The organism is Microbacterium wangyouchuni (genome assembly GCF_054072595.1).
On record NZ_JBSVRM010000004.1, the window covers coordinates 282,733 to 397,560 of the forward strand.

Below are 114,828 nucleotides of genomic sequence, written 5' to 3' on the forward strand. Positions count from 1 at the left end.
GTCCTTTGCGACGGAAGAGGCCTGGTCCTGGTTCGAGGAGGGCTCGATCCACACCGCTGCCTGGCCGACCAGTGGCGACCTTGCCGGCGGCGACGCATCCGTGCTCACCGCCGCCAGCGCCGCTCTCATCGGCATCCGTCGGGCCAAGACCGAGGCGAAGGCCTCGCAGAAGACGCCGGTATCACGCGCCGTGATCGTCGCCCCCGCCGAGACCCTCGAGTCCATTCGCGCGGCCGCAGATGATCTCCGGGCCGTTGGCCGCATCGCCGAGTTGGAATTCGTCGAGGGCGCTGAACTCGCTGTCACCGAGATCGAGCTGGTTCCTGTGGAGGAGAGCTGATGCAGCTGGGTACGCGTTGGGCGGCGGGATCGGATGCTCCGGCATCCGTCCCCGCTGTCCTGCGTCCAGCGATCACTGAGGTGGAGGCCCGCGGTCTCGCCGGGCACTGGACGCTCACCTGGCTCGAGGGCCGTCCGATTGCAGAGTTGGATGCCGGGTGGGAGGTCTTCGTGACCGCCACCGGCGAGGTGATTGCGCGTGAGTTCGAGGACTGACGACCTCAGCGCAGTGGCAGGCCCATGTGCAACAGGGCATGGTCAGTGGCGCGCGGATCAGGCTTGCGAGTCTGTTCCGCTTTGATCGCTGCGAGCATCGCCTCTCGCCGATCCTGTCGACGCTCTACTCTGCGGGTTGCCCAACGCGTCATCGCATCGGCCAGCCTGATGGAGCCCCGCTCGAGAGCGTTCGCTCCGCGCGGCACGGGAGATGTACGGGTGACTGCGACAGCGCTCATGATGCGGACTCCTTGTTCGTCGTATGACTCTTCAGTGGGAAGACGTCGGCTCGAACACTGACCCGCCGCACACCCTCGCCCTTCTGATCCCGATACTGTTCAGCAGCCTCGTCGATGAGCGCCTCGATCTTCTTCGTGAGTTCGATGGTCTGCTCTGCGGTCATGCTGATCCCGCTGGTCATCGAGGTGCTGGCACCCCTCCATTCGACCGGCTCTTTATCAATGCGCCCGGTGAAGAACTCCATGAGCTCGTCATGCCGGCGGCGATGCACCTCTGCGACCGCGACCTGGAGTGCGGCTTCCCCCGAGGGTGAGCCCTGCACCGCGCGGGAGTCGTAGACGATCCCGCCCACCGGCCGCTCCCACCAGCGCTCTCGGCCTGCCCTGACACCGTCGACCTCACGGATCAGGTCGTGGCTGGCCAGCGACCGCAGGTGGTAGCTGGTCGCACCGGACGACTCCCCCAGTATTTCAGCGAGCGTGCTGGCGGTCTGCGGTCCCTCATTCGCGAGGATGTCGAAGATCCGCACCCGCAGCGGGTGCGACAGTGCCCTGAGTGCACCAGCATCCAGAACGCGACGTTCTGCTGCAGCGGGGGTCTTCTTTGCTTCGCTCATAATGCAAAGATATCCTTGCAAGGCTTTCTTTGCAAGCTTTATTTTGCAATCGTTTCTTTGCACGACACCATGCGCGCGCGTCGTAGGCTCGTTTTATGACCGATGCCGCGAACCCGCTCCTGACGCCGTCCGCTCTTCCCTATGCACTTCCGGACTATGCCGCGATTCGCCCCGAGCACTATCTCCCCGCTTTCCAGGCCGCGTTCGAAGAGCACCTCAATGAGATCGCCGCGATCACCCGCGTGCGATCGATGCCCACATTCGAGAACACAATGATGCCGCTCGAGCAGGCGGGAGCCCTGCTCGAGGCCGTTGCACACGCCTTCTACACGGTGAGCTCCGCGGACGCTACCGACGAGATCCAGGCGATCGACGAAGAGTTGGCGCCCCTGATGGCCGCTCATGAAGACGCCATCCGGCTTGACGCTCAGCTGTACTGGCGTGTGAAGAACATGTACGAGCAGCTCGATCAGCTCGACCTCGATGGCGAGAGCCGATACCTCGTGGAGCGGCACTACCGTGAGATGACGCACGCTGGCGCTGGACTGGATGAGGCCGCAAAGGCCCAGCTGACCGCGCTGAACCAGAAGCTGTCGATGCTGACGACGACGTTCGAGAAGAATCTGCTGGCCGATACCAACGACCTGGCTGTGCTCTTCGAGAGCGCGGAGGAGCTGGACGGCCTTTCCGAAAGCGAGCTGTCCGCGGCATCTCGGGCAGCGAGCGAACGCGGCGCTGATGGCGGCTACCTGATCTCGCTGCCGCTGTTCACCGGGCATCCGTATCTCGCTTCGCTGACGAACCGCGAGAGCCGCCGACGGATCATGGCCGCATCGCGCTCGCGCGCCACGCGCAACAATGCCAACGGCAACCAGGCCACCCTCACGGAGATCGTCGCCGTGCGCGCAGATAGAGCTCAGCTGCTCGGATACTCCTCGCACGCCGCCTACGTCACCGCTGATGAGACAGCTGGCACACCGGAGGCCGTGTCGGAACTGCTGCACCGGCTGGCCCCTGCCGCGGCAGCCAACGCTCGCACTGAGCAGGCTGCCCTGCAGGCGATCATCGACGAGACAGAAACCGATCCTTTCACCCTTGAGGCGCACGACTGGGCGTTTTATACCGAGAAGGTGCGCACCGCAAAGTACGACATCGATACGGCCGCGCTGCGGTCCTGGTTCGAGGCGGAGCGCGTCCTGCAGGACGGCGTGTTCTTCGCCGCAACGCAGTTGTACGGCGTGACGTTCGTCGAACGCGACGATCTTGTCGCGTACCATCCGGGTGCGCGGGTATTCGAGGTGCACAATGCCGGCGGCAGCGCGCTGGGGCTCTACATTCTCGATCTCTACACCCGGGACTCCAAGCGCGGCGGTGCCTGGATGAACCCGATTGTCAGCCAATCCGCGCTGCGCGGCACAGCGCCCGTCGTCGTGAACAACCTCAACGTGTCACAGCCGGGAGATGGGCAGCCGACGCTGCTGACGCTCGATGAGGTGACGACGCTGTTCCACGAATTCGGGCATGCGCTGCATGGGCTATTCGCGACAGTCAACTACCCGCATTTCGCGGGCACCAATGTGTTCCGTGATTTCGTGGAGTTCCCCAGCCAGGTCAACGAGATGTGGATCCTGTGGTCGGAAGTGCTCGACAACTATGCGCGGCATTTCGAAACCGGCGAGGCTCTGGATGCTGCGGTCGTCGAGCGGCTGCGCGCGACAGAGACCTTCAACCAGGGGCACGACACGAGTGAATATCTCGCCGCTGCCTGGCTCGATCAGGCCTGGCATCGGCTCGCGGCTGACGAGTCGGTTTCGGATGTCGCGGCATTCGAGGCGGCAGCGCTTGCTGAGATCGGGCTAGACAATCCGGTCGTCCCCACCCGCTACTCCTCGACGTACTTCGCGCACATCTTCTCGGGCGGGTACAGCGCGGGTTACTACTCCTACATCTGGAGCGAGGTGCTCGACGCCGACACCGTGGAGTGGTTCCGTGAGAATGGCGGGCTCACCCGCGAGAACGGCGACCGTTTCCGCGCAAGGCTGCTCGGTGTCGGCGGCTCAAAGGATCCGCTGGATGCATACCGTGACTTCCGCGGCCGCGACGCCGATATCGCGCCGCTGCTGAAACGCCGCGGGCTGGACGGGTGACACAGATCGACGCGATCCCCTAGCGCTCTCGCGCTGATGGGCGACTCACTCGGAATTTTCAACGTGGATCGTCGCTGACGGGCACAGTTCCGCCGCTTCGCGAACTGCCGCCCATTCGGATTCTGGCGGGTTCGCGTCGAGAAGCCGGACGAACCCGCCGTCTTCGTCCCTGTTGGCGAACACCCGGGGCGCAGTCCTACTGCAATGCGCTGAGGCGACGCAGGCGGTCGGGTGCACGGTGACCTTCATGATCTCTACTCTCGTTGTCGTGGTTGCTCATCCGCGATACTCGCGGACCAGCGGACAGGTATACAAGTCACGGTTCATGTGCCCCACCTGGTTCAGGTAAGCGAGAATCGTCCGAAATGACTGAATGAGTGTGGCTTCTTCGTAGGGGATGTCGTTGGCCGCACAGTGCCTGCGGACGATCTTCTGCAGGGCAGGAAGACTCGGTCGCGGCGCCTTCGGGAACAGGTGGTGCTCCACCTGGTACTCCAGGCCTCCCATGAAGAAGTGCACGAGCGGACCACCGCGCACGTTCCGCGACATGCGCACCTGGCGCCGCAAGAAGTCGATTTTCGCGTCATGCGGAACCGTGGGCATCCCGATGTGGTTGGGCGTGAACGCACCGCCGAGGAGGAATCCGAACACGGCCACCTGCACCGCCGCGAAGGCCGCAGCCATGAGCGGCGGAAGGACAAGGAAGAGGAATGCGAGAAAGCCGACGATGCGGATTCCGACGAAGAGGATCTCCGTCCAGCGATGCGTCACATTCTTGCCGACGAGGATCGTCTTGACCGAGTCAATATGAAGGGAGAACCCTTCGAACAAGAGAAGCGGGATGAAAAAGAATCCCTGGAATCGGCCGATCCGTGACAGGAATCCCGTACGCCCATCAGTGCCTTCTGGGGTGAAGGAAAGCACGCCCGCCCCCACATCCGGATCCGAACGCTCCTTGTTCGGATTTGCGTGATGACGACCATGCTTGTCGACCCACCAGCCGTAGCTGAGGCCGGTGAACAGACCCGCGAGAACCCGGGCTGTCCAGTCGTTCCAGCGACGTGACTCGAACATCTCCTGGTGAGCCGCCTCATGACCGAGGAAGCCGAGTTGCGCCATGCACAACCCGAGCAGCGCTGCCAGGATCAGCTGGAACCAGGTGTCTCCGAGGAATGCGACACCGACCAGGATGCCTGCAGTCGCCAAGACCCAGAAGAGGATCGCTGACCAATAGAATCCATAGCGTCGACGCATGAGCCCAGATTGATGCGCCTCTGCCGCGAGCTGATGGAACGCCTCGACATACTTCTGACCTGACATCTGGGTCACCGTCACCTTGATCACCACCTGAACGCACGACGATGCGTGAGAACGTTGAACACTCCTAGGCTAAGCACGGTGGCCACTGGTTGTCTGCCCCATTGAATGAGCGCAGCGGATCATGGTACTGAGATCCCGGTCAAGTACCGGGCAGCGCGCGCAGGATCACAGCGGTGGCGAGGTGTAGAGCTGGGTCGAGCAGCCTTGCTCGCCGGGCTGAAGCCAAATCTGATCGTACGACGGGGCGATGACCTCGCCCGTTAAATTCCGGACGCGCAGGATGCAGTCAGTGCCGGGGCTTACGCCGACGGCAACGACAACCTCTCCCGCTTCGGTCTTGACGACCTCGATCGTGAACTCCTCCCCCGGAAACTCGGCGCGCAGACGGTCGGCCACCGCAGAGCCGGCCTCGGCCGCGAGGATTCGTTCGATCTGCTCCGAAGCGTCGTCTGGAAGGACCGGGCGGTTCGAGGCCGGGGGTGTTCGCGGTTCTGGAAGACCGTCGCACGGGATCATTTCGAAGCGGACATCCTCACCTAGCGCAATCGTGTAGCGGTAGCACTGCACGGCCGACCCGGCCGAGTTGAACGGTCCGTAGTATCCACCGATGGAGTTCTCCGTGACGCTTGCGCTGAGGCGGGCTTCGATCGTGCCTGTCTGCTCGAGTCCGATCGCCCCCGTCCAAGTCAACGGTTCGACCGTCGCAGCACGCGAATGGAATCTTTCGGCGGCCACCGTCTCTGCATCAATCGGCTCACTGATGCCGTCAAGGTCCTGAGCCAGAGCACGAGCGACGTCCTCGACCCGCGCGGCAGCAAGCTCGTCACCATCCCGGTCTCGCATAGATGAGATGAGGATGATCACGAGGACAACCGCGACGACCACGACCGTCAGCACCGCAATCGCGAAACTCACCCCCAACTTTCGTACGAGCGCGCTCATCGCCAACTCAGCAGCTGCATCGCCTTGTACCAGGTGAGCTGATGGAAACTCTGCAGCAGCCGCTCGCCGGCCTTTGCCAACGGCACGACGCGTACGGAAATGAGTTCGCCGGCATCGAGCGATTGTGCCGCCACCTGTGTACAGTCGCGAGCGAGGAAGTGGTGAACGCGGTTCGTATGGTTGCCGAAGTTCGCCCAGGTGGCGCCGAGGTCAATGATCTCGCTTGCTTCGCAACCTGTTTCCTCGCGAAGCTCCCTCGCCGCAGCGTCCTGCGGCAATTCTCCGGCATCGACCGCTCCACCGATCGTGCCGAGCGCCATGACGCCCGCGCCGTGTCGGTACTCCTCGACGAGGATCGCATCACCGTCGGCGTTCAGCGCGAGGACCGAGATCCACTCCGCTGGCTCCATTACGTAGTACGGCGCGATTGTGCGACCGGCGGCATCCAGGCACGTGTCTGCACGCAGTCGGATCCAACGATCGGCCACGACGATCTCGGAATCAACCACCGTCCACGGCGCAGGCTGTACCCCGGCCGCAGTCATCGTCCGCTCAGGCGCTCTTGCGCTTGCGCTCCAACACGACCGTGGGTGCCGCGCCATCGTCAACAGCCTCGCGGGTGACAATGACCTTCTTCACGTCTTCCGCCGACGGGATCTCGAACATGATCGGGCCGAGCACATCTTCCAGGATCGCACGCAGACCGCGCGCACCTGTCTTGCGCTCTACTGCAAGATCGGCGATCGAGCTCAGCGCATCATCGTCGAACTCGAGCTCCACACCGTCGAGCTGGAACATGCGCTGGTACTGCTTGACCAGGGCGTTGCGAGGGCCCGTGAGGATCTCGATCAGCGCCTTCTGGTCGAGCGGCGTGACCGATGCGACCACCGGCAGTCGACCGATGAACTCGGGAATCAATCCGAACTTGTGCAGATCCTCGGGCAGCACCTCGCTGAACAGGTCGAGGTCTTTGCTCTTGTCATGCAACGGTGCACCGAACCCGACGCCGTGCTTGCCTACCCGCGAGGAGACGATGTCTTCCAGCCCGGCGAAAGCACCGGCGACGATGAACAGCACGTTCGTGGTGTCGATCTGCAGGAACTCCTGATGCGGGTGCTTACGACCGCCCTGCGGTGGCACCGCCGCGACAGTCCCCTCGATGATCTTCAGAAGCGCCTGCTGCACGCCCTCGCCGGAGACGTCACGAGTGATCGACGGGTTCTCCGACTTGCGAGCGATCTTGTCGATCTCGTCGATGTAGATGATGCCCTGCTCGGCACGCTTCACGTCGTAGTCGGCGGCCTGGATGAGCTTCAGGAGAATGTTCTCGACGTCTTCACCCACGTAACCTGCTTCGGTAAGCGCTGTGGCATCGGCGACGGCGAAGGGTACGTTGAGCCGCTTGGCCAGAGTCTGCGCAAGGTAGGTCTTACCGCAGCCGGTGGGGCCGATCATCAAGATGTTGCTCTTCGCGATCTCGACTTCGTCGGCCTTCTGCTCGGCGAGCTGCAGGGTGCCATGCGCACGAACGCGCTTGTAGTGGTTGTAGACGGCGACAGACAGCGAGCGCTTGGCCTGCTCTTGTCCGACGACGTATTCCTCGAGGAAGCTGTAGATCTCGCGCGGTTTCGGCAACTCGAAGTCCGCGACGCCCTCGGCCGAGGATTCCGCCATGCGCTCTTCGATGATCTCGTTGCACAACTCGACGCACTCGTCGCAGATGTACACACCGGGGCCAGCGATCAGCTGCTGCACCTGTTTCTGGCTCTTTCCGCAGAATGAGCACTTGAACAGGTCAGCGCTTTCACCGATTCGGGCCATGCGCGTCCTCCTTGGGGAGACTGAGAAACTCCTTCGAGCCTAACCGCTACCTCCGACACTGCGCCGCATTGGCACGGTCGGAGCGCACACTCCCGTGTCGATTGTCAGTAGTCGCTGGCTGTCTCGACGTCTTCGACGATTGCGCGGGTGCTCGAGACGCCCAGGCGTGTCGCGCCCGCGGCGATCATGGCCTCGGCAACCTCACGCGTGCGAATTCCGCCGGAAGCCTTAACCTCGAGACGGTCGCCGACGGTGCTCTTCATCAGCTCGACCGCGTGAACGGATGCTCCACCCGCCGGGTGAAAACCGGTCGATGTCTTCACGAAATCCGCTCCGGCGGCTTCTGCCGCGCGGCTGACGGCCACGATGGCCTCATCGCTGAGCGCCGCCGATTCCATGATCACCTTGAGCACGATGGGCGCGGGAGCAGCTTCCCGGACGGCGCGGATATCGGACTCCACTCGGGCGTAGTCACCCTCGATCGCGGCTCCGATGTCGATGACCATGTCAAGCTCGTCGGCACCCTGTGCCACCGCAAGCGCAGCCTCTGCAGCTTTAATCTCTGAGTGGTGCTTACCGCTGGGGAAACCGATCACTACAGCCAGCTTCAACCCCTCGGGCAGATCGATCGGGAGCATCGACGGCGACAGGCACACACTGTAAGCGCCGAGTTCGGCTGCCTCTGCGATGGTCGCGGCGACATCAGCTCGGGTTGCCTCGGGCTTCAGAAGAGTGTGGTCGGCGTAACGCGCAAGGTTCTGCGTCATGAGTGTTCTCCTTGAGATCTGGATCGGACAGAAGTGGGTCATCGGCACGATGGCCGATGACCCACATCTCGATTAGGACCGCTTACGCGTCGTCAACACCTGGTCAACGACACCATAGTCAAGAGCCTCAGCCGCGGAGAGAATCATGTCGCGGTCGATGTCCTTGTTGACCTGTTCAACGGGCTTGCCGGTGTGCTTGGCCATGGTCTCTTCGAGCCACGTGCGCATGCGCAGGATCTCGGCAGCCTGGATCTCAATATCCGACGCCTGACCGTGCCCTGCTTCACCCATTGCCGGCTGGTGCATCAGCACGCGGGCGTTGGGCAGAGCGAGACGCTTGCCTGGTGCTCCTGCTGCCAGCAGCACAGATGCGGCAGAGGCCGCCTGGCCGAGAACGACAGTCTGAATCTGCGGCGCGACGTACTGCATCGTGTCGTAGATCGCCGTCATCGCGGTGAAGGATCCACCGGGTGAGTTGATGTACATCGTGATGTCACGCTCGGCGTCCTGGCTCTCGAGCACCAAGAGCTGCGCCATGACGTCGTCAGCCGAGACGTCATCGACCTGTACGCCCAGGAAGATCACGCGATCTTCGAAGAGCTTGTTGTACGGATCCTGACGCTTGAAGCCGTACGCCGTGCGCTCCTCGAACTGCGGGAGCACGTAGCGGCTGGAGGGCAGGTTGCCAGCGGATTGGAAAGTAGGGGTGTACATAGATATCCTCTCGAATCCGTTATTCAGCCGAGTCGGCGGTGCCGCCGCCGCCGATGACATCGGAGGCCGACTCGCGAATGTGATCGACGAAGCCGTACTCGAGCGCCTCAGCTGCTGTGAACCAACGGTCACGGTCACCGTCTTCGTTGATCTGCTCGACGCTCTTCCCGGTCTGTGCGGCCGTGATCTCGGCCAGACGGTTCTTCATCGAGACGATCAACTGGGCCTGCGTCTGGATGTCACTCGAGGTGCCACCAAAGCCACCGTGCGGCTGGTGCAACAGAACGCGAGCGTTGGGCGTGATGTACCGCTTGCCCTTGGTCCCAGCAGTGAGCAGCAGCTGCCCCATGGACGCCGCCATGCCGATGCCGACCGTGACGATGTCGTTGGGCACGAACTGCATCGTGTCGTAGATCGCCATACCCGCGGTGATCGAGCCACCGGGCGAGTTGACGTAAAGATAGATGTCCTTCTCCGAGTCCTCTGCGGCGAGAAGAAGAATCTTCGCGCAAATCTCGTTGGCGTTATCGTCACGCACCTCTGACCCCAGCCAGATGATGCGGTCCTTCAGCAGTCTGTCAAAGACGCTTGTCGCGACAAGGGGTTCTGCAGCCATTTCAGCTCCTGTTTCCGTGTTCGGTGATTCGAATCTACCGGCGCACGCGCCGCGCTCAGGCCGTGTTCGCCGTCGGCATATCAGCGTGGCGCACCAGATGAACGATCGCCGAGTCAGCAGACCGGTTCAGACGCCGGTAGCGTCGAGGTATGAGTGATACCGCACCCCTGCTCGGACTGCTGCTCGATGTCGATGGCCCGATCGCCAGCCCTGTGACCCGCACGGTCGCGATCCGGTCGATTGTGACCGATCTGGTGGAGCTTGCCGGCGCCGGCATCCCGATCGTTTTCAATACCGGACGCTCCGACGCTTTTTTGCGCGAGGAAGTCGTCATGCCGCTTGTCGCCGCCGGTCTTCCCGAGCATGCGCGGGTTTTCGCCGTGTGCGAGAAGGGTGCCGTGTGGTTCGCCATCACTCCCGAAGGTGCTGGCGAGATCGAGGTGTCGCATGAACTCGCGGTTCCGGCATCCTACGCAGAATCGATCGAAAAGCTCGTCGGGGAGCGATTCGATGATCACATGTTCTTCGACCGCACCAAACGCGCCATGGTTTCGATCGAGCAGCACACGAGTATCGACAACGCCGCCTACAAGGTGCGACAGGTTGAGTTCGACGCCGCGGCCTTCGATGAGATGGGCCGGCACGATCTAGGCATCGAACACAATGGCGTGATCGCGGCGGATGCTGTCGGCGACGTCGGGTACCGCATCGACTCGACGATCATCTCCACCGATATCGAATCGGTCCGGCTCGGCAAGGATCTCGGCGCAATGCGCGCGATCGAGATGCTGCTGCCGAATGGCCCGCTGCCTCAGCAGTGGCGCACGGTGGGCGACTCGCGCACCGACTACGCGATGGCCGACTGGCTACACGAGCAGGGCTTCACTGTTGCTCATGTCGATGTGCGGCCGGCCGATGGCATTCCGGAGACGCCCTACCCTGTACTGACCGCCGGAGGGTTGATCCACGACGAAGCAGGGGCTGCGTTCCTCACGCGCTGGGTTGAGATGGTGCGCGGCACTGCCACGCACGATACCGACGTGCGCTGAGCTCCTCGAGAACGAGTTCGTTCTCGAAGCTTCCCGCTTCAACGCGAAAGGACGGATGCCGAAGCATCCGTCCTTTCGTCAATTTACAGCGCGATTACTCGGCTGCGTCAGCCTTCTTCGCCGGAGCCTTCTTGGCGGCCGGCTTCTTCGCAGCGGGCTTCTTCGCGGCCGGCTTCTCGTCAGCAGCGTCAGCGTCGGTAGCCTCAGCGTCAGCAGCCTTCTTGGCGGCCGGCTTCTTGGCGGCGGCCTTCTTCGCCGGAGCCTTCTTCGCAGCAGGCTTCTCATCGGCGGAAGCGTCAGCCGACTCAGCAGCCTCGTCCTCGTCGTCGACGGCGACCAGGCTCGACAGGTCCACGGGTTTGCCGTTGGTGTCGACCACGTTGACCTTGCCCAGGGCGATCGCGAGCGCCTTGTTGCGGGCGACCTCGCCGACCAGTGCGGGCAGCTGGTTCGAGGACTGCAGCGCCTCGACGAACTCCTGCGGAGCCATGCCGTACTGCGCAGCGGACTGGATCAGGTACTGGCTCAGCTCTTCCTGCGAAACCTGCACGTCAGCCTGCTCGGCGATCGTGTCGAGGAGGACCTGCGTGCGGAACTGCTTCTCGCTCGCCTCGGTGACCTCAGCGCGGTGCTCGTCATCCTCAAGGCGGTTCTCACCTTCGAGGTGGTTGTGCACCTCGTCTTCGATGAGCTGCGGAGGAACGGGGATTTCAACCTTCTCGAGCAACGCCTCGATGAGCTTGTCGCGTGCGGCCGAGCCCTGTGCGAAGACGGCCTGCTCGCTCACGCGCTCGGCGAGGCTGTCGCGCAGCTCAGCGATGGTGTCGAACTCACTGGCGATCTGAGCGAAGTCGTCGTCTGCCTCAGGAAGCTCGCGCTCCTTGACAGCCTTGACGGTCACGGATACCTCGGCCTCGGCGCCGGCGTTGTCGCCACCGACGAGCTTCGAGCGGAAGGTCGTGTCCTCGCCAGCAGTGAGCGACTCAACGGCGTCATCGATGCCCTCAAGCAGCTCGCCGGAGCCGACCTCGTAGGAGACACCCTCGGCACGGTCGATCTCGTTGTCGTCGATCGTGGCAACCAGGTCGAGCTCAACAAAGTCACCCTTCGCTGCCGGACGGTCGACGGGGATGAGCGTGCCGAAACGGGCGCGCAGCTGGTCAAGCTCAGCGTCCAGCGCAGCGTCGTCAGCTTCGACTGCGTCAACGGTCAGCGTGATCTCGTCGAACGCGGGAACCTCGATCTCGGGGCGCACGTCCACCTCGACATCGACGAGCAGGTCTCCAGAGAAGTCCTTCTCGTTCGGCCACTGGGTGATGTCAGCGGACGGACGGCCGACGACGCGCAGCTTGTGCTCGTTGGCAGCCTCGCGGAAGAACTTGTCAAGCGACTCGTTGGCAGCGTGCTCGATGACGGCGCCACGGCCGATGCGCTGGTCAATGATAGGAGCGGGGACCTTGCCCTTGCGGAAGCCGGGGATCTGGACGTCCTGCGCGATGTGCTCATACGCGTGCGCGATGCTGGGCTTCAGGTCGTCCGGGGTGACCGTGATGGTGAGCTTCACCCGGGTCGGGGTCAGCTTCTCGACGGTGCTATTCGCCATGCTTGTGTGTCTCCTTTTGGATTTCCGCGCAACGGCGCGGCCGTGAGGTTTTAGGGGGCCGTTGTCGGGGCGACAGGATTTGAACCTGCGACTTCCCGCTCCCAAAGCGGGCGCTCTACCAAGCTGAGCTACGCCCCGGTCGATCCCGTAGACGGGAACGGCCTCGTCGAGTCTAACGGACAGGAACACTCTCAACGTCCGCTATGCTAATCAGGTCCGGTTTTGACCGGGTTCGGTCCCAGAGCTAGTCGATGGGTCCGGGGCTGTAGCTTAGTGGTAAAGCCTCTGTCTTCCAAACAGATGATGCGAGTTCGATTCTCGTCAGCCCCTCCACTTCTTCGGAAGGATGCGCCGTGACCGAGTCACCAGCTCCTCCGGGTTCAGCGCGACGCACCATTGTCATCCGCCTAGCAGTGACTGTTGCCGTGATCGGCATTCTGTTCGGGGCTGTTCAGCTGGCAGCGAATCTGCTTTATGACGACGCGAGACGCGCGTTCGATTCGCTCGCAACGGATGCCGAGAACAGTCACTCATCCTTGGTCGAAGCCGTCGACGAACTTCACGAGGTCAGCAAAGCTGGAGAGAGCGTCATCGCCACAGCCAGCGTCTGGCTGATGGATGCTGAGGCCAAGCAGAACCTCGCCACTGCTGTTGACGACGCTGCGCCCGTGGTGGAGCGGATGGCCACGTCGGCAGGCGAAACCGCACCCACAGCAACGACGAAGCCCGGGTGGGCATGGGAATTGTTCGTCGCGACAGCGCAGCTCAATGCCGATTCTTCGACGACCGTCCGACTGATCGACGATTACAGGTCGGCGGGTCAGGATGCTGCGGCCGCCACGAGTGTGCTGCAAGAAGCGGGCACCGCCGCTGTGACCTCGGCAACCGAATCAGCCGAACAGTTCGAGGCCGACCACATCTCGGCGCGCAACCCCGATATCGTGGCTTTTCGCGCTGCTACTCAACGCCTGACTCGGTCTTCCGATGACTTCTCCACCGAAGCATCCACCGCTTACTTGGACATGGAACAGGCAGCTGCCGCCATGCTTACATCCGAGCATGCCGAACTCATGGAGAAGAGTGGCCCGCTGAACTCCGCTCGAGACGAGGTCGAGACCTTCGCTCGCAGCCTCGCACCCGGCCTCCTTCTTGACTTCGACTGGGCACCGCTCGTCAACGGATTCGGGGATGCAGACAGTATGGGCGGTTACGCAAGTTGGTGGTACGGCGATCCGGGCTACGCGAATATCGAGTTGTCGAACTCGGTGGCGGAGCGCTGGCCGAGCGAGCGCAGCAGAGCCCTGGTCGCGCATGAGGTCGGTCACGCAATCAGCGTTCGATGCGAGGGCGCATATGACGATTCGTCACAGGACAAGGTCGAGGACTGGGCGACAGCGTGGGCCATCAGTATGGGCTACCTCAACCGAGCCAACGGAACATCCACTTACGGCACTCCCCCGCAAGAACTGATCGACGCTGCCGCTGCATGCCGTTAAGCACGCGTGTCGGTTTCGCAGACGGCAAGCCCAAAAATCACCGATAAGCACTACGCTGGCCCGTAACATGCGCGCTACCCACGCGCACGATATGAGGGGGATTCATGGAAAGTTCACGTCGTAACAAGATCTATGCAGTGCTCGCCGGCGGGTTGGTACTCGGCGTCGGGGCCGCTGTTACGCTCGCCGCGTGGAATGACTCCGAGTTCGCGACCGTTGACTTCGCATCTGGCAGCTTTGTCTTCCAAGGTTCGACGGACGGAACGACATTTGCTGACCATGCTTCTGAGGCGGGCGCGGCAGAACTGACGTTCACTGCGGACTTCACGAACCTGAGTCCGAACGACGTCGTCTACACGCCGTACGCGCTGAGCCTGGAGTCCACCACATCGGCAACGCTCACCGAGGTTGCACCTGTCGTGAGCGGTACGCTCAGCGGAGATCTGACATTCGCGTCGGTTGCCACCACGGTGTTCGGCTGTGACGAAACAGCCTTCGCCAGCGGAACCGCCGTCCCAACGACGATCACAGATGGCGAAGTCATCAACTTGTGCCTCCAGGTCACCGCTGGTGACACCATCGAGCAGGGTGAGACGGGCGCCGCGCTGTGGCAGTGGGATGCCCTCTCGGAGTAGTCCCGATGGCAGTAGTGAGCAGGCGCACCGCCCGGCGCGTCCGTCAGCGTCGCGTACAGTCCCTTCGACTGCGCGCGGTGCTGGCTGGTGCACTCGTTCTGGGCGTCGGCGGCACAGCCACGTTGGCAGCATGGACGGATCAGGAATACGCTTCGGCCCAGATCACCGCTGGCACTTTCTCCATTGTGTCGAGAACGGCGCAAGCCCCGACGTTCGCACCCCATGACACAGCCGCGAACGCAGTAGCGCTGCCCCTCAACGCAGCAAATCTCTATCCGGGTCAGAGCCGAGCAGCCTGGATTCAGATCACGACCGTCGGCACGGTTCCGGGATCTGTGCAGTTGACCGGTGTGAGTGCGCCGGTCAACGATGCACGTGGCACAGCCCTCGGCAACGCGCTGAGCGTTCGGATCATTGCAACGACGACGACGAGCGGCGCTGCCCCTTCATGCACCACGGCGACGACCGGTGGAGTGACCTACACTGGCATCGGCACCGTACCGGCATTGCCCGTGCAGACTTTGCAGGCCAACGGGGCGAACTTCGTCAACTATTGTGTGGTCGTCACCCTGCCGGCGAACACGCCCACGGGCGCCCAGGGTGGTGTCGTCACCCCGACCTGGACCTTCACCGGAGCAACCGGGTGATTCAGCCATGACTGTGTCTTCGGCGGCATCGCGAGTGGGCAGGATCCTTCGCGAGGCACTCCTCACCCTCGCGGCACTCGGCGGCGTGATCTGCATCGTGATGACGGTCCTCGCCTACACCGGCGGGTTCTCACTCATCATGTTCAAAACCGGATCGATGTCGCCGACGATTCCTGCCGGGTCGGTCGCGCTCGTGCAGGAGATCCCCGCTTCCGAGATCGCAGTGGGCGACGTGGTCACTGTGGATCGTCCGGCGGGGCTGCCCGTGACTCACCGAGTCACATCCGTCGCGACCGGTTCGACGACGAATGAGCGACTCATAACGATGCGTGGCGATGCCAACGAGACCGAGGACCCGGCGCCCTATGCTGTCGCGGATGTCCGCATCGTACGCGGCTCGGTTCCTCAGCTTGCGCACGTTATCGTGTGGTTCGGGAACCCACTCGTGCTCGGTGCGCTCAGCGTCGGCGCCGCTGTACTGGTCACCTGGGCCTTCTGGCCGAGGGAGTCCCGACGCCGACGTGACGAGGTCGCTCCCGACAGTACCGATGGCGAGAACGACTCCTCCGCTACACCTCCACGGACGCGGAGGGAACTGCGTGGTGCGCGTGCACTCGGCGTAGCGATCGTTCTGGGATCGGCGACCCTCAGCGTCGGAATCTGGACCCCGGCTCCTGCACAGGCTTCCGACATGCTAAAGATGAGCTCCGATCTGTCCGGCACACAGATTCTCAGCCCCGTTGATCCGCTGTACTGGCATGTCGATGTCGACGCCGGTGCCGCACCGGAAGACGGCATGCTGACCATCACTCTGGCAGGTGCGAGTAGAACCGCCGACGTGGAGATCGTCGCCGAAGTCTGGTCGTGTGCCGCTGTATGGGTTTCGAACAACTGCTCGCAGGGCGAGGTTCTGCTGCGTGAAAAAGCGCGGCTTGACTTGAACGGCCCGTGGGAGCAGCTGGTGGAATCCACTACTCCGGGAACCGTCTATCTCCGCATCGGGCTGACCGCGCCGGTCACAAATGCCAGCCATCAAACAGCGTCGCTCACTGTGCGCGCCGCGGCAGCGGGTGAAACCGCCGAAGAGGATGTGAGCGGAGAGCCTGAGCTGCCGGAAACAGGTGGTGCATCGTGGGCCATGTTCGCCGCTCCTGGCGCGGTTCTCGTCGGGATCGGCACCGCGTTGATAGCGCGCGCGGGGAGAAGGGAGACCACATGAAGCGACAGCGCAGCGTTCGAGTGGGCGTCGCCGCGATCGGTGTGCTGGCACTGCTCGCCGTCGGCAGCGTGCGCTCCGCGCCGACGGAAGCAGCGTGGACAGAAGCGGAGCACGCGAAAAGCAGTGCGATATCTGCAGCCACGCTGACCGCGCCTGCCAACGCGACATGCGCGCCGAGCAGCCTACCCGTGCTGGGCTTACAATCGCTCACGCTGACTTGGTCGTCGCCGCAGATCGAAGCCCAGCGCGTTCAGATTCAGCGTGGCGCCACCGTCGGAACCGATATTCAAGGCAGTCCGGCAAGCGGGATCGTCCGGACCGGCCAACAAGGAGGTCAGTATCAGTATCGGGCTACCTACGACACCAGCAAGCTCCTCGGGCTCGTAGACCTGACGAACCTCCTAGGCGGCTCATATACGATTCGTATCTACAACGGCGCCGGAACTGATTGGATCTCCCCTGCAAGAACATTCAATATGAACGTCGTGCTCCTCGGGCTGGGGTCCTCTTGTAATGCAGCGTGATCCATGCACGAAAAAACCGCCGCGACCCATAAGGATCACGACGGTTTCGTCAAAGAACTAAAGCGGCGGCGCTCAGGCCTGTCCGCGGCGCTCGCGTAGCTGAGTGAGCGCGTCCTCCAGCAACTGAACAGCCTCGTCGTCGCTGCGACGCTCCTTCACGTACGCGAGGTGCGTCTTGTAGGGCTCGTTCTTGCCGATTTCGGGCGGGTTGTTCTTGTCGCGGCCCGCCGGCAGCCCCGAACGAGGGTGGTCGATCGTCTCAGGGATCTCTTCGTCGGGAAGTCCCGCAGCGAAGTAGCGAACAGTCTCGTTGCCGAGGCCGTCCCAGTACGAGACCGCGATGCGGTCGGCGTGGTAACCGTGGTCTTGTTCACCCATCGGGCCAGAACCGACACGGGTTCCGCGGATGGCGTTTCCTCCGGTAGCCATATCAGGCCACCACCTCCAGTTTGGTGATGAGCCCCAGCGCCACGATGGAGACGAACCACACCAGCGCGAGGATGATTGTGAAGCGGTTGAGGTTGCGCTCTGCGAGACCGGAAGATCCGACAGCAGAGGTCATCCCCCCACCGAACATGTCGGAAAGGCCGCCGCCGCGGCCCTTGTGGAGAAGGATGAGGAGAGTCAGCAGGACGCTGGTGATGCCCAGCACAACCTGCAGGACGAACTCAAGAATTGCCACGAGGGAGAGCCTTTCGCTGGGACAGAATTCCCGTAAGGGTCAAGTATACGACGGAGGCGGGGCCGAAACCCCGCCGCCGCTCATACGCCGACGTGCTTTTCGAATCGGATGATTGCGGCGAAGTCGTCAACGACGAGGCTCGCGCCACCGACCAAGGCACCGTCAACATCGGGTTCACGCATGAAGCTTGCGATGTTCGCTGCCTTCACCGAGCCACCGTAGAGAACACGGGTGCGCGCAGCAGCGTCCTCGTCCAGGCTCTTCGCCAAGACGCCGCGAAGCGCAGCGCACACATCCTGTGCCTGCTGCGGAGTCGCTGCCTGTCCAGAGCCGATGGCCCAGACCGGCTCGTAGGCGACCACAACGTCAGCGGATGCCGGAACGCCCTTGAGCGCCGCTTCCAACTGACCGGCCGGCACCGCACTGGCACCGAACTTCTCGAGGTCTTCTGCGGTCTCACCGACGCAGATCACGGGAACGAGCCCGTGCTTCAGCGCCGCCTGAACCTTCGCAGCCACAACGTCGTCGCCCTCAGCGTGATACTCACGACGCTCCGAGTGGCCGATGATGACGTACTTCGCGTCGAGCTTGGCCAGGAACGCACCGGAGATCTCCCCCGTGTACGCACCCGAATCGTGTGCAGAGACATCTTGCGCACCCAGCTCGAACGGAATCTTGTCCGCATCGATCAGCGTCTGCACGCTGCGGATGTCGGTGAAGGGCGGGAACACCGCGACCTCGACCGAGCCCTCTTCGTGCTTGGCATCCTTCAACGCCCAGTGCAGCTTCTGAACGAAGGCGACCGCCTGCAGGTGGTCCAGGTTCATCTTCCAGTTGCCCGCAATCAGCGGGGTACGAGCTGTTACGCCCATCCGAGCACCTCCAGGCCGGGTAGTTTCTTGCCCTCGAGGAATTCGAGGCTGGCGCCTCCACCCGTCGAGATGTGACCGAACTGGTCATCGGCGAAGCCAAGCTGACGAACAGCCGCTGCCGAGTCACCACCGCCGACCACGCTGAGGCCGTCGACCTCGGTGAGAGCCTGAGCGACTGTCTTTGTACCAGCAGCGAACGCTTCGAACTCGAACACGCCCATCGGGCCGTTCCAGAACACCGTCTTGGAGCTGCGGATCGCCTCGGCGAATGCCGCAGCGGTATCAGGTCCGATGTCGAGGCCGATGCCGGAAGCGCCGAATGCGGACTGCTCAATGGCGTCTGCTGCGGTCACTTCGTGCGCAGCATCCGCAGCGAACTTCTCGGCCACGACGACATCCGTCGGCAGCACGATCTCCACACCGCGCTCGGCTGCTTCAACGAGATAACCGCGAACAGTTTCGAGCTGGTCTTTCTCCAACAGGCTGGATGCCACGGCGTGGCCCTGCGCTGCGAGGAAGGTGAACAGCATCCCGCCGCCGACCAGAATCCGGTCGACACGCGGAAGCAGATGCGAGATGACACCGAGCTTGTCGCTGACCTTCGAGCCACCGAGCACGACCGTGTAAGCGCGCTCCGGGTTCTCCGTCAGTCGGTCAAGAACCTCGAGCTCTGTCGCGATCAGGAGCCCAGCAGACGAGGGCAGCAGCTCCGCCAGTTCGTAGACGCTGGCCTGCTTGCGGTGCACGACGCCGAATCCATCAGAGACGAGCGCGTCGCCCAGCTCCGCAAGTTCAGCGGCGAAAGCCTGACGGGTTCCGTCGTCCTTCGACGTCTCTCCCGCATTGAAGCGCAGGTTCTCGATGACGACGACGCCGCCGTCCTCCAGCGAAGCAACAGCCTCACGGGCGGACTCGCCCACCGTGTCGCGAGCGAACGCGACCGGCTTGCCGAGCAGCTCGGCCAGCCGCTGCGCCACAGGCGCAAGGCTGTACTGCGGGTCCGGGGCGCCATCGGGGCGTCCCAGGTGCGAGCACACGATGACACGTGCGCCCGCATTGATGAGGGCATTCAAGGTCGGCAACGAGGCACGAACACGGCCATCGTCCGTTATGACGCCGTCCCGCAGAGGAACGTTCAGGTCACAACGGACGATGACGCGCTTGCCCTCGAGCGAACCCAGTGATTCCAGGGTGCGCAGGGTCATGATCTTCTTAGAGACGCTCTGCGACGTACTCGGTCAGGTCGACGAGACGGTTGGAGTAGCCCCACTCGTTGTCGTACCAGCTGGAGACCTTCACGAGGTTGCCGCTGACGTTGGTCAGCGTCGCGTCGAAGACCGACGAGTGTGCGTTGTGCACGATGTCGCTCGAGACGATCTCGTCTTCGTTGTACTGCAGGTAGCCCTTGAGGCGACCGTCAGCAGCTGCCTTCTTGTAGGCGGCGTTGACCTCGTCGACCGTGAGGTCGGCACGATCGGAGATGATCGTCAGGTCGACGATCGAGCCGGTGGGAACCGGCACGCGGTAGGAAGAGCCGCTGAGCTTGCCGTTGAGCTCGGGGAGCACAACGCCGATCGCCTTGGCAGCACCGGTCGAGGCCGGCGTGATGTTGATCGCTGCGCCACGTGCGCGACGCAGGTCGCTGTGCGGGCCATCCTGCAGGTTCTGGTCAGCCGTGTAGGCGTGCGCAGTCATCATGAAGCCGCGCTCGATGCCGAACTCGTCGTTGAAGACCTGTGCCAGCGGAGCGAGGCAGTTGGTGGTGCAGGACGCGTTGGAGATGATGTTGTGCGCGGCCGCGTCGTAGGTGTCCTCGTTCACGCCCATGACGAACGTGGCGTCGACGTCGGTGCCGGGAGCAGAGATCAGGACCTTCTTGGCGCCTGCATCGATGTGCTTCTGGGCGAGCGCACCCTTGGTGAAGAAGCCGGTCGACTCGATGACGATGTCGACACCCAGCTCGCCCCACGGGAGGTTTGCGGGGTCGCGCTCTGCGAACGCCTTGATCTTCTTGCCGTTGACCGTGATGCTGTCGTCGTCGTAGCTGACTTCGGCATCCAGAACGCCGCTGACAGAGTCGTACTTGAGCAGGTGCGCAAGCGTCTTGTTGTCGGTGAGGTCATTCACCGCGACGATTTCGAGGTCTGCTCCCTGCGCGAGTGCTGCGCGGAAGTAGTTACGTCCGATACGGCCGAAGCCGTTGATGCCGATTTTGACAGACACTAAGGTCTCTCCCTGTTTCTCGAGCGCTCTCGCGCATTTTCAATAGAGAATTGGTGTGGACAACGGCGTCCCGACGAGCTGAATGCCCATCGGGACACTCGTCTTGGTTACGACAGTACCAGCAGGCCCTTCGTCTGGTTACGTGCAGTTTCGAGACGCTGGGCGACGTTCTCCCAGTTCGCGATGTTCCACGCGGCCTTGACGTAGTCAGCCTTCACGTTGAGGTAGTCCAGGTAGAAGGCGTGCTCCCACATGTCGAGCTGGAACAGCGGAATGGTTCCCATCGCCGTGTTCGAGTGCTGGTCGAACATCTGCTGGATGATCAGACGCTGGCCGATCGAGTCCCAGCTGAGTACAGCCCAGCCAGAACCCTGGATGCCCATCGCTGCAGCAGTGAAGTGTGCCTGGAACTTCTCGAACGAGCCGAAGAACTCGTCGATGGCAGCCTTGAGCTCACCCTCGGGCTGACCGCCGCCGTTCGGCGACAGGTTCGTCCAGAAGATGGAGTGGTTGACGTGGCCACCGAGGTTGAACGCGAGGTCCTTCTCAAGCTTGTTAACGTTTGCGAGGTTGCCGCTGTCGCGAGCTTCAGCGAGACCATCGAGCGCAGCGTTTGCACCAGTCACATACGCCTGGTGGTGCTTGTCATGGTGCAGTTCCATGATCTTGCCGCTGATGTGCGGTTCCAGGGCCGCGAAGTCATAGGGAAGGTCGGGAAGCGTGTAGATCGCCATGTCGTTTCATCCAATCCGCGCCGTACCGCGGCGCTTGTCGGTCCTCCACGCCACCCACATGCGGCGAGGAGCAGACTTTTTCATCCTACTGACGACAACGCCCGAGCGGTGGGGTTCCTTCCGCGGGTGGAGAAAAATGTCTGTCCTCTACCCGGGGGCGTGGGGATCAGACGTCGAGCCCGGCGGGGACGGCAGCTTCCGTGTTCGAGATGCCCTCCTGCTGGGCGCGCTTGTCTGCCATGGCCAGCAAGCGACGGATTCGGCCGGCGACGGCATCCTTCGTCAGCGGCGGCTCAGCGTGGTGACCGAGCTCATCCAGGCTGGCGTCACGATGGGCAAGACGCAGTTCGCCGGCAAGGCGCAGGTGGTCGGGAACATCTTCGGCGAGGATCTCCAGCGCGCGCTCCACGCGGGCGCAGGCGGCCACTGCGGCCTGAGCTGAGCGACGCAGGTTCGCGTCGTCGAAGTTCACCAGGCGGTTGACGCCCGCTCGCACCTCGCGGCGCTGCCGCATTTCTTCCCAGGTGGCGGCCGTCTTCTGCGCGCCGATCTGGCTCAGGAGCGAACGGATAGATTCGCCTTCGCGGACGACCACTCGCGGCGTGCCACGTACTTCGCGGGCCTTCGCTGCGACCCCGAGCCGATGTGCGGCACCGACGAGGGCCATTGCAGCCTCGGAGGTCGGGCAGGTCACTTCGAGCATCGCCGAGCGTCCGGGCTCCGACAGCGTGCCGGCTGCGAGGAACGCACCGCGCCACAGACCGGCGATCTCTTCGCGAGACCCGGTGGTCAGACGGTTCGGAAGTCCGCGCACGGGGCGACGGCGCTGATCCAAGAGACCGGTCTGGCGAGCAAGGGTCTCCCCTGCCGCAATCACACGGACGGCGTAGCGTGCACCATCGTGGGAGCTGGCCGACTGCACCTGAGCGATTTCGGGGCGAACGCCGTAGATCTCGGCGAGGTCGCGTGCGACGCGACGCGCCAGCAGGTCGGCGTCCACCTCTGCCTCGACTGCGACGCGACCGGCGATCGAGTGAAGACCACCGGCGAAGCGGAGGATCGCAGTGACTTCAGCGACCCGCACTGTCGGGGGTGCGTTGCGGATGCTGATGAGTTCAGCCTTGACATCGGTGGTTAGCGCCACGGGACTCCTTGTAAAACCTGATGCGTCGGATCGCGACGCAAAGAACTAGTTTACCCGGCGCGGCACCGTTCTATTCCCGGCCGAGGTCGCGGTGACGCACGCTGATCGCGATACCGGGAATCACCGATAGCCGCTTGGCCAGTTCCTCCGCCATCGCAACAGAACGGTGCTTGCCTCCGGTGCATCCGATCGCCACCGTCGAATGCCCCTTGTTCTCGCGCTGGTAGCCGGCAAGAACCGGGTCGAGCATCGTGGCGTAAGCGTCAAGGAATTCCGCTGCTCCCTCACGCGAGAGCACGTAGTCGCGCACGGTTTCGTCTTGTCCGGTCAGCCCGCGCAACTCTTCCCGCCAGTACGGGTTCGGCAGGAAGCGCATGTCCGCGACCAGATCGACATCGGTGGGCAGGCCGTATTTGAAACCGAAGCTCAGAATCGTCAGACGGTGGCGCGCTGCGCCCTCGTCAGAAAACGTCTCCGAGACCTGGGTCGCCAGCTGGTGGATGTTCAGCGATGAGGTGTCTATGACGATGTCGGCTGCCTCGCGAACCATTGTCAGCCGACTGCGCTCCAGACGGATGCCGTCCAGCAACGTGCCGTCCTCTTGCAAGGGGTGCGGGCGGCGAACGGCCTCGAATCGGCGAACGAGCACGTCATCAGAGGCATCCAGGAAGACCACCCGGACACTGCCTCGCGAGCGAAGGGCCCGCGCCACTTCCGGGAAATCGTTGAACAGGTTGCGGCCGCGCACATCGACGACTGCGGCCACCTTGGGCAGCGCTCCCCCGCCGAGATCCGTGAGATCAAGCAGAGGACGCAGCATCTGCGGCGGCAGGTTGTCCACGACATACCAGCCCAGGTCCTCCAAGGCATTCGCTACTGTCGAGCGCCCTGCACCGGACATGCCGGTGACGATGAGGAACTCGTTCTTCTCCTCGGCGGTCATCGGTTCTCCCTCTTCCTGTGAAGACCAGCCTATCGAGTCGCGAGATGCGTGTGGATGCTCTCCGCCAGCGCGGGTCCGATACCCGGCACTTCCTGAATCTCAGACGGGGTCGCCGAGCGCAGCGCGGTCACGGAGCCGAAGTGTCTCAGCAGCACCTTGATGCGCGCAGCGCCCAAGCCAGGCACCTCCTCGAGAACCGTGGAGATGTCGCGTTTGCGACGCTTACGCTGGTGAGTAATCGCGAAGCGGTGAGCTTCGTCTCGCAACCGCTGCAACAGGTAGAGCGCCTCGCTGGTGCGCGGCAGAATCACGGGAAAGTCTTCCCCGGGCAGCCAGATCTCCTCGAGCCGTTTGGCTATGCCGCACAGTCCGATCTCGGTGTGCCCGGAATCGCGCAATGCGCGTGCTGCCGCTTCTACCTGCGGCTTTCCGCCGTCGACGAGCAAGAGCTGCGGCGGATATGCGAACCGCGGCTTCTTCTTCGTCATGACGACTTCGGCATCTTCGGTGCCGTCGACAACGGTCTCATCGACTTCTTCCGGCCGATCCAGGTACGCGAGGCGACGCATGAGCACCTGGTACATCGAATCGGTGTCATCCGTCGTCTCGGCGATATTGAACGAGCGGTACTGATCTTTGCGCGGCAGCCCGTCTTCGAAGACGACCATCGACGCGACCACATTGGTGCCGCCGAGGTGCGAGATGTCGAAGCACTCGATGCGCAGTGGCGCGGCCTCGAGATCGATCGCCTCCTGCAGGTCGGTCAGCGCCTGCGTGCGCGCCACGTAATCGCTCGTGCGACGGGTTTTGTGTCTGATGAGCGCCTGCTGGGCGTTGACTGTTGCGTTGCGCATCAGTTCGGCGCGCTGGCCGCGCTGAGCGACAACGACCTCGACACGCCGACCCCGTCGCTCGCGCAGCCACGCTTCGAGATCTGCGGCGTCATCGGGCAAAGCGGGGACGATGATCCTTCGTGGCACGTCGACACCTTCGCCGTAGGCACGCTGCAGCACCTGGTCGACGAGTTCTGAGCCGGAGATGTCGATCTCCTTCTCGATCGTCGTCGCACGCACCCCGCGCACGCGTCCACCGCGAATAACGAACTGCTGCACAGTCGCGGCGAGCTCGTCCTCCGCGATACCGAACAGATCAGCATCCTCGTCCGCCGCAAGAACTAGCGAGCTCTTCCCGAGCACCGCTTCGATCGATGCCAGCTGATCGCGGTATTTCGCCGCTGCCTCGTAATCCATCGCGGCCGAGGCCGCCAGCATCCGCTTGGTTATCTGCTTAGTGAACCGTTCATCTCCGCCGGCCATGAACGCGACGAAGTCGTCGACCATCGCGCGATGCTCTTCGATGGATACCCGCATCGAACAGGGTCCGCCGCATTTGCCGATCTGGCCGGGAAAACACGGACGCCCCGTGGCCATCGCGCGCTTGTAGCTGGAGTCGCTGCAGGTGCGGATCGGGAACGCCTTCACCATCAGATCGATGGTCTCGTGCACTGCCCAGACTTTCGGGTAAGGCCCGAAGTACCGCGCACGCGGAATCCTGCGGTTGCGGGTGACCAGTACCCGTGGAGCTTCGTCTCCGAGAGTGACCGCCATGAACGGGTAGGACTTGTCGTCCTTGTAGCGCACGTTGAACGGCGGATCGAACTCTTTGATCCACATGTACTCAAGTTGCAGCGAGTCGACATCGGTGGGCACGACCGTCCACTCGACCGAAGCCGCGGTGGTGACCATCCGGCGGGTGCGCTCATGCAGTGTTCGCAGCGGAGCGAAGTAGTTCGATAGCCGCTGGCGCAGGTTCTTCGCCTTGCCGACGTAGAGCACACGCCCCTCGGCATCCAGAAAGCGATACACCCCTGGATTGGTCGGGATCTCCCCTTGGCGGGGTTTGTAGGGCAGGATGTCGGCCATCAGCCGACCTTCCGAGCCCCGCGTCCCGCACCGAGGATCTCGTCGAGGAACATGCCAGTGTGGCTTTCCTCGGCGCGAGCGATCTGCTCCGGCGTGCCGGTAGCGATGATCTGGCCGCCGCCGGAGCCGCCCTCGGGTCCGAGGTCGATGACCCAGTCCGCGGACTTGATGACATCGAGATTGTGCTCGATGACGATCACCGTGTTGCCCTTGTCGACCAGCCCGTTCAGCACTTCGAGGAGCTTACGAACGTCTTCGAAGTGAAGACCCGTCGTGGGCTCGTCCAGAACATAGATGCTGCGGCCGTTGCTGCGGCGCTGCAGTTCCGTGGCGAGCTTGACGCGCTGCGCCTCGCCACCGGACAGCGTCGTGGCAGACTGACCGAGCCGCACGTATCCGAGGCCCACATCCACGAGCGTCTTCATGTAGCGGTGGATCGCCTGAATGGGCTCGAAGAACTCGGCAGCCTCTTCGATCGGCATCTCCAAGACCTCGGCGATGTTCTTGCCCTTGTAGTGCACGGCCAGCGTGTCGCGGTTGTAGCGCTTGCCCTGGCAGACCTCGCAGTCAACGTAGACGTCGGGCAGGAAGTTCATCTCGATCTTGATCGTGCCATCACCGGAGCAGGCCTCGCAGCGCCCACCCTTGACGTTGAAGCTGAACCGGCCAGGCAGGTAGCCGCGCACCTTCGCCTCGGGTGTTTCGCTGAACAGCGTGCGGATCCGATCGAACACCCCGGTGTAGGTGGCCGGGTTTGACCGCGGTGTGCGGCCGATCGGCGCCTGATCGACGTGAACCACCTTGTCGAGATTGTCGAGCCCGGTCACGCGGGTGTGCTTTCCCGCGAGGGTTCGCGCACCGTTGAGCTTGGATGCGAGCACGCGGTACAGGATGTCGTTCACGAGCGAGGACTTACCCGAACCGCTCACACCGGTGACGGCAGTGAGCACGCCGAGCGGGAAGTCCGCCGTCACGTTCTGCAGGTTGTTCGCACGCGCGCCGACGACGCTCAGCATGCGCTTCTTATCGATCTTGCGCCGCTTCTTCGGTGTGGGGATCTCGCGCCGACCGGCGAGATAATCGCCCGTCATCGAGGCGGTGTCGCTGAGCAGGGCCGCGTACGGACCGGAGTGCACGACGCTGCCGCCGTTGACACCAGCACCGGGGCCGATGTCGACGACCCAGTCAGCCGCTTCGATCGTCTCCTCGTCATGTTCGACGACGATCAGAGTGTTGCCGAGATCACGCAGCTTCTGCAACGTCTCGATCAACCGCCTGTTGTCTCGCTGGTGCAGACCGATCGATGGTTCATCGAGAACGTAGAGAACCCCGGTCAGACCCGAGCCGATCTGCGTCGCGAGCCGAATGCGCTGCGCCTCGCCACCGGACAGCGAACCTGCGGCTCGGCTGAGGTTGAGATATGCCAGCCCCACCTGGAGCAGGAACTCGAGACGCAGTCGGATCTCGCGCAGCACCTGTGCTGCGATCTTCGCTTCACGGTCGGTGAGTGACAGGGTGTGCATGAACGTCGAAGCGTCAGCAAGGCTGAGATGCGAAACTTCGGCAATCGAGTGCCCGTGCACGCGGACGGCGAGCACCTCGGGCTTCAACCGGTCGCCGTTGCACGCCTGGCACGGCACTTCGCGGAGGTACTCGCCCCAGCGAGCGCGCTGGTTGTCGCTCTCGGCCTGCGCGTACTGTCGTTCGATGTAGGGCACGACGCCCTCAAAACCGGAGGCGTAGCGCATTTCGCGCCCGTAGCGGTTCTTCCATTTGACGGTGACCTTGTAGTTGTCGCCGCGGAGGATGGCATCCTGCACGTCCACGCGCAGGTCTTTCCACGGGGTATCGAGATCGAAGTTCAGATCACGTGCGAGGCCTTCGAGCAGCCGCTCGTAGTACTGGAAAAGTCCCTTGCCCTGGGTTGTCCACGGGATGATGGCACCCTCGCGGATGGAGAGCTCTTCATCGCCCAGCATCAGGTCGACGTCGACCGACATGCGCGTGCCCAGCCCCGAGCAGGTCGCACACGCTCCGAACGGGGCGTTGAAGGAGAACGTGCGCGGCTCGATCTCCGTCAGCGTGATCGCGTGCCCGTTGGGGCACGCCAACTTCTCAGAGAACGACTGCCAGGCCTCGTCTCCTTCTGCGTCGACGAAGTTGATCTGCACAACGCCGCCGGCCAATCCCAGCGCGGTCTCCACCGAATCGGTGACGCGTCCGAGAATGTCAGCGGATGCCACGAGCCGGTCGACAACGACGGCGATATCGTGCTTGTAGCTCTTCTTCAGCTTCGGCGGTTCTGCGAGCTGGATGAGCTCGCCATCGACGATCGCGCGCGAGTAGCCCTTGGCGCCCAGCTCGCGGAACAGATCGACGAATTCGCCCTTCTTCTGCGAAACGATCGGTGCCACGATCTGATAGCGCGTGCGCTCTTCGAGCTCCATGAGCTGATCGGCGATCTGCTGAACGGTCTGACGCTGGATCTTTTCGCCGCACTCCGGGCAATGCGGGATGCCGATGCGGGCCCAGAGCAGTCGCATGTAGTCGTAGATCTCGGTGATCGTGCCGACCGTCGAACGCGGGTTGCGGTTGGTCGACTTCTGGTCGATCGAGACCGCAGGGCTCAGTCCCTCGATGAAGTCGACATCAGGACGATCGACCTGACCGAGAAACTGTCGTGCATAGGCACTGAGCGACTCGACATAGCGGCGCTGACCCTCAGCGAAGATGGTGTCGAATGCGAGGCTCGACTTCCCCGATCCGGACAGACCGGTGAACACGACGAGCGAGTCGCGAGGAATGTCGATATCGACGTTCTTGAGGTTGTGTACGCGAGCACCGCGGACACTGAGTTTTCCGGGGCTGACAACGGGGACAATAGGCACCGGACAAGTCTACGAGGGGCCACAGACATTGGCTCTGTTAGGGCATTCAGGAACGCCTGCGCGAGCGCCCCAGATCCGATATCAGCACAATGACGAGTATCGCGAGTGCGCCAGCACCAATGATCGTCGCCCCCGTGACCGTGACCGCCGTGCCGGTGAAGACCAGCATCACCAGGAGGGTCACCGGCTGGGCGATGAGTTGGATCAGCAGCAGTCGGCGCAGCGTCGGCCGAAGCGCCACCAGGACCACCCGCGAGTTCCATCTCAGCACGAGAAGCAGCGACGACAGCACGTGAATCACGTGCACAGCGAAGACAGCAACCGCCGTTTGCCACAGAGTCGGTTCGCTCATCAGCATCCCGATCGCGATCCCGGCAATGGCGATCCATCCGCCGAAGCTCTGCGGGAACACGATCCCGACCACTGTTGCCAGCACGACGATGATCTGCCAGCCGACCACGGGCACCAGCAGCAGAGCGGTGCCAGAAACGAACACGAGGAAAAACACCCATACAACGACGGCCGGAACAGCAGCAGTCGTGCGGACCGTGTCGTGCTTACGGCGCAGCTGGATCATCGTCGCGTCCTCGCCAACGCGCTCAGGCTCGCCTCGATACCTTCGCGCCACGCAACGGTGTCGACTCCGGTGTTGGCCAGGTCATGCATCACTTCATCGCGGTCCGCGAGCACGACACGAAGCGCCACCTGCTGCTCTCTGCTCAGCCGCTCGCGATTGAGCGTCGGCAGAGTATCTATGGCAACCACTCGGTGTCCGGCGGCCCGCCACATCAGTGCGACATCGGATGCTGCACCCTCGAAGAACGTGGAGACAACAAAGATCACCGACCCGTGCGGCACCGGCGGCGTGCGGTGGAATCGTGCGTCTTCACCGGCTTGGCCTGTTGCGGCGATCGCCGCTTCGACTTTGGCGAGATGGCGCGCTCCCGCGCCGCTGCGCACAGATCGGCCGCCGTGCATCAGCACGTGAAAGGCGACGCGATCTCCTGCGCCGATCGCCGCTGTCGCGATCGACGCGGCGGCCTCTCGCGCCAGATCCAGCGAGGTCACTCCGCTGCGCTCGAGGTCTCCGCTCCCCCAGGTTGCGACAACGGCGCCGAGGTCATCGGCGGTGTCCATCGATATGACGATGGTCGCATCGCTCAGCGTGTTGGTGCGTCTCACCAGGAGATCGCCTGGGCGCCGCGCCATGCGCGCAGTGGCGCGCCAGTCGACGCGGCGCAGCTCATCACCGGGGACGAACGGGTGGATGTCGCGGAAGTCTCCGCCCTGCCCGGGCCGGCGTCCTTCATGGTTGCCGTGCATGCCGGTGAGCCGGGGCGACAGAGGCAGCGGAGGCAACGCTGTCTGCGCAGGTGCGACGTTGCGGACGAGTTCAGCGATCTCGGTCGCAGGCCCGAGGATGGCGCCATCGGCAGAGAATCCTCTGGCGGATGCCCGAACCGCGGCCACTGGCCCCGAGTGCAATGCGGCACTGACGGACACCACGGGCGCCCCGCCAACGGGAAGAATCAGATGCCGTCGGCGCCGCGCCGACTGCACGATGACGAGTTCAGCGACTTCGGCGTCACCGTTCACCGCGACTTCGGTATGCAGCGTCCCATCGTTCGTCAGTGGCAGCGCCCGCACCGCGACAGTCGTCTGCTCGCCAGCATCCGCTCGGGTCAGAGCCAGCGCGCTGGCGATGGCCAGGGGCAGCCCTATCGCCGCTATATCAGGGCGAGAGAAGACGAGACCGAGGCAGGCGAGGCCGGCCGCAACGATGACTCCGATGACGAGGCCCGGCCCCCATCGACGTCTGGTGATGGGGCGTGTCACGCTGGCGCGCCGACCGTCGGAGGAACGGGCACCTGGCCCACAACCTGCTGCACGATCTGCTCTGCGCTGGTCCCCTGCGCCCAGGCCTGCGGGGTCAGCGTGAGCCGGTGCGCAAGCACGGGGACAGCGATCCTCTTGATGTCGTCAGGGCGCACGAACTCACGACCATCCAGCGCCGCGAGTGCGCGCCCGAGCAGCAGCAGCGCCAGCGAACCGCGCGGCGATGCCCCGACCGCGACGTTCTGCGCCTGCCGAGTGGCCGCTGCGATGTCGACGCAGTATCGCGCGATATCCGGATGAACCGAGATCGCCTCCACTGCGTGCTGCACTTCGAGCAGTCGCTCAGCGTCGATCACGGCGTCGACCGTGGTGGCTTCGGCTCTGCGGGCTACCCGGTTCAGGAGAATCTGCGTCTCACCCGACACCTCCGGGTATCCCACCGCAAGGCGCACCATGAAGCGGTCCAGCTGCGCTTCCGGCAGAGCGTAGGTGCCCTCATATTCGATCGGATTCGAGGTTGCGATCACGTGGAACGGCGCGGGCAGCGGAAAGCTGTTGCCTTCGACGGTGACCTGTCGCTCGGCCATTGCCTCCAGCATCGCCGACTGTGTCTTCGGCGTTGTGCGGTTGATCTCGTCGGCCAGCAACAGCCCGGTGAAGATCGGGCCCTGCCGAAAAACGAAGTCGCCGGTGTCCGGCGCGTAGACATACGATCCGGTGACGTCGCCGGGGAGCATGTCCGGGGTGCATTGCAGGCGACGAAAGCCGAGCCCGAGGGCGGATGCCAGGCTCCGAGCGGCAAGCGTCTTACCGAGTCCGGGCACATCCTCGAACAGCACATGTCCGCCGGCGAGAATCGTCGCGAGTGCGAGTTCGATCGGATCATCCATTCCCACCACAGCCGTGCGGACTGCTGCGAGGATCTGCGCTCCGGTCTCGGCGATCGTCATGTTCTGCGTCATTGCTTCTCCTTGGTCCGCGAAAGCGTGTCGATGGCATCCAGCGCACGCTCGATATCGTGACGTGTGGTGCCGGATCCGATAAGCCGCTCCCAGATGTCGAGGTCGATCAACGCCGCGATAGCGGCGCGATCGTCAGGATTGTCCGGATCGAGGTCTTGTCTTCCCAGGCAGCGCTTGAGCGTGTCGCGAACGCGACGGGTGATGAGCGCCCCGGCTGCTCCCGTTGTCGGGTTGAGCGACCATGCCATCCGCGCGATGGCGGTCCCTCGGCGTTCGGGCCCGGCGGTGATCGTCGGGGAATCGAGACGCGGTTCGTCCGGGATCCCCACGCGCAGACATACCGTCAGGATGCCAGCGAGGATGCCCCAGCCGACGGCGAAGGTGAGCTGCACACCGATGGCAAACACGAGGATGAGCGTGACGCCGGCAGCGACGGCGAGCGCCGTGATGATGTGTGAGCGCGTCATTGCCATCCCTCCTCGATAGTCTTCAGCGCAGTGCGCGCGGTGTCGCGGTCCTGTTCATCGGCGACATAGCTGCCGAATCGAACGCTCTCATACAGGCGCAGCAGTGCGTCAGCGGCATCTGAGATGCCTTCGCGCTGGGTGATGATGCGGATGGCGAACTCCGCCGGAGTCTCACTCATGCCACGAGCTATGCCAGCATCGGCTGCGCTTTCTTCCAGGCCGACCCACGAAGCGATGATGGCATCCGCGGGAATCGCGCGCTCGTCGATGAGTTTGAGCGCGCCTTCGATGCCGCGTCGGATCACCGGGGCGGCGACTGCGGTGTCCTCGGCAGTCGGCTCTTCCACAAGGTCGTGGCCCGTGTCGCTTCCGGGTTGCGCACGCAGCGGACGATCTCGCCAGGCCCGCAACAGCGCCCGCACCACGAGAAAGAGAACGGCGATCACTGCCAGTGCGGCAAGAATCAGGAAGATGGTTCCGATGATCGCGCCGACGATGTCCGAGCCTGTCTCCGGAAGTGGAGCCGCGGAGCCGGTCGGCATCGGTTGCGCAGGTTCAGTGAACGTCGGGGCGCTCGGCGCGGGGAAGACGGGCGGGTTGATCGTCGGCGCACCTTGCACTGCTGCTGCGAAGATGACGAGGAGGAATAGTCCGCCGACCGCGGCCACAATCGCCGGCCGCTTCACACTGCACCCGGATCGGGTCTCGGTGAAGAACGGGGCATGCGTTCACCCTATGGGGTCACTGCTTCTCTACGCGTCCGGCAAACGGCGAAAGCCCTTCACGAAGCGTCGCAATCTGCTCAATACCCATGCTCACCGCGGCCATCACCTGGTGCGGCACATCGACGGCACGTGCACGGAGTTCGCGACCGGCTTCGGTGAGCGTGATGTCTAATCGGCGCTCGTCTTCGCGACTGCGCTCGCGCGCGACCAGTCCTTCTTTCTCCAGCCTCTTCAGCAGCGGCGATGCGGTAGCGGGATCAAGAGCAAGGTCAGCAGCCAGATCGTTCAGCGGTCGCGGCGAGCGCTCCCACAGTGCCAGCATCACCAGGTACTGCGGATGAGTGAGCCCGAGCGGCTCGAGAATCGGCCGGTAGATCGACACGACATTTCGGGCTGCTGTCACGAGGGCAAAGCACAACTGGTTCTCCAGCTTGAGCAGATCGTCAGAACTCGTCACATTTCGATTATACGTCTGCACTAATAGTTAGTACACTCAGCACTATGGAGAATCCGTCAGAGAGCGTGCCGCTTCGCACACGTATCCGCGAGGCGGGTGGGCTGTACCGCTGGTTCAATACGAACCTGATCCGCTTGGCGGGGCCTGCCGCGGTCGGCCCCTATGAAGCAACACCTCCTCCTACCCAAGCGCAACGCGCTGAGCGCGCGTGCCCGCTGTGCGGACAGGCGATGAACGCGCACGAAATCGATCGATCAGGGCCGAAGCCCCTGATGCGGTGCCCGTAGCTCGCACCACCGAGTACCCGCAGTATCGGTAACCTATGGCCAGCAGAGAGATTTATTCGCAGCTGGAGGGGTGACGATGATCGAGGTGAGCGAAGCGGTCGACTGGGATGCCGCACCGGAGGGCTTGGATCGGATCACCGCTGACCTGCGCGCCATGCGAAACGCAGCCGGCGCCCCGTCGTTCAACGAGATCACTCGACGCATCAGTGTTCTTCGCGAGCAGCGCGGTATTCCTCTGCACGAAAGACGTGTTGCCAGGAGCACCGTGTGGGCATCGTTCCAGGAGGGACGCCGGCGCCTTGACGCTGACGCCGTCGTCGAGATCGCGGCCGCCCTGGGACTACCTGAGCCGTTCCATGCCACCTGGGCGCAGCGTGTGCGTGCTGCTCGAACCGCAGCGGATGCTGCTTTCGTCGCCGTCGCCCGACCCCAGGCCCCCGTACCGGTACCCTCTTTCGCCGGCCGTGCGCGAGAAGTCTCTGCCACGGCCACTGCGCTGTCTGAAGACCGCCGAGTCTGGATCACCGGAATGCCTGGCTCCGGCAAGACGCAATTGGCGTTCATGGCCGTGCAGCAGCTCAACAGCGGCGGGAGTGTGTTTCTCGATCTGCGCGGGCGCAACGCCGAGTCTCCGCCGGTAGCCCCCGAGGCGGCTCAGCGCGCGATTCTTCGGCAGCTGAAGGTTGATGACAGCGCAACGAAGACCTCGGCCGACCGCGCGCATCTGATTCTCACTGCGCTCGCCGTGCAGGATTGTGCACTCATCCTGGACGATGCGGCTGACTACTCCCATGTCGATGCGATCATCGGGCCCGGTGGCACGGGTCGAGTCGTCGCGACAAGCCGGAGCCTCCATGAAGACGCAGACTGGCAGATGATCCGGCTGCTCGGACTCGACCAGAACGAGACCACGGCGCTGCTGCGCCGTTTCGCTCCGGGAGTCGACATCTCTGCGGCTGATTCCGAACGACTTTCGACGATCTCCGGCGGCTTGCCGCTGGCGGTCGCCCTGGTCGGTGCACGGCTGGCCACACACGCGGAGTGGACACTCGGCGAGCACATTGATCTCATGACCGAGCGGCTGAATTCTGACCGAGTCGATGATGAAGTGCGCGCGACACTGGAGCTGTCTTACGCCGAACTCGATGCACACGCCGCACAGCTGCTGCGCATCTTCGCTGATCTACCCATCGCCGAGATTGATGCGGAGAGCGCCGCGGCTGCGATCGAGACCGAGCCGGGCGCAGCGACCGTGCACATCGCTGCGCTGGCTGATGCCAACCTGGCCATTCGGCGCGACGATGATCGCATCGCTCTCCACGCGCTCGTGCGCGCATTTGCCCGCGAGCGCGCCAACGAAACGGATCCGCCGCGCATGCGCTCATCAGCATTCGAGCGGGTCGCGCTCCAGGCGACGCAGAAGACATGGGGAGCATACGCGACGATCGCTCGCAGCATGAGCGACAGCCCCCGCCGGAGCGACTTCGTATATCCGGAGCGCGATTGGACTGCAGATGAGGCTAGCGACTGGCTCTATTCTCAGCTGTCATCGCTGCTGGCGATGGCGCATGCGGCCCCAGAACGCGGACACCCGGAGATTCTCTTCCACCTGTCGGATGGGCTGAGTTGGTGGATGAACATCGCCGGCCGTACGACCGAAGCGCTGAGACTGCATCAGGCAGCTGCCGAGGTGGCTTCCGAGATCGGCGCTGGGCGGGCTCTGGCGACAAGCAGCCTGGATGCCGGCCAGCTGCTTCTGTACAGCGATGACCCGAGAAGCGCGCAGGCTCATTTCGATCGAGCCCGAATACTCGTTGATGAGACCGGACAGAACCCCGATCTGAGAATGGCGGGGCTTCTGACGAACATGTCAGCACTGGTGGATCTGCGGCTGGGGCAAGTTCCCGCTGCGATCGAGAAGCTGCAGCGCACAGTGCAACTGCATGAGAACAAGGACGACGAGGTCCCGCTGTGCCTGTCGGCGCTGGTAAATCTGGGACTCTCCTTGCATACCGCCGGGCGCTTCGATGAAGAGCGCGACACTGTTTTGCGGGGACTCGAGCTGGCCGTTTCTGTCGGACATCGTCTGTTCGAAGCGAATCTGCGAACGAACTATGCAACCGTCCTGCTGGAGTACGACCAGTTCGAGGAGGCGATCCTCTCAGCTGACGCAGCCCGGACGATCGCCGAGGAGCTCGGCCATCCGTATCTCACGGTATACAGCGAGGTGACCGCTGCGAAGGCGATGATGCGACTCGGTGACCCCACCGCGGCATTGGTCCGGGCAGAAGATGCGATTACAACGTCGCGCAGTCTGGGACAGCCGCTGGTGACGACGGAGGCGCTGATCCACTCGACACCCATCGCGCTGGCCGCCGGCGAGCACGATCGAGCGATGCGCATGCTCGACGAGGCCGAACCACAGCTCGGCGAGCAGGCCGACAACGTGCTGCGCGGTCGCCTTCTGCAGCTGCGCGCTGACAGCGCCACGGATCCGGCTGACCGCGACAAGCTGCTCCGCGCCGCCGTCGAGCAGTTCGAACTCGCCGGGTCGTATCTCGCGAACGACATCAGGGACCAGGTCGGAGCCCGCTGAGCCGAAACGGCTGGCGACGCTCGCGTTCCGATTCGTCCCGAATAGGAGCGCAACTGCTCCCCCTCTCGCCAGGATGTGCGTGATATGTGCCGTTGGCCGTGCACACCACGACCATCCACCGAGAGGGATCATGACATCATCACGTCGAAGCGCTCAGCGCTTCTTGCACCGCAGAAAGCTCGCACACCCCGCTGCCGTCACGATGGGCACGGGCATCGCATTCGCGCTTGTTCTCGCCTCGGCGTTGCCCGCCGCCGCCCTGGATGACTCGCAGCGCAACGCTGACGAGACCACTATCCCCGCACCAGCCGCCGCGCCCGCGGCAGCCGAAAAACTCGCTGGCGCCGCGGAGACCTTCGCCGTCCACGTCAATGCAGAAATCATCACGCAGGCGGAACTGGACATCGAGGGTCTCATCATCCAGGGCGTCGACTTCCCGGCAGGTTCCGAAGCGACCATCAGCATCCCTGGTGTCGTGTCAGAAACAGCCACTGTCGATGCCGACGGCTGGGTGTTCGCAACCCTGACCGCGCGTCTCGACGCTGGCAGCTACGTCGCGCGTATTTCAGCCGGCGGGATCACCCAGGAGACGGCCTTTGAAGTAACCGCGGGTGGTTACGAACCCTGGCTGTATCTCGAGGGCGAAGACGGCATCGCGCAGTGGGACATCAAACACAGCGGCATGCTCACCACCGGTGACGGGTTCCCCACGGATGCCACGCTCGATGTCCTGATCGACGGGGTCGCAGAGCACCAGGTCACGTCCGATGAGGCGGGTTACACCGAGTTCACCATCAGCGGCGAGTTCTCGGTCGGCGAGTACGACCTCACGCTCGCGGCAGCCGATGTGGAGGCATCCGCTTCACGGACTTTCGTCGTCGATGACGATGCTGATTGGTACTCCGGCTGGGATCAGCCCACTATCTCAGCGTCTGCGTTTGTCGTCACAGAATCAGAGCTCGCCGCCACCGCACTGGTTATCGACGGCGAGGGGTTCCCCGACTACGCCACCGTTGAACTGACGGTGGATGATGGTGCTCCGACGGCTGTCCGCGCCGATGTCCTCGGCGACGTCGAGGCAGAGGTGTCCGGTCCGCTCAGCGTGGGCGAGCACACCGTCACACTCACACACCCCGTTGGCACCGCATCGGTGACCTTCAGCGTCGTGCCCGATGAGCAGGGTGCTTTCCCCGCCCCCGGAATCTACGAGGGCACATCACGGCAGACGCACGCGAGCAGCAATGAGATGAGTGACCCGGAAGTTCGGCCGTTCTCTCTTGAGGTGAATGATTCGGGCGCGATCACCCTGGTGACGGGCGAATACTGGTGGGCCTGCGTCACTGCCGGCTACCACGGATCGGGCTTCGATGACTTCTCGACGGATCCGATTCCGACAACGCCCGTAACTGTCGGCCAGCCCTTCGAGATCGATTGGGAGGGGATCGCGATGACCTTCAAGCTACACGGCACCATCAATGCTGACGGCTCCGCGAGCGGACGAATCTGGGCAAACCTCGGCGTATGCGGTTCGTCGATCCTCGATTGGACTGTGCAGGGAGAAGCTGCCCCGCAGCCAGTCGACCCGCAGCCAGTCGACCCGGACCCGACCGAGCCCGACCCGACCGAGCCGGATCCCACGGAGCCCAAGCCGACCGAGCCGGACCCCACGGAGCCCAAGCCGACCGAGCCGGACCCCACGGAGCCCAAGCCGACCGAGCCCTCACCAACCGCACCAGTGGCGGACTACCCGGCACCGGCCGAGGATCAGTTGACGGACGCCACGCTGGGCGAGATCACCACGGTCACCACCGCTCAGGCGGGCCAGACCATCACGGTGCACTTCGCTGGTGACCGGGCTGGTCAGAGCGCTGGCATGTGGCTGCTCTCGACGCCGTCGCCGCTCGGTGTGAAGACGGTGTCCGCCGAAGGCACGGTACAGATCACGCTGCCGAAGAATGTCACCGGAACTCACCGGATCGCAGCTGTTGCGGCTGACGGAACCGTTATCGGATGGCAGCAGATCACGATCACAGCGGCAGAAGACGAGCCGGGGCTGGCCGCCACCGGCGGTGAGGTGTCTTCTGCACTCATCTCGATCGCGGGGCTTACCGTGATCGCCGGAGCGTTGCTGATGCTGCGCCGTCGCACCGCCTGATCGATCGACTGGTAAGTGAGGCTTGTGCCCTGGAGTTTCTTCGGGGCACAAGCCTCACTTGTTTAGCTCAAGCGTGGCCCGCACGCTCCATCGCCCGCAGCTCCTTCTTCATATCTTGCACTTCATCGCGTAGGCGACCGGCGAGCTCGAACTTCAGCTCTGCCGCAGCCGCAAGCATCTGGTTCGACAGATCCTCGATCGTCGCCTCCAGCTGCTGCGCACCCTCTGCCGCGATTCCCTGGCGTCGCAGCCCCGGAGTCGGGCTCTTGCCTTTGCCCGATCTCGCGTTCCCTCTGCCGCGCAGCATCTCCTGCGTGTCAGATGCTTCCCTCGCCAGGACGTCAGTGATGTCGGCGATGCGTTTGCGCAGCGGCTGCGGGTCGATCCCGCGCTCCAGGTTGTACGCAACCTGCTTCTCGCGCCGACGATCGGTCTCGTCGATTGCTTTCGCCATCGAATCGGTGATCCGGTCGGCATACATGTGCACCTGCCCAGACACATTTCGTGCTGCACGGCCGATTGTCTGGATGAGGGAGGTCCCCGATCGAAGGAACCCCTCCTTGTCAGCATCCAGAATCGCCACGAGAGATACCTCAGGCAGATCCAGGCCCTCACGCAGCAGGTTGATGCCGACCAGCACGTCGTACACACCCGCCCGCAACTCGCTGAGCAGTTCTACGCGTCGAAGGGTGTCGACATCCGAGTGCAGATATCGCACCCGCACACCATGTTCGCCGAGGAAGTCGGTTAGCTCCTCTGCCATCTTCTTCGTCAGCGTCGTGACCAAAACACGTTCATCGCGCTCGACGCGCACGCGGATCTCTTCCAGCAGATCGTCGATCTGCCCCTTGGACGGCTTCACGATGATCTCAGGATCGACCAGTCCGGTCGGACGGATGATCTGCTCGACAACGCCATCGGCGATGCCCATCTCGTACTTCCCTGGCGTGGCCGAGAGGTAGACCGTCTGCCCGATGCGGTTCTTGAATTCGTCCCAGCGCAGGGGGCGGTTGTCCATCGCGCTGGGAAGTCGGAACCCGTGTTCCACCAGAGTGCGCTTACGCGATGCATCGCCCTCGTACATCGCTCCGATCTGCGGCACAGTCGCATGGGACTCGTCGATCACCATCAGGAAGTCGTCGGGGAAGAAGTCCAACAGGGTGTGCGGCGGCTCTCCCGGTTCACGGCCATCCATGTGGCGCGAGTAGTTCTCGATTCCGGAGCAGAATCCCAGCTGCTGCAGCATCTCCAGGTCAAACGTCGTGCGCATGCGCAGTCGTTGCGCCTCAAGCAGCTTTCCTTGGCGCTCGAACTCGGCCAGGCGCTGTTCCAGCTCAGCTTCGATGGTTCCGATCGAGCGCTGGATGACATCTGTTCCGGCGACATAGTGCGAAGCGGGGAAGATGGGCACCGCGTCGAGTTTTTCGATGACCTCACCGGTGAGTGGATGCAGCGAGTACAGCGCCTCGATCTCATCGCCGAACAGCTCGATGCGGATCGCCGTCTCCTCGTAGACGGGAATGATCTCGATCGTGTCGCCGCGAACACGGAAGTTGCCGCGCGAGAAGTCGACGTCGTTGCGGTTGTACTGCATCGCGATGAACTGGCGGATGAGAGCGTCGCGGTCATAGCGCTCCCCCACCTGGAGCGCGACCATGGCTCGCAGATACTCTTCCGGCGCGCCGAGGCCGTAGATGCAGGACACCGTCGAGACCACGACGACATCGCGCCGCGACAACAGCGAGTTGGTCGTCGAGTGCCGCAACCGCTCGACTTCGGCGTTGACTGAGGAGTCCTTCTCGATGAACGTGTCTGTCTGCGGTACGTAGGCCTCAGGCTGGTAGTAGTCGTAGTACGACACGAAGTACTCGACGGCGTTGTTCGGCATGAGTTCACGGAACTCATTCGCCAGCTGCGCCGCCAGGGTCTTGTTGTGCGCGAGCACCAGAGTCGGGCGCTGAACCTGCTCGATCAGCCAGGCAGTCGTCGCCGATTTTCCGGTACCTGTCGCGCCGAGCAGCACCACGTCGGTCTCACCCGCGTTGATACGCGCGGCCAGTTCAGCGATCGCCTGCGGCTGGTCACCGGCCGGGGCATAATCGCTGATCACCTCGAACGGACGGACGCTGCGCGTGGGTTGCATACTTCCAGCGTAAGCGCAGCCTCAGACATCGGCATCGCGCATCTAGAGTAGGGCTGTGATCGAGTTTCTGATCGGCTCCAGCCTTGCAGCATCCGCTGGTCTGAACGCGTGGATGCCGCTGTTCCTGCTGGGACTGGCCGACCGCTTCCTGCCCGCTGTCGAGCTGCCCTCCGGCTGGTCGTGGATCGCCAGCGACATTTCCCTGTGGGTACTCGGCACACTGCTGATCCTCGAGGTCGTCGCCGACAAGATCCCAGCCATGGACTCGATCAACGATGTGATCCAGAGCGTTCTGCGTCCAGCATCCGGTGGAATCGTGTTCGGCGCCGGATCCAGTGCGCAGACTCTCGCCGTCGATGACCCGTCCGCATTCTTCTCCGAGAACACCTGGGTGCCGATCATCACCGGCATCGTCATCGCGCTCATCGTGCACGTGGTCAAGTCGACCTCCCGCCTTGCAGCGAACACCGTCACGGGCGGACTCGCCGCCCCGGCTCTCAGCACGGCCGAAGACGGAGCGTCCTTCCTGCTCGCGGCCCTCGCCATCGTGGTGCCGATTCTTGCCGGACTGCTCCTGATCGCACTGATCGTCGCGGTCGTCATGTTCTTTCGCCGACGTCGACGCAAGCGCGAGCGCCGAGTCACCCCGCCGGACGGTCCGAACGCAGTAGCACCGTCGCAATAGTGGCGGCGAGCACGGCCATCGCGATCACCACGGTGAGAAACCAGCCCCAGCCGGCTTGGCCGAAGACCATGCCCAGAATCCAGCCGAACAGGCTCGATCCGGCGTAGTACGCAAAATAGTAGAGCGATGGCGCCTGCGCCCGAGTCTCCGCATCCGCGATTACCGGTGCCCAACTGGACGCGATCGCATGTGCTCCGAAGAATCCGGCAGTGAAGACGACGAGTCCCGCGAGGATCACGATCGGATGAGGTACGAGCATGAGCAGCACGCCGCTCAAAAACACGCCGATCGATCCGAGCAGAACGGTGCGACGCCCGACCCTGCTCGCGAGCGCCCCCGCCCACGGCGAGGAGAGCGTGCCGGCGAGGTACGCGAGGAACAGAAGCGTGACCAGCCACACAGGCAACAGGAACGGCGGCGCTATGAGATAGAACCCCAGATAGTTGTATACCGCGACAAAGGCCCCCATCAGCAGAAACCCCTGGGCGTACAGGGCCAGCAGCGGGAGGGAGCGCAGCGGACGGATAAGCCGAGTCAGCATGCCCGGACCAGCATCCGCACGCTTGCGACCAGGAATGAACCTTCGCGCACGTGGAACCAGCCGGAGAAACAGCACTGCCGCGAACGCGCAGAAAACGATGACGCTCCACACGCCGACGCGCCAATCGAAAAGCTCGCCCAGCGGGCCTGCGATCAGACGCCCGGAAAGACCTCCGACTGTGGTGCCGGCGGTATAGCTGCCAGCGGCGGCCGCGACGTGACCTGCGCGGATCTCCTCGCTGAGATAGGCCAGGGCCACGGCTGGAACAGCCCCAAGTGCCAGCCCCTCCCCCAGGCGCAGCACGAGGAGTACCGCGATCTCGGTACTCAGCGGCGCAGCCAGACCGAGCACCGTCGCGGCGATGATTCCGATCGCCATCGCCGGAACACGGCCGATCCGGTCGGCGACGAGAGACCACGGGATGACCGCTGCGGCAATGCCCAGTGTCGCCGCCGAGATGCTCAGCGCGGCTGTCGACGGTGCCACTCCCAGGTCGGATGCGATCTGCGGGAGCACAGCCTGCAACGAGTACAGCTGGGCAAACGTCGCCACCCCCGCGAAGAACAGTCCCCAGATCAGCCGTCGGTAGGAGCGCGTCCCGCGGCTGTGGCCCGTGAACTCTTCGGCATTCACCCCGCCTCGAGCTGCTTCCAGAGAGCATCCGTCTGCTGATAGGTCTGCTCCATCGTGCCCGCGGTGTCAATCACGACATCCGCGATAGCAAGGCGTTTGTCGTCGGAGACCTGCGCGTTGATGCGGTCCTGGGCTGCGTGCGGCTCCATGCCACGCAGTTCGATCAGCCGGCGCAGCCGATCCTCGGCCGGCGCGTGCGCAACCACGATCATGTCCCACGGGTCATCGACACGCGCTTCCACCAACAGCGGCACGTCGTATACGACGACGGCGGATGCGTCATCGGAGAATGCCGCATCCATTCGGCGCTGCGATTCCACACGCACCGCAGGATGCACGATGCCGTTGAGGCGTGCAAGTGCGTCCTGATCGGAGAACACTCGTTCTCCGAGGGCGGCCCTGTCCAGCGCACCGGATGCGTCGATGACGTCGGTCCCGAACGTCGCTGCGATCTCCTGGAGCACCGCAGAGCCGGGAGCTTGCACGTCACGCACGATCTGATCCGCGTCGATGACGACAGCGCCGTGTTCTTCGAGACGGCGAGCGATCGTGGACTTCCCGGATGCGATTCCGCCGGTCAGCGCGATGAGAGGCATGTTTACATCCTGGCACGCGGATGCCGCAGCATCCGCCCCGGAGAATGCGAAACGGACCGCCACCCGAAGGTGACGGTCCGTTTCAGAAGAGGCGTGGCTTACGCGTTGCCGCCCGAGAGCTTCTCGCGGAGAGCCGCGAGAGCTTCGTCGTCAGCAAGCGTGCCGGCACCGGACGAGTCGCTCGTGAACGACTGACCAGCGGCAGCGCCGAAGTCGTCGCCCGCAGCGGCCTCGGCCTCGGCTGCCTTGGCAACCGCAACCTTGTGAGCTTCCCAGCGAGCCTGGGCTGCAGCGTATTCCTGCTCCCATGCCTCGCGCTGAGTGTCGAAGCCTTCCTTCCAAGCACCGGTCTCGGGGTCGAAGCCCTCGGGGTACTTGTACTCGCCGTTCTCGTCGTACTCGGCAAGCATGCCGTACAGAGCCGGGTCGAACTCGGTGCCGTTGGGATCAACCGACTCGTTGGCCTGCTTGAGCGACAGCGAGATACGACGACGCTCGAGGTCGATGTCGATGACCTTGACGAAGACCTCTTCACCAACGGAAACGACCTGCTCGGCCAGCTCAACGTGCTTGCTGGAGAGCTCGGAGATGTGAACGAGGCCCTCGATGCCATCTGCGACGCGAACGAACGCACCGAACGGAACGAGCTTGGTGACCTTGCCCGCTGCGATCTGACCGATCGCGTGCGTGCGGGCGAAGACCTGCCACGGGTCCTCCTGCGTCGCCTTCAGCGACAGGGAGACGCGCTCACGGTCGAGGTCGACCTCAAGGATCTCGACGGTGACCTCCTGGCCAACCTCGACAACCTCGGATGCGTGCTCGATGTGCTTCCACGACAGCTCGGAGACGTGAACGAGACCGTCAACGCCGCCCAGGTCGACGAACGCACCGAAGTTGACGATCGACGAGACCTGACCCTTGCGGACCTGGCCCTTGTGCAGGTTGTTGAGGAAGTTCGAGCGCGACTCGGACTGCGTCTGCTCGAGCAGTGCACGGCGCGAGAGAACCACGTTGTTGCGGTTCTTGTCGAGCTCGAGGATCTTCGCCTCGATCTCCTGGCCCAGGTACGGGGTCAGGTCGCGGACACGGCGCAGCTCGATGAGCGATGCCGGCAGGAAGCCACGGAGTCCGATGTCGACAATGAGTCCACCCTTGACGACCTCGATGACCGTACCGGTGACGACGCCGTCGTCTTCCTTGATCTTCTCGACATCGCCCCAAGCGCGCTCGTACTGTGCGCGCTTCTTGGACAGGATCAGACGGCCTTCCTTGTCCTCCTTCTGGAGAACGAGAGCCTCAACCTCGTCGCCGACCTTGACGACCTCGTTGGGGTCAACGTCGTGCTTGATGGAAAGTTCGCGGGAGGGGATGACACCCTCAGTCTTATAACCGACGTCGAGCAGAACCTCATCGCGGTCGATCTTGACGATCGTGCCTTCGATGATGTCGCCGTCGTTGAAGAACTTCAGAGTCTTCTCGACCGCGGCCAGGAAGTCCTCAGCAGATCCGATGTCGTTGATGGCGACCTGCTTGGTGGCCGGGGCGGTCGTTGCGCTAGTCATGTAGTGGGTTGTCCTTGTTGGGTGGTTACTCGGGCCTCAGCAGTGCTCACGCACAGGTGTGTGAGCACGAGAAGCGGATGGATTGGTTCTCAGCCACTTTGACATGCGGTTGCCTGCCAAAGGTGACACCTCAGAATATCAGAGAAAACACAGACCAGGACCTGTGGATAACTTCGACGCGGTATCAAGGGTTCACGTTAGCGTGTGCGAGTGACTTCCCTGCGCTCAAGGACGAACCGATATCGGATGCTGGCGCTGCTGACCCTGGCGGCGGGCACACTGTGCGCCTGCACACCGACTCCCGCGCCGAGCCCGACGCCAACGGCCGCGTTCGCCAATGAAGAAGAAGCATTCGCCGCGGCGGAAGAGGTTTATCGGGCCTACAACGATTCGAGCAACGAAGGCTCCGGCGCGTCAGATTTTCTCACCGGGGCGGCGCTAGAAAGTGATCTTGAAGCGCAAAGATACCTCAAGCAAAACGAGCTCTCGCTTCGCGGCGATAGCGTGATCGTCTCGTTCAACGGAACTGATTCAACTCTTGGCAGTCCGACGAACAGAATTACCGCACAAGTTTGTTTGGACGTCAGCCAGTCCCGTGTCCTCGATGCTCAAGGAACTGACGTGACTCCTGAGGAGCGGGCCGATCGTTGGCTACTTGACATCACATTTGTCGGCACGGCTGATGAACTTTCGATTTCCGATTCAACAGCCGGCGACATTGCATGCTGACACTCATCGCACTTCTACTCTTCTCCCCGCTCAACACCGCTCCGGCACACGGCGCGTGTTCAACGGAACTAATCAAAGCGGGCCTGTGCTCCCCCACGGACGGTAGCGAAGTCGTCATCGGCGGAACCGAGGTGGTTCCGGGTTCGCCGCCGGGCCATAACCCCGGCAGGCCGATTGGCAATGATGGGCCGAATCCTGCGCCCGTTCCTATCTCTCCCCCGATCGACCAAGACTTCGTCGATTGCCTCGACGACTGGGACTCCTATATCCGCTGCTTCGAGCGCACCAATGAAGACGTCGAGCCTGATGAAGAAGACGTCGTCGAGATCCCGACTGTCACGATCAACGATGTCGTGCGCTTCGCCCCGCACGGTTCGCTCATCGCCGGCGAGCCGGACAACGTCGGCGTCGTGGGGCTTCCGACCAACTTTGTCGCTTCGGCTGACGAGCACACGGTGTCCGGTGAGCTGTTCGGCTATCCCATGGTCGTGCGATTCACGCCAGTGGGATTCGACTTCGACTACGGCGATGGAGCGACCACGACAACTTCCACCGGCGGGCTGAGCTGGGACGCACTCGGCGCAGCCCAGTTCACACCGACGGAGACGAGTCACACCTACGCCGCACGCGGCATCTACGCGGCCGACGTCTCGGTTCGATACACGGCCGCCGTCGACTTCGGTATCGGCTGGTTCCCCATCACCGGCGAGGTGACGTCGACCGGCGCAGCGCAGGAGATCAGGATCTTCGAGGCACACACCGCCCTCGTTGCGCACACATGCGAACAGGATCCGCGCTCCCCCGGCTGTTGACCCGGACGACGTCGCACCCCTGTGCCATGCTGATTTCATGAGCGACAAGCTGATGCTGCTGGACACCGCCTCCCTCTACTTCCGAGCGTTCTACGGTGTGCCCGACAAGGTGAAATCGGCGGACGGCACCTCGGTGAATGCAGCACGCGGCCTGCTCGACATCATCGCCAAGCTCGTCAAGCTCTACGAGCCCACTCACATCGTCGCGTGCTGGGACGACGATTGGCGCCCGCAGTGGCGCGTCGACCTGATCCCGAGCTACAAGGCGCATCGTGTCGTCGAGCTCGTCGCAGCGGGCCCCGACATCGAAGAGGTTCCCGATCCACTCGAGGCGCAGCTGCCGATCATCCGCGAAGCGCTGCGACTTCTCGGCATCCCGATCATCGGTGTTGCCCAGCACGAGGCGGATGACGTCATCGGCACGCTCGCCACTCGCTCGACGATGCCGGTCGACATCGTCACCGGAGACCGCGACCTCTTCCAACTGGTCGACAACGATCGCGGCATCCGCGTCATCTATACCGCACGGGGAATGAGCAATCTTGAGATCGTCACCGACGAGACCGTCGTGAAGAAGTATGGTGTGCTGCCATCGCAGTATGCCGACTTCGCGACGCTGCGCGGCGATGCATCCGATGGGCTACCCGGCGTTACGGGCGTCGGAGACAAGACCGCAGCGACACTGCTGCAAGCGCACGGCGATATCGCTGGCGTCCGTGCCGCAGCCGAAGCCGGGGAGGGAATGAGCGCCGGCATCCGCGCGAAGCTGCTCGCAGCCTCCGGCTATCTCGATGTCGCGCCGACGGTCGTCGAAGTCGCGCGAGGTCTCGACATCAACTGCCCAAGCTACCCCGTGCGTGCACTCGATCCTGCCGATGCCGACGCCGCCACTGATCTGGCTGAGCGCTGGAACCTCGGTTCCTCTATGGACCGCGCCATCGCGGCGCTCGGGCGTTGACTCCAGCTCAGGCTCGTCGGAACGCGACGAACATCGCAGACACGAGAGCGGTCGTATAGACAGCGGCGACAATGAGCATTGTGATCAGCGGCAGCTGCCAATCACCGGTGCTCTCGTTCAACGCGCCCATGATCGGCGCGCTGAACGCCGCAAGAACATATCCCCCACCCTGCACAAATGCAGACATGGTCGCAGCCTCCGGTGCCGAGCGCGACGCGCGGATCAGCCCAGTGAAGATCAGAACGAATCCGCTCGAGTGAGCGATCGCGCCGAAGGCCGCCCAGATGCCCGCCAGCTCCGGAGCGAACAGCATCCCGAGCACCATCGTGGCGAAGCACACCCCCATGAGCACAGCCGACGGCACCGCCCCGACGTATCGCAGCAGAGCCGGAGCCAGAAAGGCGCCGGCGATCGCCACGCCCTGAAACAGTGACGCCAGCGCGCCAGCGGCCGCGGCATCAACTCCCGTCTTGTCCATCAGGATCGTCGGCAGCCACGTCGACATTGCGTAGTAGATCGCTGATTGCGTTCCGAACGCGGCGAACAGCAGCCAGACGATCGGCCGGCGAACCGTTGCCGCGACGCGGTTATCAACGATGACGGGCATCGGTCCGGTGATCACCTCAGCATCCACGTTCGAAAGCCCCGGCTGCGGCGCCGATCCGGAGAGCCGCTCCGCAGACCGCGTCGCTCCGCGCGATCGCATGATGTGCACCACCCACAGAGCGATGCCGGCAACGGTGAACACGCCCCACAGGAGAAGCGCGAGCCTCCATCCGGTGAACGCCGCCAGCGGCACCGTCCCCAGCGCAGTGATGAGCGAGCCGATGTTCATCGTCGCCGTGTATGCCGCCGTCGTTATCGCCGTGCGCTCGGGAGGCAGATCGCGGCGGATGATGACCGGGATCACGACGTTTCCGATCGTGATCGCCGCCCCCATGATGAACATGCCGGTGAGCATCGGCCCGAACCCGGGCAGGGCACGCACGAAGGTGCCCACCAGCACACCGCCGAGGGTGAGCAGAAGTGCGAGCTCCGCGCCGGCGCGCCTGATCAGAAGCGCCGCGAAAGGCGTCAGCGCCGCGAACATGATGATCGGCGCCGTGGTGAGCAAACCCGCCGACGCCGCACTGATATTCAGATCATCGATGATGTCGGGGAGCACCGGAGTCAGCGCGATGATGGGGGAACGCAGGCTCAGCGCCGCCACCAGGATTCCGGCGAGAACGAGCCAGGGAAACGCGCGCCGTGTCATGCCGCCCATGCCCACAGCCGCTCCACGCCCCAGGTCGTGACGATCCGCTCCGCCGGAACACCAGCCTGCTCGGCGCGCTCGGCACCGTAGTCCAGCAGGGAAAGCTGTCCGGGCGCATGGGCATCAGAATCGAGTGCGAACAGGCATCCGGCATCCAACGCCAGGGCGATCAGTTCATCCGGCGGATCTTGCCGCTCTGGGCGCGCATTGATCTCCACCGCCACCGCGTTCTCGGCGCAGGCGTCGAACACTGCCCGCGCGTCGAACTGCGACGGAGGCCTGGTTCCGCGCTCGCCTTGCACGAGACGCCCAGTGCAGTGTCCGAGCACGTTCACCCGCGGATGCGAGACAGCAGCGATCATTCGCGCTGTCATCGAGCCGGCATCCATGCGTAATTGTGAATGTACGGATGCCACGACGATATCGAGTTCCGTCAGAAGCTCCGGGTCCTGATCGAGTTCGCCATCATTCAGAATGTCGACCTCGATGCCGGCCAGCATGGTGAAGGTCTCGGTCGATGCGGCCCTGACCTGCGGAATCTGCTCTCGCAGTCGCTCGGGGGAAAGCCCGCGTGCAACCCTGAGCCGCGGTGAGTGGTCGGTGATCGCGAGATACTCGTGCCCGAGTGCTCGCGCAGCATCCGCCATCGTCTGGATGGACGTCGTACCGTCTGACCAGTCGGTGTGCGCGTGCAGATCGCCGCGCAATCTGCCCCGAAGTTCAGACGTGCGCTGCGGCGCCACCTCACCGCGGAGCGAGATCAAATACTCCGGGACATGACCTGCTTGCGCCTGCTGAATCACGGCGAAGGTCGATTCTCCGATGCCGGCAGCCGCGCGAAGGCGGGTCGGATCGTTCCGCACCGACTCCGCAAGGGACTCGTAGGTGGCGGCCGCCTGGCGAAAAGCCTTCGCCCGATAGCGCGATGCTCGTTCGCGCTCCAGGAGCGTCGCGATCTCGAGCAGAGCGGCTAGGGCATCCATGACATCTCAGCTGGCGGCGAGCTCACGTGTGGAATCGACCCACGCTTCCAACTTCGCTGCTGCGCTGCCGTTGTCGACCGCAGCCTCCGCACGTGCGAAGCCATCACGCAGGCGCTCGAGAATCGGACGCTGCACCTGCGTGGCATCCTGCGACAACTCGAATGCGACGATTCCTGCCGCGGCGTTGAGGAGCACGATGTCACGCACCGAGCCCTTCTTCCCCGCGAGTGTGTCACGCAGAACGCCGGCATTGTGCTCCGGAGATCCGCCGATGAGGTCAGAAAGATCAGCGGTCGGGATGCCGAGATCGCGAGGATCGAGGTCGTGCTCGTGGATGTCACCGCGGGTGACTTCCCAGATACGACTGTGCCCTGTCGTGGTCAGCTCATCGAGGCCATCGTCACCGCGGAACACGAGCGCCGTCGCTCCTCGGGTGCGGAAGACACCGGTGATCAGCGGTACACGTTCGAGCTGCGCTACTCCCACCGCGTTCGCTTCCGCACGCGCCGGGTTACACAGCGGCCCGAGCATATTGAACACCGTCGGAACACCGAGCTCGCGGCGCGCGCTGCCAGCGTGCTTGAACCCGGGATGGAATGCCGCGGCCCACGCGAAGGTGATTCCGGTGCGCTCAAGAACTTCGGCTACGTGCTCGGGTGGCAGCGAGAGCTCCAAGCCCAGTGCGCCGAGAACGTCGCTGGACCCCGACGCCGAACTCGCCGCACGGTTGCCGTGCTTGACGACCGGGATGCCCGTGGCGCCGATGATCACTGCGGCGGTCGTGGAGATATTGACTGTTCCGATGCGATCTCCGCCAGTACCGACGATGTCGAGCACGTTCGGCGATACGGGAAGCGGAACCGCTGCTTCAAGAATCGCATCGCGGAAGCCGACGATCTCATCGACCGTCTCGCCCTTGGCACGAAGAGCAATCAGAAAGCCGGCGAGCTGGGCATCGGAGAGCTTCCCCTGCATCACCTGACGCATCGCCCATGTCGACTCCCAGACGCTGAGATCGCGTCGCTCGAGCAGAGAAGTGAGCACATCGGGCCAGGTGAGTGAGTCTGCCATGAGCCGATCTTATCGGCGTGAATAAATTCCATCGCACACCGGCGAGCACCCGTATGCGCTGTATCCCTTGACTTCATCGAGTATTCGCAGGTACTTCTTAGGTAGGCCTAAGTACCCAATCAGGGAAACGGGCCACCCAGGTGCAAGAATCATGTCCCCGTATCGGCCATAATGGAGGAGTGACCACCTCAGCGACCTATGCCCCGGCGGCAAGAACCATCAAGCGCCCGAACTCGGTAGCTGTCGGCACCATCGTGTGGCTCGGCAGCGAGGTGATGTTCTTCGCGGGACTGTTCGCGATCTACTTCACCCTTCGCAGCACGTCCCCCGACCTTTGGGCCGAACGCACCGAACTGCTCAACGTTACGTTCGCGGCGATAAACACCGCGATCCTGGTGTTCTCCTCGTTCACGTGCCAGATGGGCGTGTTCGCGGCAGAAGATCTCCAGTCGTACCGCATCAAGAAGGGGCAGCTCAACGGCGCAGGACGCCGCCGCCTCTTCGGATGGGGAATGGTCGAGTGGTTCTGGCTCACCTTCGCGCTCGGCGCGATCTTCGTCTCCGGTCAGGTATGGGAGTACGCCACTCTCGTCGCAGAGGGCCTTCCCATCCAGGCTGATGCTTATGCATCCGCGTTCTACCTGACCACTGGCTTCCACGCCATCCACGTCACCGGCGGACTCATCGCGTTCCTACTCATCATCGGACGCGCGTTCGCAGTGAAGAACTTCACGCACAAAGAGGCGACCTCCTCGATCGTCGTGTCCTACTACTGGCACTTCGTCGACGTCGTCTGGGTCGTGCTGTTCTTCGTCATCTACTTCCTGAAATAAGAGCGGAGCTGACCTGCGAAATGGCACGAGAGAAGAAGCGTCGCTCAAACGGACGCCGTAGCCCCCTGGCCGCTGCTGCGTTGATCGGAGCAGGCCTCCTCATCACTGGAGGCATCTACGCCGGAGCATCTGCGGCATTTGCCTCAACAGATGCCCAGCCGACGGCGAGCACTCAGCTCACCGTCGAAGACGGCAAGAAGCTGTTCCAAGCGAACTGTGCGACCTGTCACGGCCTTGACCTGCAAGGAACCGACAACGGCCCGAGCCTGTATGGCGTCGGCGAACTGTCTGTCGAGTTCCAGCTGGCCACCGGTCGCATGCCCCTGCAGATGCAGGGACCGCAGGCACCGCAGAAGGAGCCGCAGTTCACCCAGCCGCAGATCGAAGCGATGGCGGCTTTCGTTCAGGAATCCGCCCCGGGACCCAGTTATCCCGCAGACGAGATCCTCGACGGCAACGGCGACGTCTCGCACGGTGCGGAGCTATTCCGCATCAACTGTGCGATGTGCCATAACGTCGCATCTGCCGGTGGAGCACTGACCGAGGGAAAGTACGCCCCGGGCCTCGCGAACACCAGCGCCCTGCACATCTATGCAGCCATGGTCACCGGCCCGCAGAACATGCCCGTCTTCGGCGACATGAACCTGTCGGACGAAGACAAGCGCGACATCATCTCGGCCCTGCTTTACCAGCAGGAGGCTGTGCAGATCGGAGGCTTCACGTTGGGCTCACTGGGCCCGGTCTCTGAGGGCCTGTTCATCTGGATCTTTGGTATCGGCGGCCTCGTCGGCCTCGCTGTGTGGATCACAGCGAAGTCCAACTAGCACGCTTAATCATTCAAGAAGGAACGTACGAGGAGCACCATGGCACACGACGACGACTCGCAGGCTCTTGACAGGGCCTACCAGCCCTCTCCGGGGCTGAGTGTCGCAGTCAGCGATCCCGCGCAGAACCCCGGGCTTCCGCCGCACCGCGAGCGGATGACCGACAAGGATCCGAAGGCGGAGAAGCGCGCGGCTCGCACGGTCTACACCCTGTTCTACCTGTCGCTTGCAGGGAGCATCTGGGCCGTTGCGGCATACATGCTGTTCCCCATCGAAGACCAGTCGCTGCTCTCGATCCGGCACAACAACCTCTTCATCGGACTCGGGATCGCACTGTCGCTCCTGTGCATCGGAATCGGCGCCATTCACTGGTCCAAGGCGCTGATGTCCGACAAGGAGCACATCGAGATGCGCCACCCCACCCGGGGCACGGACGCAACACGTGAAGCTGCCGTCGAGGTGTTCGCCGCTGCAAACGAAGAGTCCGGCTTCGGCCGCCGCACGATGATTCGCAACTCGCTGATCGCAGCGATCGTTGCATCCATCGTTCCCGGTGTCGCGCTGTTCCGCGGCCTGGCTCCGCACAACAACGCAGACGGCAACCCGATCGCCGGTGACCCGGTCGCGCTTCTGAAGCAGACCATGTGGGAAAAGGGGCAGCGTCTCGTACGCGACCCCGACGGCACCCCCATCCGCGCAGCGGACGTCACCCTGGGCTCCGCGTTCCACGTCATCCCTGAGAATCTTGTTTCGCTGTCGCACCATGACGGCTACCTCGAGGAGAAGGCAAAGGCCATCGTGCTGATGATGCGCCTTCGCCCTGAGCAGTTGATCGAGTCCGAGGAGCGCAAGACCTGGTCGTACGACGGCATTGTCGCGTACTCCAAGGTCTGCACGCACGTCGGATGCCCCGTCGCACTGTACGAACAGCAGACACACCACCTGCTGTGCCCGTGTCACCAGTCGCAGTTCGACGTCACCGATCACGCCAAGGTCATCTTCGGCCCAGCCGCGCGTCCGCTGCCGCAGCTGCCGATCACCGTTGACGACGAGGGCTACCTCGTCGCACGCAGCGACTTCACCGAACCTGTCGGCCCGAGCTTCTGGGAGCGCCATTGAGCACCGCAACGCTGTCCAAAGAGGACAAGGACAACAAAGCGCCCCTCGGCGGCCGCTTCATCGGAGCAGCCTCGAACTACATCGATGAGCGCACCAGCATCTCCGGTATCGTCAAGGAGCTGGGTCGAAAGATCTTCCCAGATCACTGGTCGTTCATGCTCGGCGAGATCGCGCTGTGGAGCTTCGTCGTCGTGTTCATCTCCGGAACATTCCTGACGTTCTTCTTCGAGCCTTCGATGGTGCCCACGCACTACACGGGCGCTTACGTCCCGATGCGTGGACTTGAGATGTCGGCCGCATTCGAATCTGCTCTGCGCCTGTCATTTGACGTGCGCGGCGGCCTTCTTGTGCGCCAGATCCACCACTGGGCTGCGCTCGTCTTCATCGCCGGCATCGGTTTGCACATGCTCCGTGTGTTCTTCACCGGCGCGTTCCGCAAGCCGCGTGAGCTCAACTGGGTCATCGGCTTCGTGCTGTTCATCCTTGCCCTGGCAGAAGGCTTCACCGGTTACTCGCTTCCGGATGACCTCCTCTCGGGTAACGGTCTGCGCATCATCGACGGCATGATCAAGGGTCTCCCCCTGATCGGAACATGGACCTCGTTCTTGCTCTTCGGTGGCGAGTTCCCCGGCACAGACATCGTCGGCCGCCTGTACAGCCTGCATATCCTGCTGCTGCCGCTGCTTGTGATCGCACTGATCGTCGTGCACCTCATGCTCATGATCATCAACAAGCACACGCAGTTCGCCGGCCCCGGCCGCACGAACGACAACGTCGTGGGCTACCCGATGATGCCGGTGTACATGTCGAAGATGGGCGGATACCTGTTCATCGTCTTCGGCACCATCGTGCTGATCGCGACGTTCTTCCAGATCCTGCCCTTCTGGGAGTACGGTCCTTACGACCCGTCTCCGATTTCGGCAGGTACGCAGCCGGACTGGTACATCGGTTTCGCTGATGGCGCTCTGCGCCTGGCACCGCCGAACCTGGACATCGTGATCCTGAACCACACGCTTTCGCTCGGCATCCTCATCCCGGTCGCAGTCCTCGGACTGTTCATCGTCGCTGTCGCGATCTACCCCTTCCTCGAGGCGTGGATCACGGGCGACAAGCGTGAGCACCACCTGGCTCAGCGCCCGCGCAACGCGGCAACGCGTACCGCGATCGGCGTTGCGGGTGTCATCTTCTACGCAGTCCTGTGGGCAGCGGCATCCTCCGACCTCATCGCGACGCACTTCATGCTCACGATGGAAGGTGTGATCCACACGCTCCAGGCGACGCTGTTCCTCGGCCCGGTTCTCGGATACTTCATCACGAAGCGCATCTGCATCGCGCTCCAGAAGAAGGACCGCGAGATCGTGCTGCACGGCTACGAGTCCGGTCGCATCGTTCGCCTTCCCGGGGGCGAGTACATCGAGGTTCACCAGCCGGTCGACACGTACGACCGTTGGAAGCTCATCGACATCGACACCTATGAGCCCCTCGTCGTGCGCCCGAACGCCAAGGGCCGCATCCCGTGGACCGAGAACCTGCGTTCGTCGATCTCGCGCTGGTTCTTCGAGGACCGTCTTGCTCCGCTCACTCAGGCTGACGTGGATGCTGCAGACGCCCACCAGAGCCACGTGACCGCGAACACGGCTGAGGCTGAGGCCGAAGAGATCCAGGGCGCTCACGAGCGCGCTGGTGCTCCGGACGCCCCGCTCACGCCCACGCCGGAGACGCACGTCGATGAGACGCCCAACACTCCGAGTTCGGTCATCGCGACTGACCCGGTGAAGAAGCCTCGCAAGAAGAAGGAAGAGGGCAAGTAACACTCCCCTCCCCTGCTGAAGGGCCCCGTCCATCTGGACGGGGCCCTTTCTTCATGTAATCTGCTTCGCATGTCATCCGTCGTACAGCTCCTCCGTGCGCCCTCGCTCGCAGCCACTCCCTACGCTTATGCCGCTACGGCCCCGGTGGAGTCGCGATTGATCTTCCTCGCCGGCGCTTGCCCGCTCAACGCGGATGGTACGACGGGCCATCCGGGCGACTACGCCGCGCAGGCGGCGCTCTGCCTCGATACGCTGAGTGGTGCATTACGTGCCGCCGGCGCTACTTTTGCTGACGTCATCAGTACGAGGGTGCTCGTTGCATCTCCCCGTCGCGAAGACCTCGTCACCGCGTGGAGCATCGTCGAAGCCGCGTTTGGCGACCACGATGTTCCCAGCACCCTTCTGGGAGTTACTGTGCTCGGCTACCCTGACCAGCTCGTTGAGATCGAAGCAGTCGCAGCAGTATCCGATGCTTCGTCTCCGCGAATCACGTCCGGCGTAGGCTGAAGCCATGATGGATCGTGCAGATTTCTTCGCCGCAAAACTTGCTTACGAGACCGATGCCAGCGACGTCTACGCCGCGCAGAAGGCCGGCGAGGACGTCGTGGTCATCGACGTTCGATCAGATGAGGCCTGGGCGCAGGGACGCGTTCCGGGCGCCATACACATGCACTACGGCGAGATCGCCGCGCGTGCGCCCCAGGAGATCGCTCAGGACGCCGAGGTCGTGGTCTACTGCTGGAGCCCCGGATGCAACGCCGGAGCCAAGGGCGCGCTCGAGTTCGCCAAGCTCGGCTATCGTGTGCGCGAGATGATCGGTGGCTTCGAGTACTGGGTACGAGAGGGCTATCCGGTCGCTGATGCCGACGGCATCCACCGTCGCCCGATCGACCCGCTCACTGGCATCCCCCGCATCCGCACCCGCACCTGATCCCCCTTCCGCTGCTTGCGAGCGGGCAGTTGTGGCTCGAAATATGGCCGAAAACGAGCCACAACCGGACACTCGCAAGCAGTGGTGGGAGAAGAAGAGACAAAAGAAGGCCCCCGGACGAATCCGGGGGCCTTCTCTAGTAGGGAGAGATCAGCGGGCGAAGTTGCCGCGGTAGAACTCGTAGACCCAGCCGACGATCGCGATCGCGAAGATAATGATCCCGATGGGGAGCAGGAAATGTCCGACGGCCAGTCCGACCAAGAACACACCGGCGGATGCCGCCAGCACCATCGGCCACCAGGACCACGGTGCGAACTCGCCGAGCTCCGGGTCGCCGTCATCGATGTCTGCGGTCAGGATGTCTTCCGGCAGTTCGCCGCCCTGCGCCTTGTGCGTACGGTCGAGGTACACCGCGATCATGGCAGCCATGAACGCGCCGAACAGCAGTGCGATCGTGCCGACCCACTCGACCTTCGCTGCGCCGACAAGCTCCGGGTAGGCAACGATGTGCCAGACCGTGTAGGCCGCCGCAACAATCAGGAAGAACGCGGTGAGGATCCACCAGAGAACGATATTTGAACGCATGGCTTACTTGCCCTCTCCGGTCGTACCGGCAAGAGCAGGCTCAGGCGTCCCCACGGGGTGCTCAGCTGCTTCCGGGTGGTTCAGGTCGAATGCCGGACGCTCGCTGCGGATGCGCGGAATCGAAGTGAAGTTGTGACGCGGCGGCGGGCAACTGGTCGCCCACTCGAGCGATCCACCGTAACCCCACGGGTCGTTGACCATGACCTTGGGCGCCTTGCGGGCGGTGATCCAGACGTTCAGGAAGAACGGCAGCATCGATGCACCGAGGATGATCGAACCGATTGTCGACACCTGGTTACCCCAGGTCCAGCCATCGGCTGCCGAGTAGTCGGCGTAACGACGCACCATACCGTCGACACCCAGCCAGTGCTGGATGAGGAACGTCATGTGGAAGCCGATGAACAGCATCCAGAAGTGCACGTAACCCAGACGCTCGTTGAGCATGCGACCGGTCCACTTCGGCCACCAGAAGTAGAAGCCGGCGAACATCGCGAACACGACGGTACCGAAGACCACGTAGTGGAAGTGAGCGACGACGAAGTACGAGTCACTGATGTGGAAGTCCAGCGGCGGGGCCGCGAGGATGACACCGGTCAGACCACCGAAGACGAACGAGACGAGGAAGCCCAGTGCGAACACCATCGGCGTTTCGAACGTCACGGATCCGCGCCAGAGCGTTCCGATCCAGTTGAAGATCTTCACACCGGTCGGTACCGCGATGAGCATGGTCATCAGAGCGAAGAACGGCAGCAGCACACCACCGGTGACGTACATGTGGTGAGCCCACACCGACACCGACAGCGCCGCGATCGCGATCGTCGCGTAGACCAGAGTCTTGTAACCGAAGATTGGCTTGCGGCTGAACACCGGGAAGATCTCCGAGACGATGCCGAAGAACGGCAGCGCGATGATGTACACCTCGGGGTGACCGAAGAACCAGAACAGGTGCTGCCAGAGGAGCACACCACCGTTGGCTGGATCGAAGATGTGGGCGCCGAGAATACGGTCAGCCGCAGCGGCGAAAATCGCAGCGGCGAGCACGGGGAACGCCATCAGGATCAGCAAGCTGGTGATCAGCGTGTTCCACGAGAAGATCGACATGCGCCACATAGTCATACCGGGAGCGCGCATGGTGATCACCGTGGTGATGAAGTTCACCGCACCGAGAATCGTGCCGAAACCAGACATGCCTAGTCCGAGCATCCACAGGTTTCCACCTGCTCCCGGCGAGAACGTCGCGTTCGCGAGCGGCTGGTAAGCAAACCAACCGAACGATGCTGCACCCTGCGGGGTGAGGAAGCCGGCGATCGCAATGATCGAGCCGAAGCTGAACAGCCAGAACGCGAAGGCGTTCAAACGCGGGAACGCCACATCAGGAGCACCGAGCTGCAGCGGCAGGATCGCATTCGCGAAACCTGCGAACAGCGGCGTCGCGAACATCAGCAGCATGATGGTGCCGTGCATGGTGAACAGCTGGTTGTACTGCTCCTTGGTCGGCACGATCTGCATACCGGGAGCGAACAGCTCAGCACGGATGACCAGGGCCATCACACCGCCGAGCAGGAAGAACAGCACCGACGAGATCAGGTACATGTACCCGATGGTCTTGTGGTCAGTGGACGTGATCCACTTGACGACGATGTTTCCCTTTTGCTCGGTGCGCGACGAGCTCAGCAGAGCCGCCTGACGCGCCGGTGTGCCGGTCGGACGAGCGCCAGCCGATGTGCTGGGCATCTCAGAGGTAGTCGACATGAGACTTACTCTCCTTCTTCCTCGGAGTCAGTCTCGGGCGCGGTTCCAGTGCCCGGGAAGTTGCTGAGACGATCGTAAGCATCGGAGATATCGCCCGTGTTGCCCTCGGCGCGCAGCGAATCGACGTAATCGTCGTACTCGTCCTGCTCAACGACCTTGACGTTGAAGAGCATCATCGAGTGATACTCGCCACAGAGCTCGGCACACTTTCCGGCGTACTCGCCGACGCGCGTCGGGATGAAGGACCAGGAGTTGTCCTTACCGATGTACATGTCCTTCTTGTACAGGAAGTCGATGATCCAGAAGGAGTGGATGACATCGCGGGACTGCAGGTTGATCTGGACCTTCTGGTCAACCGGCAGCACGAGTGTCGGAAGCTCATCGTTATCGATGTTTCCATCGGCATCCGGCTGGGCCTGAATACCCATTGTCCACACGGCGTCAGACAGATCGTCGTCCTCGCCGGCGTACATGAAGTCGAAGGCCCACTGCTTGCCGATCGCGGTGACCTGAACATCCGCGTCGTCGCCCCACTGGGTTTCGATCTCGGCCTGGTCGCGCGCCGTGAAGAAGAACATTCCCATCACGAGGATCAGCGGAATCACCGTGTAGAAGATCTCGATCGGCATGTTGTAGCGCATCTGCACCGGCAGGCCGGTCTGGCCCTTGCGACGGCGGTATGCGACGGCCGCCCACCCCATGAGACCCCAGGTGATGAGGCCGACGAGGAGAAGAACGATCCACGAGTTCACCCAGAGACCGGCGACGCGGTCAGTCTGGTTCGTGGCGGCAGTGCCGTCTTCCACGAAGCCTGGGAGGAATCCATGAAGCTCGGTGGGAGAACATCCCGCCAGAGCCACGGCTGCCGCAATTCCTACTGGAATAGCGGCCCAACGAAGGCGGCGTTTCGAGGGCACGATGCACCTTTCAAGATCGCGGACAGGGCTTCCCTAAGTCTAGGGCAACCTCACACCTGATTCATGCCAACCACGCAGGCGTGGCCCAGCTGTTGATCAGTGGAAGCTGTCACCGCACGCGCAACTGCCGCCGGCATTCGGGTTATCGATGGTGAAACCCTGCTCGGAAATCGTGTCCTTGAAGTCGATGGATGCCCCATCGAGGTAGGGAACACTCATGTTGTCGATGATGACCTCGACGCCATCGAAGTCGACGGTCTCATCGCCATCGAGGTAGCGCTCGTCAAAGTAAAGCTGGTAGATGAGTCCGGAGCATCCGCCCGGCTGAACGGCAACGCGCAGACGCAGATCTTCACGTCCCTCCTGCGCAAGGAGGTTCTTCACCTTGGTCGCGGCCGCGTCGGTCAGCTTGACGCCATGTGCGTTGGTGGTCTCGGTGGTCAGTGTGGTGTCGCTCATGTCACTCCTTGGGAACAGGCCGTTCGCAGACGGCTGGTTGCTCTGATTCTACCGCCGGTCGCCTGACGGCGGGTCGGATGCTGGCCAGCTCAGAGGGTGATCTCGTTCATGCGAGTCAACATCAGTGCCTCGGTCGCAACGGCATGCCGGAACGTGTCCAGATGCAAGGACTCGTTCGGGCTGTGCGCGCGCGCGTGCGGGTCTTCGACTCCGGTGACGAGAATCTGCGCGGCCGGGAATTCGCGCACGAGGTCGGCGATGAACGGAATCGATCCGCCGACACCGAGATCGACCGGGTCGACACCGTAGCCGTCCGCCATCGCCTGGCGGGCGAGTTCGACTGCCCATCCGTCGGTGTCGACAAGGAAGCCGTTACCGAGATCCACGTCCGAGAACGTCAGCTCGGCTCCGAACGGGGCGTGCGAGCGCAGGTGGCTCTCCAATGCCGCGTAGGCCTCTTCGCCCGTCTGGCCTGGTGCGACGCGAGCGCTGATGACGACCGTCACTTCGGGCAGAAGCGTGTTGGATGCTGCCTCCACACTGGTCGCATCGATGCCGATGACGGTGACCGCCGGCTTGTTCCAGATCCGGCTGAGGATGCTGTCGCGTCCGATCGGCGACGTGCCAGGCAGCAGCCCGGCCTCATCGCGCAGCGTTGCTTCGTTGTACTCGGGGGTATCGGCATCCAATTCGGTGAGCCCCTCGACGGCGACAGCGCCATCGGCGTCCCAGAGCGTGGAGAGCAACCGAACGGTCGCCATCATCGCATCCGGAACTGCGCCACCGAACATGCCGGAGTGCGAGGCGTGGTCCAGGGTCCGCACCTTCAGCGTGAAGCGCGCGTTGCCGCGCAATGAGACGGTCAGGCCCGGGGTCTCGGAGTCCCAGTTACCGGAGTCAGCCACCACGATCGCGTCGGCGCGCAGCGCGTCGACGTTGTCGCTGAGGAACTGTGCGAACGACCGAGAGCCGTATTCCTCTTCACCTTCGATGAACATCGAGACGCCCAGCTCGAGGTCATCTCCCAGCACCTCGGCGACCGCGCGCAGAGAAGCGATATGCGCCATGATCCCGGCCTTGTCGTCGGCGGCTCCGCGTCCGTACAGGCGCCCGTTGCGCACGGTCGGCTCGAACGGCGGGGTCTCCCACAGCTCGTCCGCTCCGGGAGGCTGAACATCGTGGTGCGCATAGAGCAGGATCGTCGGCTTGCCGCCACGTGCTGCTCGTGTTGCCAGCACTGCGGGCTGACCGAGCTCGTCGGTGCCGTCGATCGTCGCGCGGAGCACGCGAACCGATTCGAAGACCCCCGTCTCGGTGGCGAGCGTCGCAACGTGCTCAGCGCTGCGCTCGAGCTGAGTCTGGTCAAACGAAGGCCAGGCGATGCCCGGGATGCGCACCAGATCGCCCAAATCCGACAGCGCGGAGGGGATGCCGATGGCCACGGCCTCGGTGACGGCGGATTCGATGGCGGGGTCTGCATTGGGCGGCACTGAACTCATGCGAGTAATCTTAAGGGCGAACCCTAGTTTTCTATCCGAGGAGCCCCGTGGCCACTTCCACCCCATCGACGAACGACGACTCCCCCGAGACGCCAGTCGTCGGCAAGGGACGGCCGACACCCAGTCGCGCCGAGCAGGAAGCTGCCCGGCGACGCCCACTTGTCGCTGACACCAAAGAAGCCCGTGCTGCTGCGAAGGCGCAGCTGCGCGAGCGCCGTGACCGTGCTCAAGCGGGTATGGCCGCCGGTGAGGACAAGTATCTTCCGCCCCGTGACAAGGGTCCGCAGCGCCGGTGGGTGCGCGACTACGTCGATGCCGGCTGGCACGTCTCCGAGTGGGTGATGGCGCTGATGGTGGTGGTCATCCTCGTCTCGCTGATCCCGGATCCCACGTTCTCGTTCTACGCCTTCGTAGGCTTGTGGGCTTTCATCCTCGTTGCCGTGGGCGACATGGTCCTGCTGGGAACTCGCGTGAAGAAGAAGGCCGCCGCGAAGTTCGGCAAGGAGCGTCTCGAGAAGGGCCTGGGCTGGTACGCCGCGATGCGCTCACTCCAGATGCGCTTCATGCGTCTGCCGAAGCCGCAGGTCAAGCGCGGACAGTACCCCGAGTAACCCCTAATTCCCTTTGCGAGCGGGCGCTCGTGGCTCTTCGCAACGCGAAACTCGAGCCACGGGCGCCCACTCGCAATTTAGGTGTGTGCTGGGGGCGCTACGGGCGGCGGAGCGCGCGGTTGATCTGGCGCGCCCAGAGCGGGCCGCGGTACAGGAACGCTGTGTAGCCCTGCACCAGGGTGGCGCCAGCATCCAATCGTGCTTGCACGTCGGATGCCGTCTCCACTCCCCCGACGGAGATCACGCAGAAGCTCTCCGGAACCGCCGCGCGCACGATCCGCAGAACATCCATCGAACGCTCGCGCAGCGGCGCGCCGGACAGACCACCGGCTCCAGCAGCTTCAACGACAGCGGCATCCGTCGTGAGTCCTTCGCGACTGATCGTGGTGTTGTGGGCGATGATCCCGTCCAGGCCCTCGCTGACGGCGAGCTGCGCGATCGCAGTGATCTCCTCATCCGGCAGGTCCGGAGCGATCTTCACCAGGAGCGGTGTTGAGCCAGCGGCATCCTTCACGGCGCGCAGCAGCGGCGCGAGGGTCTCGACCGCTTGCAATCCGCGGAGCCCGGGGGTGTTCGGTGAGGAGACGTTCACCGCAAGGTAGTCGGCCAATCCGGCGAGCTTCTTCGCACTCGCGACATAGTCGGCGGTGGCGTTTTCGACCTCGACCACCCGGCTCTTGCCGATGTTGACACCGATGATCGTCTTCGGCCGACGGCGGCGGAGCTTCTCCAGCCGGCGTGCCGCAGCATCCGCGCCATCGTTATTGAAGCCCATCCGATTGATGACAGCACGGTCCGCGACGAGACGGAACAGACGAGGTTTCGGGTTGCCCTCCTGAGGGATGGCGGTGACCGTCCCAATCTCGACGTGTCCGAATCCGAGTGCGGCCAGGCCGCGCACGCCCACGGCGTTCTTGTCGAAGCCTGCTGCGACACCGAACGGCGAATCGAAGGTCAGTCCGAGCGCTGAAACCTGCTGATCCGGGCTGGGCGCGGCGATCGCCCTGGTGATCCAGGAGAACGGCGGAACGCCGAGCACACGGACCACCGCCATGCCGGCGTGGTGGGCGAACTCGGGATCGAAGCGCGAGAGAACAGCGCGAAAAAGCAGCGGATACATCCCTGCCAGATTACCGCTCGGCCGGGTCTGCTCCTGCCGCAACATGATCCGAGCGCAGGTCACTGATCGCGCTTTCGAAATCTTCCAACGAATCGAACGCCTGGTACACGCTGGCAAAACGCAGGTAAGCAACCTCATCCAAGTCGCGAAGCGGCCCGAGGATCGACAGGCCAATCTCGTTGGCATCCAACTGCGAGACACCTGTCTGACGCACGGCCTCCTCAACCCGCTGCGCGAGAACGGCGAGATCAGCCTCGGTTACCGGACGCCCCTGGCAGGCCTTGCGCACACCCGAGATGACCTTTTCCCGACTGAATGGCTCCATCACACCCGAACGCTTGATCACGTTGAGGCTGGCCGTCTCGGTCGTTGTGAAGCGTCCACCGCATTCCGGACACTGCCGTCGACGACGGATGGAAAGCCCGTCGTCGCTCGTGCGTGAATCGATCACACGGGAATCGGAATGACGACAGAACGGGCAGTGCATGGTGTTACAGCGTAGTCGCTCAGGCCGTCGGCTCGGGGAAGCGCGCCTCGACGGCATCACCGTGTGCAGGAAGCGCTTCGGCGTTCGCCAGTGCGACGACGTCCGCGCGTGCCCGGGCGAGAGCCTCGTGGTTGTATTCGATGACCTGCTGCGGACGCAGGAACGTGTATGCGCCGAGACCCGCTGCATAGCGCGCCTGTCCCCCGGTGGGCAGCACGTGATTGCTGCCGGCCATGTAGTCGCCGAGGCTGACCGGTGTCTGGTCGCCGACGAAGATGGCGCCGGCGCTCGTGAACGCGGATGCCGCGTCCGCCGCATCCGCGAGGTGAAGCTCGAGGTGCTCTGGTGCATATGCGTTGCTGAAGGCGGTCGCCATCGCACGGTCATCGACCAGGACGATGGCCGACTGCGGTCCGCCGAGGGCAGCAGCGACCCGGTCGCGGTGGGCAGTGGATGCTGCCAGCTTCGCCACCGCGGTGGACGCACGCTCTGCAAGCTCCGTGGAGTCGGTGACGAGAACGGCTGATGCCTGCTCGTCGTGCTCGGCCTGGCTGATGAGGTCAGCGGCGATGAGCGTCGCATCTGCCGCCTGGTCTGCAACGATCAGGATCTCGGTGGCACCCGCTTCAGAATCGGTGCCGACGACTCCGGCGACGGCGCGCTTCGCGGAGGCGACGTAGTTGTTTCCGGGTCCGGAGACCACGTCGACGGGATCGAGGCCGAGGCTTGCGACGCCGTAGGCGAAAGCGCCGATCGCGCCGGCCCCACCGATGGCGTAGATCTCATCGATGCCAAGTAGCGCTGCCGCGGCAAGGATTGTCGGGTGCACGCGTCCACCGTGCTGGGCCTGGGGCGGCGATGCGAGCGCGATCGATGACACACCAGCGACCTGCGCGGGCACGACGTTCATGACGACGCTGGATGCCAGAGCCGCCTTACCGCCGGGAATGTACACGCCGGCGCGGTGGATCGGCTGCCAGCGCTGCAGAATTCGCGCTCCGGGACCGATATCGGTCGTCTGCGGCGCAGGAACCTGGGCGAGAGAGCCCCGTTGCACTCGTTCGATCGCATTCTCCAGAGCGGTGCGAACAGCGGGATCGACGGATGCCATCGCCTCGGCGATGTGCTCTGCGGGAACCCGGATCGCGTGGTCGGTCACCTTGTCGAAGCGTGCAGCCTGATCGCGCAGAGCGCTCTCGCCATGAGCGCGAACGTCCTCGACGATCTGTGTCGCGGTCTGCAGTGCTTCTGCCCGGGCCTGTGCGGCGCGTGGAACCGCGGCGAGCATATCCGCTGGCGAGAGCTGCTGCCCTCGGAGATCAATGGTGCGCACTTCAGCCCTTCGTGATGTCGTTGATGTCGTGCAGGTAGCCGACGCGGCCGTCATCGTGGCGGACGACGTAGGTCTCACCGCGATCTTCCAACACCAGAGCCCAGGCTTCCGGACCGATCTGGAACAGCGTCTGGCCCTGCTCGTCGACGATCTCACGCGCGTCCGGCGCGAGCGCCCAGAACGGCTGACCGGCGGAAACGGCCTGAGTAGCGGCAGCCGACTGCTCGTGCGCTGCCGCATCGGCTGTGGCCTCGACATCCTCATCCACGATGGAATCGACGCTGCTCACCGGCTCGGAAACGTCATGCTCGAAGCTCTCCGGCTCCGGTTCGAAAATTTCCGCGTCCGTAAAAGCGTCGCTATCAGCGTCCCTATCGGCGTCATTGCCGCGGGCGGACCGTGCATACCCCGGTACATAGTCGTCGTCGATAGCGGTCGTCATGCCGAGCGCACCGCCGGACGCATGCGAGGTCAGCGGCACGCTGTTCAGCAGATCCAGTGGCTCCGCACCGCCCGTTTCCGACGCTTCCGGCGCATCCGACGCATCCGACTGAGGTGATCCGTCAAGAACAGCAGCTTCCGGGCGCGGTCGGGCGATCACGGGTCGCGCGGGGTTCGCGTTGCGATGAGCGAGTGTGACCAACCGGCCTTGAAAGTCCTCACGCAGTCCGGGGATGAACGGTGCGAACACGGTCAGCGCCACCAGGGCAAGCGCGCCGATGAACTGCACGATCATCACCCAGCTCAACAGGAAGTAGCCCTGAACCGCCATCGCGGCGATCGACTCCCAGATTGTGCTGGCCCAGTACACCGCCGCGACGGAGAAGGCGACCGACGCGAACTGATCGATTCCGAGCGAGCCGACGCGTCGGATGCCCTCAGGCGAGAACCGGCGCAGCACGATCAAGAAGACCGCAACAGTGGGCAGCCCGATCGGCAGAATCCAGGAAATCCCCCGCATCCAGATCGAAGTTCCGCTGATCTGTGCGTACAGCGGGAAGAACGATGTCACGAAAATGACCAGCCAGACGGCAACGATGAGCAGCTCGCGAAGAGTGAAACCGAGTATGCCGTGCTCGGGAGTCACTTCCTCGTCGTAGAAGACACCGTCATCCTCAGTGACAGGATCGTCCGAGAATTCCGTACTCATCAAGCGAAGTCCTTTCGATTTGGCACGCACCTGATCCTGTGCGTCCAACGCGTCACGATATTACCCGCTGTGGTCGAACAGCGCCGCTGAGGGACGCGAGACGACGTCATCCGAGACAGGTCGGCCCGAGCAGTGACTTGAGATCCCCGAACAGGTCAGCGGAGACCTTCACGGGCATCGGAACGTCGAACACCTTGGCCGTCTGCCCCCGATGCACGCGCAGCACAACCTCGGTGTCGCCGCTATGACGGCGGAGCACTTCAGCCAGTTCGTGCATGACACGCTCTGTAGCGCGTTGCTCTGCGAGAACGAGCGACAGCGGCCCCGACGCGTCAAAGGAGCCGATGTCGGGAGTGAATGCTGATTGTCCGTGCAGGTTCAATCCATCGTCACGGCGTGAGATGCGACCGCGCACCGCCAAGATGGCATCCTGCTGCAGCGTGTGCTGGTACTCGGTGTACGTCTTACCCATGAACATCACGGTGACCTCACCGTTGAAGTCCTCGACGGTGATCATGCCGTAGGGATTTCCGCTGGCCTTCGCCACGCGATGCTGCACGCTGGTCACGAGGCCGGCCACGGTGACCTGATCGCCGTCTTGCAGGTCTTCGGACGCGAGCAGATTGTGGATCGAGATCGACGCGTGCTTGGCGAGCGGCACTTCCAGCCCGGCGAGCGGATGATCCGACACGTACAGACCGAGCATCTCTCGTTCGAAGGCGAGCTTGTCCTTCTTGATCCATTCCGGGCGCTCCGGGACCTTCGCCGGGACGGCTTCTTCGACCGCCTCGTACAAGCTGTCGAAGTCGAAACCGATGGCGCCCTGCGCCTCATTGCGTTTCTGATCGACGGCCGCTTCGGTGGCATCCTCATGGATTTCCATCAGGGCACGGCGGGTGTCTCCCATGGAGTCGAAGGCTCCGGCCTTGATCAACGACTCAACGGTGCGCTTGTTGGAGACGTGCAGCGGCACCTTCTTCAGGAAGTCGTGGAAAGAATCGAAGTTCTCCTTCTTGCGCGACTCGACGATGCCGTCGACGACGTTGCTGCCGACGTTGCGGACCGCACCGAGGCCGAAGCGGATGTCTTCCCCGACGGCTGCGAAGAAATTGATCGACTCTCGGACATCCGGCGGCAGAACCCGGATCCCCATGCGTCGGCACTCATTGAGGTAGATCGCCATCTTGTCTTTGGAATCACCGACGCTGGTCAGCAGCGCTGCCATGTACTCGGCGGGATAGTGCGCCTTGAGATACGCGGTCCAATACGAGACGAGCCCGTATGCGGCGGAGTGCGCCTTGTTGAACGCGTAGTCGGAGAAAGGCAGCAGGATGTCCCACAGCGACTTGATCGCGGCGTCACCGAATCCGCGCTCTTTCATACCGCCGGCAAAGCCCTCGTACTGCTTGTCAAGCTCGGACTTCTTCTTCTTACCCATCGCCCGACGCAGAATATCGGCCTGTCCCAGGCTGAAGCCGGCGACCTTCTGCGCGATGGCCATCACCTGCTCCTGGTAGATGATCAGACCGTAGGAGGTGTCGAGGATGTCTTTCAGCGGCTCTTCGAGCTCGGGATGAATCGGGGTGATCGGCTGCAGCCCGTTCTTGCGCAGCGCATAGTTCGTGTGCGAGTTCGCACCCATGGGGCCGGGTCGGTACAGCGCGATGACAGCCGAGATGTCTTCGAAGTTGTCGGGCTTCATCAGTCGCAGCAGGGAGCGCATCGGCCCACCGTCGAGCTGGAACACACCGAGGGTGTCTCCCCGCGAGAGCAGATCGTACGCCGGACGATCTTCAAGCTCGAGGTGCTCGAGATCGACGTCCTCACCGCGGTTCATGCGGATGTTGTCGAGGGCATCCGAGATGATCGTGAGGTTTCTGAGTCCCAGGAAGTCCATCTTGATCAGGCCGAGCGACTCGCATGACGGGTAGTCGAACTGCGTGACGATCTGACCGTCCTGCTCACGGCGCATGATCGGGATGATGTCGAGCAGCGGTTCGCTCGACATGATCACACCAGCCGCGTGCACCCCCCACTGGCGTTTCAGCCCCTCCAGGCCGATGGCGCGATCGAAGACGGTTTTCGCCTCCGGGTCAGTCTCGATCAGCGCGCGGAACTCGCTTGCTTCTTTGTAACGCGGATGCTTCGGGTCGAACATGCCGTCCAGCGGCATGTCCTTGCCCATCACCGGTGGCGGCATCGCCTTGGTCAGACGCTCGCCCATGCTGAAGGGGAAGCCCAGCACGCGTCCGGCATCCTTCAATGCCTGCTTGGACTTGATCGTGCCGTACGTGACGATCTGTGCGACACGCTCGTCACCGTACTTCTCGGTGACATAGTCGATGACTTCGCCGCGGCGCCGATCATCGAAGTCGACGTCGAAGTCAGGCATCGACACACGGTCAGGGTTGAGGAATCGCTCGAAGATCAGGCCGTGCTCGAGCGGGTCGAGATCGGTGATCTTCATCGCATAGGCGACCATGGATCCGGCACCGGAACCACGCCCGGGTCCGACGCGGATGCCGTTGTCCTTGGCCCAGTTGATGAAGTCGGCAACGACGAGGAAGTAGCCGGGGAAACCCATCTGCAGGATGATGTCGGTTTCGTATTCGGCTTGCTTGCGCACCTTGTCCGGGATGCCGCCGGGGTACCGGTAGTGCAGGCCCGCTTCGACCTCTTTGACCAACCAGCTGTCTTCGCTCTCGCCCTCCGGGACGGGGAAACGCGGCATGTAGTTGGCCGAGGTGTTGAACTCAACCTCGCAACGCTCTGCGATCAGCAGCGTGTTATCGCACGCTTCGGGGTGGTCGCGGAAGAGCTGGCGCATCTCCTGCGCAGTCTTGATGTAGTAGCCGTCGCCATCGAATTTGAAGCGGTTCGGGTTATCCAGCGTCGAACCGGACTGCACGCACAGGAGAGCCGCGTGAGCGTCAGCCTCGTGCTGGTGCGTGTAGTGCGAGTCGTTCGTGCCCACCAGCGGGATGCCGAGATCTTTCGAGATCTTCAGCAGATCGGTGATGACGCGACGTTCGATGTCGAGGCCGTGATCCATGATCTCGGCGAAGTAGTTCTCTTTACCGAAGATGTCTTGGAACTCTGCGGCCGCGGCCCGTGCCGCGTCGTACTGGCCCAGGCGCAGCCGCGTCTGGATTTCGCCCGACGGGCATCCCGTCGTCGCGATGAGACCCTTCCCGTAGGTCTGCAGCAGCTCCCGGTCCATTCGAGGCTTGAAGTACTGCCCCTCGAGGCTCGACAACGAGCTGAGCCGGAAGAGGTTGTGCATACCCTCGGTGCTCTGGCTCCACATCGTCATGTGGGTATATGCACCGGAACCAGAGACGTCATCGCGCTTCTGCTCGGGAGCACCCCAGGCGACTCGCGTCCTATCGCCGCGGTGCGTTCCGGGCGTCACATAGGCCTCGAGGCCGATGATCGGCTTCACGCCGGCGTTTTTGGCCGCGTTGTAGAACTCGAAGGCTGCGAAGGTGTTGCCATGATCGGTGACAGCGATGGCCGGCATGCCGTAATCGGCCGCCGCCTGAGTCATCAATCCGATCTTTGCGGCGCCGTCCAGCATCGAGTATTCGCTGTGCACGTGCAGGTGAACGAAGGAGTCGGATGCCACGTGTTCGAGTCTACGTCGGGGCACAGACGTCGGCACTTTGATATGGGTCCGGAGATCACCCGAGCTCGTCGGTCACGCCGATAACGCCGCTTTCTTCCGCGGCTTCGACAGGTCCAGTCTCATCACGACGCGAGGAAAACCGTTGAGCACCGAACTCGTCTCCGCAGCCTGAACGAATCCCGCTTTCTCGAACAGCAATTTGGTACCGACGTACATCATCGTCAAGTCGACTCGCTCGCCCGCGTTGTCGACTGGGTACCCCTCCACAGCCGGCGCGCCACGCTCCTTCGCATATGCCGCCCCGCCCTCGATCAGCGCGTGCATGATCCTCTGCTTGCGGTAGCCCGGGCGCACCCGAAAGCACCACAGCGACCAGACATCGAGGTCATCCACATGCGGAATCAGACGATTTCTGGCGAAGCTCGTGTCCCGACGCGGACGGACAGCTGCCCAGCCCACATCCGGTGTGTGGCATCCTCTCACTGGTCGTGTCACAGAAGATACGCGTGCTTGCAGCCCGCACCCGCCACAAGTGAGACACGGCTCAGCGGCGTGTCTCAGGAATCGCGGCACACGGCGTGTGGACGCGCCACTTCTGTGACACCAAGACGTGCGGATGCCGCACCGAGTCAGTCCCCGCGCAGGATCTCCAAGGCGTGCTCGAAGTCGGCGGGATACGGCGACTCGAATGAGACCCACTCCCCCGTTGCCGGGTGCGTGAAGGCGAGCCTATGGGCATGCAGCCACTGCCGAGTCAGCCCCAGCTTCGCGGCGATCGTCGGATCGGCGCCGTAGAGCGGGTCGCCGACGCATGGATGCCGGTGAGCGGCCATGTGCACGCGGATCTGGTGCGTGCGGCCGGTCTCCAGGTGGATCTCGAGCAGCGAGGCACCGGGGAACGCCTCAAGCGTCTCGTAGTGCGTGACCGAGTCCTTGCCGTCGGGAATCACGGCGAACTTCCACGAGTGATTCGGATGCCGTCCGATCGGTGCATCGATGGTCCCTGCCAGAGGATCCGGATGCCCCTGCACAACGGCATGGTAGATCTTCTCGACCGTGCGCTCCTTGAAGGCGCGTTTGAGCACGGTGTACGCGGACTCGGTTTTCGCAACGACCATCAGTCCGCTGGTTCCGACATCGAGTCGGTGCACGATCCCGGCCCGCTCGGCAGCCCCGCTGGTAGCGATGCGGAAGCCCGCACCTGCCAGGGCGCCGAGCACAGTCGGCCCCTCCCATCCCACGGAGGGGTGCGCGGCAACGCCCGAGGGCTTGTCGATCACGACAATGTCGTCGTCATCGTGGATGATTCCGAGCTCCGGCACGACGACCGGGATGATCTTTGGGTCCTCTTTGGGACGCCACTCGACGCTCAGCCATCCGCCGGCACGCAGCCGATCGGATTTGCCGAGCGTCACGCCGTCCAGACTCACGCCTCCGGCCTCAGCCACCTCAGCGGCAAAGGTACGGGAAAAGCCCAGCATCTTGGCCAGCGCGGCGTCGACGCGAGCCCCTTCCAACCCATCCGGGACGGGAAGCGAGCGAGTCTCCATACTCAGGCGTCCTTCTCGACGGCCTTGGCATCGGTTTCGGCAGAGGTTCCCGTGACCGCTTCAGCTTCAGCTTCAGCTTCAGCTTCAGCAGATACAACCGGGTCGTCCTTCTCGCGCGTGCCATCCAGACGGAGTCCCAGTACGACCAGGAGCGCGACGGCGATCATGCCGCACACGATGAAGATGTCTGCGACATTGAAGATCGCCGGCATCATCCATGGCATAGAGATCATGTCCACGACATGACCGACTCCGAAACCCGGGTCCCGAAACAGCCGATCGGTGAGGTTGCCGAGTACACCGCCGAGCAGGCAGCCGAGAACCACAGCCCATAGCCGGGAATTGAGGCTGAACGCCTTCCAGATGATGATCGCTGAGACAACAGCGAGAGCGATCGTGAAGATCCAGGTGACTTCGCTGCCCAAGGAGAAAGCCGCTCCGGGATTTCTCACGTAGTACAGCTGAAGGAACTCACCCAGCACCGGAACCGCTTCATGCAGCGGCAGATGCTCAACGGTGAGGTACTTCACAAACTGATCGGCGGCCAGCACCACAATCGCGAGAATCGCGACGATGATACCGGCCGCCGGTCGACTGATCAGGCGACGTCCTGACAATGCGACGACCTACAGGCCGATCGCGGAGACCGGCGTCGAGTCCGTCGAAGTCGCCTTCTCGTCAAGGTCACGCAGCTGGCCCTCGATGTAACCGCGCAGCTGGGTGCGGTAGTCGCGCTCGAAGTTGCGCAGCTCGGTGATGCGAGCTTCCAGCGTGTTGCGCTCGCGCTCCAGGCGTGCTGCCTCTTCGCGCTGCTTCACCTGTGCTTCGCTCTGGATGCGGTCGACCTCGGTCTGGGCCTCGGAGATCAGCTGGCTCTTCTTCGCCTCACCCTCGGCAACGTGCTCGTCGTGCAGACGCTGTGCGAGCTCGATGATGCCGGCGGTCGCGGTCGTGGAGCCTGCGGCCTCGACTGGGGCTGCAACGGCAACGGGCTGCGGAGCGGCGGCGGGAGCCGGAACCTCGTCGACGACGGCGGGCTTCTCTTCAGCCGGAGCGGGAGCCGCAGCAGCAACAGGAGCCGGGGTCTCACCGGATTCGTATGCGGCCAGCTTCGTCTTCAGCTCGGCGTTCTCTTCGAGTGCCTTGCGCCACTCGACGACGATCTCGTCGAGGAAGTCGTCAACCTCATCCGGGTCAAAGCCGTCCTTGAATCGGACGTGCTGGAACTGCTTGGTGACGACGTCATCCGGGGTCAGTGCCATTTTCTCGGCTCCTCTTTCGATGAGTTCTGTAGCCAGTGACTGAAAGCATGGCTCGGTATTGATTCGGCGCGTACCCGGGGCGCGCACCTGGGTGCAAGCATAGTCCCCGCTCGGCGAGCACGCGATGTGAGAAATCACATCGCGTGCTCGAGCGGCCAACTACACGCGGATGAAAGCTTGCACGACCGACATCAGAATCAGCACGGCAAGCATGGTGAGGGTGAACCCGAAATCCAGTGACAGCGTTCCGATGCGCAACGGAGGAATGAAGCGTCGGAATAGCTTGATCGGCGGATCGGTGACCGTGTACACGAGCTCTGCGGCGATGAGGCCGCCGCCCTTGGGCCGCCATTCGCGGTTGAACAGCGGGATGTAATCAAGGATCAGCCGTGCGAACAGAACGAAGATGTAGATCAGCAGGATCAGATGAACGATCGATGCGATCCCAGAGACCAGCGCGGTCACGGCTTAGGACTGATCAAAGCCCGCAGAATCTGGATCTGCGTGGGCGATGCCGCCGTGTCCCGAAACAGCAATGTTCTCCGGCGAGAGCAGGAAGACCTTGCTGGTGACCCGCTCGATGCGTCCGTACAGACCCAGCGAAAGACCGCTCGCGAAGTCGATCAGACGGCGTGCGTCAGCGTCGCTCATCTGAGACAGGTTGATGATCACCGGAACGCCTTCGCGGAAGTTCTCAGCGATCAACTGAGCATCGCGGTACTGCTTAGGGTGCACCGTGAGGATCTCGTTGACTGTTCCGGCCGTGGGCTGGCGCACGGCGACCGGGCGACGCAGTGGAGTCACAGGCGCGGGCGCCGACTCTTCCTGGTCACGGTCACGCTCACGCTGTGCGCGCGCGGGGGCCGGAGCAAGCTCTTCCTCGTAGGCCTCTTCCTCATCGGCGAGGCCCAGGTACACCATGGTCTTCTTCAGCGGGTTTCCCATCGTGTCCTCCATATTTGGCGTGGGCTGATCTGTTTCGAGGTTAACCCCGGTCGGGCCGGGGTCCGGTTATTGCCGAGCCGATCCGCAGGTGTGTCGCACCGGCTGCGATCGCCTCCGCGAAGTCGGCAGTCATGCCGGCAGAAATCCAGGCGGCTTCTGGCTCGATTGCTCGAATGCTGTCGGAAATACCGCGCAGGCGCGCAAAGGCGGATGCCGGTGCCTCATCAAGCGGCGCAACGGCCATCACGCCCCGCAACCGCAGCGACGGCAACGTCAGGATGTGCTCCGCCAAGGACTCGGCCTCAGCGGGCACCACGCCCCCGCGTCCGGCGTCATCGGTGAGATTGATCTGAACGAGCACGTCGAGCAGGTCGTCGCTCTCTGCGGCACGGTGCAGCGCGTCTGCCAGCTTGATCCGGTCGACAGAATGCACGACAGCGGCGCTGCGACGAATCGCCGCGGCCTTCTTCGTCTGCGCCTGGCCGACGAAGTGCCAGCGCAGGTCATCCAAGGCCGAGTCAAGGGCCGAGTGCTTAGCGGAAAGCTCCTGCTGCCGGTTCTCTCCGACATCCCGAACGCCCAGGTCGTAAAGAGCGCTCACCAGTTCGACGGGATGGAACTTCGTCACCACGATGCGGGTGATTTCACCAGCATCCCGCCCTGCCGAGCGCGCGGCGTCCGCGATCTGCGAATCGATCGCGGACAACCGCGCAGCAAGGTCAGTCAAAATAATCGGGCCTGTCTTCGCCGGGGTTTACTTGAGGAACTCAGGGATGTCGATGTCGTCGTCGCTGAATGCCGGCTCGAGGCTGGTCGAACCAAGTCGCGGCGCAGGCTGGGCAGGCTCGCGCTGTGCGGCCGGTGCATCCGCTGCGGTGTTCTCAGACAGCTTTACCTCGGGCAGCGAGGCCGACTCCGGGCGAGAGACGACCATCGGGTCGAGGCGCACCGAGGGTGAACCTCCGTCGAACCCGGCGGCGATGACGGTGACACGCACCTCGTCGCCCAGAGTGTCGTCGATGACCGTACCGAAGATGATGTTCGCCTCGGGGTGCGCAGCTTCCTTCACAAGATCTGCAGCATCGTGGATCTCGAAGATACCGAGGTTGGAACCACCCTGGATCGAGAGCAGCACGCCGTGCGCGCCTTCGATCGACGCTTCGAGCAAGGGCGATTCGACAGCGAGCTCCGCAGCCTTGATGGCCCGATCGGCGCCGCGGGCGGAACCGATACCCATGAGCGCGGAACCCGCGCCCTGCATGACCGACTTGACGTCGGCGAAGTCGAGGTTGATCAGACCCGGGGTCGTGATGAGGTCGGTGATGCCCTGGACACCGGCGAGGAGAACCTGGTCGGCGGTGGCGAAAGCCTCGATCATCGAGATGCCGCGGTCGCTGATCTCCAGCAGACGGTCGTTCGGCACGACGATGAGTGTGTCGACCTCTTCTTTCAGCTTGGCGACGCCAGCCTCAGCCTGGCTCTGGCGGCGGCGACCTTCGAAGGAGAACGGCTTTGTGACGACACCGATGGTCAGCGCGCCGATCGACTTCGCAATGCGGGCGACGACCGGGGCCCCACCTGTACCCGTTCCACCACCCTCACCGGCGGTGACGAACACCATGTCGGCACCGGTCAGCGCCTGCTCGATCTCTTCCGCGTGATCCTCGGCTGCGCGACGTCCAACCTCGGGGTCGGCACCAGCGCCGAGTCCACGGGTCAGTTCACGCCCCACGTCGAGCTTGACGTCGGCATCGCTCATCAGCAGCGCCTGCGCGTCAGTGTTGACCGCGATGAACTCGACCCCACGCAGGCCGAGATCGATCATGCGGTTCACGGCGTTGACGCCGCCACCGCCGACGCCGACGACCTTGATCACGGCGAGGTAGTTCTGGTTCTGGCTCATGGCCGGCCTCCGTTGTGTTGAGCCTGGAAAGAATGTGAACCTTAAACCTCAACTAGAGGTGTAAAGTATTTCCCGGTATTGCGTTCTCATCACTGACGGTATGCGCACTGACGCCGCGCGCGCGCACCAACACGGGCGTGTCGTGTGTTTCGAGATGAAACACGCTCAACCGACGACGGGAACCAGGTACGACGACACATCGACAGTGCGCGCATCCGGTCGTGGAATGAGCACTCGGCTCAGAGTTTCGGCCTTCATGACCGAGTCATCAGCGCTCCCCCAGACCACCGAGAGCCCCGTCGACAGCTTCAGCGAGACGTCATCGAGGGTGCTGGCGGAGACCTCCGTCACCGTTGCCCGGATATCCGCGGGCAACGACCTGATCACAAGTCCGACAGATTCGAAGGCGTCCGATTCTGTCCCCCCGACAACGTTCAGCACGGGTTGCCCGGCCGGGGCATCCGGTGTCGTCGACAATGCGACTCCCGCTGCGTCCACCAGGGTGTACCCGGCATCCGAGGCGACCACGCCGATCGGCGTGCGCTCGACGATCCGCAGGGTGAGATCGTTCGGGGGGTGCGCCTCGAGCGCATACGTCTCGATCAGCGGAAAGGCGATCAGCGCCGATTTAACGTCATTCTCGTCGACCAGCGCCAGCGGTGTGCCGAGCTGGTCAGCCAGAGCCGCCTCGATCACCATCGGGTCCAGAGCGGATGCTCCGACCACGGTGATCTTACGCACCGCGAATAGCGGACTGTACGCGGCGGCGGCTGTCCCACCGATCAGAATCAGCACCGCCGCCAGCGCGCCCAACCAGATGAGCCGACGACGGCGAGAGCGCTGCGTGAAGCGGCGGATCTCCGCGCGCAGTGTCTTGCGACGCGCGCGAGCGGCACGCCACACATCGCGAACCGTGAGTGTCTCGTCCTCCGGAGGCGCATCCGGTTCAGGAAGCGTCGCAGAACTCTCTGACGCGGCCGAAGTAGTCGAAGTCTCGGCCTCGATGTCAGCCGGCCCCTCACGAGTGAAGCGCGCCAACCGAGACGGTTGAACCGGGGCTGGCTGTTCCTCCCGCTCAGGCGCTCTCGGAAGCGGTGCCGGACGACGCATCGCTCAGTCCTCGGCGGTCTTTCGCAGCGATTCGAGCACCTGCGGAATGATCAGGTAGACGTTTCCGCAGCCGAGGGTGATCACGTAGTCGCCCTCTTGAGCCACGGTCGCGGTGTAGTCCGCGGCCTCTTGCCAATCGGTCACGTAGTGCACGTGGTCAGGATCGGAGAAAGCGCCGCTGACCAGTTCGCCGGTGACACCGGGAACCGGATCTTCCCGGGCACCGTAGACATCGAGCATGACCGTGTGGTCTGCATAGGTCTCGAGCACTTCGGCGAACTCGCGGTACATGTGCTGCGTGCGCGAGTACGTGTGCGGCTGCTGGATAGCGATCAGCCGGCCGGCGCCCACGACGCTGCGTGCGGCTTCGAGCGCAACTTTCACTTCAGTGGGGTGATGCGCGTAATCGTCGAAGACGCTGACCCCGCGCTCGACGCCATGCAGCTCGAAGCGTCGCACGGTACCGGCGAAGCCCTCGACCGCACGAACCGCGTCCGCCAGGCCGTACCCCAGCGTCAGCAGCACGGCGACAGCCCCCGCGGCATTGATCGCATTGTGCTCGCCCGGCATCGCCAGTTGCATGCGCGCGCTCTGGCCCGCGTGGACGAGAGTCGCAGCGATAGGCCCTGCCGTGGACACCTCGATCAGACGCACAGCGGCATCCTCGGCTTTACCGAAGGTGATGACGTTTTTGTGCGCGAGACCCGCTTTCACTCGGAGAGCGCCCGGGTCATCGCTCGAGATCACAACGGCCTCGCTCGCGGCATCCGCAAAGCGAATGAAGGCGTCGTGAAAAGCTTCATCCGAACCGAAGTGATCAAGGTGATCAGGGTCGACGTTCGTGATCAGCGCGATCGCAGTGTCGTACAGCAGGAACGTGCCGTCGGACTCATCCGCTTCGACGATGAACAGTTCATCCGCGCCCGAGGCGCTCGAAGCGCCCAGCTGCTCGATGACGCCGCCGTTGACAAAGTTCGGGTCGGCGCCAAGTTCCTGCAGAGCCGTGACGAGCATGCCCGTCGACGACGTCTTACCGTGCGCACCGGCCACCGATACCAGGCGTCGTCCACCGATCAACCAGTGCAGCGCCTGCGAGCGGTGGATGACGTGCAGTCCACGCTCTTTAGCGGTGACGAACTCCGGGTTCTCCGGCCAGATCGCGCCGGTGTGCACGACAGTATCGGCATCACCGAGGTGGGCGGCATCGTGTCCGACGTGCACGATCGCACCGGCCGCAGCGAGAGCGCGCAGGCTATCGCTGTCTGAGCGATCGGAACCGGAAACCCGGATGCCAGCGTCGAGGAACATCTTCGCGAGTCCGCTCATGCCCGATCCACCGATCCCGATGAAGTGGGCGGCGGTGATGGACTCCGGAATCGGAAGGGAAAGGTCAGGTCTGATCATGTCCCGTCCATCCTAATTCGCTGCCCTGACAGTGACCTCTGGCCACGCCGCCCCAGTCACGTGTGTGCTGTTCAGGCGCCGAGTGCCCGATCGATCATCGCAATGACATTCTCAGTGCCGTTGCGGGTACCGACGTTCTTCGCAGCATTCGTCATTCGCGCCCGACGCTCGGCATCGGCCAGCAGCGGGATCACCTGCGCACGCACGGCGTCACCGGTGAAGTCCGCATCGTCGATGACGATCGCCGCACCCGCATCGATGCTCGAGGCCGCGTTGAGTCGTTGTTCACCGTTACCGACGGCGTACGGCACGTACACCGCGGGCATGCCGAGCGCGCTGATCTCGCTGACCGTCGCCGCCCCAGAGCGCGACACGATGAGGTCTGCCATGGCAAATGCGAGATCCATCCGATCGACGTAGCGACGCAGTGCGTAGCCTGGCACCTCCGGATCGACGAGGTCGCTTCGCTCCCCCGTCACATGCAGCAGCTGCCAACCGGCAGCGAGCACATCGCCCCAGGAATCAGCCACGGCCTCGTTGAGGTGCAGTGCGCCCAACGACCCGCCGAAGACCAGCAGCACGGGGCGTGTGGCATCCAGCCCAAAGTGCTCTGCCGCCTCGGCACACAGTGCGTCGCGATCCAAATTCACGATTTCACGACGCAACGGCATTCCCACAACCTCGCTGCCCTTCAGCGCAGTGCCGGCGAATGCAACACCGACGCCAGCGGCCGAACGGGCACCCAGCACGTTCGCCAGGCCAGGCTTCGCGTTGGCCTCGTGCACGACGAACGGCACATTCTCGCGTTTCGCGGCGACGTATGCCGGTGCCGAGGCATACCCTCCGAAGCCGATGACGACGTCGATGCTGTGCGCACGAATGTGTGCTCGCACCTGCGCGATGGCCGTGCGGAATCGTCCGAGAAACGCCAGGGCCTGCTTGTTCGGTCGGCGCGGGAACGGCACCTTGTCCACGATGAGCAGTTCGTAGCCCCGTTCGGGTACGAGGCGCGCTTCCAGGCCCTCCTTCGTGCCGAGCACGAGGATGTCGGCCTGGGCGTCGCGCTCACGAAGCCCGTCGGCGACGGCGAGCAGCGGGTTGACATGGCCGGCGGTGCCACCGCCGGCGAGAAGGTACGAAGTCACTTGGTGACCCTATCCCGCTCTGATGCGGGAATCGTGCGAGCGAATGCCAGCAGCACTCCACAGGCCAGCAGCACGGACAACAGCGCCGTGCCACCCTGCGACATGAACGGCAACGGCACCCCGAGCACGGGGAAGATGCCGATCACGACACCGATGTTGATGAGCGCCTGACCGAGGATCCAGACGGTGATGCCGCCGGCGGCAACACGGATGAACGGGTCGGGGGTCTTCCGCATGATGTGGAACGCACCAACAGCGAAGAAGGTGAACAGTGCCAGCACCACGATGCATCCGATGAGCCCGAGCTCCTCACCGACGATCGCGAAGATGAAGTCGTTGGCCGCCGCGGGCAGCCAACCGTACTTCTCCTGCGAGTTGCCCAGGCCCAGGCCGAAGACCCCACCCTTCGCCATGCCCCATACGGCATGGATCGACTGGTAGCAGTCGTCTTCGTAATTGGCCATGTCCGAGCAGACCATCGTGATGCGACGCATCCGGTCCGGGCTGACGACGGCAAGTGCGATGATGCCGACCACGCCCAGTAAGACCGGGAGGATGAACAGGCGCAGTTTGACGCCGGCGAAGAACAAGCATCCCAGCAGGATTGCCACGAGAACCATCACGGTTCCGAGGTCACGTCCTGCCATCACGGTGGCGATCGCGAGCAGTCCGACCGGGATGACCGGGATGAACACGTGCCGCCAGATACCGAGAAGTGTGCGCTTGCGCAGCAGTACGTAAGCGATCCACAGCGCGAGGGCGAGTTTGAGGAATTCCGAGGGCTGCATGGAGACGACGCCGAGGTCGATCCAGTTGCGGTTTCCGGCGTCTTCGATGCCCAGTGGCGTGAACACCAGAAGCTGCAGCAGCGTCGCCCCGATCAGCGCCGGCCAGGCCAGTTTCTTCAGGAATGCGATCGGAATACGGCTGACCAAGAACATCAGCGGGATGCCGACAGCGGCGAACATCGCCTGCTTGAGGGCGGTATCCATGGATCCGGATTCGGTGGCGCTGGTCGCCGAGATCACCATGATGATGCCGAACGCCGTGAGAAGCAGCGCGGTGGATGCGATCAGAAGGAACTCGCTGGAGGGCGGCGTGAAAATCCGCCCGAGTGAGACGCGTGCCGCGAGTCCCTGAGATTCAGTGCGCGGTGGGCGAGCTGTCTGCGTCATCCGCGCTCCCCCGCTCGATCCACGTGCGCACCGCATCGGCGAAGCGGTGGCCACGATCCGCGTAGCTGGTGAACTGGTCGAAGGATGCCGCGGCAGGAGCCAGTAACACTGTGCCCCCGTCGGTGACGATCCCTGCGGCAAGTTCCACCACACGAGTCATGACGTCTTCAGTCTCACCAGTGACGACCTCGATCACCGGGACTGCGGGCGCGTGTCGCTCGAATGCCGCGACCACCTCGGTGCGTTCGGCTCCGATGACCAGCGCCGCTCGCGCGATCCGCCCGGCATCCGCGACCAGTTCCGACAGGTCGACGCCCTTCAGATCTCCCCCAACAATCCACACCGCTCCGGGATACGCGCGCAGCGACGAGGCGGCGGCATGGGGGTTGGTGGCCTTGGAATCGTCGACCCAGGTGATGCCCTGATGACGGGCGATGACCTGAATACGGTGCTCGTCGAGGCGGAATGCCTGCAGCGCGCTGCGAATCGCCTCCGGCGTCGTTCCGAGAGAGCGGGCGAGAGCGGTGGCTGCGAGGATGTTCTGCACGATGTGCGGGGCGGACAGACCCGCGTTCTCGAGGTCGGCAAGCGTGGTGATCTCCAGCGCGCTGTTGCGACGGTCATCGAGGAACGCGCGGTCGGCAAGAATACCGTCGACGACGCCGAGGTCGCTGGGCCCGGGCACGCCGAGATCGAAGCCGATGGCTCGGGCGCCCTCCGTGACATCTGCTTCCTCGACCATGTGCTGCGTTGCCGCGTCGGCCTTGTTGTACACGCAGACGACTCGCGTGTTGCGGTAGACGATGGCCTTTGCCGCGCGGTAGGCCTCGGCGCTGCCGTGCCAGACGAGGTGATCGTCAGCGAGGTTCAGACAAACCGACGCGTAGGGAACCAGCTCCCCTGCCGCGCTGCTCTGTGCGATGTACCAGAGCTGGTGGCTGGAGAGTTCGACGACCAGCACATCGAAGCCGGCAGGATCACGCACAGCATCCAATACTGGAATTCCGATGTTGCCGCAGGGCGCAGCACGCAGTCCGCCTGCGACAAGCAGCGACGCCGTCAGCTGTGTCGTCGTCGTCTTGCCATTGGTGCCGGTGATGAGCACCCAATCCGCCGGAGTGCCGTCTGCGCGCACGACCTTATCGCGCACGCGCCAGGCAAGTTCCACGTCACCCCAGAGGGCGATGCCGGATTCCTGCACCCAGCGGATTACCGGATGCGACGGCGAGAACCCCGGGGATGCGACGACGACATCAGCACCGAACTCGCGAAGCACTTCAGGAACCTCACTGAGCGGTCCGAGTTCCAGTTGCGCACCGATGACCGGGACGAGTCGTTCGTACTCGTCCGAGGCTGATTCGGAGAGCACCAGCACGTCAGCGCCGAGCTCGGTGAGGGTGTCGGCCGCGGAGAAGCCGGTCACCGACAATCCGAGCACTACAACCCGCAGACCCTTCCAGTCGGCGTGCCAACTGGTCAGAGCATCCAATCTGGTCATGCCAGCGTGAGCCATTCGACATAGAACAACCCGACCGCTGACACAGCAAGAAGGCCGGCGATGATCCACAACCTGACGACGATGGTCACCTCTGGCCAACCGCGCATCTCGAGGTGGTGGTGGAACGGGCTCATCAGGAACAGCCGTTTGCCGCGAGTGATCTTGAAGTAGGCACGCTGCAGGATCACCGATCCGGACGACAGCACGAAAACGCCGGCGATCACGAGCAGCAGCAGTTCGGTGCGGGTGAGGATCGCCATCGCGGTGATGACGCCACCGATGGCCATCGAGCCGACGTCGCCCATGAAGACCTTCGCCTTGGGCGCATTCCACCAGAGGAATCCGATCAGGCCGGCCGCGAACGAAGCAGCGATGATCGCGAGGTTGAAGGGGTCGCGCACTTGATAACAGGCCGCGAGAACATCATCTTCGGCACCAGCGCCGGTGCCGATGCAGGACTGCTTGAACTGCCAGAAGGCGATGAGGCTGTAGGCACCGACGACGAACACACCGGCTCCGGCGGCGAGACCGTCCAGGCCGTCGGTGAGGTTCACGCTGTTCGATGTTGCGATGCCGATCACGGCGATCCAGATCAGATAGAGGATCCAGCCGATGATGACGCCGAAGCTGAAGAGGTTCAGCCACGGGATGTCACGGAACAGCGACACATGGCTGCTCGCAGGGGTCTGCCCCCATTGGTTCTTGAAGTTCAACGCGACGATGCCGAAGGGAATCATCACGATCAGCTGGCCGATGACCTTCCGCCAGCCGGACAGCCCGAGGCTGCGCTGCGACTTCACTTTCATATAGTCGTCGATGAACCCGACGACACCGAAGCCGACCATGAGCCAGATGACAAGAATCGCGGACAGTGCCGGGGTGCTGCCACCGACGTAGACGCCGACGAAGTAGCCGACGATCGTGCCCATGATGAAGATCACACCGCCCATCGTGGGGGTGCCGCGCTTGGCCTCATGACTCGGGTTCGCGATGTCTTCCGGGGTGCGGATGACCTGCCCCCAGCCCCAGCGGCGGAACAGCCGCAAGAAGACCGGGGTGAGGAAAAGGGTGAAGGCGAGCGATATCGCCGCTGCCATCAGGAGTGATCTCACGAGAACAATTCTCCCAGACGATCGCCGAGATGCCTGAGGCCCACGGAATTGGATGATTTGACGAGCACGCGATCGCCGTCGCGCAGCTCTGTGCTGAGGTAGTCGAAGGCTGCGTCCTGGTCGGGCAGATGCACAGCCTCGCTGTCCCACGATCCCTCGCCGACGGCGGCGAGATAGAGCCGTCGTGCCTCAGAACCGACCACGACGATGCGGCGAATGTTCAACCGCACGGCGAGCAGACCAATCCGGTCGTGCTCCTCCCCTGCGCTCTCGCCCAGCTCGCTCATCGCACCGAGAACAGCGACGGTGCGCTCGTCTGGCCCGGTGATCTGTGCGAGCGTGCGCAGAGCGGCAGCGGTCGAGTCCGGGCTGGCGTTGTACGCATCGTTGATGATGCGCACCCGGTCGTTACCCATCGGCTGCATCCGCCAACGCTCAGCGATCTCAACCGTTTCGAGTCGCGCGATGGCATCCGCTGTCGAGACGCCGAGCACGCCGGCTGCGGCAATTGCCGCCACCGCGTTACTGATGTGGTGCGCACCGAGAACTTTCAATCGAAGTGGCAGTGACTCACCGGCCGCAGTGATCACTGCACTCGTGCCGTCGGCGGTGACGTGAATATCGCTCGCGCGCACGTCAGCGGAGTCGTTCTGTCCGAAGCCGACGACGCGCTGGCCGTGAGCGATCGCGATCTCGCGCATGGCGGACACGCGTGAGTCGTCGATGTTCAGCACGGCGACGCCGCTGGGCCGGGAGGCCGTGATCAGTTCGGATTTGGCCTGGGCTGTTGCCTCGATGCCGCCGAAGCCGCCGGCGTGCGCCATCCCGACCATCAGGATGACAGCGACATCGGGCTCGACCAGGCCGGCGAGGCGGGCGATGCTGCCGGGTTCGGCCGCGCCGAACTCGCTGACGAGGAACCGTGTCGTCTCAGTGACCCGCAGCATCGTGACGGGCGCGCCGACCTCGTTGTTGTATGAGGCGATGGGCGCGATCGTCTCTCCCTCATCGCTGAGGATGCGCGCGAGGAAGTTCTTCGTCGTCGTCTTGCCGTTGGACCCGGTGATGCCGATGATCTTCATGTCACCGGATTCGCGAACCCGGGCGACGACGGCACGCGCGAGGTCGGCCAGGGCCGCCACGGCATCCGGAACGATGATCTGTGAGATGTCGGCGACGACGGCGTGCTCCACGAGCGCGAGGACCGCGCCGTTGGCAGCGGCGGCCTCGACGAAACGGTGTCCGTCGGTCTCAGCGCCCGGCTTGGCTACAAAGATGCCGCCTGCGGTCATCTTCCGAGAATCGGTATCGACGACGCCGCTGGCCACTGCCTGTGCGGTATCAGCGTCGATGGTGCGCAGTTCGCCGCCGGTGATGGCAGCGATCTCGGCAAACGACAGGGCGATCATGACATCTCCATGCGCGGCTTCACGCCGGCTACTTGAACTTGGGAAGCAGTTCGTCCATCGGTTCCGTGGACGGTGAGACGCGGTAGGTCTTCAGGACCTGGGTCATCGCCTTCTGGAAGCCGGCCGCCGTCGCTGCTGATGAAGTAATTCTAGTCGGCTCGTCGAGCGTGACGATCACGACGTACTCAGGATCGTCCACCGGAGCGAAGCCGACCATACTCGTGAAGTAGATGCCCGACTTGTAATCGCCGTGCCCGTCGGGAACCTCCGCCGTACCGGTCTTGATGCCGATGCGATAGCCGGGAACCTCGACCCGTTCAGCGAGGCCGCCCTGCACCGCGACGTTCTCGATCATCCGCGCGACCTTGTCGGCAGTGGCCTCCGAGACGATCTGTTCACGCTCAGGCGCCTCGGGCTTGACGACGGTGCCGTCAGGCAGCGTGCACGATTCGATGAGCGAGAGATCGATCTTCTCGCCGCCGTTGGCGATGGTCTGGTACACGCTGGCGACCTGCGGGGCAGTGACGGTGAAGTACTGACCGAACGTCGTCGTGTAGAGCGACTGACTGTCCCACTTCGAAACCGGATGCAGGCTGCCGCCCTCCTCGCGCGGAAAGTTGATCGTCTTCTCGCCGACGCCGAATTTCTGCAAATAGTCGTACCGGGTCTGGGGATCGACCATCGTGCCGAATTTCGACAGGGCGACGTTCGACGAGTCGATCAGGGCTCCAGCGAGTGTGTACTCGTAGGCGCCGTGCACGAACGCGTCGTTGACCATTGCACCGTTCGGGAAGGTCTCTCGACTCGACGCACTCACGGTGGTGCTGTCATCGACGGCGCCCTCCTCGATCAGGGTCGCCGCAGTCACCGCCTTGTAGGTCGAGCCGGGCTCGAACGTGCGTGTAAAGACCTTCGTTCCCCAGTCGTCGGGATTCGAGGCGTTCAGATCATTCGGGTCGAGCGAGGGCCACTCGGCCGCCGCCCGAATCTTTCCGGTCTTGACCTCGACGACCACGGCGGTGGCGGCTTTTGCCCCCTGAGCCTGTGCTTCCTCAGTCATCATCTGCTGCAGATACCACTGCAGATCGCTGTTGATCGTGAGCTGCACCGTGCCGCCGTCCTGCGCTTCGACGGTGCGTTCGCTGCCCGGAATGATCACTCCGGTTGTGCTGCGCAGATAGCTGTGCTCACCATCGGTCGGCGCGAGGCACGATGTTTCGAGTTGCTCGACTCCAGCCTGCCCCTGACCCGCGCTGTCGACGAAGCCGACCACGTTTCCGGCCACCGCGCCATTCGGGTAGACCCGGGTCTCCCGCGGAATCATGTCGAGATAAACGAGCCCGAGGTCGCGCAGTTCGAGATACTTCTCCGTGCTGAGTCCGTTCTTCAGCAGGTAGTACTGCGAGTGCGGGTCTGCCTCGAGATTGGCGGCCACGGCAGTGCGAAGCTCATCAGCATCCTGACCGATGATCTCCGCGATCTTGTCGGCGGCTTCATTCCAGGGCAGCTTCGGCGGGTTCTTCTCGTCCTCCTCGACCTCGACGATCAGGCTAGGACTGAGCTGCGCGTCATAGACCTTCATGCTCGAGGCCAGAGTAACGCCACTGGCGTCGACGATTGTTCCGCGATCGCCATACAGAGTCTTGGTGGTGCCGAGCTTGCCCACATGCAGGGAATCATCGACGTGCTCGGTCGCGCTCACGACCTGGATGTCAACCAAGCGCACAACGAATGCGGCCAGCACAGCCAGGATCACCGCGAGAGCGACGACAGTACGTCGGCGTGGGCCGCGCGTTGCTCGTGTCGTCATGTGGGTGTCTCCATGTCCGATCAGCGGGTCGATGGGCTCGGGAGCCCCTCGGTGATGGGCGGGGGAAGGTTCGGATCGACCGCGTCCACAGCCTCGTCAGTTGCAGGTACTTCTTCTGCGGCGGGCGGCGGCGCCGGCTGCTGCAGCAGGGCGTTGTGAACGGCCCCGTTGCCGCGCGGGTCTACGGTCGATTGGCTGCCGGCTCCGGTGTTCGACCCGAAGATCGTGGCGTCGCTCAGTCGCAGGTAGGAGGCAGAGCCGGTGACGACGAGGCCCAGTTCTGCAGCCTTGGTCGCTAACATCTGCGGAGAAGATATGCCGGCCAGATCATCGCTGAGGGCGCTGGATTGCAGGTTGAGTTCGCGTTCCTGCGCCTTCAGGTCTGCGAGCACGAACGAGTCCTGCGTGATCGCCAGTGACAAGCCGATCTGGCCGATGCCGATCGCTGCTGCTCCCGCGAGGGCGATCAGGGCGTAGGCGAGTTTGGGACGCCGCCGCGGGGCGGGTGCTGTGACCGGCTTGAGTCGGCGATCAGGACGCGTCGCGGGGGCCTGTGGTTCGGGCAGCAGCGCTGCCGCGGTCGCGCGACTCATGCTGCCTCCCTGATTCGTTCAGCGGCGCGCAAGCGCACCGGGATCGCGCGCGGGTTGCGTGCCTTCTCTTCATCGCTGGCGAGTTCTGCACCCTTGGTGATGGTCCGGAAACGCGGAGCATGCTCGGGGAGTTCCACGGGGAGCCCGGCCGGTGAAGTGGATGCGGATGCCGCGGCGAAGGCTTGCTTGATCAAGCGGTCCTCCAGCGACTGATAGCTCATCACGACGATGCGCCCACCGACGTCGAGGGCGTCCATCGCCGCGGGGATCGCATCGGCGAGAACGCTGAGCTCGGAGTTCACTTCGATGCGCAACGCCTGGAAGACCCGCTTGGCCGGGTGACCGGCTCGCTGCACTGCCGCGGGAGTGGCCTGCTGCAGCAGGTCGACCAGGTCCTGCGAACGGACGAAGGGATTCTCGTCCCGCGCCTGCACGATGAAGCGCGCGTAGCGTGCGGCGAGCTTTTCCTCGCCGTAGCGCTCGAAGATGCGCCGGAGGTTGCCCTCGCTGTATGTGGCGAGTACCTCAGCGGCAGTGACGCCCTTCGTCTGGTCCATACGCATGTCCAGCGGAGCATCCTTCGCATAGGCGAAGCCGCGCTCCGCCTCATCAAGCTGCAAGGAGGAGACGCCGAGATCCATGAGGATGCCCGACGCGCCATGCACGTGCAGCCCGATCTCGTCGTACACGGTGTGGACCAGCGTGATGCGGTCAGCGAACCGTTCCAGTCGCTGTCCGGCGATGCGCAGTGCGTCGGTGTCCCTGTCGAGGCCGATGAGCCGAATGTTGTCGAAACGCTCCAGCAGGGCTTCGGAGTGTCCGCCCATGCCGAGCGTGGCATCCACCAGCACTGCTCCGTCGTGCTGCAGCGCCGGGGCCAACAGCTCGATGCAGCGCTCGAGGAGAACCGGGGTATGTATGTCGCGAAGATTCATGATCTTTTCCGGTTGACCTTCGACTCTGATCCCCCTCCGCTTCTCGACCCGGCACCGGGGAAGTGTGTCGGGGCGGGAGCGGCGGGGCATCACAGTCGAGGTCAGAAGAGTCCCGGAATCACCTCCTGTTCCAATTCTGAATAGCTGTCCTCGCCAGCAGCGAGGTAGTCGTTCCAGGCCGCAGCATCCCAGATCTCGGCGTGTGCGCCGACGCCCGTGACGATGAGCTCTTTCTCGAGCCCCGCGTACTGACGGAGGGGAGCAGGGATGGTGATGCGGTTCTGGCTGTCCGGCATTTCGGCGCTCGCTCCGGAGAGGAACATGCGCAGAAAATCACGGGCTTGCTTATTGCTGAGCGGCGCCTGACGGATCCGCTCGTGCATGGCCTCGAACTCGGCGGTGCTGAAGACATACAGGCAACGCTCCTGGCCACGGGTGACCACGATGCCGCCACCGAGATCCTCACGAAACTTCGCCGGCAGGATGACCCGACCTTTGTCGTCGAGCTTCGGTGCGTGCGTCCCCAACAACATCGGCCATCACCCCCTCTGTTTCCGGCCAAATCGAGGTTGGCCCCACTTTACTCCACTTTGCTCCACTTTTATATGGCAATGTCTCGACAGCATGGCAGATTCGTTCACCTCCTGCCAGAACTCCCCCGTGATCACGCGGAGAATCGGGTCGTCATGCGAGTGGAGGAAAACGGAGTGCACACAAAAAAGACCCGGATGCGATTGCATCCGGGTCTGTAAAAGGAAGAGGGTCAGCGACCGTCTTGGCGACGATCCCAACGATCGTTCATACGATCCATGAATGAGGCCGAACTCTGCGGCGACGTCGGCCGCTTCGTGTTCGAGACGCGGCTCGGGCCGGTTCGACGAACCGGCGTGGCTGCGAGGATCACACCGGAAACCATGGCCGCGAAGCCGATGACACCGATGATGATGCTGCCGACCGCGCCGATCTGGCCACCGAGCGCCACACCAGCGACGAGCGCGCCGATGCCGACCAGAAGCAGAACAGCACCGTACACAAGGTTTCGGTAGCTGAGAGTGCGATCTCCGGAAGGCGCGCTGACGATGTCGGCGTCGTTATGCAGGAGATGGCGTTCCATCTCATCGAGCAGACGCTGCTCCTGTTCTGACAGTGGCATAACGCCCCCCTTGGGTTCAGTGGCTTCAGTCTACGCTGGCTCAGGCGCAGAGGCTAGATATCAGCTGAGAACCTAAGCTGAGTATCGTGCTTTCTCCCACGCTAGTCCACGATGCCATCGCCCCTCGCCTCGACCTTGTTCTGAGCGGGCTTCGCGCCGAGTCAGCGCAGTATGGTCCGGATGCGGAGATGTTCATCGATGCCGCAGCTGAAACCCTGCGCGGCGGCAAGCGCCTCCGCGCCCGCTTCTGCCATGCCGGATGGCGCTCAGTCGCTCGATTCGCGGATCGAAATGCGGGCGAATCGAATGCTGTGTGGGACCTCTGCGCGGCGCTAGAGATCTTCCAGTCCGCCGCCCTCGTGCACGATGACCTCATCGACAACTCCGACACGCGACGCGGACGCCCGGCCGCGCACCGAGCTCTCGAGATGCAGCACCGAGAATCCGCCTGGGCTGGGGACGCCGAGGCCTTCGGGCGCGCCTCCGCGATCCTGCTCGGAGATATGCTGGTGGCCTGGAGCGATGACCTGCTCGAGCAGGCTTTGACCGATCATGCTCACGCGCCCGCTGTGCGAGCTGAGTACGCACGCATGCGTCGCGGCGTCACTGTCGGCCAGTTCCTCGACATCGCTGAGGAGTCCGCGTGGCGGGTGAATCCAGCATCCGAGCATGCCGACCGTGCCCTGCGCATCGTCTCGTTGAAATCCGCGCGCTACAGCATCGAGCAGCCACTCCTTCTCGGCGCCGCGCTCGCGGGTGCCGAGAAGGCGCAGTCGGACGCTCTGCGCAGCTTCGGGCATCCGGTGGGAATGGCCTTCCAGCTGCGCGACGATGTGCTCGGCGTGTTCGGCGATGAGTCCGTCACAGGGAAACCAGCTGGCGATGATCTGCGCGAAGGCAAGCGCACTGTCTTGATCGCGTTCACCCGCGAACGACTTGAGCCGTCGGGGCGCCGAGTGCTCGATGAGATGCTCGGTGACCCCGAGCTTGCGCCTGAGCAGGTGGCCGCCCTGCAGGCGACGATCGTCGAGTCCGGGGCGCTCTCGCGTGTAGAGGAACTCATCGATTCCTACGCGCAGGAGGCGGACCGCGCACTTTCCGGCGCACGGCTGGACAACGCCTCGGTCAGCGAACTGCGCGATCTCGCGCGAGCGGCGACGGTGCGAACCGCCTGAAGCGGAGCAGGTTCCTCCTCAGGTGCAGGGCACCTGGTGAAAGCGCGCCTGGCGAGAGTGCGCTCAGGCGAGAGTGCGCGCGACGCGGCGAACCGCGCTCTTGTGGCCGTCGAGAAGCGCCGCGATCGGCGTGCGCCCGAGTTCTTCCTGGTCGGCCATCAGCCAGTCGATGACCTCGTCATCGCTGAACCCCGCATCCTTCAGCACGATGATCGTGCCGCGCAGCGAGGCCAGCGGACGCGCGTCGACGATGAAGATCGACGGAACCGCGAACGCGCCGTTGCGGCTGGAGCCGACGAGGTACTGCTCGGCAATCAGCCTCCTGACGCGGCCCAGCGGTTCGTCGAGGATCTCAACGAGGTCCGGGGTCGTCAGCCATTCGAAGGCCGGGGTTTCGGGAGCAGTCTCAGACACTGTTCGACTATCTCATTTCCCGGGAAACATCGCACATTCTCCCGCGTGTCACTCCAGTAACATCAGTCACTCTGGTTGACATCTGTTTACATCCGTGTCAGCGTTTCATGAGCCCAAAAGGGGGGAATCCTTGAGACTCCAAACCGAGCGACACCGCACCCGCTACGCCCAAATCGGCGTCCCAGCAGCAGTGCTGGGGGTTCTGGCGACGGCGTTCAGCGCCGCGCCCGCCACCGCTGCCACAACATCTTTCGATACTGGATCGCATCATCGACTGACAGTGGTTCCCAAACCGATTCCGATGGCTGCGGCCCCGACCTCCTACGTCGTGCAGAGCGGTGACACTGTCTCCGCAATCGCCGCGAAGTTCGCTCTCCGCACGGTCGACGTGCTCACGTGGAACGATCTGAGCTGGCGCTCGGTCATCTACCCCGGCCAGACGCTCTCGCTCACGGGTTCGGCTCCGGTCGCCACACCTGCTCCCGCTCCCGCGCCAGCACCCGCCGCAGTGACGCACACCGTCGTCGTCGGTGACACAATCTTCGCCATTGCGCAGAAGTACGATTCGTCGGTCGACGCGGTACTGGCCGCCAACGGGCTCAGCCGCGCATCGGTCATCTACCCGGGACAGGTCATCACGATCTCCGGCGCGGCGGCCCCGGCACCTGCGCCTGCGCCTGCCCCTGCGCCTGCGCCTGCCGCGGTTCCGCCCGCGGCGCCCGGTTCCGCAGCATCCACGCACGCGGTCGCCCCCGGCGATACGCTCTTCGCCATCGCGCAGAAGCACGGAATTTCTCTCGACGAGCTCTACCGTCTGAACGGATTGGGCCCTGCCTCGATCATCTATCCCGGCGAGAGCATCATCGTGGCCGCCCCAGCACCTGCGCCGGCACCTGCTGCTCCAGCGCCCGCCGCTACGGGGCCGCAGACCGCGGCGCTCGATACTCCGCAGGCGGAGAACGCGGCGCTCATCATCAGCATCGGACGCGAACTCGGCGTCTCCGACCGCGGTATCGCCATCGCGCTGGCCACATCGATGGTCGAGTCGTGGTTGCGCAACCTCGACTGGGGAGATCGAGATTCGCTCGGACTGTTCCAGCAGCGTCCGAGTACGGGTTGGGGTACACCAGAGCAGATCATGAATCGTGATCGCAGCATCCGGGTCTTCTTCGGCGGAGCATCCGATCCGAATGGCCAGACCACACGAGGACTGCTCGACATCGCCGGTTGGGAAAGCATGCGCTTCACCGACGCTGCACAGGCCGTGCAGATCTCGGCATACCCGGAGCGCTACGGCGCTTGGGAGGCTCAGGCGTACGAGTGGATCGCACTTCATGGCTGATTCCCCGGTGTTTCCGCGCCGAAAGGGTGAGCCGCTCCCCTGGCTTTCAGCCAGTTCTTCATAGACTCTGTACGTGACGACCAATCAGCAGGCCGACCCCCTCATCGGGCGGCTTGTCGACGGCCGTTACCGTGTGCGTGCGCGTATCGCCCGCGGCGGTATGGCCACCGTCTACGTCGCCACTGACCTGCGCTTGGAGCGCCGCATCGCGCTCAAGGTCATGCACGGGCATCTCAGCGACGATTCGGTGTTCCAGAGTCGGTTCATCCAAGAGGCTCGCGCAGCCGCTCGGTTGGCCGATCCACACGTCGTCAATGTCTTCGACCAGGGCCAGGACGGCGAACTCGCCTACCTCGTCATGGAGTATCTTCCCGGCATCACGCTGAGAGAGCTGATGCGCGAGCAACGCCGGCTGAGCATTGCTCAGACCATCACGATCATGGACGCGATCCTCTCCGGACTTGCAGCAGCGCACAAGGCCGGCATCGTTCACCGTGACGTTAAGCCTGAGAACGTGCTGCTCGCTGAAGACGGCCGGATCAAGATCGGCGACTTCGGTCTTGCCCGTGCGACGACTGCCAATACCGCGACGGGCCAGCAACTGCTCGGCACGATCGCCTACCTCGCGCCGGAACTCGTCACGCGAGGCATGGCCGACGCCCGCAGCGACATCTATGCGCTGGGCATCATGCTTTACGAGATGCTCACCGGCGAGCAGCCGTACAAGGGCGAGCAGCCGATGCAGATCGCTTTCCAGCACGCGACCGAGTCAGTGCCGCGACCGAGTGTGCGCAATCCGGGCGTTCCCGAGCCGCTGGACGAACTCGTACTGTGGTCGACGGAGAAGTCTCCGGATGAGCGACCGAACGACGCTCAGCAGATGCTCGACCGGCTCCGCGAGATCGAGCGCGAGCTCGGCGTATCACCCATGGCTACAACGACGGCGACTGTGCCCCTGCGTTCCCAGAGCGACTCCGGTGATCTGACCAAGGTCATGCCGACGACGATGGCGTTTGATGATCCGACCGGACCGGTGGCCACGGCGGGTACCGCTGTCCAGCAGCCCATCGACAACGCGACGCTGCTTCGACGTCGATCTTCCAAACGTCGCGCGCGCGGCGCATTCTTGCTCACTCTGGTGTTGCTGCTGGCTGTTGTTGCCGGCGGTGTCGGTTGGTGGTTCGGGTCTGGACCGGGTTCGCTCGTGGCCGTGCCGAGCGTTGCCGGAAAGACACTGGAGCAAGCGACCGCGCTGTTGGCGGACGAAGAACTCGTCGCCGTTCCCGGCGAGAGGAGCTCGGTCGAGGTTCCTGCCGGCACGGTCATCGATTCTGATCCCGGTGCTGGTGAGCGACTCGATAAGGGCGCATCCGTGACCGTGTTCGTCTCCACGGGTCCCACGCTGCACACCATCGAGCCTCTGAATGGCAAGACCGAGGAAGAGGCACGCCAGTACCTCGCTGAGCTCAACGTCAATGTGGCTGATGAGACGCTCGAGCTCTACTCCGACGCTGCCGACGACATCGTGATCAATGCCTTCGTGACGCCGCGTGCCGAAGGTGAGCCGTATATCTGCGGCGAAGGCTGCGACCTGTTCGAAGACGACTCCGTCGAGCTGTACGTCTCGCTGGGCGGGCTTCCTGATGTCGTCGGGATGTCGGCTGACGACGCAGTCGCAGCGCTGGCCGAGAAAGAGATCTCAGTCAGCGAGCAGGTCGAGGAGTTCAGCAACGATGTCGAGGCCGGCATCGTCATCTCCATGGCCGAACGTGAGGGCGGCGGCAACTGGCGCCCGGGCGATTCGACGCGTTTGGTTGTGTCGAAGGGGCCTCAGCTTTTTGAGGTGCCTAACGTCGTAGGCCTCACCCGCGATGAAGCGGCCCAGGTACTCAGAGACAACGGCTTCAGCCCAACGTGGAACAAGCTTTGGAGCGCACTAGCCAACGGAAATACCGAGGTCACTGGAACAGATCCCGCGTCCGGTTCGATGCGCCGTGCCAGCACCGAGGTCTATATGCAGATCCGAGGCGTCTTGTAAGCGCCGAGAACGCACAAACCGCCCTTCCTCGGCATCCGGAAGGACGGTTTGTGCGTTCTCGAGACCCGCGCGCGATCGGGTCAGCCCGCGGCGACGAGAATTCGGCGGATCCGTTCGATCAGGTCGCGGGCACCATCGCGCAAGTCGTCCGCGCCGACGAGAATGACGCGGTATCCGGCATCCTCGAGGAGCTGGACTCGCGTGAGGTCTTTCAACCAGCGCGCACGCGAGGTGCGGTGTTCGTCCCCCTGGTACTCGATGATGAGCCGCTCCTTCCGGTAGCCCAGGTCACCATGAAGCATGCCCCTGCTCGTGCGCACCTCGAGCTGCACTTCCGGTTCGGGCAGGCCACCGGCGATCAGTGCCAGCCGAAGCAGTGTCTCGCGCGGAGAGTCCACTGGTTGCCGTAGCCGCTTCATCGCCCACCGGATCGCGGCCGCACCACGGCGCCGACCATGCCGGCTGATTGCTGCGATGAGATCCTCCTTCGTGCACAACGGCTGTCGACGCCTGCCAGTGTCATCTATCTCCCCGCTGATGAGAAAGTCTCCGACCGCGACAAGCCAGTCCCGCGAGAGCATCGTCGACAACTGGCACCAGACATCCGCCGGGCTGAGCAACCGGATCCCGTCCCGGGTGAACGTCGGCAGGTCTTCCTCACCACGCTCCCAACCGACAACACCCGGCCGACGCACACGCCCGCGCGCACCCACCGCGGTCACATGCAGATCCGGATAATCCTCGGGCAGAGGCATCCGCCACAGTTCAGCGGCCGTGACGTGGCTGAAGAATTGGTGAGATCCGAGCGCCCGACTCAATGCCGCGCAGCGATCGCGCAGAGTCTCCACAGGTTCAGCGGAGCGCACCCCATGAAACGGACGTACCAGATCGCGTCCTCGCATCCGTTTCTCGCTCGCACCGCGCGAGGCACCCGTCTGCACATGAAACGTCTGGCCTCGCAATGAGGAAGGCAATCTGGTCCGCGGTCGCATCTCCCGATCCTGCCGCCTCAACCACCCGGCCTGTCAGAGTTATCCACACCCCGACCGACAACGCAGAAACCGCCCTTCCTCAGCATCCGAAAGGGCGGTTTCTGCGTTCTCGAAAGAAAAGTGGGAAGGCGCTCAGCGCTTCTCGAGCTCCTCCGCCACGAGGAACGCGAGCTCGAGGCTCTGCATGTGGTTCAGGCGCGGGTCGCACAGGCTCTCATAACGGGTCGCGAGAGCGGCCTCGTCAATGTGCTCAGAGCCGCCCAGGCATTCAGTCACATCGTCACCGGTGAGTTCGACATGGATGCCGCCCGGGAAGGTTCCCACCGCACGGTGTGCCTCGAAGAAGCCACGCACCTCGTCCACGACGTCGTCGAAGCGACGCGTCTTGTAGCCGGTGGGCGTCGTGATGCCGTTGCCGTGCATGGGGTCGGTGACCCACAGCGGCTGAGCACCTGATTCGCGAACGGCTTCCAGCAGCGGCGGCAGGGCATCCCGAATCTTGCCGGCGCCCATGCGCGTGATGAACGTCAACCGGCCCGGCTCACGGTCCGGGTCGAGCTTGTCGATCAGCTGAAGCGCCGTCTCCGGTGTCGTCGTCGGCCCGAGCTTCACGCCGATGGGGTTGCGGATCTTGGAGAAGTAATCAACGTGCGCACCGTCGAGGTCACGCGTGCGCTCTCCGATCCACAGGAAGTGCGCTGAGGTGTTGTACGGAGTGTCCGTGCGCGAATCGATGCGCGTCATCGGGCTCTCATAGTCCATCAGCAGGCCTTCGTGGCCGGTGAAGAATTCGACGCGCTTGAGCTCTTCGAAGTCCGCGCCAGCAGCCTCCATGAACTTGATGGCCCGATCGATCTCGGCCGCCATCCGCTCGTACCGCTGGTTCGCCGGGTTCTGCGCGAAGCCCTTGTTCCAGGAGTGCACCTCACGCAGGTCCGCGAATCCACCCTGCGTGAAAGCGCGGATGAGGTTCAGCGTGGATGCTGCTGTGTGATAGCCCTGCAACAAACGATCTGGGTCGGGCTGCCGGGAACCCTCGGTGAAGTCGTAGCCGTTGACGATATCGCCACGGTATGCGGGCAGTGTGACCTCGCCGCGGGTCTCGGTATCGCTCGAGCGGGGCTTGGCGAACTGCCCGGCCATGCGCCCCATCTTGACGACGGGCATCGACGCGCCGTACGTGAGTACGACCGCCATCTGCAACACGGTCTTGATCCGGTTTCGGATCTGCTCAGCGGTCGCCCCGGCGAAGGTCTCGGCGCAGTCACCGCCCTGCAGGAGGAACGCGTTTCCGGATGCTGCGCGCGCCAAGCGGTCGCGAAGATTGTCTACCTCACCGGCGAACACCAGCGGAGGAAGAGCCGCGATCTGCTTCGACACATCGGCGACGCGATCGCCATCTGTCCAGATGGGCTGCTGCTTGATGGGAAGGGAGCGCCAGACGTCAAGGTTGGCATCGTGCTGCTGAGGCATTTCCCCAGCTTACTGGCCAGGAGAGCGGTAACCGGCGTCAGTTACGACGGGGCATCCGCTCTTTCACCGAAGAGGCGTAGACGTCGTCGTATTCCTGCTGACCGAGCCGCTGCAGAGCGACCATGATCTCGTCGGTGACCGACCGCAAGATATAGCGATCGTTCTCCATTCCGGCATAGCGCGAGAAGTCCAGTGGTTCGCCGATGACAATCCCGACGCGCACCAGCCGCGGAACGGTCTGACCAATCGGCATCGCCGTGTCGGTGTCGACCATGACCAGCGGGATCACCGGGACCTTCGCCTCGAGCGCCATGCGCGCAAGTCCCGTGCGGCCGCGATAGAGCTTGCCGTCGGGGCTGCGTGTGCCCTCCGGGTAGATGCCGAGCAGGTCGCCGCGGCCGAGCACCTGCAGCCCGGTGTTCAGCGATGCCTCGGATGCTTTGCCACCGGAACGGTCGATCGGAATCTGACCGGTCGCCTTCATGAAATACTTCGTGGCCCACCCTTTGATGCCGCGGCCGGTGAAGTAGTCGCTCTTCGCGAGGAACGACATCCGTCGATCGATCAGCAACGGCAGAAACACCGAGTCGGAGACCGAGAGGTGGTTGCTCGCCAGGATGGCGGCGCCGTGCTTGGGCACGTTGCTTCTCCCCACGATCCAAGGACGAAAGATCGCCTTGACGATGGGGCCGACCACAACGTACTTCATCAGCCAGTAGAACATCGTCTCGAAGTCTATCCCCGAGGCGATGCTTCCAGCAGCGCAGCCGCGCCATCGCCTCGCACGTGGTGCGACTCAGTTTCACAAACTGCGCAACTGGATTCCAGAATCACCCCGTTCCGGGTGCTCTCGTGCCCTAGACTCTTGGGAACCCGTGCCCTACCGGTACCGAAGGAGTTGCCGTGGTCCAAATTGAAGTTCCTGCGATCGTCCCCGCTGATCCAGAGGCGAACATCACCGATCTGCTGGTGAAGCGCGTCGAGGCAACGCCCGATCTCGCACTGTTCTCTCTTCCTCGCGGTGCCGGTTGGCACAATGTCAGCGCCGCCGACTTCCAGACCGCAGTGATCGCCCTTGCCAAGGGTTTCGCGGCCGCTGGCATCCAGCCTGGCGAGAAGGTCGGATTCCTCGCGCGCACCACGTATGAATGGACGCTGGTCGACTTCGCGCTGTTCTACGCCGGTGCGGTGATGGTCCCGATCTATGAGACCAGCTCCCCCGCGCAGATCCAGTGGATCATGGAGGATTCCGGGGCCAGCGCGCTCATCGTCGAATCCGCGGACCACTTCGCCAAGCTCGACGAGGTCCGCGGAGATCTCCCCCTCATTCGTGAGGTTTGGCAGCTGCATCTCGGAGCCATCGACTCGCTCACCGCGGCTGGCGCTGGCGTTGAGGATGCTGAGATCGAACGCCGCCGCAATATCGCCGTGGGCTCTGACATCGCGACGCTGATCTACACCTCCGGCTCGATGGGTCGCCCCAAGGGCTGCGTTCTCACACACAGCAACTTCGTCGAGCTGACCCGCAACTCGGCCAAGGCGCTCGACAAGGTTGTGGGAATGCCGAACGCATCGACGGTGCTGTTCATCACGACTGCGCACGTGTTCGCCCGGTTCATCTCGATCCTGAACATCCATGCTGGTGTCCGTACCGCGCACCAGCCCGATACGAAGCAGCTGCTCGAGGCGCTCGGATCCTTCAAGCCCACCTTCCTGCTCGCTGTTCCCCGTGTTTTCGAGAAGGTGTACAACTCCGCCGAGCAGAAGGCCGAAGCGGGCGGCAAGGGCAAGATCTTCCGCGCCGCGGCGGATGCTGCGATCGAACACTCCAAACTCCTCGAAGCGGGCAAGAAGATCCCGCTGGGGCTGAAGATCAAGTTCGCACTGTTCGACAAGCTCGTCTACAGCAAGCTCCGCGCCGCGATGGGCGGCAACATCGCCTACGCGGTCTCCGGTTCCGCTCCCCTGGGCGCACGCCTCGGACACTTCTTCCACAGCCTCGGCGTTGTGATCCTCGAAGGCTACGGCCTCACCGAGACCACGGCACCGGCGACGGTGAACCTCGCTGACAAGTCCAAGATCGGTACGGTCGGTCCCGCACTTCCCGGTGTCGGAGTTCGTCTGGGCGAAGACGGAGAGATCGAAGTCAAGGGCATCAACGTCTTCAAGGAGTACTGGAACAACCCCGAGGCGACCGCCGAGTCGTTCCACGACGGCTGGTTCCGCACCGGAGACATCGGCAGTTTCGACTCGGAAGGCTTCCTCACGATCACGGGTCGTAAGAAGGAGATCCTGGTTACCGCCGGCGGCAAAAACGTCGCACCGGCCGCCCTGGAGGACCCCATCCGGTCAAACCCGATCATTGGTCAGGTTGTCGTCGTCGGCGATCAGAAGCCGTTCATCGCGGCACTGGTCACGCTTGACTCCGAGATGCTGCCCACCTGGCTGAAGAACAACGGACTCGACGAGAGCATGCCGCTTGCGGATGCCTCGAAGAACGAGGCAGTCCGTGCCGAGGTGCAGCGCGCCATCGACGCCGCGAACGGTAAGGTTTCCCGCGCAGAATCGATCCGCAAGTTCACGATCCTCGAATCGGAGTGGACCGAGGCGAGCGGCCACCTCACGCCGAAGCTCTCGATCAAGCGCAACGTGATCGTGTCGGACTTCGCCGATGAGATCTCGGCAATCTACGACGAGCCGGTGCACACCACGAACGTCGCCATCGGCTGAGCACACAAGCTCCCTAACGAGAAATGCCCCTGCGCGAGCAGGGGCATTTCTCGTTGATCAGGCTACGGAGTTCGCATCAGAACCAGTCGCTCTCGCGAACCTGGCGCATCGCAATCTTGCGATCCTCGGGTGTGAGACGGGTGAGGTAGAGGTTGCCGTCGAGGTGATCGGTCTCGTGCTGCAGCGCCTGCGCGAGCAGCCCTTCGCCCTCGAGGATCACCGGGTTGCCATCGAGGTCGATGCCTTCGACACGTGCCCAGGGATGCCGCAGCGCGTCATGCCAGAGCCCGGGCACAGACAGGCAGCCCTCCCCGGTCGGCACCGGGTCTCCACGCACCTCGGTCAGTACCGGGTTGAGCACGTACCCGATGTCGCCGTCGATGTTGTAGCTGAATGCACGAACAGCGAATCCGATCTGGGGGGCTGCGACGCCGGCACGTCCGGGCAGCTCGACGCTGTCCACGAGGTCAGCGACCAATGACCGGATCCCGTCATCGATCTCCTCGATCGGTGCGCAGACGGTTCGCAGCACCGGGTCGCCGAAGACGCGAATCTCCCGAACGGTCATCAGGCTGCGCTCGTACGCAGGGCCTCAATGAGGGATGCTGCGAGTTCCCGAGCGGCCTTGCGGGTCTCAGGCTGGAGGTTGGAGAACACGATGGTTCCGCCGCCGGCGATCTGCGTGTCGTACGGCATCCGCACGACGTTGCGCGCGCGCGTACCGAAGTGGGCTTCGAGCTCGTTCAGCCGCACCAGGGGGCTGCCGGGAGTTGACTGGTTGAGCACGATGATTGCGCCGCGCGCCTGATCCTCGTAGCCGTTGGTCTCGAGCCAGGTCAGCGTCTCCGATGCGAGACGTGCCTCATCGACGCTCAGCCCAGACACGATGATGAGCTGATCCGACAGATCAAGCGTCGCGCCCATGACCGAGTGCACGATGCCGGTACCGGTGTCGGTGAGCACGAGCGAGTAGTAGTGCGCTGCAACATCAGCGACGTCACGATAGTCGTCGTCACTGAAGGCTTCGGCAACACGCGGGTCGGAATCCGAGGCGAGCACGTCGAGTCGAGTGGTGTCTCGCGCGACGATCGCGGAGATGTCGTGATATCCCTTGACCTCGTCGTGGATACGAACGAGGTCGCGTACAGAACGGCCGTTGGTGCGCACGACTCGGTCGGCCAACGTTCCCCGGTCCGGGTTCGCGTCGACAGCGATGACCCGGTCGTCACGGGCATCCGCCAGAGCCATTCCCAGCAGAGCCGTGATCGTGGTCTTACCCACGCCGCCCTTGCGCGACAGCACCGGCACGAACCGGGCCCCACCGGCCAGCGGTGCTGCAATCCGAGCGCTCAACGCCTTGCGTGCGCGCACCTTCTTGCCATCACCGATGTTGAGCTTGCGACCGGAGATCGTGTACAGGAAACGGCTCCAGCCACCCTCGGGCTCGGGCTTGGTGAGCCGCTGCGGGTCGAGCAACCGGTCGGCGGTGAGCAGATCGGCTGACTCGCGGTTGGACTGGCCGATCTGGTCACCCAGACGCTTGGAGGTCAGCGCGACCTCTGGACGGGCCGCCACGGGGCGCTGCGCGAGCGCCGTCTCAGTCGGCTTCGGGTCTTCCTGGGAAGTGGTCACGGTCTCGCTCTTCGTTTCGGCGGGCAGGGTCTCTGCCGGTGCGTTCTCTGACTGCTTGGGCGCGGTCTGCGCCGACGTTGTCAGGGGCGACCCGGTCTGGGTCGACTCGGATGCTGTAGCCACTGACTCTGTGGACGTGGTTGCGGTGACATCCTGCTTCATAGCCGCCGCGATCCACGCGGATGTCGCGCTTTCCGCCTTCGGCTCCACCGGCTTTTCGACCGGGGTCACCGGTTGTGCGACCGGCGCGACCGGCGCGGCCGGCGCGGCCGGCGCAGCGGATGCGGCCGGCTTCTGTGCGGCGGATGCTGCGGGCCGGGGTTCGGCGGGTTTCGGAGTCGCAGGCGCTGTCGTCTCGGCCGGGGTGGGCGTCGATTTCTTGGCCTTTGTCTTGACCTTGGCTTTGGCCTTGGGCGTGCTCTTAGCCGCAGGCGTGGGCCGGGAGCTCCCTGCTGCCGCGTCCACCGCGGCCGCAGCCGAAGCAGCGGCAGCCGGCGCCGGCATTTCGGGCTCTGCGACGACCTCGGCGATCACTGTTTCATCCGCAGAAACTGGGGCGGCAGCATCCGTCCGGTCACCGGTGTCGGGCTCGACCACGGGATCGACGATCTCGTCGACGGCATCCGCAACGGGTTCCGAGGAAGGCTCCGTGGCGGGGAGCTCGATGATGATTCCGGAACCGTCCAGCAGAATACGTCCGGTCTCTGCCGACGGTGCCGGGGGTTCGGTCTCGCCGTCGATGACGAGCTCCGAGTAGATCTCACCGTCCACAACGGAGTCGTCGACGAGGTCGTCGTCTTCGTCACGCGGAAGCGCGACATTCACCTGCGCGGTCTGCCCGAGGATGCCCAAGGCGGTCGTATCCAACGAGGCGGCCTCGTCGAGAACGCCGAGGGAATCGTCCTCCGGAGAATCGGGTGTGTTCTTCGGTGTCACTGTGTCACTCCAAGCTTGTGCGAGCATGTCGCCCGCACAAGATTACTTGGCTGGACTGATTACAACCAAAAGGTCACCCGCGTCAACCTGCTGAGTGGCACCGATTGCGAGCCTATCGATGACGCCGTCAACGGGTGCGGTGATAGCCGCTTCCATCTTCATCGCCTCGATGGATGCCACCGGTTCACCCGCACGAACGACCGCCCCCACCTCGACCTTCAGCGAGACGACACCCGAGAACGGAGCAGCCACCTGCCCCGGCTTGGACGTGTCTGCCTTCTCGACCTGGTGCGCATCGACAGCCACTGAACGGTCCCGGATGAACACCGGCCGCAGCTGTCCGTTCAATGTGGTCATGACCGTGCGCATACCGCGGTCGTCTGCTTCGCCGATCGCCTCGAGACCGACGTAGAGCTGCACGCCGCGATCGATCTCCACCAGGTGCTCCTGGCCCTGCACGAGCCCGTACAGGTAGTCACTGGTGTCGAGGACGGAGACATCGCCGAAGATCTCACGCAGCTGCGTGAACTCACTCGTCGGGCCCGGGAACAACAGAGTGTTCAACCGCTCACGCCGTTCCTGGCTGCTGCCGGCCAACGCCTTCTCATCATCCGCTGAGATCTCCGTGAATGCACTGCGCACCTCACGGCCTGCGAGCACCTTCGTGCGGAATGGCTCCGGCCACCCGCCAGGCAGATCACCGAGTTCGCCGGCCATGAAACTGACGACCGAATCCGGCACGTCGTACTTTTCGGGGTTCGCCTCGAAGTCCGCTGGATCGGCTCGCACCGCTGCGAGGTGCAGCGCGAGGTCGCCGACGACTTTCGACGACGGAGTGACCTTCGGCACGCGGCCGAGAATGCGGTCCGCAGCGGCGTACATGTCCTCGATGAGCTCGAAGTCGTCTGCCAGGCCCAGCGCCTTGGCCTGCTGACGCAGGTTCGACAGCTGTCCGCCCGGGATCTCGTGGTGGTAAACGCGCCCGGTGGGGCCCGGAAGGCCCGACTCGAACGGCGCGTACTGGTTGCGCACGGCTTCCCAATAGGGCTCGAGGTCCGACACGCCGGCCAGATCCAGACCGCTATCGCGATCGGTGTGTTCCAGCGCCGCCACCAGTGACGAGAGCGAGGGCTGACTGGTCGTGCCCGACAGCGGCGCGGATGCCGCATCGACCGCGTCGACGCCGGCACCACTTGCCGCCAGCAGAGTCGCCAGCTGGCCGCCAGGGGTGTCGTGGGTGTGCAGGTGCACGGGAAGGTCGAAGCGCTCACGCAGCGCCGTGACGAGCTTGGCAGCTGCGGCTGGACGCAGCAGGCCCGCCATGTCTTTGATCGCCAGGATATGCGCGCCGGCATCGACGATCTGCTCGGCGAGGCCGAGGTAGTAGTCGAGCGTGTACAGGTCTTCGGCGGGATTCAGCAGGTCCCCGGTGTAGCACAGCGCGACCTCGGCGACGGTTGTTCCTGTCGCCCGGACTGCGTCGATCGCCGGGCGCATCTGCTCGACGTCGTTGAGCGCATCGAAGATGCGGAAGATGTCGACGCCGCTCGCCGCCGCTTCGCTGACGAACGACTCGGTGACCGCCGCGGGGTACGGGGTGTACCCGACGGTGTTGCGTCCGCGCAGGAGCATTTGGATGTTGATGTTCGGCAGCGCCGCACGCAGTTTGTCCAGCCGCTCCCAGGGGTCTTCCCCGAGGAAGCGCAGGGCGACGTCGTATGTGGCACCACCCCAGGCCTCCACCGACAGCAGCTCGGGTGTGAGACGTGCCAGGTACGGGGCCGCAGCGACGAGGTCACGTGTGCGCACTCGCGTCGCGAGCAGCGACTGGTGCGCGTCCCGGAAGGTGGTGTCGGTGATCGCCAGAGCGCTCTGCTCGCGCAGACTCCGAGCGAAGCCCTCCGGTCCCAGTTCCAACAGACGCTGGCGTGATCCCGGGGCGGGCTGCGTGCTCAGGTCGAGAACAGGCAGCTTCGTCGCCGGGTCGGCTGCTCCCGGGTGCGCTCCGTTGGGCTTGTTGACGGTGACGTCGACGAGCCAGTTCAGCAGCTTGGTACCGCGGTCCTTCGACACCCGCCCCTGCAGCAGGTCAGGGCGCTCGTCGATGAACGACGTGCTGACATCGCCGGCGACGAACGCGTCATCGGCGAGCAGCGCCTGCAGGAACGGGATGTTCGTCGAGACGCCGCGGATGCGGAATTCTGCGAGGGCCCGGCGTGCGCGTCCCACCGCGGTCTCAAAATCACGGCCTCGGCAGGTGAGTTTGGACAGCATGGAGTCGAAGTGCGGGCTGATCTGGGCGCCCTGGTGCACCGTGCCACCATCCAGGCGGATGCCGGCGCCACCGGGCGAACGGTAGGTGGTGATCTTGCCGGTGTCCGGGCGGAATCCCTGCGTTGGATCTTCTGTGGTGATGCGGCACTGCAACGCCGCGCCGCGCAGGTGGATGTCGCCTTGCTGGAGTCCGAGTTCGGCCAGCGTGGCACCCGCGGCAATTCGCATCTGGGTCTGCACGAGGTCGACATCGGTGACCTCTTCGGTGACCGTGTGCTCGACCTGGATGCGGGGGTTCATCTCGATGAAGACGACTTCACCGGTGCGCTCCCCTGCTGTCTCGAGCAGGAACTCCACTGTGCCAGCGTTCTCATATCCGATCGATCGGGCAAAGGCGACGGCGTACCGGTGCATATCCTGACGGATCGTTTCGTCGAGGTTCGGGGCAGGAGCGATCTCCACCACCTTTTGGTGGCGCCGCTGCACCGAGCAGTCACGCTCGAACATGTGCACAGTCTCACCGGTCTTATCGGCGACGATCTGCACCTCGATGTGACGGGGGCGCACAACGGCCTGCTCCAGGAACATGCGCGCGTCACCGAAGGCGCTTTCCGCTTCGCGCATCGCCTCTGCCAGAGCGGGTGCGAGCTCACCTCGGCTTTCTACCCGACGCATTCCGCGACCACCGCCGCCGGCGACAGCCTTGGCGAACAGCGGGAATCCGATGTCATCGGCTTGAGCGACCAACTCGTCGACATCGGCGGATGCTTCGGTGGAGCGCAGCACTGGCACACCGGCCTCTACCGCATGCCGTTTGGCTTCGACCTTGTTGCCCGCCATTTCCAGAACTGACGCAGGCGGCCCGATGAAGACGATGCCGTTGGCTGCCGCTTTCTCTGCGAGATCAGGATTCTCGGAGAGAAACCCGTATCCGGGGTAGATCGCGTCGGCGCCGGATTCTTGAGCAACTCGAATGATCTCGTCAACGTCGAGATACGCGCGAACAGGGTGTCCGCGTTCTCCGATCTGGTAGGCCTCATCAGCCTTCAACCGGTGCTGGGAACCGCGGTCTTCGTATGGGAAAACAGCAACAGTGCGCGCTCCCACCTCGACAGCAGCGCGGAACGCGCGAATGGCGATCTCACCACGGTTGGCCACAAGAATCTTCTGGAACATGCGCACCTCTGAGGGCTCGATGTGCGGCATTTTCGACGCACATGGGGCGGGGCTGAGTGTTTTCCAAGCCTAGGGGACGGTAACGTGGTCTACGTGCACGTACTTAGCGTCAGCTCTCTCAAGGGAGGCGTCGGCAAAACGACCGTGACTCTCGGATTGGCCTCAGCGGCCTTCGCCCGAGGAGTCCGGACGCTCGTCGTTGACCTCGATCCACAGTCCGATGTGTCCACAGGGATGGACATTCAGATCGCCGGCCGGCTCAACATCGCCGACGTTCTGGCGAATCCGAAGGAGAAGACTGTCCGGCAGGCGATCACCTCCAGCGGCTGGGCGAAGGTTCACCCTGGAACGATCGATGTACTCATCGGCAGTCCTTCTGCCATCAACTTCGATGGCCCGCACCCGAGTGTTCGCGACGTGTGGAAGCTCGAGGAAGCTCTGGCTTCGGTCGAGAGTGACTACGACCTGGTGCTGGTCGACTGCGCCCCGTCGCTGAATGCTCTGACCCGTACCGCGTGGGCAGCCAGTGACCGAGTGATGGTCGTCACCGAGCCCGGACTTTTCTCCGTCGCGGCCGCCGATCGTGCGCTGCGTGCGATCGAAGAGATCCGGCGCGGCCTCTCCCCCCGTCTTCAGCCGCTGGGAATCGTCGTGAACCGCGTACGCCCGCAGTCGATCGAGCACCAGTTCCGCATCAAGGAACTGCGCGACATGTTCGGCCCGCTGGTGCTGTCACCGCAACTGCCGGAGCGTACGTCGCTTCAGCAGGCGCAGGGCGCCGCGAAGCCGCTGCACATCTGGCCCGGAGACTCCGCACAGGAGCTCGCTGCTGACTTCGACCTGCTGCTGGACCGCATTGTGCGCACGGGCCGGGTTCCGGTGCCGGAGAACGGCGCCCAGGCCTGATTCAGCGATATGAAAAACGCGCCCAGCATCGCTGAGCGCGTTTTTTATTTGCGCCGGTTATCGAGCCCGCTATCGAGTACGGCTCCGGTACGACAGGGGCCTCGCGCCCCGAGGCTCCAGGCAGCGCGAAGCGGTGTCTGGAGTGGGCGTGGGGATCAGGCGGTGCGCTTCGCGCGGCGCGCCGAGAGGTCGTCGATGGGCTCAGGAGCCGTGGGCTCGAACTCGACAAGCGTTGACTCGACCTCGCGGAGTACCTTGCCGACGGCGATGCCGAAGACGCCCTGGCCACGGCTGACAAGGTCGATGACCTCATCGTTCGACGTGCACAGGTAAACGGATGCACCGTCGCTCATGAGCGTGGTGCCGGCCAGGTCACGGATGCCGGCTGCACGAAGCTGATCGACGGCGATGCGGATCTGCTGCAGCGAGATGCCGGTGTCCAGGAGTCGCTTGACAAGCTTGAGCACGAGGATGTCGCGGAAGCCGTACATGCGCTGCGAACCGGAGCCACTGGCACCACGAACGGTCGGGATGACCAGTTCAGTGCGAGCCCAATAGTCCAGCTGGCGGTAGGTGATGCCGGCCGCGCGGGCAGCGACCGCACCGCGGTAACCAACCTCGTCGTCCATGGCTGGCAGCCCGTCGGTGAAGAGGAGTTCGGTCACGAACTGCGGGTCGCCTGTAAGCCCATCCGCTTTCATTTGAATTCCTCTCTGGAGTGCTTACCTCCACGCTAGAGCAGTGCCCCGGTACCGGCAATGACATCCGTGCCGGGGCGAAGGTGTGTCGCAATCAGTTCGTTACGAAAGCACTCGAGCGAGTGCTTCGCGCACGAAGATCGCCCGCACTTCGTCGATCTTGGTGGCAAGCTCTGGGGCCATCTCGCGGGCTTTTCCACGCGACGTGGCATCGGTTCGCCGAAGCAATGACGACAGCGACGACTCGATCAGCGCCACCTCCCGCTCGGCGCTCTGACGGAGCGTGCGCAGGTGGCGAGGTTCGATTCCGTGACGGTCAAGAGCCACCAGGCCGCGCAGCAGCGTGACCGTGGACTCTGGGTAGGCTTCAGCGGCGGTGATGATCCCGGTGCTGATGGCATCGTTCAAGATCTGCGGACCTGCGCCCGCTGCGGACAGCAGCTCGTCCCGGCGATAGCGACGGGGGGCGGGAACGATCGATGGCGGCGGAGCGAGGGTTGCTGCTGCCTCACCGTTGGCCGCTGCCTCGTCGAGCTGATCACGGATGACGCTGAGCGGAAGATAATGGTCGCGCTGCAGAGTCAGTCCCAGCCGCAGGCGGTCAATATCCCCCTGCGAGAACTTGCGATAGCCGGAATCCGTACGAGACGGGCTGACGATTCCCTGGACCTCGAGGAAGCGCAACTTGCTCGACGTCAGATCGGGAAACTCGGGCGTGAGTCGTGCAAGCACCTGACCGATACTGAGAAGCCCCGCGGACGCAGAGCGGTCGCGGGGATGAAGTGCCGCCATCAGTTCTGTGCCGCTGCGAGATCTGCGGGCGACGCAAAGAAGTTCAGTCGGAACTTGCCGACACGCAATTCGTATCCGTTCGACAGGATGCTGCGGTCGACGCGCTCACCGTTGGCGTAGGTGCCGTTGAGGGAACGCTGGTCGATGATCTCAAAGGCGCCACCGGATCGCGTGATCTCGGCATGCCGACGAGACACCGTCACGTCATCGAAGAAGATGTCTGCCTCGGGGTGGCGACCGATCGTGGTGACGTCGGTGTCCAGCAGGTAGCGGGCGCCAGCAAGTGCCCCCGAGCGAACGAGCAGCAGCGCGGCTCCAGCGGGGAGTGCGGCGATCGCCGTCTGCTCTACCTCGGTCAGATCTGCCCCGAAAGGCACGAAAGACAGATCGGAGTCGTGCCCGAACGTCTGTGTGGCGTCGTGCTTCTGTTCGCCGTCGCGGTGAATCGCCGCGTTCTGTGCCGATCGGCTTTCGTAATCTGTCACGGTGGCCCTCCTCGTGTCCAGACTAACTGATCTGCGACCGCCCTCGGGAGGGTCAATCTGTATCAGCGCTCGCATAGAGGCATTTCCTATGGTGAAGGTGTGCGCACACTCACTCTTCGACGCCCTCTGGTTCCGACAGCGCTTGCGGCAACTCTGCTGGCAGCGTTCGTTTTCCTCTTCGCGTGGCCGCAGTCCGCGGCCGCTCATGATGCCCTGATCGCCTCTGACCCGGCCGCAGACTCGACTATCGAGACGATGCCGGAAGAGCTCACCCTCACGTTCAGCGCTGCGCTGATCAGCGGTGAGGGAACGACGGCAATTGAGGTAGTGGATGCCGACGGCAACTCGGTCATCGATGGCGAGCCGACCGTCGACGGCGCAGTGGTGACTCAGCCCCTCCTGTCGGAGGCGGCAGCTGGCGAGTATCACGTGGAATGGCGTGTCCTCTCCAGTGATGGGCATCCCACCGACGGCGCGTTTGGCTTCACGACGACAACCAGCACGGTGCCCGATCCGATCGAGCCTTCCGCCACTCCGTCCGCAGAGCCATCAGCCGAGCCGTCAAGCGAGCCCTCTTCTGCGCCGAGCGCAGAAGAAAGTGCAGAACCCACGCAAACCGCCGCCCCGGCGCCGGACGCGCAGGATGCGTCCCCCGCGACGGGATGGATCTGGACGATCTCCATCGTCGGCGTTCTGATCGCCGCAGGCGTCGTTGCCTGGCTGATCGTTCGCAGCAGGAAGAACGCTTCTCCAACCGGTTCAGACGCCCCCACAGAGCGATAAGCTTTAGACATGCCTCATTACGACGTCGTCATCCTTGGCGCGGGCCCCGGCGGTTACGTCGCGGCGGTCCGTAGCGCTCAGCTCGGTCTGAAGACCGCGATCATCGAAGAGAAGTACTGGGGCGGTGTCTGCCTGAACGTGGGCTGCATCCCTTCCAAGGCTCTTCTGAAGAACGCGGAGCTTGCTCACACCCTCAAGCACAAGGCCGACTTCTTCGGCATCTCCGGTGAATTCACCATCGACTTCGGCAAGGCATTCGACCGCTCACGCGAGGTTGCCAATGGCCGGGTCAAGGGCATCCACTTCCTGATGAAGAAGAACAAGGTGACCGAGTACGACGGTCGCGGCACCTTCACCGGCCCGAAGGCGATCTCGGTCGCGAAGGCCGACGGCACCACCGAAGAGGTCACGTTCGACAACGCGATCATCGCCACGGGCTCGAAGGTTCGCCTGCTTCCTGGCGTCGAACTCAGCGAGAACGTCGTCACGTATGAGGAGCAGATCCTCTCCCGCGAACTGCCGGAGTCGATCGTCATCGTCGGCGCCGGCGCCATCGGCATGGAGTTCGCCTACGTTCTGACGAACTACGGCGTGAAGGTCACGATCATCGAGTTCCTCGACCGTGCGCTTCCCAATGAGGATGCCGATGTGTCGAAGGAGATCACCAAGCAGTACAAGAACTACGGTGTCGACATCCTCACCTCCACCAAGGTCGAGACGATCGTCGACAACGGCTCCTCCGTTACCGTCACCTACACCGGCAAGGACGGCAACCAGGCTTCCATCGACGCCGGCAAGGTGCTCATGTCGGTCGGCTTCGCCCCGAACATCGAGGGCTTCGGCCTCGACAAGACCGGCGTGAAGCTCACCGAGCGCGGCGCGATCGACATCGATGACTACATGAAGACGAACGTTGATGGCATCTATGCCATCGGCGACGTCACCGCCAAGCTTCAGCTCGCGCACGTCGCCGAGGCACAGGCCGTCGTCGCAGCCGAGACCATCGGAGGAGCTGAGACGCAGACGCTGGGCGATTACCGGATGATGCCGCGTGCAACGTTCTGCTCGCCGCAGGTCGCTTCCTTCGGTCTCACCGAGCAGCAGGCAAAGGACGAGGGACGCGAGATCAAGGTCGTGTCGTTCCCGTTCATGGCCAACGGCAAGGCCCACGGGCTCGGCGAGCCTGTCGGCTTCGTCAAGATGATCGCGGACGCCGAGAACCTCGAGCTCATCGGTGCGCACATGATCGGCCCGGACGTCTCCGAGCTTCTCCCCGAGCTCACGCTCGCGCAGAAGTGGGACCTCACCGCTCTGGAGCTGGCGCGTAACGTGCACACGCACCCGACACTGTCGGAGGCGCTGCAGGAGGGCTTCCACGGCCTCGCCGGCCACATGATCAACTTCTGATCTTCCACAAAGGAGCCCGGCAGATTCTGCCGGGCTCCTTTGCGTCCACCTGCAGGGCGAATGCACGGATGTACGAGCATCCCACGGCGTGTCGCCCTGCATCCGTACGATCGCCCTGCAAGTGTGCGGGGCCCGAGCCGCCCTACAGTCCGCGCATCGTGATCATTCCGGCTGCCCGACTTCGCAACAGCGGCGTACCGAGCGCCCTGATCACGGTGTTGCGGATGCCCACGCCCATGCGCGGCGAGGGACGTCCCATCACCATATAAAAGGCGGACCTCCGCTGCGCGCGTACGGCAGCACGCTGAGCGCTGTGCTCGTACTCCCGAAAATCTGGTTGGCCCGTGCGCAATGATCGCTCGATTGCCGCCGCGAGGTGGTGCGCCGCAACCCACCCGAGACTCATTCCCTGTCCGCCGATCGGACTGGTCTCATGTGCGGCGTCACCCACCAGCACTACTCTCCCCGCGGCAACTCGCTCCGCTCGATGCTGTCTCGCTTGAAACGCTGTGGGCTGCAGGCGGGCGGGAAACCGCAGCAGGATGCCGGTGCGCTCCCGGATCGCTTCTACGAACGACGCCGCATCGCCGAGGGCACGACGTGGATCTGCGGCGACCCAGCGCCTTCGATCCCCCGGAAGTGGAAACGATTCGACCAGCCCAGCGGGCTCACAGTACAGCTGGACGCGCGATCCAGTCAGCGTGTCCGGGATGTCCACCATTGCGTACGAACCGCGCCCCGGCCGCGCACGCCAGCCGATACCCAGCTGCTGGCGAATGCCGCTGCGCGCTCCGTCTGCAGCGACCACGAATGATGCCGAGGCCTCGCGCCGCTCCGCGTCCACATCCATCGATAGCCGGACGACACCCGCATCATCGAGGATGCCGACAACGTCGTGGCCACGATGCAAAGCACCGCTATGTAGCTGCTCCAACCGCTCTACCAGCAACGCGTGCGTGCGATGCTGCGGCAGAATCAGCACTCGTTGCTGCGCGTTGAAGGAGAGCGACGCGAGGATGCGGCCGTCACAGATCACCTCTCCCCCATCCAGTTCGAGTGCTTCACGACGCGCCTGTACTCCCAGACCCGCGGAATCCAGCACCGCGCGGCCAGGCGGGTGGATACCGATCGCGCGCGAACGATCATCAGTTCCCCTACGGCGTTCGTACACGCCCACATCGATCCCTGCTTGAGCGAGTAAGCACGCCAGCAGCAGACCGACCGGCCCCGCCCCGATGATCGCGACGTCGTGATCAGGCATGCGCAGCCGCCCATCGCAATTCCAGCCGTGCAGGAAAAGCCCGTCCCACCTGCCACGGCGATGGCACAACCGACGCAAGTTCGTCTGCGGTAAATGCCCGCCGGATGCTGGTGAGCCCATCAGCCCGAATGAACGAGCCTGCGAGCAGATTTTTCGCGAACGGCAGGGTTCCCGCAGCGAAGGCCCGGTAGGCGAACCTGCTGCGTTCGATGTCGCGATGGATCACGAGGCCTTCAGCACTCACGAGGCGGGTCGAATCAGCGAGCGTCTCCTGCAGCTCCCGCTGGCTCAGATGATGAAGCAGGTGATTGGAGATCACGATGTCGAAGACCTCCCCGGCGCCGACCAGCTCCGTCGTATGCGCACACCGATACTCCACACCGCCGCCACGACTCTTCGCCCAGCGAACGGCTCTGGCATCGGCATCCAGCGCCACGACATCCACCGTCAGCCCGTCTCGCCGCGACCACCGGGCGATCGCCCGCGATACGTCCCCGCCACCGGCACCGACATCGAGAATTCTGACCGGCCCCTTCCGCGCGCGCGGGCGGACGTCCCGTCGGTACACCGTGCGCCAGCGCGACACCACGGTGTTGACCAGCGCGAAGCGGTCGTAGGTGCGCTCCAGCATCTGCGGATCCGCATGCGGATCATCCATCAGTTCGCGTGCATCCACCTCGCGAACCGCGAGATCACCCCGCACTGCGCCCGGGAGCGACGACGGTCATGAGCGCTGTCTCGGCGGTGAGGCCGGGGCCGAACGCCATCGCGGCGACGCGCTCCCCATCCCGCGTGCCGGCATCCTCCAAAATCCTCCGCAGCACGAACAGGACCGTCGCACTGGACATATTGCCGTACTGTCTGAGAACCTCGCGAGCGGGGTGAAGTTGCTGCTCCGAGAGACTCAGCCGTTCTTCGACGCGGTCCAGGATGCTGCGCCCGCCGGGGTGAATCGCCCAATGCGAGATCTGCTCGCCGATCGTGCCGTCCTCGAATGCCTGAGCGAGGGGAGCTTCTTCGCGGTACAGCGGCCGAAGAGCGTCGTGAATGTGCTCGCCGATGAGCTGCGGGACCGCCGTCGACAAGACCATCTCGAAGCCGTGATCCCCGATCGTCCACGCCATGTCTTTCTCCCCCTCGGGGATGATGCCGGTGTGAAACCGATCGAGCGCAAGGCCGGGCGCATCGGAATCGAATCTGCGCGCGGTGACGATCCCCGCAGCAGCACCATCGGCGAACAGCGAGGTGGCGACGATCATGTCCGGGTCATCCGAGGAGCGCAGATGCAGCGTGCACAGTTCGACGCTGACTACCAGCACCACAGCATCCGGACTGCCGGCGCAGATCTCGCTGGCCGCTCGAAGCGCGGGCATCGAGGCGTAGCAGCCCATGAATCCCAGGTGATATCGCCGCGTGCTCCCGCTCAACCCCAGGGCACGGACGATCTCATAGTCGGGGCCCGGCGCGTAGAAGCCGGTGCAGGAGACGGTGATGACGTGGGTGATATCGGCGGCGGTGATGTCGGCGGCGCCATCCAGAGCACGCCGCGCCGCTTCTACGTAGAGCCTGCCCGCTTCACGGATGTACACCTCGTTGCGCGCTTTCGTTCCCGGTTCGAGGAGAAGACCGGTGGTTCGATCGAAGAACTGCGGCGATTCGACCTCGGCAGTGAACGATAGCTCTTCGAGCACCGTGTACCGGGTGTCGATACCAGAACCGTTGAACGACGCAGACACGATCCGCTTCGCCAGCCGCCCGATATCGGGCTGTGCGGCGAAGACATCGCGAACCTCGTCCTGCACGAGCGGTGTATCGGGAACGATCGTCTGCAACGATCGGAGCACGGCCGGTCGGGTCATATCGTCACTCAAGCACGATAGAAGACCTGAGAAAAGGGGGTTGCGCAGCACTGGCGGCTGTGCGGGTGCGGTTCAGACGCCGAGGGCGCGAGCGAGCTTAGATCCGGATGCCGCGTGCCGTCCGCCGGCAGCGAATATCGCCACCTCGACGGCGGCGAAGAACTCATCGCGACCCGCATCATCGGCAGGGGCTGCGGGTCCGAGTTCCATCTCCCACTCCCGCCATACGCGAGCGGTTCCCGACCGGAGATCCGTGGCGCGCACCTGATCGTCCACGAACTCCGCAACGACACCTGCCGGACCGGTGAACAGGTAGGCCGTCCGCCTGTTCACGATGCGTGCCAGTGGAGTGAGTGGCGCGGTCGTCCACCGCGCCAGCACGGCTGTGACAGCATCCGGGATCGTTTCATCGTCACCGAGCGACCATCCCAGCTCCAGACGACCGTCGCCCTCGCGCGGCCCCTTGATGTGCCAGCCCTCATCAGGGCCGCCGGTGCGTCGCCGAAGCGCGACACCGGACTGCGACAGTGCGGCATCGTGGGTATCGAAGTAGCGGGCATCCAGCTCGCGCAGCTCACCGGAAGTGACAGCATCCACACCGGGGATCGCTCCCCAGACCGGCAACGGGGTCGACGTGTCGACGTCGTACTTGCGCTCGACCTCGAAACTGCGGGAGGCGCCGTCAGCCGATGGCTCAGTCGTCACTGGGCGTGATGTCGTCGCTGGACTCGACAAACCAGAAAGCTACCTCGGTGGGCCCGTCGCTCGTACCGGTGTTGATGGCATCGCCATTTCGTCGATAGATGATCTGCGTCGCACCATAGGGCGCGATCAGACTGTCCTGCTCGGCGTCGTCGAGAGGAAGAACCTGCCCGTCGAGCGGGCCACCGTGAAGTCGTGCGATTGCCATGTGCTCACCATAGTCCTGTGCCTGGGGATCGCGCTTATGCCACGGCGATACCCAGCACCGCGCCAATGATCATCCACGGGCCGAAGGCGATTCTGGTGGAACGATTCGCCTGCCGCAGCATCATGAGCACCAGCGCATAGAGAGCGCCCAGAACGAATGCGGATGCTGCGCCAATCGCGAGTGCCTGCCACCCGTGCCATCCCAGCAGCAGGCCGATGACCGCTGCGAGTTTCACATCGCCACCACCGATCCCTCCTGGACTTGCAGCACGCAGCACCAGATAGAAACCGCCGAGTATCAGCATCCCGATGAGTCCGCTGGTCAGTCTGATGGTGCTGTGCGTGGCCAGTGCGTCGATGCCGACCACGGCAAGCAGTGCGGCCAGGGTCGGCAGCACGATGCGATTCGGGAGCCGGTGCGTTCTGGCATCGATCACGATCAGCCAGACTCCGACTCCGGCGAGCGCGAGATGGGCGAGCACCACGATGATCTCGCGGAGCAACGTCGCAGAGGGCATAGCGGAAGGTTACGAGATCATCGGATGCCACATGAGCCCCCTGTGGATAACTCAGAGATCGATGATGTCGAGGTGGACCATGAGAGTGTCGCCCTCTTCAATCTGCTGTGCATCGCGGATCGCCTTCTTCAGCGGCAGCACGAATGCACCTTCGGAGAAAAAGATCGAGGTGCGCCAGGTCGAGGTGCCGATCCGCGCCTGCACCCGGAGTGATCCGAACCCGCGCGGAGGGGCGGGCAGTTCGCGCAGTTCCCGCGAGAGCTCTTCGGGGAGCGTCGCAAAGTACCAGGCTTCCACCCGCTTCTCCCAGCGGGTGACCGGGCTGTCGAACTCGATCTGCATACGTCAACGGTAGCGCGAAAACGAATGTCTGATGTGCGAATTACGATCAACACACAGCTTGATTTATTCGTAAATATATTCGAGGATGGATGCATGGGCACAGCACTCTCCGCCCCTTCAGCTCTCCCCCGCGAGGGCAACACCTCCCGCGCTCAGGAGGTGCATCGACTGCGCAACGAGATCGCTCGCATGCAGCGGCGACGCAGTGATGTGCCCTTCCTCCCTCTTGATCCAGCTTTGGAGGGTCTTCTGCCCGATCCGGGGTTGCGGGTCGGTTCTTCTTATTCGATTTCACCGTCGCCCAGCCTGCTGGGCGCGCTGCTTGCCCCGCCCTCACAGAGGGGCTCCTGGTGTGCCGTCATCGGGATGCCGACGATCGGCGTAGAGGCAATGGCCGGATTCGGAATCGAATTGGAGCGTCTCATCCTGGTACCCGACCCTGGGCCGCGGTGGCTCACTGTTGCCACGGCGCTCTCCGAGGTGGTCCCTCTCATCGCGGTGCATCCGCGCAGCCGGGTCTCCGATGCCGACATCGCCCGGTTGAACGCCCGTCTGAGAGATCGGGGATGCACTCTGCTGGTCACGGCACCCTGGCCGCAGAGCGAGGCGACGATCCGCGTTGAAGAGACTGAGTGGCACGGTCTGGGCTCTGGGTGGGGACTGCTCGCCGATCGCACCGTGACGTTGCGGGCGTCGGGACGCCGACACGAGTCGGCAAGTCGCGTTCGAGTGCGCATGCCCACTTCTCTCGGGCGGGTGGATGCCGAGGCGACTCCCCTGCGCGCCATGGCATCGTTGCCGACTCCGGCAACTGCCGTCACAGACACCGGCACCTGGGCGGTGGCCGGATGATG

Annotated in this window: 111 protein-coding genes, 2 tRNA genes and 1 pseudogene (2 of these 114 cut by a window edge); 32 read left to right on the top strand and 82 right to left on the bottom strand. The window is 63.7% G+C overall.

Going from position 1 to position 114,828, the window contains the following annotated elements; all coding sequences use genetic code 11:
- Positions 1–340, top strand: the 3' portion of a protein-coding gene (gene valS, locus ACW5CM_RS08690; RefSeq protein WP_457124771.1) for a valine--tRNA ligase. 2,252 nt of this gene lie to the left of the window's left edge; only the last 340 of its 2,592 coding nucleotides appear in the window; its start codon lies beyond the left edge, outside the window; the stop codon is at positions 338–340.
- Positions 340–555 carry a hypothetical protein gene (locus ACW5CM_RS08695; RefSeq protein WP_438255413.1) on the top strand — a complete coding sequence of 72 codons (216 nt, stop codon included), beginning with the start codon at positions 340–342 and terminating at the stop codon, positions 553–555. The genes valS and ACW5CM_RS08695 overlap by 1 nt, the downstream gene beginning before the upstream one ends.
- A gap of 5 nt (positions 556–560) precedes the next feature.
- Here ACW5CM_RS08695 and ACW5CM_RS08700 read toward each other — a convergent pair whose 3' ends face one another.
- Together ACW5CM_RS08700 and ACW5CM_RS08705 are read right to left on the bottom strand one after the other, a co-directional pair.
- Positions 561–794, bottom strand: coding sequence for a hypothetical protein (locus ACW5CM_RS08700; RefSeq protein ID WP_438255412.1), 234 nt, complete (start codon positions 792–794; stop codon positions 561–563).
- A complete protein-coding gene (locus ACW5CM_RS08705; RefSeq protein WP_438255411.1) occupies positions 791–1,411 on the bottom strand; it encodes an ArsR/SmtB family transcription factor in 621 nt (206 codons plus the stop codon). Before ACW5CM_RS08705 ends, ACW5CM_RS08700 begins: the two co-directional genes overlap by 4 nt.
- Before the next feature lie 95 nt (positions 1,412–1,506).
- Here ACW5CM_RS08705 and ACW5CM_RS08710 point away from each other — a divergent pair, with 95 nt between their 5' ends.
- Positions 1,507–3,558, top strand: a complete 2,052-nt coding sequence (locus ACW5CM_RS08710; RefSeq protein ID WP_457124772.1) for a M3 family metallopeptidase — start codon at positions 1,507–1,509, stop codon at positions 3,556–3,558.
- Between the two features lie 45 nt (positions 3,559–3,603).
- Here the strand turns inward: ACW5CM_RS08710 and ACW5CM_RS08715 are convergent, their stop codons facing one another.
- From ACW5CM_RS08715 to ACW5CM_RS08750, 8 genes are all read right to left on the bottom strand, one after another.
- The gene (locus ACW5CM_RS08715) at positions 3,604–3,807 is read right to left on the bottom strand and encodes a ferredoxin (RefSeq protein ID WP_457124773.1); all 204 of its coding nucleotides are present in this window, start codon (positions 3,805–3,807) and stop codon (positions 3,604–3,606) included.
- Between the two features lie 27 nt (positions 3,808–3,834).
- Positions 3,835–4,878 carry a fatty acid desaturase family protein gene (locus tag ACW5CM_RS08720; RefSeq protein WP_457124774.1) on the bottom strand — a complete coding sequence of 348 codons (1,044 nt, stop codon included), beginning with the start codon at positions 4,876–4,878 and terminating at the stop codon, positions 3,835–3,837.
- A 165-nt stretch (positions 4,879–5,043) separates the two neighbouring features.
- Positions 5,044–5,820 (bottom strand): hypothetical protein, encoded by a 777-nt coding sequence (locus tag ACW5CM_RS08725; protein ID WP_457124775.1) that lies wholly within the window; start codon positions 5,818–5,820, stop codon positions 5,044–5,046.
- Entirely contained in the window at positions 5,817–6,365 is a 549-nt protein-coding gene (locus tag ACW5CM_RS08730) for an NUDIX hydrolase (RefSeq protein ID WP_457124776.1), read from the bottom strand. Before ACW5CM_RS08730 ends, ACW5CM_RS08725 begins: the two co-directional genes overlap by 4 nt.
- Before the next feature lie 7 nt (positions 6,366–6,372).
- Positions 6,373–7,641, bottom strand: a complete 1,269-nt coding sequence (gene clpX, locus ACW5CM_RS08735; RefSeq protein ID WP_438255404.1) for an ATP-dependent Clp protease ATP-binding subunit ClpX — start codon at positions 7,639–7,641, stop codon at positions 6,373–6,375.
- Positions 7,642–7,745: 104 nt separating this feature from the next.
- Positions 7,746–8,408 (bottom strand): deoxyribose-phosphate aldolase, encoded by a 663-nt coding sequence (gene deoC / locus ACW5CM_RS08740; RefSeq protein WP_439254275.1) that lies wholly within the window; start codon positions 8,406–8,408, stop codon positions 7,746–7,748.
- A 72-nt stretch (positions 8,409–8,480) separates the two neighbouring features.
- A complete protein-coding gene (locus ACW5CM_RS08745) occupies positions 8,481–9,122 on the bottom strand; it encodes an ATP-dependent Clp protease proteolytic subunit (protein WP_438255402.1) in 642 nt (213 codons plus the stop codon).
- Between the two features lie 19 nt (positions 9,123–9,141).
- A complete protein-coding gene (locus ACW5CM_RS08750) occupies positions 9,142–9,738 on the bottom strand; it encodes an ATP-dependent Clp protease proteolytic subunit (RefSeq protein WP_438255401.1) in 597 nt (198 codons plus the stop codon).
- 149 nt (positions 9,739–9,887) lie between these two features.
- Here ACW5CM_RS08750 and ACW5CM_RS08755 point away from each other — a divergent pair, with 149 nt between their 5' ends.
- Positions 9,888–10,787, top strand: coding sequence for a hypothetical protein (locus ACW5CM_RS08755; RefSeq protein ID WP_457124777.1), 900 nt, complete (start codon positions 9,888–9,890; stop codon positions 10,785–10,787).
- 94 nt (positions 10,788–10,881) lie between these two features.
- On the opposite strand, the gene tig is transcribed toward ACW5CM_RS08755, so the two are convergent.
- Both tig and ACW5CM_RS08765 read right to left on the bottom strand, forming a co-directional pair.
- Positions 10,882–12,390 (bottom strand): trigger factor, encoded by a 1,509-nt coding sequence (gene tig, locus ACW5CM_RS08760; RefSeq protein ID WP_457124778.1) that lies wholly within the window; start codon positions 12,388–12,390, stop codon positions 10,882–10,884.
- Positions 12,391–12,454: 64 nt separating this feature from the next.
- Positions 12,455–12,528: transfer RNA gene (locus ACW5CM_RS08765), tRNA-Pro, on the bottom strand.
- Between the two features lie 121 nt (positions 12,529–12,649).
- On the opposite strand from ACW5CM_RS08765, the gene ACW5CM_RS08770 reads away from it, so the two are divergent.
- The 6 genes from ACW5CM_RS08770 to ACW5CM_RS08795 all read left to right on the top strand — a co-directional run bounded on the left by ACW5CM_RS08770 (position 12,650) and on the right by ACW5CM_RS08795 (position 16,911).
- Positions 12,650–12,723: transfer RNA gene (locus tag ACW5CM_RS08770), tRNA-Gly, on the top strand.
- Positions 12,724–12,743: 20 nt separating this feature from the next.
- Positions 12,744–13,886, top strand: a complete 1,143-nt coding sequence (locus tag ACW5CM_RS08775) for a hypothetical protein (protein ID WP_457124779.1) — start codon at positions 12,744–12,746, stop codon at positions 13,884–13,886.
- Positions 13,887–13,990: 104 nt separating this feature from the next.
- Positions 13,991–14,521 carry a SipW-dependent-type signal peptide-containing protein gene (locus ACW5CM_RS08780; RefSeq protein WP_457124780.1) on the top strand — a complete coding sequence of 177 codons (531 nt, stop codon included), beginning with the start codon at positions 13,991–13,993 and terminating at the stop codon, positions 14,519–14,521.
- A 5-nt stretch (positions 14,522–14,526) separates the two neighbouring features.
- On the top strand, positions 14,527–15,168 hold the full coding sequence (locus ACW5CM_RS08785) for a SipW-dependent-type signal peptide-containing protein (protein ID WP_457124781.1): 642 nt from the start codon (positions 14,527–14,529) through the stop codon (positions 15,166–15,168).
- Between the two features lie 7 nt (positions 15,169–15,175).
- Positions 15,176–16,387, top strand: coding sequence for a signal peptidase I (locus ACW5CM_RS08790; protein ID WP_457124782.1), 1,212 nt, complete (start codon positions 15,176–15,178; stop codon positions 16,385–16,387).
- On the top strand, positions 16,384–16,911 hold the full coding sequence (locus ACW5CM_RS08795) for a hypothetical protein (RefSeq protein ID WP_457124783.1): 528 nt from the start codon (positions 16,384–16,386) through the stop codon (positions 16,909–16,911). The genes ACW5CM_RS08790 and ACW5CM_RS08795 overlap by 4 nt, the downstream gene beginning before the upstream one ends.
- Before the next feature lie 72 nt (positions 16,912–16,983).
- Here the strand turns inward: ACW5CM_RS08795 and ACW5CM_RS08800 are convergent, their stop codons facing one another.
- The 16 genes from ACW5CM_RS08800 to ACW5CM_RS08875 form a co-directional block, all read right to left on the bottom strand.
- A complete protein-coding gene (locus ACW5CM_RS08800; protein ID WP_438255393.1) occupies positions 16,984–17,340 on the bottom strand; it encodes an RNA polymerase-binding protein RbpA in 357 nt (118 codons plus the stop codon).
- 1 nt (position 17,341) lies between these two features.
- Positions 17,342–17,593 carry a preprotein translocase subunit SecG gene (gene secG, locus ACW5CM_RS08805; RefSeq protein ID WP_438255392.1) on the bottom strand — a complete coding sequence of 84 codons (252 nt, stop codon included), beginning with the start codon at positions 17,591–17,593 and terminating at the stop codon, positions 17,342–17,344.
- A gap of 80 nt (positions 17,594–17,673) precedes the next feature.
- Complete coding sequence (gene tpiA, locus ACW5CM_RS08810; protein ID WP_438255391.1) at positions 17,674–18,465, bottom strand: triose-phosphate isomerase; 792 nt, start codon at positions 18,463–18,465, stop codon at positions 17,674–17,676.
- On the bottom strand, positions 18,456–19,670 hold the full coding sequence (locus ACW5CM_RS08815) for a phosphoglycerate kinase (protein WP_457124784.1): 1,215 nt from the start codon (positions 19,668–19,670) through the stop codon (positions 18,456–18,458). Before ACW5CM_RS08815 ends, tpiA begins: the two co-directional genes overlap by 10 nt.
- 7 nt (positions 19,671–19,677) lie before the next feature.
- Positions 19,678–20,688: a type I glyceraldehyde-3-phosphate dehydrogenase gene (gene gap / locus ACW5CM_RS08820; RefSeq protein WP_438255389.1), complete on the bottom strand. Its 1,011-nt coding sequence runs from the start codon at positions 20,686–20,688 to the stop codon at positions 19,678–19,680.
- A 107-nt stretch (positions 20,689–20,795) separates the two neighbouring features.
- Positions 20,796–21,422: a superoxide dismutase gene (locus ACW5CM_RS08825; RefSeq protein ID WP_438255388.1), complete on the bottom strand. Its 627-nt coding sequence runs from the start codon at positions 21,420–21,422 to the stop codon at positions 20,796–20,798.
- 166 nt (positions 21,423–21,588) lie between these two features.
- Positions 21,589–22,566: a DNA-binding protein WhiA gene (whiA, locus tag ACW5CM_RS08830; protein WP_438255387.1), complete on the bottom strand. Its 978-nt coding sequence runs from the start codon at positions 22,564–22,566 to the stop codon at positions 21,589–21,591.
- 70 nt (positions 22,567–22,636) lie between these two features.
- The gene (gene rapZ / locus ACW5CM_RS08835) at positions 22,637–23,509 is read right to left on the bottom strand and encodes an RNase adapter RapZ (RefSeq protein WP_438255386.1); all 873 of its coding nucleotides are present in this window, start codon (positions 23,507–23,509) and stop codon (positions 22,637–22,639) included.
- A 29-nt stretch (positions 23,510–23,538) separates the two neighbouring features.
- On the bottom strand, positions 23,539–25,431 hold the full coding sequence (uvrC, locus tag ACW5CM_RS08840; RefSeq protein WP_439254261.1) for an excinuclease ABC subunit UvrC: 1,893 nt from the start codon (positions 25,429–25,431) through the stop codon (positions 23,539–23,541).
- Positions 25,431–28,319 carry an excinuclease ABC subunit UvrA gene (gene uvrA, locus ACW5CM_RS08845; RefSeq protein WP_457124785.1) on the bottom strand — a complete coding sequence of 963 codons (2,889 nt, stop codon included), beginning with the start codon at positions 28,317–28,319 and terminating at the stop codon, positions 25,431–25,433. The genes uvrC and uvrA overlap by 1 nt, the downstream gene beginning before the upstream one ends.
- Before the next feature lie 46 nt (positions 28,320–28,365).
- The gene (locus ACW5CM_RS08850) at positions 28,366–28,896 is read right to left on the bottom strand and encodes a hypothetical protein (protein ID WP_457124786.1); all 531 of its coding nucleotides are present in this window, start codon (positions 28,894–28,896) and stop codon (positions 28,366–28,368) included.
- Complete coding sequence (locus ACW5CM_RS08855; RefSeq protein WP_457124787.1) at positions 28,893–30,155, bottom strand: DUF58 domain-containing protein; 1,263 nt, start codon at positions 30,153–30,155, stop codon at positions 28,893–28,895. Before ACW5CM_RS08855 ends, ACW5CM_RS08850 begins: the two co-directional genes overlap by 4 nt.
- Complete coding sequence (locus ACW5CM_RS08860) at positions 30,152–31,117, bottom strand: AAA family ATPase (protein WP_438255381.1); 966 nt, start codon at positions 31,115–31,117, stop codon at positions 30,152–30,154. Before ACW5CM_RS08860 ends, ACW5CM_RS08855 begins: the two co-directional genes overlap by 4 nt.
- Complete coding sequence (locus ACW5CM_RS08865; protein WP_457124788.1) at positions 31,114–31,584, bottom strand: hypothetical protein; 471 nt, start codon at positions 31,582–31,584, stop codon at positions 31,114–31,116. The genes ACW5CM_RS08860 and ACW5CM_RS08865 overlap by 4 nt, the downstream gene beginning before the upstream one ends.
- Positions 31,581–32,270 carry a DUF4129 domain-containing protein gene (locus ACW5CM_RS08870; protein WP_457124789.1) on the bottom strand — a complete coding sequence of 230 codons (690 nt, stop codon included), beginning with the start codon at positions 32,268–32,270 and terminating at the stop codon, positions 31,581–31,583. Before ACW5CM_RS08870 ends, ACW5CM_RS08865 begins: the two co-directional genes overlap by 4 nt.
- A 55-nt stretch (positions 32,271–32,325) precedes the next feature.
- A complete protein-coding gene (locus ACW5CM_RS08875) occupies positions 32,326–32,766 on the bottom strand; it encodes a MarR family winged helix-turn-helix transcriptional regulator (protein WP_439254255.1) in 441 nt (146 codons plus the stop codon).
- A gap of 363 nt (positions 32,767–33,129) precedes the next feature.
- Here ACW5CM_RS08875 and ACW5CM_RS08880 point away from each other — a divergent pair, with 363 nt between their 5' ends.
- Both ACW5CM_RS08880 and ACW5CM_RS08885 read left to right on the top strand, forming a co-directional pair.
- Positions 33,130–35,649, top strand: a complete 2,520-nt coding sequence (locus ACW5CM_RS08880; RefSeq protein ID WP_457124790.1) for a tetratricopeptide repeat-containing protein — start codon at positions 33,130–33,132, stop codon at positions 35,647–35,649.
- 130 nt (positions 35,650–35,779) lie between these two features.
- Entirely contained in the window at positions 35,780–37,804 is a 2,025-nt protein-coding gene (locus tag ACW5CM_RS08885) for an LPXTG cell wall anchor domain-containing protein (protein ID WP_457124791.1), read from the top strand.
- 67 nt (positions 37,805–37,871) lie between these two features.
- Here the strand turns inward: ACW5CM_RS08885 and uvrB are convergent, their stop codons facing one another.
- Positions 37,872–39,947, bottom strand: coding sequence for an excinuclease ABC subunit UvrB (uvrB, locus tag ACW5CM_RS08890; RefSeq protein ID WP_438255376.1), 2,076 nt, complete (start codon positions 39,945–39,947; stop codon positions 37,872–37,874).
- 55 nt (positions 39,948–40,002) lie between these two features.
- Between uvrB and ACW5CM_RS08895 the strand changes: the two genes are divergently transcribed.
- Entirely contained in the window at positions 40,003–40,632 is a 630-nt protein-coding gene (locus ACW5CM_RS08895; protein WP_457124792.1) for a DUF4126 domain-containing protein, read from the top strand.
- On the opposite strand, the gene ACW5CM_RS08900 is transcribed toward ACW5CM_RS08895, so the two are convergent.
- The 3 genes from ACW5CM_RS08900 to rpsA all read right to left on the bottom strand — a co-directional run bounded on the left by ACW5CM_RS08900 (position 40,589) and on the right by rpsA (position 43,964).
- Positions 40,589–41,806 carry an MFS transporter gene (locus ACW5CM_RS08900; protein WP_457124793.1) on the bottom strand — a complete coding sequence of 406 codons (1,218 nt, stop codon included), beginning with the start codon at positions 41,804–41,806 and terminating at the stop codon, positions 40,589–40,591. The genes ACW5CM_RS08895 and ACW5CM_RS08900 overlap by 44 nt on opposite strands.
- Positions 41,803–42,402, bottom strand: a complete 600-nt coding sequence (gene coaE / locus ACW5CM_RS08905; RefSeq protein WP_457124794.1) for a dephospho-CoA kinase — start codon at positions 42,400–42,402, stop codon at positions 41,803–41,805. The genes ACW5CM_RS08900 and coaE overlap by 4 nt, the downstream gene beginning before the upstream one ends.
- 98 nt (positions 42,403–42,500) lie before the next feature.
- Positions 42,501–43,964 carry a 30S ribosomal protein S1 gene (gene rpsA, locus ACW5CM_RS08910; RefSeq protein ID WP_438255372.1) on the bottom strand — a complete coding sequence of 488 codons (1,464 nt, stop codon included), beginning with the start codon at positions 43,962–43,964 and terminating at the stop codon, positions 42,501–42,503.
- 210 nt (positions 43,965–44,174) lie between these two features.
- Between rpsA and ACW5CM_RS08915 the strand changes: the two genes are divergently transcribed.
- Genes ACW5CM_RS08915 through ACW5CM_RS08925 form a run of 3 tightly spaced genes read left to right on the top strand, consistent with a single transcriptional unit; the run spans position 44,175 to position 46,463 of the window.
- On the top strand, positions 44,175–44,693 hold the full coding sequence (locus ACW5CM_RS08915) for a hypothetical protein (protein WP_457124795.1): 519 nt from the start codon (positions 44,175–44,177) through the stop codon (positions 44,691–44,693).
- A complete protein-coding gene (locus ACW5CM_RS08920) occupies positions 44,687–45,505 on the top strand; it encodes a hypothetical protein (RefSeq protein ID WP_457124796.1) in 819 nt (272 codons plus the stop codon). Before ACW5CM_RS08915 ends, ACW5CM_RS08920 begins: the two co-directional genes overlap by 7 nt.
- A gap of 37 nt (positions 45,506–45,542) precedes the next feature.
- A complete protein-coding gene (locus ACW5CM_RS08925) occupies positions 45,543–46,463 on the top strand; it encodes a 5'-3' exonuclease (protein WP_457124797.1) in 921 nt (306 codons plus the stop codon).
- A gap of 7 nt (positions 46,464–46,470) precedes the next feature.
- Here ACW5CM_RS08925 and ACW5CM_RS08930 read toward each other — a convergent pair whose 3' ends face one another.
- The 3 genes from ACW5CM_RS08930 to trpD are packed head-to-tail and all read right to left on the bottom strand — an operon-like array spanning position 46,471 to position 49,772.
- The gene (locus ACW5CM_RS08930) at positions 46,471–47,727 is read right to left on the bottom strand and encodes an MFS transporter (RefSeq protein ID WP_457124798.1); all 1,257 of its coding nucleotides are present in this window, start codon (positions 47,725–47,727) and stop codon (positions 46,471–46,473) included.
- On the bottom strand, positions 47,715–48,701 hold the full coding sequence (locus ACW5CM_RS08935) for a PHP domain-containing protein (RefSeq protein ID WP_457124799.1): 987 nt from the start codon (positions 48,699–48,701) through the stop codon (positions 47,715–47,717). Before ACW5CM_RS08935 ends, ACW5CM_RS08930 begins: the two co-directional genes overlap by 13 nt.
- 6 nt (positions 48,702–48,707) lie before the next feature.
- Positions 48,708–49,772: an anthranilate phosphoribosyltransferase gene (gene trpD / locus ACW5CM_RS08940; RefSeq protein WP_457124800.1), complete on the bottom strand. Its 1,065-nt coding sequence runs from the start codon at positions 49,770–49,772 to the stop codon at positions 48,708–48,710.
- Between the two features lie 179 nt (positions 49,773–49,951).
- On the opposite strand from trpD, the gene ctaE reads away from it, so the two are divergent.
- The 6 genes from ctaE to ACW5CM_RS08970 all read left to right on the top strand — a co-directional run bounded on the left by ctaE (position 49,952) and on the right by ACW5CM_RS08970 (position 55,290).
- The gene (gene ctaE, locus ACW5CM_RS08945) at positions 49,952–50,605 is read left to right on the top strand and encodes an aa3-type cytochrome oxidase subunit III (protein WP_438255365.1); all 654 of its coding nucleotides are present in this window, start codon (positions 49,952–49,954) and stop codon (positions 50,603–50,605) included.
- A gap of 20 nt (positions 50,606–50,625) precedes the next feature.
- Entirely contained in the window at positions 50,626–51,429 is an 804-nt protein-coding gene (gene qcrC, locus ACW5CM_RS08950; RefSeq protein ID WP_438255364.1) for a cytochrome bc1 complex diheme cytochrome c subunit, read from the top strand.
- A gap of 39 nt (positions 51,430–51,468) precedes the next feature.
- Positions 51,469–52,548 carry a cytochrome bc1 complex Rieske iron-sulfur subunit gene (gene qcrA, locus ACW5CM_RS08955; protein WP_438255363.1) on the top strand — a complete coding sequence of 360 codons (1,080 nt, stop codon included), beginning with the start codon at positions 51,469–51,471 and terminating at the stop codon, positions 52,546–52,548.
- Positions 52,545–54,359, top strand: a complete 1,815-nt coding sequence (gene qcrB, locus ACW5CM_RS08960) for a cytochrome bc1 complex cytochrome b subunit (RefSeq protein WP_438255362.1) — start codon at positions 52,545–52,547, stop codon at positions 54,357–54,359. Before qcrA ends, qcrB begins: the two co-directional genes overlap by 4 nt.
- Positions 54,360–54,428: 69 nt before the next feature.
- Entirely contained in the window at positions 54,429–54,866 is a 438-nt protein-coding gene (locus ACW5CM_RS08965) for a RidA family protein (protein ID WP_457124801.1), read from the top strand.
- Between the two features lie 4 nt (positions 54,867–54,870).
- On the top strand, positions 54,871–55,290 hold the full coding sequence (locus ACW5CM_RS08970) for a rhodanese-like domain-containing protein (RefSeq protein WP_457124802.1): 420 nt from the start codon (positions 54,871–54,873) through the stop codon (positions 55,288–55,290).
- A gap of 150 nt (positions 55,291–55,440) precedes the next feature.
- Here ACW5CM_RS08970 and ctaF read toward each other — a convergent pair whose 3' ends face one another.
- From ctaF to ACW5CM_RS08995, 5 genes are all read right to left on the bottom strand, one after another.
- A complete protein-coding gene (ctaF, locus tag ACW5CM_RS08975; RefSeq protein WP_438255359.1) occupies positions 55,441–55,875 on the bottom strand; it encodes an aa3-type cytochrome oxidase subunit IV in 435 nt (144 codons plus the stop codon).
- A 3-nt stretch (positions 55,876–55,878) separates the two neighbouring features.
- Positions 55,879–57,627: an aa3-type cytochrome oxidase subunit I gene (ctaD, locus tag ACW5CM_RS08980; RefSeq protein ID WP_439254242.1), complete on the bottom strand. Its 1,749-nt coding sequence runs from the start codon at positions 57,625–57,627 to the stop codon at positions 55,879–55,881.
- 5 nt (positions 57,628–57,632) lie between these two features.
- Complete coding sequence (gene ctaC, locus ACW5CM_RS08985; RefSeq protein WP_457124803.1) at positions 57,633–58,544, bottom strand: aa3-type cytochrome oxidase subunit II; 912 nt, start codon at positions 58,542–58,544, stop codon at positions 57,633–57,635.
- 96 nt (positions 58,545–58,640) lie between these two features.
- Positions 58,641–59,003, bottom strand: coding sequence for an iron-sulfur cluster insertion protein ErpA (gene erpA, locus ACW5CM_RS08990; protein ID WP_438255356.1), 363 nt, complete (start codon positions 59,001–59,003; stop codon positions 58,641–58,643).
- Between the two features lie 89 nt (positions 59,004–59,092).
- A complete protein-coding gene (locus ACW5CM_RS08995; protein WP_438255355.1) occupies positions 59,093–60,502 on the bottom strand; it encodes a dipeptidase in 1,410 nt (469 codons plus the stop codon).
- Positions 60,503–60,549: 47 nt separating this feature from the next.
- On the opposite strand from ACW5CM_RS08995, the gene ACW5CM_RS09000 reads away from it, so the two are divergent.
- Positions 60,550–61,113, top strand: a complete 564-nt coding sequence (locus ACW5CM_RS09000; protein WP_438255354.1) for a DUF3043 domain-containing protein — start codon at positions 60,550–60,552, stop codon at positions 61,111–61,113.
- Between the two features lie 97 nt (positions 61,114–61,210).
- Here ACW5CM_RS09000 and ACW5CM_RS09005 read toward each other — a convergent pair whose 3' ends face one another.
- The 25 genes and pseudogenes from ACW5CM_RS09005 to ACW5CM_RS09125 all read right to left on the bottom strand — a co-directional run bounded on the left by ACW5CM_RS09005 (position 61,211) and on the right by ACW5CM_RS09125 (position 87,832).
- On the bottom strand, positions 61,211–62,233 hold the full coding sequence (locus ACW5CM_RS09005) for a quinone-dependent dihydroorotate dehydrogenase (protein ID WP_457124804.1): 1,023 nt from the start codon (positions 62,231–62,233) through the stop codon (positions 61,211–61,213).
- Positions 62,234–62,243: 10 nt separating this feature from the next.
- The gene (nrdR, locus tag ACW5CM_RS09010) at positions 62,244–62,720 is read right to left on the bottom strand and encodes a transcriptional regulator NrdR (RefSeq protein WP_438255352.1); all 477 of its coding nucleotides are present in this window, start codon (positions 62,718–62,720) and stop codon (positions 62,244–62,246) included.
- A gap of 19 nt (positions 62,721–62,739) precedes the next feature.
- The gene (hisD, locus tag ACW5CM_RS09015; RefSeq protein ID WP_457124805.1) at positions 62,740–64,053 is read right to left on the bottom strand and encodes a histidinol dehydrogenase; all 1,314 of its coding nucleotides are present in this window, start codon (positions 64,051–64,053) and stop codon (positions 62,740–62,742) included.
- Position 64,054: 1 nt separating this feature from the next.
- A complete protein-coding gene (locus ACW5CM_RS09020) occupies positions 64,055–65,203 on the bottom strand; it encodes a hypothetical protein (protein ID WP_457124806.1) in 1,149 nt (382 codons plus the stop codon).
- 106 nt (positions 65,204–65,309) lie between these two features.
- A complete protein-coding gene (gene dnaE / locus ACW5CM_RS09025) occupies positions 65,310–68,828 on the bottom strand; it encodes a DNA polymerase III subunit alpha (RefSeq protein WP_457124807.1) in 3,519 nt (1,172 codons plus the stop codon).
- 72 nt (positions 68,829–68,900) lie between these two features.
- Positions 68,901–69,287, bottom strand: a pseudogene (locus ACW5CM_RS09030) (GNAT family N-acetyltransferase); the annotation flags it as partial.
- A gap of 170 nt (positions 69,288–69,457) precedes the next feature.
- Positions 69,458–70,378 carry an RluA family pseudouridine synthase gene (locus ACW5CM_RS09035; RefSeq protein WP_438255348.1) on the bottom strand — a complete coding sequence of 307 codons (921 nt, stop codon included), beginning with the start codon at positions 70,376–70,378 and terminating at the stop codon, positions 69,458–69,460.
- Positions 70,379–70,380: 2 nt separating this feature from the next.
- The gene (gene lspA, locus ACW5CM_RS09040; protein ID WP_438255347.1) at positions 70,381–70,995 is read right to left on the bottom strand and encodes a signal peptidase II; all 615 of its coding nucleotides are present in this window, start codon (positions 70,993–70,995) and stop codon (positions 70,381–70,383) included.
- A 9-nt stretch (positions 70,996–71,004) separates the two neighbouring features.
- Entirely contained in the window at positions 71,005–71,640 is a 636-nt protein-coding gene (locus ACW5CM_RS09045; protein WP_438255346.1) for a DivIVA domain-containing protein, read from the bottom strand.
- Between the two features lie 159 nt (positions 71,641–71,799).
- Positions 71,800–72,105, bottom strand: coding sequence for a YggT family protein (locus ACW5CM_RS09050; protein ID WP_438255345.1), 306 nt, complete (start codon positions 72,103–72,105; stop codon positions 71,800–71,802).
- 3 nt (positions 72,106–72,108) lie between these two features.
- A complete protein-coding gene (locus ACW5CM_RS09055; protein WP_438255344.1) occupies positions 72,109–72,585 on the bottom strand; it encodes a cell division protein SepF in 477 nt (158 codons plus the stop codon).
- A 40-nt stretch (positions 72,586–72,625) separates the two neighbouring features.
- The gene (locus ACW5CM_RS09060; protein ID WP_439254231.1) at positions 72,626–73,312 is read right to left on the bottom strand and encodes a YggS family pyridoxal phosphate-dependent enzyme; all 687 of its coding nucleotides are present in this window, start codon (positions 73,310–73,312) and stop codon (positions 72,626–72,628) included.
- A 27-nt stretch (positions 73,313–73,339) separates the two neighbouring features.
- Positions 73,340–74,488: a cell division protein FtsZ gene (ftsZ, locus tag ACW5CM_RS09065; RefSeq protein WP_438255342.1), complete on the bottom strand. Its 1,149-nt coding sequence runs from the start codon at positions 74,486–74,488 to the stop codon at positions 73,340–73,342.
- 165 nt (positions 74,489–74,653) lie between these two features.
- Positions 74,654–75,526, bottom strand: coding sequence for a cell division protein FtsQ/DivIB (locus ACW5CM_RS09070; RefSeq protein ID WP_457124808.1), 873 nt, complete (start codon positions 75,524–75,526; stop codon positions 74,654–74,656).
- Positions 75,527–75,601: 75 nt separating this feature from the next.
- A complete protein-coding gene (murC, locus tag ACW5CM_RS09075; RefSeq protein ID WP_457124809.1) occupies positions 75,602–77,002 on the bottom strand; it encodes a UDP-N-acetylmuramate--L-alanine ligase in 1,401 nt (466 codons plus the stop codon).
- Positions 77,003–77,073: 71 nt separating this feature from the next.
- Complete coding sequence (locus ACW5CM_RS09080; protein WP_457124810.1) at positions 77,074–78,147, bottom strand: UDP-N-acetylglucosamine--N-acetylmuramyl-(pentapeptide) pyrophosphoryl-undecaprenol N-acetylglucosamine transferase; 1,074 nt, start codon at positions 78,145–78,147, stop codon at positions 77,074–77,076.
- Positions 78,144–79,322, bottom strand: a complete 1,179-nt coding sequence (gene ftsW / locus ACW5CM_RS09085; RefSeq protein WP_438255338.1) for a putative lipid II flippase FtsW — start codon at positions 79,320–79,322, stop codon at positions 78,144–78,146. The genes ACW5CM_RS09080 and ftsW overlap by 4 nt, the downstream gene beginning before the upstream one ends.
- Positions 79,291–80,820, bottom strand: a complete 1,530-nt coding sequence (gene murD / locus ACW5CM_RS09090; RefSeq protein WP_457124811.1) for a UDP-N-acetylmuramoyl-L-alanine--D-glutamate ligase — start codon at positions 80,818–80,820, stop codon at positions 79,291–79,293. The genes ftsW and murD overlap by 32 nt, the downstream gene beginning before the upstream one ends.
- Positions 80,817–81,932 carry a phospho-N-acetylmuramoyl-pentapeptide-transferase gene (gene mraY, locus ACW5CM_RS09095; RefSeq protein ID WP_438255336.1) on the bottom strand — a complete coding sequence of 372 codons (1,116 nt, stop codon included), beginning with the start codon at positions 81,930–81,932 and terminating at the stop codon, positions 80,817–80,819. The genes murD and mraY overlap by 4 nt, the downstream gene beginning before the upstream one ends.
- On the bottom strand, positions 81,929–83,341 hold the full coding sequence (locus ACW5CM_RS09100; protein ID WP_457124812.1) for a UDP-N-acetylmuramoyl-tripeptide--D-alanyl-D-alanine ligase: 1,413 nt from the start codon (positions 83,339–83,341) through the stop codon (positions 81,929–81,931). The genes mraY and ACW5CM_RS09100 overlap by 4 nt, the downstream gene beginning before the upstream one ends.
- 28 nt (positions 83,342–83,369) lie before the next feature.
- Positions 83,370–85,151 carry a peptidoglycan D,D-transpeptidase FtsI family protein gene (locus ACW5CM_RS09105; RefSeq protein ID WP_438255334.1) on the bottom strand — a complete coding sequence of 594 codons (1,782 nt, stop codon included), beginning with the start codon at positions 85,149–85,151 and terminating at the stop codon, positions 83,370–83,372.
- A gap of 20 nt (positions 85,152–85,171) precedes the next feature.
- Positions 85,172–85,744, bottom strand: coding sequence for a cell division protein FtsL (locus ACW5CM_RS09110; protein ID WP_438255333.1), 573 nt, complete (start codon positions 85,742–85,744; stop codon positions 85,172–85,174).
- Complete coding sequence (gene rsmH, locus ACW5CM_RS09115; protein WP_438255332.1) at positions 85,741–86,679, bottom strand: 16S rRNA (cytosine(1402)-N(4))-methyltransferase RsmH; 939 nt, start codon at positions 86,677–86,679, stop codon at positions 85,741–85,743. Before rsmH ends, ACW5CM_RS09110 begins: the two co-directional genes overlap by 4 nt.
- A 101-nt stretch (positions 86,680–86,780) precedes the next feature.
- Positions 86,781–87,212 (bottom strand): division/cell wall cluster transcriptional repressor MraZ, encoded by a 432-nt coding sequence (gene mraZ, locus ACW5CM_RS09120; protein WP_438255331.1) that lies wholly within the window; start codon positions 87,210–87,212, stop codon positions 86,781–86,783.
- 230 nt (positions 87,213–87,442) lie between these two features.
- A complete protein-coding gene (locus ACW5CM_RS09125; protein ID WP_438255330.1) occupies positions 87,443–87,832 on the bottom strand; it encodes an SCO2097 family morphological protein in 390 nt (129 codons plus the stop codon).
- 86 nt (positions 87,833–87,918) lie between these two features.
- Here ACW5CM_RS09125 and ACW5CM_RS09130 point away from each other — a divergent pair, with 86 nt between their 5' ends.
- Positions 87,919–89,007 (top strand): polyprenyl synthetase family protein, encoded by a 1,089-nt coding sequence (locus ACW5CM_RS09130; RefSeq protein WP_457124813.1) that lies wholly within the window; start codon positions 87,919–87,921, stop codon positions 89,005–89,007.
- A gap of 63 nt (positions 89,008–89,070) precedes the next feature.
- Here the strand turns inward: ACW5CM_RS09130 and ACW5CM_RS09135 are convergent, their stop codons facing one another.
- Positions 89,071–89,421 (bottom strand): Rv2175c family DNA-binding protein, encoded by a 351-nt coding sequence (locus ACW5CM_RS09135; RefSeq protein ID WP_438255328.1) that lies wholly within the window; start codon positions 89,419–89,421, stop codon positions 89,071–89,073.
- Between the two features lie 130 nt (positions 89,422–89,551).
- Here ACW5CM_RS09135 and ACW5CM_RS09140 point away from each other — a divergent pair, with 130 nt between their 5' ends.
- The gene (locus ACW5CM_RS09140; RefSeq protein WP_457124814.1) at positions 89,552–90,763 is read left to right on the top strand and encodes a LysM peptidoglycan-binding domain-containing protein; all 1,212 of its coding nucleotides are present in this window, start codon (positions 89,552–89,554) and stop codon (positions 90,761–90,763) included.
- A gap of 73 nt (positions 90,764–90,836) precedes the next feature.
- The gene (pknB, locus tag ACW5CM_RS09145; protein ID WP_457124815.1) at positions 90,837–92,801 is read left to right on the top strand and encodes a Stk1 family PASTA domain-containing Ser/Thr kinase; all 1,965 of its coding nucleotides are present in this window, start codon (positions 90,837–90,839) and stop codon (positions 92,799–92,801) included.
- An 80-nt stretch (positions 92,802–92,881) separates the two neighbouring features.
- Here the strand turns inward: pknB and ACW5CM_RS09150 are convergent, their stop codons facing one another.
- The 3 genes from ACW5CM_RS09150 to ACW5CM_RS09160 form a co-directional block, all read right to left on the bottom strand.
- A complete protein-coding gene (locus tag ACW5CM_RS09150) occupies positions 92,882–93,649 on the bottom strand; it encodes a DUF559 domain-containing protein (protein WP_438255325.1) in 768 nt (255 codons plus the stop codon).
- 276 nt (positions 93,650–93,925) lie between these two features.
- Positions 93,926–95,266, bottom strand: coding sequence for a class II 3-deoxy-7-phosphoheptulonate synthase (locus tag ACW5CM_RS09155; protein ID WP_438255324.1), 1,341 nt, complete (start codon positions 95,264–95,266; stop codon positions 93,926–93,928).
- A 37-nt stretch (positions 95,267–95,303) separates the two neighbouring features.
- Positions 95,304–95,990 carry a lysophospholipid acyltransferase family protein gene (locus tag ACW5CM_RS09160; RefSeq protein ID WP_438255323.1) on the bottom strand — a complete coding sequence of 229 codons (687 nt, stop codon included), beginning with the start codon at positions 95,988–95,990 and terminating at the stop codon, positions 95,304–95,306.
- Between the two features lie 179 nt (positions 95,991–96,169).
- On the opposite strand from ACW5CM_RS09160, the gene ACW5CM_RS09165 reads away from it, so the two are divergent.
- The gene (locus ACW5CM_RS09165) at positions 96,170–97,996 is read left to right on the top strand and encodes an AMP-dependent synthetase/ligase (RefSeq protein ID WP_439254220.1); all 1,827 of its coding nucleotides are present in this window, start codon (positions 96,170–96,172) and stop codon (positions 97,994–97,996) included.
- 76 nt (positions 97,997–98,072) lie between these two features.
- Here ACW5CM_RS09165 and ACW5CM_RS09170 read toward each other — a convergent pair whose 3' ends face one another.
- Genes ACW5CM_RS09170 through ACW5CM_RS09180 form a run of 3 tightly spaced genes read right to left on the bottom strand, consistent with a single transcriptional unit; the run spans position 98,073 to position 104,014 of the window.
- Positions 98,073–98,564, bottom strand: a complete 492-nt coding sequence (locus ACW5CM_RS09170) for a peptide deformylase (protein WP_438255321.1) — start codon at positions 98,562–98,564, stop codon at positions 98,073–98,075.
- A complete protein-coding gene (locus ACW5CM_RS09175) occupies positions 98,564–100,564 on the bottom strand; it encodes a nucleotide-binding protein (RefSeq protein WP_457124816.1) in 2,001 nt (666 codons plus the stop codon). Before ACW5CM_RS09175 ends, ACW5CM_RS09170 begins: the two co-directional genes overlap by 1 nt.
- A gap of 42 nt (positions 100,565–100,606) precedes the next feature.
- Positions 100,607–104,014, bottom strand: a complete 3,408-nt coding sequence (locus ACW5CM_RS09180) for a pyruvate carboxylase (RefSeq protein ID WP_438255319.1) — start codon at positions 104,012–104,014, stop codon at positions 100,607–100,609.
- Positions 104,015–104,107: 93 nt separating this feature from the next.
- On the opposite strand from ACW5CM_RS09180, the gene ACW5CM_RS09185 reads away from it, so the two are divergent.
- Positions 104,108–104,920 carry a ParA family protein gene (locus ACW5CM_RS09185; protein ID WP_439254216.1) on the top strand — a complete coding sequence of 271 codons (813 nt, stop codon included), beginning with the start codon at positions 104,108–104,110 and terminating at the stop codon, positions 104,918–104,920.
- Between the two features lie 155 nt (positions 104,921–105,075).
- Here the strand turns inward: ACW5CM_RS09185 and ACW5CM_RS09190 are convergent, their stop codons facing one another.
- From ACW5CM_RS09190 to ACW5CM_RS09200, 3 genes are all read right to left on the bottom strand, one after another.
- Positions 105,076–105,621, bottom strand: coding sequence for a MerR family transcriptional regulator (locus tag ACW5CM_RS09190; RefSeq protein WP_438255317.1), 546 nt, complete (start codon positions 105,619–105,621; stop codon positions 105,076–105,078).
- A 99-nt stretch (positions 105,622–105,720) separates the two neighbouring features.
- A complete protein-coding gene (gene ftsR / locus ACW5CM_RS09195) occupies positions 105,721–106,410 on the bottom strand; it encodes a transcriptional regulator FtsR (RefSeq protein WP_439254215.1) in 690 nt (229 codons plus the stop codon).
- On the bottom strand, positions 106,410–106,895 hold the full coding sequence (locus ACW5CM_RS09200) for an FHA domain-containing protein (protein WP_439254214.1): 486 nt from the start codon (positions 106,893–106,895) through the stop codon (positions 106,410–106,412). The genes ftsR and ACW5CM_RS09200 overlap by 1 nt, the downstream gene beginning before the upstream one ends.
- 99 nt (positions 106,896–106,994) lie before the next feature.
- Between ACW5CM_RS09200 and ACW5CM_RS09205 the strand changes: the two genes are divergently transcribed.
- Positions 106,995–107,678 carry a copper resistance CopC family protein gene (locus ACW5CM_RS09205; RefSeq protein ID WP_457124817.1) on the top strand — a complete coding sequence of 228 codons (684 nt, stop codon included), beginning with the start codon at positions 106,995–106,997 and terminating at the stop codon, positions 107,676–107,678.
- 9 nt (positions 107,679–107,687) lie between these two features.
- A complete protein-coding gene (gene lpdA, locus ACW5CM_RS09210; protein ID WP_438255313.1) occupies positions 107,688–109,085 on the top strand; it encodes a dihydrolipoyl dehydrogenase in 1,398 nt (465 codons plus the stop codon).
- Positions 109,086–109,227: 142 nt separating this feature from the next.
- On the opposite strand, the gene ACW5CM_RS09215 is transcribed toward lpdA, so the two are convergent.
- The 7 genes from ACW5CM_RS09215 to ACW5CM_RS09245 all read right to left on the bottom strand — a co-directional run bounded on the left by ACW5CM_RS09215 (position 109,228) and on the right by ACW5CM_RS09245 (position 113,974).
- The gene (locus ACW5CM_RS09215) at positions 109,228–110,346 is read right to left on the bottom strand and encodes an FAD-dependent oxidoreductase (protein ID WP_457124818.1); all 1,119 of its coding nucleotides are present in this window, start codon (positions 110,344–110,346) and stop codon (positions 109,228–109,230) included.
- Positions 110,339–111,022 (bottom strand): methyltransferase domain-containing protein, encoded by a 684-nt coding sequence (locus ACW5CM_RS09220; RefSeq protein ID WP_457124819.1) that lies wholly within the window; start codon positions 111,020–111,022, stop codon positions 110,339–110,341. Before ACW5CM_RS09220 ends, ACW5CM_RS09215 begins: the two co-directional genes overlap by 8 nt.
- Positions 111,023–111,038: 16 nt before the next feature.
- On the bottom strand, positions 111,039–112,205 hold the full coding sequence (locus ACW5CM_RS09225; RefSeq protein WP_438255310.1) for a type III polyketide synthase: 1,167 nt from the start codon (positions 112,203–112,205) through the stop codon (positions 111,039–111,041).
- Positions 112,206–112,277: 72 nt separating this feature from the next.
- Complete coding sequence (locus ACW5CM_RS09230) at positions 112,278–112,910, bottom strand: CYTH domain-containing protein (protein ID WP_457124820.1); 633 nt, start codon at positions 112,908–112,910, stop codon at positions 112,278–112,280.
- Positions 112,900–113,115, bottom strand: coding sequence for a response regulator (locus ACW5CM_RS09235; protein ID WP_438255308.1), 216 nt, complete (start codon positions 113,113–113,115; stop codon positions 112,900–112,902). The genes ACW5CM_RS09230 and ACW5CM_RS09235 overlap by 11 nt, the downstream gene beginning before the upstream one ends.
- Positions 113,116–113,149: 34 nt before the next feature.
- On the bottom strand, positions 113,150–113,632 hold the full coding sequence (locus tag ACW5CM_RS09240) for a prepilin peptidase (RefSeq protein WP_457124821.1): 483 nt from the start codon (positions 113,630–113,632) through the stop codon (positions 113,150–113,152).
- Between the two features lie 51 nt (positions 113,633–113,683).
- Positions 113,684–113,974: a DUF1905 domain-containing protein gene (locus tag ACW5CM_RS09245; protein ID WP_438255306.1), complete on the bottom strand. Its 291-nt coding sequence runs from the start codon at positions 113,972–113,974 to the stop codon at positions 113,684–113,686.
- A gap of 93 nt (positions 113,975–114,067) precedes the next feature.
- Here ACW5CM_RS09245 and ACW5CM_RS09250 point away from each other — a divergent pair, with 93 nt between their 5' ends.
- The gene (locus ACW5CM_RS09250) at positions 114,068–114,826 is read left to right on the top strand and encodes a DnaE2-dependent mutagenesis accessory factor ImuA' (protein ID WP_457124822.1); all 759 of its coding nucleotides are present in this window, start codon (positions 114,068–114,070) and stop codon (positions 114,824–114,826) included.
- On the top strand, positions 114,823–114,828 hold the 5' end (the start) of the coding sequence (locus ACW5CM_RS09255) for a DNA polymerase Y family protein (protein ID WP_457124823.1). 1,518 nt of this gene lie beyond the right edge of the window; 6 of the gene's 1,524 nt are visible here — the first part of the coding sequence; it begins with the start codon at positions 114,823–114,825; the stop codon falls past the right edge of the window. The genes ACW5CM_RS09250 and ACW5CM_RS09255 overlap by 4 nt, the downstream gene beginning before the upstream one ends.

Bases quoted from the DNA above. Each gene is read 5' to 3' on its own strand.
- trpD (WP_457124800.1), bottom strand. From the start codon at position 49,772: ATGGCAGACTCACTCACCTGGCCCGATGTGCTCACTTCTCTGCTCGAG.
- ACW5CM_RS08710 (WP_457124772.1), top strand. From the start codon at position 1,507: ATGACCGATGCCGCGAACCCGCTCCTGACGCCGTCCGCTCTTCCCTAT.
- ACW5CM_RS08880 (WP_457124790.1), top strand. From the start codon at position 33,130: ATGATCGAGGTGAGCGAAGCGGTCGACTGGGATGCCGCACCGGAGGGC.
- uvrB (WP_438255376.1), bottom strand. From the start codon at position 39,947: ATGCAACCCACGCGCAGCGTCCGTCCGTTCGAGGTGATCAGCGATTAT.
- lpdA (WP_438255313.1), top strand. From the start codon at position 107,688: ATGCCTCATTACGACGTCGTCATCCTTGGCGCGGGCCCCGGCGGTTAC.
- ACW5CM_RS08720 (WP_457124774.1), bottom strand. From the start codon at position 4,878: ATGTCAGGTCAGAAGTATGTCGAGGCGTTCCATCAGCTCGCGGCAGAG.
- ACW5CM_RS09155 (WP_438255324.1), bottom strand. From the start codon at position 95,266: ATGCCTCAGCAGCACGATGCCAACCTTGACGTCTGGCGCTCCCTTCCC.
- ACW5CM_RS08750 (WP_438255401.1), bottom strand. From the start codon at position 9,738: ATGGCTGCAGAACCCCTTGTCGCGACAAGCGTCTTTGACAGACTGCTG.
- murD (WP_457124811.1), bottom strand. From the start codon at position 80,820: ATGACCAGATTGGATGCTCTGACCAGTTGGCACGCCGACTGGAAGGGT.
- clpX (WP_438255404.1), bottom strand. From the start codon at position 7,641: ATGGCCCGAATCGGTGAAAGCGCTGACCTGTTCAAGTGCTCATTCTGC.
- ACW5CM_RS08745 (WP_438255402.1), bottom strand. From the start codon at position 9,122: ATGTACACCCCTACTTTCCAATCCGCTGGCAACCTGCCCTCCAGCCGC.
- ACW5CM_RS08860 (WP_438255381.1), bottom strand. From the start codon at position 31,117: ATGACGCAGAACATGACGATCGCCGAGACCGGAGCGCAGATCCTCGCA.
- qcrA (WP_438255363.1), top strand. From the start codon at position 51,469: ATGGCACACGACGACGACTCGCAGGCTCTTGACAGGGCCTACCAGCCC.
- ctaF (WP_438255359.1), bottom strand. From the start codon at position 55,875: ATGCGTTCAAATATCGTTCTCTGGTGGATCCTCACCGCGTTCTTCCTG.
- ACW5CM_RS09125 (WP_438255330.1), bottom strand. From the start codon at position 87,832: ATGCCACTGTCAGAACAGGAGCAGCGTCTGCTCGATGAGATGGAACGC.
- ACW5CM_RS09180 (WP_438255319.1), bottom strand. From the start codon at position 104,014: ATGTTCCAGAAGATTCTTGTGGCCAACCGTGGTGAGATCGCCATTCGC.
- ACW5CM_RS09190 (WP_438255317.1), bottom strand. From the start codon at position 105,621: ATGAAAGCGGATGGGCTTACAGGCGACCCGCAGTTCGTGACCGAACTC.
- ACW5CM_RS08965 (WP_457124801.1), top strand. From the start codon at position 54,429: ATGTCATCCGTCGTACAGCTCCTCCGTGCGCCCTCGCTCGCAGCCACT.
- ACW5CM_RS08825 (WP_438255388.1), bottom strand. From the start codon at position 21,422: ATGGCGATCTACACGCTTCCCGACCTTCCCTATGACTTCGCGGCCCTG.
- ACW5CM_RS09110 (WP_438255333.1), bottom strand. From the start codon at position 85,744: ATGAGTCGCGCGACCGCGGCAGCGCTGCTGCCCGAACCACAGGCCCCC.
- ACW5CM_RS09005 (WP_457124804.1), bottom strand. From the start codon at position 62,233: ATGTATCCGCTGCTTTTTCGCGCTGTTCTCTCGCGCTTCGATCCCGAG.
- ACW5CM_RS09240 (WP_457124821.1), bottom strand. From the start codon at position 113,632: ATGCCCTCTGCGACGTTGCTCCGCGAGATCATCGTGGTGCTCGCCCAT.
- erpA (WP_438255356.1), bottom strand. From the start codon at position 59,003: ATGAGCGACACCACACTGACCACCGAGACCACCAACGCACATGGCGTC.
- ACW5CM_RS08725 (WP_457124775.1), bottom strand. From the start codon at position 5,820: ATGAGCGCGCTCGTACGAAAGTTGGGGGTGAGTTTCGCGATTGCGGTG.
- coaE (WP_457124794.1), bottom strand. From the start codon at position 42,402: ATGCCTCTCATCGCGCTGACCGGCGGAATCGCATCCGGGAAGTCCACG.
- ACW5CM_RS08705 (WP_438255411.1), bottom strand. From the start codon at position 1,411: ATGAGCGAAGCAAAGAAGACCCCCGCTGCAGCAGAACGTCGCGTTCTG.
- ACW5CM_RS08790 (WP_457124782.1), top strand. From the start codon at position 15,176: ATGACTGTGTCTTCGGCGGCATCGCGAGTGGGCAGGATCCTTCGCGAG.
- ACW5CM_RS09245 (WP_438255306.1), bottom strand. From the start codon at position 113,974: ATGCAGATCGAGTTCGACAGCCCGGTCACCCGCTGGGAGAAGCGGGTG.
- nrdR (WP_438255352.1), bottom strand. From the start codon at position 62,720: ATGCACTGCCCGTTCTGTCGTCATTCCGATTCCCGTGTGATCGATTCA.
- ACW5CM_RS09045 (WP_438255346.1), bottom strand. From the start codon at position 71,640: ATGGCACTGACCCCGGATGACGTCGTCACCAAGCAGTTCCAGCACGTC.
- murC (WP_457124809.1), bottom strand. From the start codon at position 77,002: ATGATCAGACCTGACCTTTCCCTTCCGATTCCGGAGTCCATCACCGCC.
- ACW5CM_RS08815 (WP_457124784.1), bottom strand. From the start codon at position 19,670: ATGACCCTGCGCACCCTGGAATCACTGGGTTCGCTCGAGGGCAAGCGC.
- ACW5CM_RS09020 (WP_457124806.1), bottom strand. From the start codon at position 65,203: ATGAGTACGGAATTCTCGGACGATCCTGTCACTGAGGATGACGGTGTC.
- ctaD (WP_439254242.1), bottom strand. From the start codon at position 57,627: ATGTCGACTACCTCTGAGATGCCCAGCACATCGGCTGGCGCTCGTCCG.
- ACW5CM_RS09250 (WP_457124822.1), top strand. From the start codon at position 114,068: ATGGGCACAGCACTCTCCGCCCCTTCAGCTCTCCCCCGCGAGGGCAAC.
- tig (WP_457124778.1), bottom strand. From the start codon at position 12,390: ATGGCGAATAGCACCGTCGAGAAGCTGACCCCGACCCGGGTGAAGCTC.
- ftsR (WP_439254215.1), bottom strand. From the start codon at position 106,410: ATGGCGGCACTTCATCCCCGCGACCGCTCTGCGTCCGCGGGGCTTCTC.
- ftsZ (WP_438255342.1), bottom strand. From the start codon at position 74,488: ATGAGCCAGAACCAGAACTACCTCGCCGTGATCAAGGTCGTCGGCGTC.
- rpsA (WP_438255372.1), bottom strand. From the start codon at position 43,964: ATGACTAGCGCAACGACCGCCCCGGCCACCAAGCAGGTCGCCATCAAC.
- ACW5CM_RS08780 (WP_457124780.1), top strand. From the start codon at position 13,991: ATGGAAAGTTCACGTCGTAACAAGATCTATGCAGTGCTCGCCGGCGGG.
- ACW5CM_RS08935 (WP_457124799.1), bottom strand. From the start codon at position 48,701: ATGGATGCCCTAGCCGCTCTGCTCGAGATCGCGACGCTCCTGGAGCGC.
- ACW5CM_RS09170 (WP_438255321.1), bottom strand. From the start codon at position 98,564: ATGACCGTTCGGGAGATTCGCGTCTTCGGCGACCCGGTGCTGCGAACC.
- ACW5CM_RS08800 (WP_438255393.1), bottom strand. From the start codon at position 17,340: ATGGCTACCGGAGGAAACGCCATCCGCGGAACCCGTGTCGGTTCTGGC.
- ACW5CM_RS08930 (WP_457124798.1), bottom strand. From the start codon at position 47,727: ATGGGCGGCATGACACGGCGCGCGTTTCCCTGGCTCGTTCTCGCCGGA.
- ACW5CM_RS08850 (WP_457124786.1), bottom strand. From the start codon at position 28,896: ATGATCCAGCTGCGCCGTAAGCACGACACGGTCCGCACGACTGCTGCT.
- mraZ (WP_438255331.1), bottom strand. From the start codon at position 87,212: ATGTTGTTGGGGACGCACGCACCGAAGCTCGACGACAAAGGTCGGGTC.
- ACW5CM_RS09035 (WP_438255348.1), bottom strand. From the start codon at position 70,378: ATGGAGACTCGCTCGCTTCCCGTCCCGGATGGGTTGGAAGGGGCTCGC.
- ACW5CM_RS08920 (WP_457124796.1), top strand. From the start codon at position 44,687: ATGCTGACACTCATCGCACTTCTACTCTTCTCCCCGCTCAACACCGCT.
- ACW5CM_RS08785 (WP_457124781.1), top strand. From the start codon at position 14,527: ATGGCAGTAGTGAGCAGGCGCACCGCCCGGCGCGTCCGTCAGCGTCGC.
- rapZ (WP_438255386.1), bottom strand. From the start codon at position 23,509: ATGACCGCCGAGGAGAAGAACGAGTTCCTCATCGTCACCGGCATGTCC.
- ACW5CM_RS09160 (WP_438255323.1), bottom strand. From the start codon at position 95,990: ATGTTCTACTGGCTGATGAAGTACGTTGTGGTCGGCCCCATCGTCAAG.
- ACW5CM_RS09225 (WP_438255310.1), bottom strand. From the start codon at position 112,205: ATGACCCGACCGGCCGTGCTCCGATCGTTGCAGACGATCGTTCCCGAT.
- qcrC (WP_438255364.1), top strand. From the start codon at position 50,626: ATGGCACGAGAGAAGAAGCGTCGCTCAAACGGACGCCGTAGCCCCCTG.
- ACW5CM_RS08925 (WP_457124797.1), top strand. From the start codon at position 45,543: ATGAGCGACAAGCTGATGCTGCTGGACACCGCCTCCCTCTACTTCCGA.
- ACW5CM_RS08795 (WP_457124783.1), top strand. From the start codon at position 16,384: ATGAAGCGACAGCGCAGCGTTCGAGTGGGCGTCGCCGCGATCGGTGTG.
- deoC (WP_439254275.1), bottom strand. From the start codon at position 8,408: ATGACGCAGAACCTTGCGCGTTACGCCGACCACACTCTTCTGAAGCCC.
- tpiA (WP_438255391.1), bottom strand. From the start codon at position 18,465: ATGGGCGTAACAGCTCGTACCCCGCTGATTGCGGGCAACTGGAAGATG.
- ACW5CM_RS09235 (WP_438255308.1), bottom strand. From the start codon at position 113,115: ATGGCAATCGCACGACTTCACGGTGGCCCGCTCGACGGGCAGGTTCTT.
- ACW5CM_RS08700 (WP_438255412.1), bottom strand. From the start codon at position 794: ATGAGCGCTGTCGCAGTCACCCGTACATCTCCCGTGCCGCGCGGAGCG.
- ACW5CM_RS09215 (WP_457124818.1), bottom strand. From the start codon at position 110,346: ATGCCTGATCACGACGTCGCGATCATCGGGGCGGGGCCGGTCGGTCTG.
- ACW5CM_RS08970 (WP_457124802.1), top strand. From the start codon at position 54,871: ATGATGGATCGTGCAGATTTCTTCGCCGCAAAACTTGCTTACGAGACC.
- rsmH (WP_438255332.1), bottom strand. From the start codon at position 86,679: ATGAATCTTCGCGACATACATACCCCGGTTCTCCTCGAGCGCTGCATC.
- ACW5CM_RS08730 (WP_457124776.1), bottom strand. From the start codon at position 6,365: ATGACTGCGGCCGGGGTACAGCCTGCGCCGTGGACGGTGGTTGATTCC.
- ACW5CM_RS08695 (WP_438255413.1), top strand. From the start codon at position 340: ATGCAGCTGGGTACGCGTTGGGCGGCGGGATCGGATGCTCCGGCATCC.
- ACW5CM_RS08715 (WP_457124773.1), bottom strand. From the start codon at position 3,807: ATGAAGGTCACCGTGCACCCGACCGCCTGCGTCGCCTCAGCGCATTGC.
- ACW5CM_RS08755 (WP_457124777.1), top strand. From the start codon at position 9,888: ATGAGTGATACCGCACCCCTGCTCGGACTGCTGCTCGATGTCGATGGC.
- ACW5CM_RS09105 (WP_438255334.1), bottom strand. From the start codon at position 85,151: ATGACGACACGAGCAACGCGCGGCCCACGCCGACGTACTGTCGTCGCT.
- ACW5CM_RS09055 (WP_438255344.1), bottom strand. From the start codon at position 72,585: ATGGGAAACCCGCTGAAGAAGACCATGGTGTACCTGGGCCTCGCCGAT.
- ACW5CM_RS08865 (WP_457124788.1), bottom strand. From the start codon at position 31,584: ATGACGCGCTCACACATCATCACGGCGCTCGCCGTCGCTGCCGGCGTC.
- ACW5CM_RS08995 (WP_438255355.1), bottom strand. From the start codon at position 60,502: ATGAGTTCAGTGCCGCCCAATGCAGACCCCGCCATCGAATCCGCCGTC.
- ftsW (WP_438255338.1), bottom strand. From the start codon at position 79,322: ATGACGCAGACAGCTCGCCCACCGCGCACTGAATCTCAGGGACTCGCG.
- ACW5CM_RS09100 (WP_457124812.1), bottom strand. From the start codon at position 83,341: ATGATCGCCCTGTCGTTTGCCGAGATCGCTGCCATCACCGGCGGCGAA.
- ACW5CM_RS08885 (WP_457124791.1), top strand. From the start codon at position 35,780: ATGACATCATCACGTCGAAGCGCTCAGCGCTTCTTGCACCGCAGAAAG.
- uvrC (WP_439254261.1), bottom strand. From the start codon at position 25,431: ATGGCCGACATCCTGCCCTACAAACCCCGCCAAGGGGAGATCCCGACC.